This window comes from Microbacterium petrolearium (assembly GCF_054782875.1).
Window position 1 is genome coordinate 1 of sequence record NZ_BAAGRQ010000010.1, and the last position, 96,393, is coordinate 96,393.

The 96,393-nt window shown below is 71.8% G+C and carries 90 protein-coding genes and 1 riboswitch; of the genes, 49 read left to right on the plus strand and 41 right to left on the minus strand.

Annotation, left to right across the window (positions count from 1 at the left end; genetic code table 11):
• Positions 1 to 165: 165 nt before the first annotated feature.
• Complete coding sequence (locus ACYVJ0_RS09140) at positions 166 to 2,103, minus strand: BglG family transcription antiterminator (RefSeq protein ID WP_460817411.1); 1,938 nt, start codon at positions 2,101 to 2,103, stop codon at positions 166 to 168.
• A gap of 154 nt (positions 2,104 to 2,257) precedes the next feature.
• On the opposite strand from ACYVJ0_RS09140, the gene ACYVJ0_RS09145 reads away from it, so the two are divergent.
• The 5 genes from ACYVJ0_RS09145 to ACYVJ0_RS09165 are packed head-to-tail and all read left to right on the plus strand — an operon-like array spanning position 2,258 to position 7,743.
• Positions 2,258 to 2,584: a PTS sugar transporter subunit IIB gene (locus tag ACYVJ0_RS09145; RefSeq protein WP_449854050.1), complete on the plus strand. Its 327-nt coding sequence runs from the start codon at positions 2,258 to 2,260 to the stop codon at positions 2,582 to 2,584.
• Between the two features lie 13 nt (positions 2,585 to 2,597).
• Positions 2,598 to 2,873: an HPr family phosphocarrier protein gene (locus ACYVJ0_RS09150; protein WP_449854051.1), complete on the plus strand. Its 276-nt coding sequence runs from the start codon at positions 2,598 to 2,600 to the stop codon at positions 2,871 to 2,873.
• A gap of 5 nt (positions 2,874 to 2,878) precedes the next feature.
• On the plus strand, positions 2,879 to 4,531 hold the full coding sequence (gene ptsP / locus ACYVJ0_RS09155; RefSeq protein WP_460817414.1) for a phosphoenolpyruvate--protein phosphotransferase: 1,653 nt from the start codon (positions 2,879 to 2,881) through the stop codon (positions 4,529 to 4,531).
• A 49-nt stretch (positions 4,532 to 4,580) separates the two neighbouring features.
• The gene (locus ACYVJ0_RS09160) at positions 4,581 to 6,599 is read left to right on the plus strand and encodes a PTS mannitol transporter subunit IICBA (RefSeq protein WP_449854053.1); all 2,019 of its coding nucleotides are present in this window, start codon (positions 4,581 to 4,583) and stop codon (positions 6,597 to 6,599) included.
• Positions 6,600 to 6,603: 4 nt separating this feature from the next.
• Positions 6,604 to 7,743, plus strand: a complete 1,140-nt coding sequence (locus tag ACYVJ0_RS09165; RefSeq protein WP_460817415.1) for a mannitol-1-phosphate 5-dehydrogenase — start codon at positions 6,604 to 6,606, stop codon at positions 7,741 to 7,743.
• A gap of 68 nt (positions 7,744 to 7,811) precedes the next feature.
• Here ACYVJ0_RS09165 and ACYVJ0_RS09170 read toward each other — a convergent pair whose 3' ends face one another.
• The 5 genes from ACYVJ0_RS09170 to ACYVJ0_RS09190 form a co-directional block, all read right to left on the minus strand.
• Positions 7,812 to 8,294 (minus strand): DUF4190 domain-containing protein, encoded by a 483-nt coding sequence (locus ACYVJ0_RS09170; protein WP_460817417.1) that lies wholly within the window; start codon positions 8,292 to 8,294, stop codon positions 7,812 to 7,814.
• Between the two features lie 293 nt (positions 8,295 to 8,587).
• On the minus strand, positions 8,588 to 9,694 hold the full coding sequence (locus ACYVJ0_RS09175; RefSeq protein ID WP_460817418.1) for an adenosine deaminase: 1,107 nt from the start codon (positions 9,692 to 9,694) through the stop codon (positions 8,588 to 8,590).
• A complete protein-coding gene (locus tag ACYVJ0_RS09180; protein ID WP_460817420.1) occupies positions 9,691 to 10,977 on the minus strand; it encodes a thymidine phosphorylase in 1,287 nt (428 codons plus the stop codon). Before ACYVJ0_RS09180 ends, ACYVJ0_RS09175 begins: the two co-directional genes overlap by 4 nt.
• A complete protein-coding gene (locus tag ACYVJ0_RS09185) occupies positions 10,974 to 11,369 on the minus strand; it encodes a cytidine deaminase (protein ID WP_449854058.1) in 396 nt (131 codons plus the stop codon). The genes ACYVJ0_RS09180 and ACYVJ0_RS09185 overlap by 4 nt, the downstream gene beginning before the upstream one ends.
• Before the next feature lie 51 nt (positions 11,370 to 11,420).
• Entirely contained in the window at positions 11,421 to 12,533 is a 1,113-nt protein-coding gene (locus ACYVJ0_RS09190; protein WP_460817422.1) for a mannose-1-phosphate guanylyltransferase, read from the minus strand.
• Positions 12,534 to 12,736: 203 nt separating this feature from the next.
• On the opposite strand from ACYVJ0_RS09190, the gene sdhC reads away from it, so the two are divergent.
• From sdhC to ACYVJ0_RS09210, 4 genes are read left to right on the plus strand one after another with little or no spacing between them, the layout of a single operon-like run.
• On the plus strand, positions 12,737 to 13,165 hold the full coding sequence (gene sdhC / locus ACYVJ0_RS09195) for a succinate dehydrogenase, cytochrome b556 subunit (protein WP_449854060.1): 429 nt from the start codon (positions 12,737 to 12,739) through the stop codon (positions 13,163 to 13,165).
• Positions 13,165 to 13,608 (plus strand): succinate dehydrogenase hydrophobic membrane anchor subunit, encoded by a 444-nt coding sequence (locus tag ACYVJ0_RS09200; protein ID WP_460817423.1) that lies wholly within the window; start codon positions 13,165 to 13,167, stop codon positions 13,606 to 13,608. The genes sdhC and ACYVJ0_RS09200 overlap by 1 nt, the downstream gene beginning before the upstream one ends.
• 22 nt (positions 13,609 to 13,630) lie before the next feature.
• On the plus strand, positions 13,631 to 15,457 hold the full coding sequence (gene sdhA, locus ACYVJ0_RS09205; RefSeq protein WP_460817424.1) for a succinate dehydrogenase flavoprotein subunit: 1,827 nt from the start codon (positions 13,631 to 13,633) through the stop codon (positions 15,455 to 15,457).
• A complete protein-coding gene (locus ACYVJ0_RS09210; RefSeq protein ID WP_460817426.1) occupies positions 15,457 to 16,215 on the plus strand; it encodes a succinate dehydrogenase iron-sulfur subunit in 759 nt (252 codons plus the stop codon). Before sdhA ends, ACYVJ0_RS09210 begins: the two co-directional genes overlap by 1 nt.
• A 532-nt stretch (positions 16,216 to 16,747) precedes the next feature.
• Here the strand turns inward: ACYVJ0_RS09210 and ACYVJ0_RS09215 are convergent.
• On the minus strand, positions 16,748 to 18,274 hold the full coding sequence (locus ACYVJ0_RS09215) for an MFS transporter (RefSeq protein WP_460817427.1): 1,527 nt from the start codon (positions 18,272 to 18,274) through the stop codon (positions 16,748 to 16,750).
• 112 nt (positions 18,275 to 18,386) lie between these two features.
• Between ACYVJ0_RS09215 and ACYVJ0_RS09220 the strand changes: the two genes are divergently transcribed.
• The 4 genes from ACYVJ0_RS09220 to ACYVJ0_RS09235 all read left to right on the plus strand — a co-directional run bounded on the left by ACYVJ0_RS09220 (position 18,387) and on the right by ACYVJ0_RS09235 (position 21,508).
• Positions 18,387 to 18,926, plus strand: a complete 540-nt coding sequence (locus ACYVJ0_RS09220; protein ID WP_460817429.1) for a TetR family transcriptional regulator — start codon at positions 18,387 to 18,389, stop codon at positions 18,924 to 18,926.
• A gap of 61 nt (positions 18,927 to 18,987) precedes the next feature.
• Positions 18,988 to 19,887 carry an exodeoxyribonuclease III gene (locus ACYVJ0_RS09225; protein WP_460817431.1) on the plus strand — a complete coding sequence of 300 codons (900 nt, stop codon included), beginning with the start codon at positions 18,988 to 18,990 and terminating at the stop codon, positions 19,885 to 19,887.
• A gap of 53 nt (positions 19,888 to 19,940) precedes the next feature.
• A complete protein-coding gene (gene trpS / locus ACYVJ0_RS09230) occupies positions 19,941 to 20,948 on the plus strand; it encodes a tryptophan--tRNA ligase (RefSeq protein WP_460817433.1) in 1,008 nt (335 codons plus the stop codon).
• Positions 20,948 to 21,508, plus strand: coding sequence for a GNAT family N-acetyltransferase (locus ACYVJ0_RS09235; protein WP_460817435.1), 561 nt, complete (start codon positions 20,948 to 20,950; stop codon positions 21,506 to 21,508). The genes trpS and ACYVJ0_RS09235 overlap by 1 nt, the downstream gene beginning before the upstream one ends.
• Position 21,509: 1 nt before the next feature.
• Here ACYVJ0_RS09235 and ACYVJ0_RS09240 read toward each other — a convergent pair whose 3' ends face one another.
• Positions 21,510 to 22,025, minus strand: coding sequence for a GNAT family N-acetyltransferase (locus ACYVJ0_RS09240; RefSeq protein WP_460817436.1), 516 nt, complete (start codon positions 22,023 to 22,025; stop codon positions 21,510 to 21,512).
• 198 nt (positions 22,026 to 22,223) lie between these two features.
• Entirely contained in the window at positions 22,224 to 23,213 is a 990-nt protein-coding gene (locus tag ACYVJ0_RS09245) for an endonuclease domain-containing protein (protein WP_460817438.1), read from the minus strand.
• 105 nt (positions 23,214 to 23,318) lie between these two features.
• On the opposite strand from ACYVJ0_RS09245, the gene ACYVJ0_RS09250 reads away from it, so the two are divergent.
• The 11 genes from ACYVJ0_RS09250 (at position 23,319) to ACYVJ0_RS09300 (ending at position 35,841) form a co-directional block, all read left to right on the plus strand.
• The gene (locus ACYVJ0_RS09250; protein ID WP_460817440.1) at positions 23,319 to 24,182 is read left to right on the plus strand and encodes an Fpg/Nei family DNA glycosylase; all 864 of its coding nucleotides are present in this window, start codon (positions 23,319 to 23,321) and stop codon (positions 24,180 to 24,182) included.
• 45 nt (positions 24,183 to 24,227) lie between these two features.
• Positions 24,228 to 24,369: riboswitch (FMN riboswitch) on the plus strand.
• Between the two features lie 65 nt (positions 24,370 to 24,434).
• Positions 24,435 to 25,472: a bifunctional diaminohydroxyphosphoribosylaminopyrimidine deaminase/5-amino-6-(5-phosphoribosylamino)uracil reductase RibD gene (gene ribD / locus ACYVJ0_RS09255; RefSeq protein WP_460817442.1), complete on the plus strand. Its 1,038-nt coding sequence runs from the start codon at positions 24,435 to 24,437 to the stop codon at positions 25,470 to 25,472.
• Positions 25,472 to 26,197, plus strand: coding sequence for a riboflavin synthase (locus ACYVJ0_RS09260; protein ID WP_460817444.1), 726 nt, complete (start codon positions 25,472 to 25,474; stop codon positions 26,195 to 26,197). The genes ribD and ACYVJ0_RS09260 overlap by 1 nt, the downstream gene beginning before the upstream one ends.
• A 14-nt stretch (positions 26,198 to 26,211) precedes the next feature.
• Positions 26,212 to 27,513: a GTP cyclohydrolase II gene (ribA, locus tag ACYVJ0_RS09265; protein ID WP_460817518.1), complete on the plus strand. Its 1,302-nt coding sequence runs from the start codon at positions 26,212 to 26,214 to the stop codon at positions 27,511 to 27,513.
• Entirely contained in the window at positions 27,510 to 27,983 is a 474-nt protein-coding gene (ribH, locus tag ACYVJ0_RS09270; RefSeq protein WP_449854341.1) for a 6,7-dimethyl-8-ribityllumazine synthase, read from the plus strand. The genes ribA and ribH overlap by 4 nt, the downstream gene beginning before the upstream one ends.
• Positions 27,984 to 28,031: 48 nt before the next feature.
• Positions 28,032 to 28,385: a Fe-S protein gene (locus tag ACYVJ0_RS09275; RefSeq protein WP_460817446.1), complete on the plus strand. Its 354-nt coding sequence runs from the start codon at positions 28,032 to 28,034 to the stop codon at positions 28,383 to 28,385.
• A 332-nt stretch (positions 28,386 to 28,717) separates the two neighbouring features.
• Positions 28,718 to 30,163 carry an MFS transporter gene (locus tag ACYVJ0_RS09280; RefSeq protein WP_460817447.1) on the plus strand — a complete coding sequence of 482 codons (1,446 nt, stop codon included), beginning with the start codon at positions 28,718 to 28,720 and terminating at the stop codon, positions 30,161 to 30,163.
• A gap of 256 nt (positions 30,164 to 30,419) precedes the next feature.
• Positions 30,420 to 32,042 (plus strand): ABC transporter substrate-binding protein, encoded by a 1,623-nt coding sequence (locus ACYVJ0_RS09285; protein ID WP_460817449.1) that lies wholly within the window; start codon positions 30,420 to 30,422, stop codon positions 32,040 to 32,042.
• A 64-nt stretch (positions 32,043 to 32,106) separates the two neighbouring features.
• A complete protein-coding gene (locus tag ACYVJ0_RS09290) occupies positions 32,107 to 33,192 on the plus strand; it encodes an ABC transporter permease (protein WP_449854345.1) in 1,086 nt (361 codons plus the stop codon).
• Position 33,193: 1 nt separating this feature from the next.
• On the plus strand, positions 33,194 to 34,207 hold the full coding sequence (locus tag ACYVJ0_RS09295) for an ABC transporter permease (RefSeq protein WP_449854346.1): 1,014 nt from the start codon (positions 33,194 to 33,196) through the stop codon (positions 34,205 to 34,207).
• Complete coding sequence (locus tag ACYVJ0_RS09300) at positions 34,204 to 35,841, plus strand: ABC transporter ATP-binding protein (protein ID WP_460817451.1); 1,638 nt, start codon at positions 34,204 to 34,206, stop codon at positions 35,839 to 35,841. The genes ACYVJ0_RS09295 and ACYVJ0_RS09300 overlap by 4 nt, the downstream gene beginning before the upstream one ends.
• Before the next feature lie 76 nt (positions 35,842 to 35,917).
• Here ACYVJ0_RS09300 and ACYVJ0_RS09305 read toward each other — a convergent pair whose 3' ends face one another.
• Complete coding sequence (locus ACYVJ0_RS09305) at positions 35,918 to 37,318, minus strand: dihydrolipoyl dehydrogenase family protein (protein ID WP_460817452.1); 1,401 nt, start codon at positions 37,316 to 37,318, stop codon at positions 35,918 to 35,920.
• Between the two features lie 202 nt (positions 37,319 to 37,520).
• Between ACYVJ0_RS09305 and ACYVJ0_RS09310 the strand changes: the two genes are divergently transcribed.
• The 4 genes from ACYVJ0_RS09310 to ACYVJ0_RS09325 all read left to right on the plus strand — a co-directional run bounded on the left by ACYVJ0_RS09310 (position 37,521) and on the right by ACYVJ0_RS09325 (position 42,924).
• Positions 37,521 to 37,724 (plus strand): AsnC family protein, encoded by a 204-nt coding sequence (locus tag ACYVJ0_RS09310; RefSeq protein WP_460817454.1) that lies wholly within the window; start codon positions 37,521 to 37,523, stop codon positions 37,722 to 37,724.
• A gap of 4 nt (positions 37,725 to 37,728) precedes the next feature.
• The gene (locus ACYVJ0_RS09315) at positions 37,729 to 39,672 is read left to right on the plus strand and encodes an ABC transporter ATP-binding protein (RefSeq protein WP_460817456.1); all 1,944 of its coding nucleotides are present in this window, start codon (positions 37,729 to 37,731) and stop codon (positions 39,670 to 39,672) included.
• Between the two features lie 123 nt (positions 39,673 to 39,795).
• Positions 39,796 to 40,863, plus strand: a complete 1,068-nt coding sequence (locus ACYVJ0_RS09320; protein ID WP_460817458.1) for a winged helix DNA-binding domain-containing protein — start codon at positions 39,796 to 39,798, stop codon at positions 40,861 to 40,863.
• 36 nt (positions 40,864 to 40,899) lie between these two features.
• Positions 40,900 to 42,924: a S9 family peptidase gene (locus tag ACYVJ0_RS09325; protein ID WP_460817459.1), complete on the plus strand. Its 2,025-nt coding sequence runs from the start codon at positions 40,900 to 40,902 to the stop codon at positions 42,922 to 42,924.
• Positions 42,925 to 42,945: 21 nt separating this feature from the next.
• On the opposite strand, the gene ACYVJ0_RS09330 is transcribed toward ACYVJ0_RS09325, so the two are convergent.
• From ACYVJ0_RS09330 to ACYVJ0_RS09360, 7 genes are all read right to left on the minus strand, one after another.
• Entirely contained in the window at positions 42,946 to 43,338 is a 393-nt protein-coding gene (locus ACYVJ0_RS09330) for a hypothetical protein (protein WP_460817461.1), read from the minus strand.
• 10 nt (positions 43,339 to 43,348) lie between these two features.
• Positions 43,349 to 43,603 carry a hypothetical protein gene (locus ACYVJ0_RS09335; protein ID WP_460817463.1) on the minus strand — a complete coding sequence of 85 codons (255 nt, stop codon included), beginning with the start codon at positions 43,601 to 43,603 and terminating at the stop codon, positions 43,349 to 43,351.
• Positions 43,600 to 44,349, minus strand: a complete 750-nt coding sequence (locus ACYVJ0_RS09340; RefSeq protein WP_460817465.1) for a hypothetical protein — start codon at positions 44,347 to 44,349, stop codon at positions 43,600 to 43,602. The genes ACYVJ0_RS09335 and ACYVJ0_RS09340 overlap by 4 nt, the downstream gene beginning before the upstream one ends.
• Before the next feature lie 2 nt (positions 44,350 to 44,351).
• Positions 44,352 to 44,663, minus strand: a complete 312-nt coding sequence (locus ACYVJ0_RS09345; RefSeq protein ID WP_460817467.1) for a hypothetical protein — start codon at positions 44,661 to 44,663, stop codon at positions 44,352 to 44,354.
• A complete protein-coding gene (locus ACYVJ0_RS09350) occupies positions 44,656 to 45,207 on the minus strand; it encodes a hypothetical protein (RefSeq protein WP_460817468.1) in 552 nt (183 codons plus the stop codon). Before ACYVJ0_RS09350 ends, ACYVJ0_RS09345 begins: the two co-directional genes overlap by 8 nt.
• Positions 45,204 to 45,497, minus strand: coding sequence for a WXG100 family type VII secretion target (locus ACYVJ0_RS09355; protein ID WP_460817469.1), 294 nt, complete (start codon positions 45,495 to 45,497; stop codon positions 45,204 to 45,206). Before ACYVJ0_RS09355 ends, ACYVJ0_RS09350 begins: the two co-directional genes overlap by 4 nt.
• A 172-nt stretch (positions 45,498 to 45,669) precedes the next feature.
• The gene (locus tag ACYVJ0_RS09360) at positions 45,670 to 47,454 is read right to left on the minus strand and encodes a phosphoenolpyruvate carboxykinase (GTP) (protein ID WP_460817520.1); all 1,785 of its coding nucleotides are present in this window, start codon (positions 47,452 to 47,454) and stop codon (positions 45,670 to 45,672) included.
• Positions 47,455 to 47,632: 178 nt separating this feature from the next.
• Between ACYVJ0_RS09360 and ACYVJ0_RS09365 the strand changes: the two genes are divergently transcribed.
• Positions 47,633 to 49,087 (plus strand): helix-turn-helix domain-containing protein, encoded by a 1,455-nt coding sequence (locus ACYVJ0_RS09365; protein ID WP_449854354.1) that lies wholly within the window; start codon positions 47,633 to 47,635, stop codon positions 49,085 to 49,087.
• 73 nt (positions 49,088 to 49,160) lie between these two features.
• Positions 49,161 to 50,573, plus strand: a complete 1,413-nt coding sequence (locus ACYVJ0_RS09370; protein ID WP_460817471.1) for an amino acid permease — start codon at positions 49,161 to 49,163, stop codon at positions 50,571 to 50,573.
• A gap of 6 nt (positions 50,574 to 50,579) precedes the next feature.
• On the opposite strand, the gene ACYVJ0_RS09375 is transcribed toward ACYVJ0_RS09370, so the two are convergent.
• Complete coding sequence (locus ACYVJ0_RS09375; protein WP_449854356.1) at positions 50,580 to 51,041, minus strand: carboxymuconolactone decarboxylase family protein; 462 nt, start codon at positions 51,039 to 51,041, stop codon at positions 50,580 to 50,582.
• A 226-nt stretch (positions 51,042 to 51,267) separates the two neighbouring features.
• Between ACYVJ0_RS09375 and ACYVJ0_RS09380 the strand changes: the two genes are divergently transcribed.
• The 7 genes from ACYVJ0_RS09380 to ACYVJ0_RS09410 all read left to right on the plus strand — a co-directional run bounded on the left by ACYVJ0_RS09380 (position 51,268) and on the right by ACYVJ0_RS09410 (position 58,424).
• Positions 51,268 to 52,191 (plus strand): alpha/beta fold hydrolase, encoded by a 924-nt coding sequence (locus ACYVJ0_RS09380; protein ID WP_460817473.1) that lies wholly within the window; start codon positions 51,268 to 51,270, stop codon positions 52,189 to 52,191.
• Positions 52,192 to 52,214: 23 nt separating this feature from the next.
• The gene (locus ACYVJ0_RS09385; protein WP_460817475.1) at positions 52,215 to 53,729 is read left to right on the plus strand and encodes an ABC transporter substrate-binding protein; all 1,515 of its coding nucleotides are present in this window, start codon (positions 52,215 to 52,217) and stop codon (positions 53,727 to 53,729) included.
• A 19-nt stretch (positions 53,730 to 53,748) separates the two neighbouring features.
• Positions 53,749 to 54,702: an ABC transporter permease gene (locus ACYVJ0_RS09390; RefSeq protein ID WP_449854359.1), complete on the plus strand. Its 954-nt coding sequence runs from the start codon at positions 53,749 to 53,751 to the stop codon at positions 54,700 to 54,702.
• On the plus strand, positions 54,699 to 55,571 hold the full coding sequence (locus ACYVJ0_RS09395; protein ID WP_460817476.1) for an ABC transporter permease: 873 nt from the start codon (positions 54,699 to 54,701) through the stop codon (positions 55,569 to 55,571). Before ACYVJ0_RS09390 ends, ACYVJ0_RS09395 begins: the two co-directional genes overlap by 4 nt.
• A complete protein-coding gene (locus ACYVJ0_RS09400) occupies positions 55,568 to 56,443 on the plus strand; it encodes an ABC transporter ATP-binding protein (RefSeq protein WP_449854361.1) in 876 nt (291 codons plus the stop codon). The genes ACYVJ0_RS09395 and ACYVJ0_RS09400 overlap by 4 nt, the downstream gene beginning before the upstream one ends.
• Positions 56,436 to 57,221: an ABC transporter ATP-binding protein gene (locus tag ACYVJ0_RS09405; RefSeq protein ID WP_460817477.1), complete on the plus strand. Its 786-nt coding sequence runs from the start codon at positions 56,436 to 56,438 to the stop codon at positions 57,219 to 57,221. The genes ACYVJ0_RS09400 and ACYVJ0_RS09405 overlap by 8 nt, the downstream gene beginning before the upstream one ends.
• A gap of 180 nt (positions 57,222 to 57,401) precedes the next feature.
• Positions 57,402 to 58,424, plus strand: a complete 1,023-nt coding sequence (locus ACYVJ0_RS09410) for an alcohol dehydrogenase catalytic domain-containing protein (protein ID WP_460817479.1) — start codon at positions 57,402 to 57,404, stop codon at positions 58,422 to 58,424.
• A 104-nt stretch (positions 58,425 to 58,528) separates the two neighbouring features.
• On the opposite strand, the gene ACYVJ0_RS09415 is transcribed toward ACYVJ0_RS09410, so the two are convergent.
• The 4 genes from ACYVJ0_RS09415 to ACYVJ0_RS09430 are packed head-to-tail and all read right to left on the minus strand — an operon-like array spanning position 58,529 to position 61,147.
• Positions 58,529 to 59,161: a GNAT family N-acetyltransferase gene (locus tag ACYVJ0_RS09415; RefSeq protein WP_460817481.1), complete on the minus strand. Its 633-nt coding sequence runs from the start codon at positions 59,159 to 59,161 to the stop codon at positions 58,529 to 58,531.
• Positions 59,162 to 59,166: 5 nt separating this feature from the next.
• Complete coding sequence (locus ACYVJ0_RS09420; protein WP_460817482.1) at positions 59,167 to 59,850, minus strand: uracil-DNA glycosylase; 684 nt, start codon at positions 59,848 to 59,850, stop codon at positions 59,167 to 59,169.
• A gap of 11 nt (positions 59,851 to 59,861) precedes the next feature.
• Positions 59,862 to 60,362 carry a phosphoribosyltransferase gene (locus ACYVJ0_RS09425; protein ID WP_449854366.1) on the minus strand — a complete coding sequence of 167 codons (501 nt, stop codon included), beginning with the start codon at positions 60,360 to 60,362 and terminating at the stop codon, positions 59,862 to 59,864.
• On the minus strand, positions 60,359 to 61,147 hold the full coding sequence (locus tag ACYVJ0_RS09430; RefSeq protein WP_460817484.1) for an SDR family oxidoreductase: 789 nt from the start codon (positions 61,145 to 61,147) through the stop codon (positions 60,359 to 60,361). Before ACYVJ0_RS09430 ends, ACYVJ0_RS09425 begins: the two co-directional genes overlap by 4 nt.
• A 135-nt stretch (positions 61,148 to 61,282) precedes the next feature.
• Between ACYVJ0_RS09430 and ACYVJ0_RS09435 the strand changes: the two genes are divergently transcribed.
• Together ACYVJ0_RS09435 and metX are read left to right on the plus strand one after the other, a co-directional pair.
• A complete protein-coding gene (locus tag ACYVJ0_RS09435) occupies positions 61,283 to 62,599 on the plus strand; it encodes a bifunctional o-acetylhomoserine/o-acetylserine sulfhydrylase (protein WP_460817485.1) in 1,317 nt (438 codons plus the stop codon).
• Between the two features lie 102 nt (positions 62,600 to 62,701).
• Positions 62,702 to 63,907 (plus strand): homoserine O-acetyltransferase MetX, encoded by a 1,206-nt coding sequence (metX, locus tag ACYVJ0_RS09440; RefSeq protein ID WP_460817487.1) that lies wholly within the window; start codon positions 62,702 to 62,704, stop codon positions 63,905 to 63,907.
• An 88-nt stretch (positions 63,908 to 63,995) separates the two neighbouring features.
• Here metX and ACYVJ0_RS09445 read toward each other — a convergent pair whose 3' ends face one another.
• From ACYVJ0_RS09445 to ACYVJ0_RS09470, 6 genes are read right to left on the minus strand one after another with little or no spacing between them, the layout of a single operon-like run.
• Positions 63,996 to 65,216 carry an MFS transporter gene (locus tag ACYVJ0_RS09445; RefSeq protein ID WP_449854370.1) on the minus strand — a complete coding sequence of 407 codons (1,221 nt, stop codon included), beginning with the start codon at positions 65,214 to 65,216 and terminating at the stop codon, positions 63,996 to 63,998.
• Positions 65,217 to 65,276: 60 nt separating this feature from the next.
• Positions 65,277 to 65,648, minus strand: a complete 372-nt coding sequence (locus ACYVJ0_RS09450; RefSeq protein WP_449854371.1) for a type II toxin-antitoxin system PemK/MazF family toxin — start codon at positions 65,646 to 65,648, stop codon at positions 65,277 to 65,279.
• Positions 65,645 to 65,881, minus strand: a complete 237-nt coding sequence (locus ACYVJ0_RS09455; RefSeq protein ID WP_449854372.1) for a ribbon-helix-helix domain-containing protein — start codon at positions 65,879 to 65,881, stop codon at positions 65,645 to 65,647. Before ACYVJ0_RS09455 ends, ACYVJ0_RS09450 begins: the two co-directional genes overlap by 4 nt.
• Positions 65,882 to 65,936: 55 nt before the next feature.
• Positions 65,937 to 66,266, minus strand: coding sequence for a thiamine-binding protein (locus ACYVJ0_RS09460; protein WP_449854373.1), 330 nt, complete (start codon positions 66,264 to 66,266; stop codon positions 65,937 to 65,939).
• 9 nt (positions 66,267 to 66,275) lie between these two features.
• Positions 66,276 to 67,550, minus strand: coding sequence for a hypothetical protein (locus tag ACYVJ0_RS09465; RefSeq protein WP_460817489.1), 1,275 nt, complete (start codon positions 67,548 to 67,550; stop codon positions 66,276 to 66,278).
• Positions 67,540 to 68,460, minus strand: coding sequence for an ADP-dependent NAD(P)H-hydrate dehydratase (locus ACYVJ0_RS09470; RefSeq protein ID WP_460817491.1), 921 nt, complete (start codon positions 68,458 to 68,460; stop codon positions 67,540 to 67,542). Before ACYVJ0_RS09470 ends, ACYVJ0_RS09465 begins: the two co-directional genes overlap by 11 nt.
• A 61-nt stretch (positions 68,461 to 68,521) precedes the next feature.
• On the opposite strand from ACYVJ0_RS09470, the gene ACYVJ0_RS09475 reads away from it, so the two are divergent.
• Positions 68,522 to 69,622 carry an NADH:flavin oxidoreductase/NADH oxidase gene (locus ACYVJ0_RS09475; RefSeq protein ID WP_460817492.1) on the plus strand — a complete coding sequence of 367 codons (1,101 nt, stop codon included), beginning with the start codon at positions 68,522 to 68,524 and terminating at the stop codon, positions 69,620 to 69,622.
• 277 nt (positions 69,623 to 69,899) lie between these two features.
• Here the strand turns inward: ACYVJ0_RS09475 and ACYVJ0_RS09480 are convergent, their stop codons facing one another.
• A complete protein-coding gene (locus ACYVJ0_RS09480) occupies positions 69,900 to 70,961 on the minus strand; it encodes a hemolysin family protein (protein WP_460817494.1) in 1,062 nt (353 codons plus the stop codon).
• Positions 70,958 to 72,289 (minus strand): hemolysin family protein, encoded by a 1,332-nt coding sequence (locus tag ACYVJ0_RS09485; protein WP_449854378.1) that lies wholly within the window; start codon positions 72,287 to 72,289, stop codon positions 70,958 to 70,960. The genes ACYVJ0_RS09480 and ACYVJ0_RS09485 overlap by 4 nt, the downstream gene beginning before the upstream one ends.
• Positions 72,290 to 72,534: 245 nt before the next feature.
• Here ACYVJ0_RS09485 and ACYVJ0_RS09490 point away from each other — a divergent pair, with 245 nt between their 5' ends.
• Positions 72,535 to 76,257 carry a multifunctional oxoglutarate decarboxylase/oxoglutarate dehydrogenase thiamine pyrophosphate-binding subunit/dihydrolipoyllysine-residue succinyltransferase subunit gene (locus tag ACYVJ0_RS09490; RefSeq protein ID WP_460817496.1) on the plus strand — a complete coding sequence of 1,241 codons (3,723 nt, stop codon included), beginning with the start codon at positions 72,535 to 72,537 and terminating at the stop codon, positions 76,255 to 76,257.
• Positions 76,258 to 76,311: 54 nt separating this feature from the next.
• On the opposite strand, the gene ACYVJ0_RS09495 is transcribed toward ACYVJ0_RS09490, so the two are convergent.
• The gene (locus ACYVJ0_RS09495) at positions 76,312 to 77,634 is read right to left on the minus strand and encodes a GNAT family N-acetyltransferase (RefSeq protein ID WP_460817498.1); all 1,323 of its coding nucleotides are present in this window, start codon (positions 77,632 to 77,634) and stop codon (positions 76,312 to 76,314) included.
• Positions 77,635 to 77,700: 66 nt separating this feature from the next.
• Between ACYVJ0_RS09495 and ACYVJ0_RS09500 the strand changes: the two genes are divergently transcribed.
• Both ACYVJ0_RS09500 and ACYVJ0_RS09505 read left to right on the plus strand, forming a co-directional pair.
• Positions 77,701 to 78,618 carry a DUF808 family protein gene (locus ACYVJ0_RS09500; protein ID WP_460817500.1) on the plus strand — a complete coding sequence of 306 codons (918 nt, stop codon included), beginning with the start codon at positions 77,701 to 77,703 and terminating at the stop codon, positions 78,616 to 78,618.
• A 27-nt stretch (positions 78,619 to 78,645) separates the two neighbouring features.
• The gene (locus tag ACYVJ0_RS09505; protein ID WP_460817501.1) at positions 78,646 to 80,010 is read left to right on the plus strand and encodes a multidrug effflux MFS transporter; all 1,365 of its coding nucleotides are present in this window, start codon (positions 78,646 to 78,648) and stop codon (positions 80,008 to 80,010) included.
• 90 nt (positions 80,011 to 80,100) lie between these two features.
• Here the strand turns inward: ACYVJ0_RS09505 and ACYVJ0_RS09510 are convergent, their stop codons facing one another.
• Both ACYVJ0_RS09510 and ACYVJ0_RS09515 read right to left on the minus strand, forming a co-directional pair.
• Entirely contained in the window at positions 80,101 to 80,343 is a 243-nt protein-coding gene (locus ACYVJ0_RS09510; RefSeq protein ID WP_449854383.1) for an anti-sigma factor family protein, read from the minus strand.
• A complete protein-coding gene (locus ACYVJ0_RS09515) occupies positions 80,340 to 81,032 on the minus strand; it encodes a sigma-70 family RNA polymerase sigma factor (protein ID WP_449854384.1) in 693 nt (230 codons plus the stop codon). Before ACYVJ0_RS09515 ends, ACYVJ0_RS09510 begins: the two co-directional genes overlap by 4 nt.
• A 78-nt stretch (positions 81,033 to 81,110) precedes the next feature.
• Here ACYVJ0_RS09515 and aroA point away from each other — a divergent pair, with 78 nt between their 5' ends.
• Genes aroA through bcp form a run of 3 tightly spaced genes read left to right on the plus strand, consistent with a single transcriptional unit; the run spans position 81,111 to position 83,992 of the window.
• Entirely contained in the window at positions 81,111 to 82,451 is a 1,341-nt protein-coding gene (gene aroA, locus ACYVJ0_RS09520) for a 3-phosphoshikimate 1-carboxyvinyltransferase (protein WP_460817504.1), read from the plus strand.
• Positions 82,448 to 83,494: a ribosome small subunit-dependent GTPase A gene (rsgA, locus tag ACYVJ0_RS09525; RefSeq protein ID WP_449854386.1), complete on the plus strand. Its 1,047-nt coding sequence runs from the start codon at positions 82,448 to 82,450 to the stop codon at positions 83,492 to 83,494. Before aroA ends, rsgA begins: the two co-directional genes overlap by 4 nt.
• Before the next feature lie 27 nt (positions 83,495 to 83,521).
• Complete coding sequence (gene bcp / locus ACYVJ0_RS09530) at positions 83,522 to 83,992, plus strand: thioredoxin-dependent thiol peroxidase (RefSeq protein ID WP_460817506.1); 471 nt, start codon at positions 83,522 to 83,524, stop codon at positions 83,990 to 83,992.
• A 12-nt stretch (positions 83,993 to 84,004) separates the two neighbouring features.
• Here the strand turns inward: bcp and ACYVJ0_RS09535 are convergent, their stop codons facing one another.
• The 6 genes from ACYVJ0_RS09535 to ACYVJ0_RS09560 all read right to left on the minus strand — a co-directional run bounded on the left by ACYVJ0_RS09535 (position 84,005) and on the right by ACYVJ0_RS09560 (position 88,182).
• Positions 84,005 to 84,310, minus strand: a complete 306-nt coding sequence (locus tag ACYVJ0_RS09535; protein WP_460817508.1) for a DUF7882 family protein — start codon at positions 84,308 to 84,310, stop codon at positions 84,005 to 84,007.
• 95 nt (positions 84,311 to 84,405) lie between these two features.
• Positions 84,406 to 85,203 (minus strand): alpha/beta fold hydrolase, encoded by a 798-nt coding sequence (locus ACYVJ0_RS09540; RefSeq protein WP_449854389.1) that lies wholly within the window; start codon positions 85,201 to 85,203, stop codon positions 84,406 to 84,408.
• 383 nt (positions 85,204 to 85,586) lie between these two features.
• Positions 85,587 to 86,723 (minus strand): NAD(P)-binding domain-containing protein, encoded by a 1,137-nt coding sequence (locus tag ACYVJ0_RS09545; RefSeq protein WP_460817510.1) that lies wholly within the window; start codon positions 86,721 to 86,723, stop codon positions 85,587 to 85,589.
• A 386-nt stretch (positions 86,724 to 87,109) separates the two neighbouring features.
• Entirely contained in the window at positions 87,110 to 87,607 is a 498-nt protein-coding gene (locus ACYVJ0_RS09550; protein WP_124896072.1) for a hypothetical protein, read from the minus strand.
• 33 nt (positions 87,608 to 87,640) lie between these two features.
• Positions 87,641 to 87,952 (minus strand): type II toxin-antitoxin system RelE/ParE family toxin, encoded by a 312-nt coding sequence (locus ACYVJ0_RS09555; RefSeq protein ID WP_124896073.1) that lies wholly within the window; start codon positions 87,950 to 87,952, stop codon positions 87,641 to 87,643.
• Positions 87,949 to 88,182 carry an addiction module protein gene (locus ACYVJ0_RS09560; RefSeq protein ID WP_124896074.1) on the minus strand — a complete coding sequence of 78 codons (234 nt, stop codon included), beginning with the start codon at positions 88,180 to 88,182 and terminating at the stop codon, positions 87,949 to 87,951. The genes ACYVJ0_RS09555 and ACYVJ0_RS09560 overlap by 4 nt, the downstream gene beginning before the upstream one ends.
• Before the next feature lie 127 nt (positions 88,183 to 88,309).
• Here ACYVJ0_RS09560 and ACYVJ0_RS09565 point away from each other — a divergent pair, with 127 nt between their 5' ends.
• Both ACYVJ0_RS09565 and ACYVJ0_RS09570 read left to right on the plus strand, forming a co-directional pair.
• A complete protein-coding gene (locus tag ACYVJ0_RS09565) occupies positions 88,310 to 89,077 on the plus strand; it encodes a hypothetical protein (protein ID WP_124896075.1) in 768 nt (255 codons plus the stop codon).
• A 126-nt stretch (positions 89,078 to 89,203) separates the two neighbouring features.
• A complete protein-coding gene (locus tag ACYVJ0_RS09570) occupies positions 89,204 to 89,332 on the plus strand; it encodes an Lsr2 family DNA-binding protein (RefSeq protein WP_460817513.1) in 129 nt (42 codons plus the stop codon).
• A 10-nt stretch (positions 89,333 to 89,342) separates the two neighbouring features.
• Here ACYVJ0_RS09570 and mobF read toward each other — a convergent pair whose 3' ends face one another.
• Positions 89,343 to 92,855, minus strand: a complete 3,513-nt coding sequence (mobF, locus tag ACYVJ0_RS09575) for a MobF family relaxase (RefSeq protein ID WP_460817521.1) — start codon at positions 92,853 to 92,855, stop codon at positions 89,343 to 89,345.
• A 532-nt stretch (positions 92,856 to 93,387) separates the two neighbouring features.
• Here mobF and ACYVJ0_RS09580 point away from each other — a divergent pair.
• Complete coding sequence (locus ACYVJ0_RS09580) at positions 93,388 to 95,589, plus strand: hypothetical protein (RefSeq protein ID WP_460817514.1); 2,202 nt, start codon at positions 93,388 to 93,390, stop codon at positions 95,587 to 95,589.
• A gap of 351 nt (positions 95,590 to 95,940) precedes the next feature.
• Here ACYVJ0_RS09580 and ACYVJ0_RS09585 read toward each other — a convergent pair.
• A partial coding sequence (locus tag ACYVJ0_RS09585; RefSeq protein ID WP_460817516.1) for a hypothetical protein occupies positions 95,941 to 96,393 on the minus strand: 453 nt, incomplete at its 5' end.

Consider the following 96,393-nt stretch of genomic DNA (forward strand, 5'->3'; position numbering starts at 1 on the left):
CCTGCACGACGAGCTGGACCGCGTCGGCCTTGAACTCCTCAGTGAACTTCCTGCGATTCGTAGACATCTCTGCCTGTCGTTCCTTCCTGGTAACGACCGTCTACAAGAAGTGTCACACCCCAGCCAACCCAGCCCGGCCCCAACCCGGCCCGGCCCCAACCCCGCTCAGCCGTCGATGACGGCGGCGAGCTCGTCGAGGAAGGATGACAGGTCGGTGCCGCGGCGGATGAGGCGCTGCGCGCTCTCGGGCTCGCCGAACACCTCGACGAACTGCTCGAACACCGTCTGGAACGCCGCGCGGTCGCTCTCGCTGAACGCCACGAGCGCCACGACGTTCACGCGCCCGTCGCCCCACGCGATCGGCTGATCCGCGATCCCCAGCGCGATCGCCGTGCGCCTCGCCGTCATGCGCAGCGCGTGCGGCACCGCGAGCGTCTCGGTGAACGCCGTCGACGACAGCCGCTCGCGCTCGATCGTGCTCTCCACATACTCCTCGCCCACCACGCCCTGCGCCACGAGCATCGCGCCGAGGCGCCGGATCACGCCCTCCTCGCCGCCGGCCGCGTCGATCCCGCGCACGAACGCGCCGGGCGCGAAGTAGCGCGCCAGCTCCGCGCGCAGCCGGCCGAGCCGCCGGGCCCGCCGCACGCGCGCCGCGGCGGCCGTGACGCGCTCGACGTCGACGTCGGTGAGGAACGGCTGGATCCGCACGATCCGCTCCGACGGCACGGGCGGATCGATCGTCGTGAGCACAAGATCCGTGCCCATCCCGTCCCAGTCGACATCCACGCGCGTCTCGACGTTCGTCACCTCGATCGAGCGGCCCAGCGAGCGGTCGACGCTCGAGCGCAGCAGCTCGTGCAGCTCGTAGTAGCCGGGGCACACGATCGTCGCGGTGAGCGTCGTCTCGGCGCGGCGGCTGCGCTCGAGGCGGCCGCCCACGTGCATCGCGATGTAGGCGATCTCATCGTCGCGGATCGGCACCCCGAGCGTCTCGGACAGCTCGCCGGCGATCGAGACGGCCACGTCGAAGATCATCGGATACGCCGACTTCAGCGTGCGCGTGAGCGGGTTGCGCGACCACGCCTCCTCGCGCGCGCGGTGCACGAGGTTCTGCACGTGCAGGGCGAGGCGCTGCACGAAGTCGTCGTGCGCGATGTCGACGAGGTAGTCCTCGGCCGCACGCGTCACCGCCGCCGAGACGGCCGCCGCAATCTGCGGATCCGGGCGCGCCCCGCCCGGCTCGCCCGGCGCCCCCGGCACGACGATGCGGGTGAGCACGAGCGCGGCCAGGTGCAGCCGGTCGCCCCGCCCCAGCTCCACGCCGAAGTGCGTGCGGGCGAGCTCGCCGATCGCGTCGGCGATCCGCTCGCGGGTGGGGTCGGCCTCGCCGTGCGCGGCCTCGAGGGCGTGCCCCTGCGCCACGCGGTCGGCGGCGATCGCCCCGTGCAGCACGACGTCGGAGGCGGCGAACTCGTTCACGAAGAACCCCAGCCGCCCGAGCTCTGCGACGAGATCGGCCTTGAACGCCCCGAGCGCGCCGGACGGGATCGCGAGGGCGTCGGCCGCGCGGCGCAGGGACGCCAGGTCGAACGCGCCGTCGTCCATCTCGTCGTGCACGAGGCGGCTGACGAAGCGGCGCCTGGCCAGCTCCGTTCCCGTCAGCCACAGGCGCGAGCCCTGCCGCTCGAGCGCGAGCCCCGACCCCGCGGCCCCCGCACCGGGCCCGCCCAGCAGCGCGCGCACGCGCCCCAGGTCGGCCTCGAGCGTGGCCGAGCTCACGTGCAGGCGGTCGGCGGTGTCGAACACGTCGATGCCCTCGTCGGCGTCGAGCAGCGCGCGCACGATCGCGTGCAGCCGCTGCCGCGGGGTGCCCGGCTCGGCGTCGGCGTGCAGCGCGGCGGCGGCGCCCGGCAGAGCGCGGTAGCCGGCGGGACCCGACTCGATGGCGTCGCCGCCGGGCACGCGCGCGTTCACCGCGGTGACGTACGAGCGCACGCTGCGCGGCGTGACGCCGAGCTGGTCGGCCAGCGTCGCCGCGGTCATCCAGTCGCCGCGGCGCAGCAGGATGCCGAGCATCCGATCCTGCCGTCGCCTGGTCATGTGCGCCTCTCTCGTCCCCTCGTTCAGTCAATCACGCGGCGCCGCGGGCCGATCCTCCGCGCCGAGCCGATCTTCCGCACGGGAGGAAAGAACGCTGGTTGCCCCGCCCCCTCGCGCGCGCGCAGGATCGATCGGAAGGGAAAGTTGGAGATCGATGAGGATCCTTGTGGTGTGCGGCGCCGGCGCGTCCAGCACGTTCGTCGCCCTTCGCATCCGTCGCGCCGCCCAGGCCGCGGGACTCGAGCTCGCCGCGTTCGCCGGCACCGAGCTCTCGCTGCCGATCGACCTCGACTCCGCCGACGTCGTGCTGCTCGGCCCGCACCTGCATCGCTCGCTCGATGACGTGCGCGCCCTCGCCGCCCCGCGCGGCGTGGCCGTCGGCGTCCTCCCGGACGACGTGTTCACCGACCTCGACGGCGCCCGCGCGCTCGCGCTGGCCCGCGCCGTCGCCGATCAGGGCGCCGACCCGGCGTCCGCCTGACGAAGGGATGCCCATGAGCACCATCTCCCGCACCGTCCGCATCGCCGCCTCGCACGGCCTGCACGCGCGCCCCGCGAAGCTGTTCGCGCAGGCCGCCAAGGACTCCGGCGTCGAGGTCACGATCGCCAAGGGCGACGGCAAGCCCGTCAACGCCGCCAGCATCCTCGGCGTCATCGCGCTGGGCGCGAACACGGGCGACGAGGTCACCCTCGAGGCCACGGGCGAGGGCGCGGAGGCCGCGCTCGACCGCCTCGTCGAGCTGCTCGAGACCGACCAGGACGCCGAGTGACCGCCATGACCGACATCCGCGGCGTCGGCATCGGCCAGGGCGTGGCCCACGGCCCGATCGCGCGCATGGCGCCGCGGCTCGACGCGCCGAGCGACGCGCGCAGCACGCGCACGCCGGACGAGGAGAAGGCCGCGGCCGCGCAGGCCGTGGCCGCCGTGGCGGCCGAGCTGAACGCCCGCGGCGAGCGCGCCGGCGGCGCCGCGCAGGAGGTGCTCGAGGCGCAGGCCATGATGGCCGAGGACCCCACGCTCGAGGAGCAGGTGGGCGCGCTCATCGACGAGGGCCACACGGCCGAGTACGCCGTGCACACGGCGTTCGCGCGCTTCGCCCAGACCCTGCAGGAGATGGGCGGCTACCTCGGCGAGCGCGCCGCCGATCTCGCCGACGTGTCGCAGCGCGTCATCGCGCAGCTGCGTGGCGTGCCCGCGCCGGGCGTGCCCGAGCTCGACCACCCCTTCGTGCTCGTGGCCGACGACCTCGCCCCCGCCGACACGGCGCTGCTCGACCTCGACAAGGTGCTCGCCGTCGTCACGACCGAGGGCGGCCCCACCTCGCACACCGCGATCCTCGCCGGCGACAAGGGCATCACGGCTGTCGTCGGCACGGGCGAGCACCCCGGGCTCGTCGACGGCGCCACGGTGCTCGTCGACGCCGCCGCCGGCCTCGTCGTGCTCGATCCCACCGACGCCCAGCGCGCCGAGGCCGACGAGCGCACGGCCCAGCGCCTCGCCGCCGCGGCCGCGCCCGTCACCCCCGGCGAGCTCGCCGACGGCACGGCGATCCCGCTGCTGGCCAACCTCGGCAACCCCGATGCGGCGGCCGAGGCGGTCGAGCTGGGCGCCGAGGGCGTCGGCCTGTTCCGCACGGAGTTCCTCTTCCTCAGCGCCGACGAGGCGCCCACGGTCGAGGCCCAGCGCGCCTCGTACGAGAAGCTGCTCGCGGCGTTCCCGGGCCAGAAGGTCGTCGTGCGCGTGCTCGACGCCGGCGCCGACAAGCCGCTGAAGTTCCTCACCGACGGCGACGAGCAGAACCCGGCGCTCGGCCTGCGGGGCCTGCGCAGCCTGCGCGCGCACGAGCAGATCCTGCGCGACCAGCTCACCGCCCTCGCCCAGGCCGACGCGGCGACCGACGCGGACCTGTGGGTCATGGCGCCCATGGTCTCGAACGTCGAGGAGGCGGCGTACTTCACCGCCCTCGCGCACGAGCACGGCCTCAAGACCGCCGGCGTCATGGTCGAGGTGCCCGCCGCGGCGCTGCTGGCCGACGCGATCCTGCAGCAGACGGACTTCGGATCCATCGGCACGAACGACCTCGTGCAGTACACGATGGCCGCCGACCGCCTGCTCGGCACGGTGTCGTCCTTCCAGGACCCGTGGCACCCCGCCGTGCTGCGGCTCATCGCCGAGGTCGGCGCCGCGGGCGCCCGCCACGGCAAGCCGGTCGGCATCTGCGGCCAGGCCGCCGCGGACCCGCTGCTCGCGGTCGTGCTCGTGGGCCTCGGCGCCACGACGCTGTCGATGTCGCCGCGCTCCCTCGTCGACGTGCGCGCCGAGCTGAAGCGCCACACGCTCGACGACGCCCGCCGCATCGCGGAGGCCGCGCTGTCCACCACCGACGCCGACGCCGCCCGCCAGGCCGCGCGCGCCGCCGTCTCCTGATCGTCTCCTCCCCTACCCGAAACCCACACACCAGAAAGACGAGTCACCAATGACTGACACAGCAGCTCCGGCGAAGTCGCCGGGCGCCGTTCGCGTGGGCGTGCAGAAGTTCGGCACGTTCCTCTCGGGCATGATCATGCCGAACATCGCGGCCTTCATCGCCTGGGGTCTCCTCACCGCCCTCTTCATCGACACCGGCTGGCTGGGCAACACCGGCCCCGTCGAGGCCTGGCGCTGGGCCGACTCCGCCATGCTGGGCGGCGGCACCACGCCCGACGGCACCGAGTGGCTGGGCCTCGTCAGCCCGATCATCACCTACCTCCTGCCGCTGCTCATCGCCTTCACCGGCGGCAACGTCGTCTACGGCCACCGCGGCGGCGTCGTGGGCGCGATCGCGGCCTTCGGCGTCATCGTGGGCGCGGCCGGCACGGTCATGTTCCTCGGCGCCATGATCGCCGGCCCGCTGGCCGCGTGGATCCTGAAGCAGGTCGAGAAGCTCTGGGCCGGCAAGGTCAAGGCCGGCTTCGAGATGCTCGTCGACAACTTCTCGGCCGGCTTCGTCGGGTTCTTCACGGCGCTCGCGGCGTTCTTCTGGCTCGCGCCCGTCATGAAGTGGCTGACCGACCTCCTCGGCGCAGCCGTGGGCTGGCTCGTCGACACCGGACTCATCCCGCTCGCGAGCATCATCGTCGAGCCCGCGAAGGTGCTGTTCCTGAACAACGCCATCAACCACGGTGTGTTCACCCCGATCGGCACCCAGCAGGTCGAGGCCACCGGCCGCAGCCTGCTGTTCCTCGTCGAGGCGAACCCCGGCCCCGGCGCCGGTCTGCTGCTCGCGATCGCCGTGTTCGGCGTCGGCGCGGCGCGCGCGACCGCTCCCGGTGCGTGGATCATCCAGTTCCTCGGCGGCATCCACGAGGTCTACTTCCCCTACGTGCTCGCCAAGCCGATCCTGCTCCTCGGCCTCGTCGCCGGTGGTGCCACGGGCGTGCTGACGAACGTGATCTTCCAGTCGGGCCTCGTCGCCCCCGCCTCGCCGGGATCGATCTTCGCCGTGCTCATCCAGACGGCCCCCGGCAGCCACATCGGCGTCATCCTCTCGGTCGTCCTGTCGGCCGGCGTCACGTTCCTCGTGAGCATGATGTTCCTGCTCGGCAGCCGCAAGCGCGACCTCGCCGCCGAGGCCGCCGGCTCGGACGGCTTCGCGTCGGCCATCGCGCAGACCGAGGCCAACAAGGGCCGCAAGTCGAGCGTGCTCGGTGGCCTCGCCGCCGGCGGCGCCACCACCGCCACGAAGACGATCGAGAAGGTCGTGTTCGCGTGCGACGCGGGCATGGGATCGTCGGCCATGGGCGCCAGCGTGCTGCGCAACAAGTTCAAGGCCGCCGGCATCCAGGGCGTCACCGTCACCAACAAGGCGATCGCGTCGCTCGACGGCACGGCCGACCTCGTCGTCACCCAGCAGCAGCTGACCGATCGCGCCAAGCAGCGCGAGCAGTCGGCCCTGCACGTCTCGGTCGACAACTTCATGAACTCGCCGCGCTACGACGAGATCACGCGGATGCTGGTCGAGCAGCAGCAGGGCGGCGCCCCCCTCGCGGCCGTCGAGGCGGAGACGCCTGCGGCGACGGCCGCCGACGTGCTCTCGGTCGAGCGCGTGCGCATCCACTCCGGCTCGGCCACCCGCGAGGAGGCCCTGCGCGAGGCCGCCGACATGCTCGAGGCCGCCGGTGCCGTCACGCCCGCGTACTACGACGCCATGCTCGCCCGCGAGCGCACGGTGTCGACGTTCATGGGCAACGAGCTGGCGATCCCGCACGGCACCAACGACGCCAAGTCGGCCGTGCTCGGCTCGGCGCTGACCGTCGTGCGCTACGACGGCGGCGTCGACTGGGACGGCGACACGGCGACGTTCGTCGTGGGCATCGCCGGCAAGGGCGACGAGCACCTCGCGCTGCTGTCGAACGTCGCGACGCTGTTCTCGGACGAGGAGCAGATCGCGAAGCTCAAGGCCGCATCGACCCCGCAGGAGCTGTACGCGCTGCTCCAGACGGTGAACGAGGGCTGATCGCATGAAGGCTGTGCACTTCGGCGCGGGCAACATCGGCCGCGGCTTCGTGGGGCTGCTGCTCCACCAGGGCGGGTACGAGCTCGTGTTCTCGGACGTGGCGGCGCCGCTCGTCGACGCCATCAACGCCGCGGACGCGTACACCGTGCACGAGGTGGGCGAGGGCGGCCGCGACCACGTGGTCACCGGGTTCCGCGCAATCGACAGCGCGCAGGATCCGGATGCCGTGGCGGCGGAGGTGGCGGCGGCGGACGTCGCCACCACCGCCGTGGGGCCCACCGTGCTGCGCTTCATCGCGCCGCACCTCGTGGCGGGGCTGCGGCGGCGCGATGCCGCCGCGGCGCCGCTGCAGGTGATGGCGTGCGAGAACGCGATCGGCGCCACCGACACCCTGCGCGCCGAGATGGCGGCGGTCGCCGGCGACGAGTGGGACGAGCTGGCCCCGCGCGCGGTGTTCGCGAACACCGCCGTGGACCGGATCGTCCCCGGTCAGCCGGAGGGCGCCGGGATCGACGTGACGGTCGAGCCGTTCTACGAGTGGGCGATCGAGCGCGCGCCGTTCGGCGACACCCCGCCGAGCATCCCCGGCGCGCACTTCGTCGACGACCTCGGCCCGTACATCGAGCGCAAGCTGTTCACGGTGAACACCGGCCACGCAACCGCGGCCTACCTCGGCGCGCGGGCCGGCCTCGAGCGGATCGCCGACGCGCTGGCGGACGAGGCGGTGGCGGCCGGCGTCGCCGCCGCGCTCGAGGAGACCTCGGCGCTGCTGGAGGCCAAGCACGGCTTCTCGGCGGCCGAGCTGGCGGAGTACCGGGCCACCATCCTCGGCCGGTTCCGCAACCCCGCGCTGCCCGACACGGTGCAGCGCGTCGGCCGCCAGCCGCTGCGCAAGCTGTCGCGGCACGAGCGGTTCATCGGCCCCGCCGCCGAGGCCGCCGAGCGCGGGCTGGGCGTCGACGCGCTGCTCGCGGCCGTCGGCGCGGCGCTCGCGTTCGACGACGCCGCGGACGAGCAGTCCGTCGAGCTGCGCCGCCTGCTGGGCGAGCTCGAGCCGGCGGCTTTCGTGGCGCAGGTGACGGGTCTGGAGCCCGCGCATCCGCTGCACGACCGCCTCGTGGAGGTCGTCGCCGCCGCGCGCTGACCTCTCTCGCGACGACGAAGGCGGCCACCCGGGATTCCGGGTGGCCGCCTTCGTGCTGCGAGAGCCGATCAGGGGCAGTAGATGTCGCCGTGCTGTCCCGGTCCCATGACGCTGCAGTACTCCGCGTACTCCGCCATCCCGGCGGCGATGAACATGCCGATCGCGACCACGGCGAGGATGTTCAGCACGAGGAACACGATGCCGAGGATCAGTCCCCACAGCGCGGGCGTGTTGGGGAAGCCGGCACGCTTCGACTTGCCGCGCGCGATCGCCGAGACGATGATCGCCGCGATCGGCGCCAGGAACCAGAAGAACAGGCCCGCGATGCCCAGCACGAGGCCGACGATGCCCATCGTCTTGCCCGGGTCCTCCTGGACGTACGGCTGGCCGTAGCCGGACTGCCCGTACGCGGGCTGCCCGTACTGGCCGGGGTAGCCGCCCTGCGGCGGCGCGTACGCCGGCGGCGCGGGCTGACCGGGCTGCGGCGCGTCGCCCCCGGGGTAGCCGGAGTTGTCGGGCGACGGCGGCGGGGGCGGGTAGTCGTTGCTCATGGGTTCTCCCGGATGCTGGTGCTGTGGGCGCGCGGGGACGACGCGCGCCCTCTCACGGTAGCGCGGCAGGCACCCCCGCGTCGGCCCGCACCGCGGGGAGATCTCCCCGCGCGCGGCGTTGCCCCCTACGCGCCTCCGGTCGACGAGCGGGAGTTGCTGTGGTCGCTTCATCTGCGTTCACTGACGCTCGCTCCGTTCAGCAACCGGGAGGTTGCACGCTCGGTCGCACCCATCGGTTGCTGAACGGAGCGGCCGGAGGCCGCGGAGATGAAGCGACCACCGCAACCGAGTGGTCAGACGCGGAAGCCCGCGCGGATGAGGTCGGCGAGCTCGTCGCGCTCGGGCAGCGGCAGGAAGGCGGCCTCGGCGGCGGTCACCTGGAACCGCTCGAGCTCGGCCAGCCCGTAGCCGAACGCCTCGCTCAGCAGCGTCAGCTCGCGCGTGAGCGACGTGCCGCTCATGAGCCGGTTGTCGGTGTTGACGGTCACGGCGAAGCCGAGGCGGCGCAGCAGGTCGAAGGGGTGATCGCCCAGCTCGCGGCCCCAGTCCGCGAACCCGGCCGTCTGCACGTTCGACGACGGCGACAGTTCGAGCGGGATCCGCCGATCCCGCACCCACGCGGCCACCTCGCCGAGCCGCACCTCGGCGGCATCGGTGCGGCCGGGCCGCGCGGCGCCGGCGCGCTCCCCCGGCACGACGAGGTCGTCCGCGATCCGCACGCCGTGGCCGAGCCGCAGCGCCCGCCCGTCGCGCAGCGCCGAGCGGATGGAGTCGACGCCCGCCGCCTCGCCCGCGTGCACGGTCACCGGCACGAGCGCCTCGGCCAGCAGCCCGAACGCCTCGGCGTGTGCCGAGGGCGGGAAGCCGTCCTCGGGCCCCGCCAGGTCGAAGCCGACCACGCCCGCGTCGCGCGAGGCGATCGCGAGCCGCGCGATCTCGGCCGAGCGCTCGCCGTGCCGCATCGCCGTGAGCAGCTGCCGCGCCCGGACGGGCCGGCCCGCCTCGGCCGCCGCGCGCTCGCCCTGCGCGAAGCCGTCGGCCACGGCCGCCACGGCCTGTGCGGGCGTGAGCCCGCCGGACGTGTGCAGCTCGGGCGCCCAGCGCACCTCGCCGTACACGACGCCGTCGGCGGCCAGATCCTCCACGAACTCCCGCGCGATCCGCTCCAGGCCCTCCCGCGTCTGCATCACCGCGAGCGTGAGGTCGAACGTGCGCAGGTACTCCGGCAGCGATCCGGATGTGCACGCCCCGACGAACCACTCCCCGAGCGCCCGCGGATCCGCCGCCGGCAGCTCCAGACCGATCCCCTCGCCGAGCTCCAGGAGCGTCGCCGGGCGCAGGCCGCCGTCGAGGTGGTCGTGCAGCGAGACCTTGGGCAGGTCGCGGATCGCGCCCGTCACGCCGCGATCCGCTCGGCGATGAGGGGGCGCGGCGCGGGCGCCTCGCCCGCGATGTCCCACGCGTCGCCCAGCGCCTCGAGCGCGCGGTCGAAGCGCGCGGCGTCGTCGGCGCTCAGGGTGAACAGCGGCTGGCCCGCCGTCACCCGCTCGCCCGGCTTGGCGTGCAGGTCGATGCCGGCGGCATGCACGACCGGGTCCTCGGCGCGCGCCCGGCCCGCGCCCAGGCGCCACGCCGCCACGCCGAAGCCGAAGGCGTCCATCCGGGCGACCACGCCGTCCCGCGGCGCCGTGACGGTGTGCGTCTCGCGCGGGGCCGGCAGCGTGGCGTCGGCGTCGCCGCCCTGCGCCGCGATCATCGCGCGCCAGCTGTCCATCGCGCGGCCGTCGCGCAGCGCCGCCTCCGGATCGGCATCCGGCAGGCCCGCGAGCGCGAGCATCTCGCGCGCGAGCGCCACGGTGAGCTCGACGACATCCGCGGGGCCGCCGCCGGCGAGCACCTCGACCGATTCGCGCACCTCGTTGGCGTTGCCGATCGCCCGGCCGAGCGGCGTGCTCATGTCGGTGAGCAGCGCCGTGGTGCGCACGCCCGAGTCCTCGCCCAGCGCGACCATCGTGTGCGCCAGTTCCCGCGCCCTCTCGGGATCCTTCATGAAGGCCCCGGATCCGAACTTCACGTCGAGCACGAGCGCCTCGGTGCCCTCGGCGATCTTCTTCGACATGATGCTCGAGGCGATCAGCGGGATCGCCTCGACCGTGCCGGTCACGTCGCGCAGCGCGTAGAGCCGCTTGTCGGCCGGCGCCAGCCCCGCACCCGCCGCGCAGATCACCGCGCCGACGTCGCGCAGCTGCGCCATGAGCTCGTCGTTCGACAGCGACGCGCGCCAGCCGGGGATCGACTCGAGCTTGTCGAGCGTGCCGCCCGTGTGCCCGAGGCCCCGGCCCGACAGCTGCGGCACCGCCACGCCGAACGAGGCCACGAGCGGCGCGAGCGGCAGCGTGATCTTGTCGCCCACACCGCCCGTCGAGTGCTTGTCGACGGTGCGCTTGCCGAGGCCGGCGAACGACATCCGCTCCCCCGAGGCGATCATCGCCTCGGTCAGGACGCGGATCTCCTCGCGCGTCATGCCGTTCAGCAGCACCGCCATCGCGAAGGCCGACATCTGGGCGTCGGCCACGTAGCCGCGCGTGAACGCGTCGATCATCCATCGCAGCGCGGGCTCGGGTACCGCGCCGCCGTCGCGCTTGGCGCGGATGACGTCGACGGCGTCGAACGGCTCGGTCACCGCACGATCTCCAGGTCGCGCGGCCCGAACGCGTCGGGCAGCACCTCGTCGATCGTGCGGATGCCCGACACCGTCTCGAGCAGCATGCCGGGCACCGAGAACTCGTACAGCAGCTGGCGGCAGCGGCCGCACGGCATGATGACGTCGCCGTCGCGGTTCACGCACACGAACGCCACGAGCTGCCCACCGCCCGTGGCGGCGAGGTTCGAGACGAGCCCGCACTCGGCGCACAGTCCGAGCCCGTACGAGGCGTTCTCGACGTTGCAGCCGGTCACGATGCGTCCGTCGGTCGCGATCGCCGCGGCGCCCACGGGGTAGCGCGAGTACGGAACGTATGCCCGCTCGAGCATGGCGGTGGCCGCGTCGCGCAGCCGATCCCAGTCGATGTCCATCGCTCGATTATCGCCCTTCCGTCCGCCGCGGCGCGGAGCCCCGCGCCGCCGCTACAGCACCGCGTCGCGGCCGCGTGCTTGCAGCGCGCCGACCACGCTCTTCACGCGCTGCGCGTGGGCGCTGTTCGTCACGAGCAACGCGTCGGCCGTGTCGACGACGATGACGTCGTCGAGCCCCACCACCGCGATCACGCGGTCGGTCTGCGATACGACCAGCCCGTGCGATTCGTCCGCCAGCACGCCCTTGTTCTCGCCCAGGATCGACACATCCTGGCGCCGGCCGTTGGAGACGAGGTTCCACAGGCTCGCGAAGTCGCCCACGTCGTCCCAGTCGAACTGGCCGGGCACCACCGCGAGGCGCCCCTTCTCGGCGGCCGGCTCGGCCACGGCGTAGTCGATCGCGATCTTCTTGAGCGCGGGCCACACCCGGCCGAGCACCTCGTCGCGCGCATCGGTGTCCCACGCGGCGGCGATCTCGAGCAGCCCCGCGTGCAGCTCCGGCTCGTTGGCCTCCAGCTCGCCCAGCAGCACGTCGGCGCGCGAGATGAACATGCCCGCGTTCCACAGGAATGAGCGGTCGGCGAAGTACCGCCGCGCCGTGTCGAGGTCGGGCTTCTCGACGAAGCGCTCCACGGTCGACGCCATCGGCGCGTCCGTCACGTCGAGCTCGTCGCCCGTCTTGATGTAGCCGAAGCCGACCGAGGGCTCGGACGGCGTGATCCCGATCGTGCAGATGTATCCCTCGCGCGCGACGGCCACGGCCTGCCGCACGGCGAACTCGAACGCGCGCTGGCGCTGGATCACGTGATCCGCCGCGAACGAGCCGATGATGACGTCCGGATCGCGGCGGTGCAGCACGGCGGCGGCCAGGCCGATCGCGGCGGCCGAGTCGCGCGGGTCGAGCTCGTGGAAGACGTTCGCGGCCGGGATGTCCGGCAGCGTCTTCTCCACCGCCGGGCCGTGGGCCACGCCCGTGACCACCGAGATGCGATCGGGGCCGGTGAGCGGCAGCAGGCGATCCCACGTCTCGCGCAGCAGCGACACCCCGGAGCCGGTCAGGTCGTGCAGGAACTTCGGCGCCTCCGCACGCGAGAGCGGCCACAGGCGCGAGCCGATGCCGCCGGCGGGGATGACGGCGAAGAAGTCCGGGATCGTGTCGCTCATGCCGACAGGCTAGCGGGCGCGGCCGCCGCGCACCCGGGCACGACCTCGCGCCGGCCCCGCGAGGTCACGGATTCATCTCGACGTCGAGATAGTTAGGGTGCCCTTCGTCGCCGCGCTCGCGAGGCGGGAATAGGATGAAGGCGTTCGGCAGGGACGCATCGGTTCCGCCGTCCGCGAAACCTCGCATCGACAAGGAGGCCGTCGTGTCCACCACCGCACGCCCGACGCCGTCGGTGTCGGAGACCACCTCGAAGACGCCGCGGGGCACCCTCTACCGCGGGCGCGAAGGAATGTGGTCGTGGGTGCTGCATCGCATCACCGGCGTCGCCATCTTCTTCTTCCTCCTGGTGCACGTGCTCGACACCGCCCTCATCCGCGTCTCGCCGGAGGCGTACAACGCCGTCATCGGGACGTACCAGACCGAGATCATGGGGCTCGGCGAGGTCGCACTCGTGGGCGCGATCGTGTTCCACGCCTTCAACGGGCTGCGGATCATCCTCGTCGACTTCTGGGCCAAGGGCGCCAGGTACCAGCGCTGGCTGTTCTGGGGCGTCATCGGCGTCTGGGTCGTCGTGATGGCCGGCTTCACGCCGCGCCACCTCATCAACGTCTTTTCGGGAGGTGGGCACTGATGACCGCCGACACCATCGCCGCCCCGCGCTCGGCGCGAGGCCGCGGCTCCAACTGGGAGAAGTGGGGCTGGCTCTACATGCGCGTCTCGGGCGTGCTGCTGATCGTCCTCATCTTCGGCCACCTCATCTCGAACCTGATCCTGCCCGAGGGCGGCGTGAACGCGATCAACTTCGCGTTCGTCGCCGGCAAGCTCGCCTCGCCGTTCTGGCAGTGGTGGGACGTGCTGATGCTGTGGCTGGCCTTCATCCACGGCGCCAACGGCATGCGCACGATCGTGAACGACTACATCCGGGGCGCCCGCCTGCGCACCGCGCTGGTGTGGGCCATCTGGATCGCGGCCGCGCTCATGATCGTGCTCGGCACCCTCGTGGTGTTCACCTTCGACCCGTGCCTCGGCGTGACCCCGGACAGCGTCCTGTGGGACTCCTGCCCCGCCGCCTGAACCGACTGAAGAGAGCGGATTCGTGACTCAGAAGTACCCCGACGCCGAGCTGAAGAACGGCGTCTACCACCACCAGTACGACGTCGTGATCGTCGGCGCCGGCGGCGCCGGCATGCGGGCCGCCATCGAGGCCGGCCCCGGCGCCAAGACCGCGGTGGTGACCAAGCTCTACCCCACCCGCTCGCACACGGGCGCGGCGCAGGGCGGCATGGCCGCGGCGCTCGCGAACGTCGAGGAGGACTCGTGGGAGTGGCACACCTTCGACACGATCAAGGGCGGCGACTACCTCGTCGACCAGGACGCGGCCGAGATCCTCGCCAAGGAGGCGATCGACGCCGTCATCGACCTCGAGAACATGGGCCTGCCGTTCAACCGCACGCCCGACGGCAAGATCGACCAGCGTCGCTTCGGCGGCCACACCGCCGAGCACGGCAAGGCCCCGGTGCGCCGGGCCTGCTACGCGGCCGACCGCACGGGTCACATGATCCTGCAGACGCTCTTCCAGAACTGCGTCAAGCTCGGCATCGAGTTCTACAACGAGTTCTACGCGCTCGACCTCATCACCGTGAAGGACGACGAGGGCCGCACCCGCATCGCCGGCATCGTCGCGTACGAGCTCGCCACGGGCGACCTGCACGTCTTCCACGCCAAGTCGGTCGTGTTCGCCACGGGCGGCTTCGGCAAGATGTTCAAGACCACCTCGAACGCCCACACCCTCACGGGCGACGGCGTCGGCATCATCTGGCGCAAGGGCCTGCCGCTCGAGGACATCGAGTTCTTCCAGTTCCACCCCACCGGCCTCGCCGGCCTTGGGATCCTCCTCACCGAGGGAGCGCGAGGCGAGGGCGCGATCCTGCGCAACGCCTCGGGTGAGCGCTTCATGGAGCGCTACGCCCCCACGATCAAGGACCTCGCGCCCCGCGACATCGTGGCGCGCTGCATGGTCAAGGAGGTCCTCGAGGGCCGCGGCGCCGGGCCGAACAAGGACTACGTCTACCTCGACTGCACCCACCTGGGCGCCGAGGTGCTCGAGACCAAGCTGCCCGACATCACGGAGTTCGCGCGCACGTACCTGGGCGTCGACCCCGTCGTCGAGCCGGTGCCGGTCATGCCGACCGCGCACTACGCGATGGGCGGCATCCCCACGAACAACGACGCCGAGGTGCTCGCCGACAACGACACCGTCGTGCCCGGCCTGTACGCGGCCGGCGAGTGCGCGTGCGTCTCGGTGCACGGCGCCAACCGCCTGGGCACCAACTCGCTGCTCGACATCAACGTGTTCGGCAAGCGCGCCGGCATCAACGCCGTGAAGTACGCGCAGAGCGCCGACTTCGTGCCCCTCCCGGACGACCCCGCCAAGGAGGTCCGCGAGATGCTCGAGACCATCCGCACCCGCAAGGGCACCGAGCGGATCGCCGACATCCGCACCACGCTCCAGGAGGAGATGGACAAGAACGCCCAGGTGTTCCGCACCGAGGAGACGCTCACCAACGTCCTCGGCACGATCCACGACCTGCGCGAGCGCTACCAGAACGTGTACGTCGACGACAAGGGCAAGCGGTACAACACCGACCTGCTCGAGGCCGTGGAGCTGGGCTTCCTGCTCGACCTGGCCGAGATCGTCGCCTACGCCGCGCGCAACCGCAAGGAGAGCCGCGGCGGCCACATGCGCGAGGACTACCCCGACCGCGACGACGCCAACTACATGCAGCACACGATGGCGTACCTCACGGGCGATCCGCACTCGCCCGATCCCGAGGACCACATCAAGCTCGACTGGAAGCCCGTGGTGTTCACGAAGGATGACGTCGGCGAGCTCCGCTACGCACCCATGGAGAGGAAGTACTGATGTCGTCCGCCGCACCCGAGGCTCCCGCCGAGGAGCAGGCCGTCCAGTCCTACCTGGTCACGTTCATGATCCGCCGCTTCGACCCCGAGGTCGACAGCGAGCCGAAGTGGGTCGACTACGACGTCGAGATGTACTCGACCGACCGCGTGCTCGACGCCCTGCACCGGATCAAGTGGGACATCGACGGATCCCTCGCGTTCCGTCGCTCGTGCGCCCACGGCATCTGCGGCTCCGACGCCATGCGCATCAACGGCCGCAACCGCCTGGCCTGCAAGACGCTCATCAAGGACCTCGACATCTCGAAGCCCGTGTACGTCGAGGCGATCAAGGGTCTTCCCCTCGAGAAGGACCTGATCGTCGACATGGACCCCTTCTTCGAGGCGTACCGCGAGGTGCAGCCGTTCCTGCAGTCGAAGTCGACGCCCGAGAAGGGCAAGGAGCGCCTGCAGACGATCGCCGACCGCGAGCGCTTCGACGACACGACCAAGTGCATCCTGTGCGCCGCGTGCACCACGTCGTGCCCCGTGTTCTGGACCGACGGGCAGTACTTCGGCCCCGCCGCGATCGTGAACGCGCACCGCTTCATCTTCGACTCGCGCGACGACGAGGCCCAGGTGCGCCTGGACATCCTCAACGACAAGGAGGGCGTGTGGCGCTGCCGCACGACCTTCAACTGCACCGAGGCGTGCCCCCGCGGCATCGAGGTCACGAAGGCGATCGCGGAGGTCAAGCAGGCCGTCCTGCGCGGCCGGGTGTGAGACCCGCCCGATGAGAAGGGGCTCGGCTTCGGCCGGGCCCCTTCTTTTCAGAAGCGTCTGCGCCGCTCGGGCACCCGCTTTGCGGTTTTTCTTTTCAGAAGCGTCTGCGCGCGCTCGGGCACCGCTGCGCGGTGCCGCTCGCGTGCTCGCGCTCTCGCGTCCCGCGAGAGCGAGGCGGCGCTTCGCGCCGCGGGGCGGGCGCATGAGCGCCCGCACGCTCGCGCTTCGCGCTCGCACAGTGACCGGTTGTGCGGTGGCTTGCCGACCGGTTGCACCAATCGGTCACACCCATCGGTTGCTGAACGGAGCGGCGGAGCCGCGGAGATGAAGCGACCAGCGCGACCGTCATGGACTTGCTGTGGTCGCTTCATCTTCGTTCGCTTCGCTCACTACGTTCAGCAACCGTGGGGTCACACCCATCGGTTGCTGAACGGAGCGGCGGAGCCGCGGAGATGAAGCGACCACCGCGACCCTCGTGGACTCGCTCTGGTCGCTTCCGCTTCGTTCAGCAAGCGGGGAGTTTCAACCGTCGTCAGTGGGCGACCGGGGCCGCGCCGCGGGTGGAGGGGACGAAGCGCCACGCGATGAACGCCGCTACCGCGGTCAGCACCGCGGCGATGCCGGTGGCCGACTGCATGGCCACCGTGAACGCCTCGCGTCCCGCCTCGAGCGCCACGTCGGCGCCGCCCGCGCGATGCGCCGCGTCCGCCAGCTGCGGCAGGGACTCCCCCGCCGCCGCCCGCACCGCGCCGGGCATCCCGTCCGGCAGCACGAGCGCGGCGCGGTAGATGGCGGTGTGGAGCGACCCGAGCACGGCGATGCCCAGCGCCACGCCGAGCTCGATCCCCATCTCCGAGATCGACGACGCCGCGCCCGCGCGCTCGCGCGGCACGGCGCCGACCACCGCGTCGGTCGCGACGGCGCCCGCGAGCCCCATCCCGATCCCGATCACGACGAGCGCGAGCGCCAGCCAGACATATCCCGGCAGTCCCTCGGCCGCCACGAGCGCGCCCAGGCCGACGGCCATGGCGAGCAGGCCCGCCGCCATCGCGTTGCCGCGCCCCCAGCGACCCACGAGGAACGCGACCACACCGACGACCGCCACGGCGCCGATCGCCATGGGCAGCTCGCCGATGCCGGCCTGCAGGGGCGAGAACCGCCGCACCAGCTGCAGGTACTGCGAGAAGAAGAACAGCAGCCCGGCCGCGGCGAAGATCGACACCACGTTGGCCGCGATCGCGCCGCTGAACGCCGGGTTGCGGAACAGCCCGACGTCGACGAGCGGGTGCGCGAGCCGCCGCTGCCGGCGCACGAACGCCCATCCGGCCGCGATGCCGACCGCGAAGCCCGCGAAGGTGAGCACACCGAGATCGCCCTTCGCGACGTGCTTGATCCCGTACACGACCGGCACGATCGCGAGGATCGACAGCGCCGCGGACCACAGGTCGATGGGGCCGGGGCGCGGGTTGCGCGACTCGGGCAGCAGGAACACGCCCAGGCCGACCACGAGGATCATGACCGGCACGTTGATGAGGAAGACCGATCCCCACCAGAAATGCTCCAGCAGCGCCCCGCCGATGAGGGGCCCGGCGGCCGAGCCGACGGTGAAGCCCACCGACCACACGGCGATCGCCTGTGTGCGCTGCCGGTCGTCGCGGAACATGTCGCGGATGATCGCGAGGGTCGACGGCATGATCGTCGCGCCCGCGACACCGAGCAGGGCGCGCGCCGCGATGAGCACGGCGGAGGAAGCGGCGAACGCGCCGAGCACCGACGCGAGCCCGAACGCCACGGCGCCGATCATGAGCAGGCGCTTGCGCCCCACGCGGTCGGCGACATTGCCCATCGTGACGAGCAGGGCCGCGATGGCGAACGAGTAGATGTCGCCGATCCAGAGGATCTCGACCGCCGTGGGCTGCAGGGCCTCGGTGAGGGCGGGCACCGCCAGCGCGAGCACCGTGGCGTCGACCGCCAGCAGGACGACGGCGAGGGTGAGCACGACGAGTGCCACCCACTCGCGGGCGCCCGCGCGCACGGTGACGATCGACGCGGTGTTCATGACGATTACTGTACCGTCCGGTCAGTATAGAAACTGGGCGGGATCCTGGGCAGCACGCGGTAACGTGGCCTGCCAGCGAGTCCGGGCCGGAGGCGCCCGGAGGAGGGACCCGATGAGCCGCCCCAGCGCCAAGCAGGAGGTCGCGCAGGCCGCCCTGCGCCTGGCCGCCCAGGTGGGCACGCGCGCGCTCACCTTCGAGGCGGTCGCCGAGGCGGCGGGCAAGACGAAGGGCGGCGTGCTGTATCACTTCCCCTCGAAGGACGACCTGATCGAGGCGGTCATCGCGGAGCTCATCGACGCGTGGGAGGCCGACGCGATGCGGCACCTGGGCGCACCGTTCGAGGAGGCCACGCGCGAGGAGCGGATCGTCGCGTTCCTGCTCGCCTCGGCCGAGTCGGGCACCGACCTCGACGCCACGGCGGACCTCATGGTCATGGTCGACGTCGCGCGCGACGAGCGGTACGTGCGACGCTGGCGCGAACTGCGGGATCGGTGGGTGGGCGACGTCGCCGAGCTGACGGTCCGCCAGCAGGTGGCGCTCGTCGCCGCCGACGGCATCTGGCTCGATGAGGCGACGCTGCAGGCGCCGTTCCCCGCGCAACGGCGGCGCGCGGTGCTCGACGAGCTCGCCCGCATGGTGCGCGAGGGCTGAGCCGTCCGCGCCCACCGGGACCGGTTCGGGCGGTGTCGGAGGGCCGACCTAGGGTGGAAGCATGACCTCTCGTTCCCTCCGCGTCGCCTCCGTCAACGTCAACGGCATCCGGGCGGCCGCCCGCAAGGGCATGGGCGCGTGGCTCGAGGAGGCCGCGCCCGACATCGTCACGCTGCAGGAGGTGCGCGGCGAGCTCGAGCACCTCGAGGACGCCCTGCCCGGCTGGCGCGTGATCGCCGACGCGTCGCTGCAGAAGGGCCGCGCGGGCGTGGCCATCGCCTCGCGCGAGGAGTGCGCGATCTCGCGCGTCGAGCTGGGCGATGACGGGCTGGAGTCGAACGGCCGCTGGATCGAGGCCGACTTCGAGGTCGGCGGCGAGACGCTCACCGTGGTCAGCGCCTACGTCTTCACCGGCGAGGCCGAGACGCCCGCCAAGCAGGACCCGAAGTGGGCGTTCCTCGACGCCATGGAGCGCCGCATGTCCGAGCTCTCGGCCGACGGCGCGCTCGCGCTCGTCACGGGCGATCTGAACGTCGGCCACCGCCCGCTCGACATCCGCAACTGGAAGGGCAACGTCAAGAAGGCCGGCTTCCTCGCACGCGAGCGGGCCTACTTCGACCGCATCCTCACCCCCGCCGGGGCCCCCGTGGCCGGCCAGGAGGGCGTGGGCCGCGGAATGGTCGGCGAGCTGAGCGACACCCGCGCCTTCAGCGCCGGCGCCACGGGTCTCGGCTGGGTCGACATCGGCCGCCGCTTCGCGGGCGAGGTCGACGGGCCCTACACGTGGTGGTCGATGCGCGGCAAGGCGTTCGACAACGACTCGGGCTGGCGCATCGACTACCAGCTCGCCACCGCCGCGCTGGCCGAGCGCGCCACGGCGTACCGCATCGACCGCGCCCCGTCCTACGACACCCGCTGGAGCGACCACTCCCCCGTCGTCGCGGACTACGCGATCGGTTGATCGGCGCCCCACGGCGCGAGAGGCCGAGGCGCCGCGCGGCGTAGGATCGAACGGTGACTCAGCAGCGCCTCTACTCCGGAATGCAGCCCTCGGCCGACTCGCTCCAGGCCGGCAACTACATCGGGGCCCTGCTGCAGTGGCGCGAGATGCAGAGCGAGTACGACGCGTTCTTCTCGGTCGTCGACCTGCACGCCATCACGGCCCCGCAGGACCCGGCGGTGCTGCGCGAGAAAACCCGCCGCACCGCGGCGCAGTACATCGCGGCCGGCATCGAGCCGTCGAAGTCGACGCTGTACGTGCAGTCGCACGTGCGCGCGCACGCGGAGCTGGCGTGGATCCTGTCGACGATCACGGGCTTCGGCGAGGCCGGCCGGATGACGCAGTTCAAGGACAAGTCGCAGAAGCAGGGCGCCGAGAACGCCAGCGTCGGCCTGTTCACGTACCCGATCCTCATGGCCGCCGACATCCTGCTCTACCGGACCGACGTCGTGCCGGTCGGCGACGACCAGAAGCAGCACGTCGAGCTCACGCGCGACCTGGCCGAGCGCTTCAACGCGCGCTACGGAACCACCTTCACGATCCCGAAGCCGGTCATCCAGAAGGAGACCGCGCGCATCTACGACCTGCAGAACCCCACGGCGAAGATGTCGAAGTCCGCCGAGTCGCACGCGGGCGTGCTGTGGCTGCTCGACGAGGTCGACGTGACGGCGAAGAAGATCATGCGCGCCGTGACCGACAACGACGGCGTCGTGCGGTTCGACCGCGAGACGAAGCCGGGCGTGTCCAACCTGCTCACCATCTACGCGGCCCTCACCGGCCGGCCCGTCGCGTCGATCGAGGACGAGTACGCGGGCCGCGGGTACGGCGACTTCAAGAAGGGCCTGCGCGACGTGGTCGTGGCGGAGTTCGAGCCCGTGCGCGCCCGCGCGCTCGAGCTGCTCGACGACCCCGCCGAGCTCGACCGCGTGCTCGCCGCGAACGCCGCGAAGGCCGAGGCGGTGGCCGACGCCACGCTCGCCGACGTGTACGACAAGGTCGGCCTGCTGCCGCGCGCCCGGTGATGCCGGATCCCGTCGAGCTCGAGACCGCTCGCCTCGTCCTGTCCGCCCCGACGACCGACGACATCGACGCGATCTACGAGGCGTGCCAGGACCCCGACATCCAGCGCTACACGACCGTCCCCTCGCCCTATCAGCGCACCGACGCGGAGTCCTTCGTCCACCTCGTCGCGGCGTGGTGGTCCACCGGCGACGAGTGCACGTGGGCGATCCGCGCCGACGGCGTGCTCGTGGGCATGATCGCCCTGCACGGCGTGCGCGACGGCGCCGCCGAGATCGGCTACTGGATGGCCGCCCCGGCGCGCGGCCGCGGCTACCTCACGGAGGCCGCCCGCGCCGTGCTCGACTTCGCGTTCGGCCCCATGCGGCTGCAGCGCGTGGAGTGGCGCGCGGTCACCGACAACCCGGCCTCGGTCCGCATCGCCCAGAAGCTCGGCTTCCGCTACGAGGGCCTGCTGCGCCTGGGCCTCGGCCGCATCGGCTCCACGGGCGACCGTCGCGACGGCCACATCGCGGGCCTGCTCGCGACCGACCCGCGCACGCCCCAGCCCTGGCCGATCTGATTCAGCCGAGCGGCATCGACATCACCGTGCGGACGATCCACGGATGCGAGCGGTCGTCCTCGGTGTGCGTCATGCCGAGCTTCTCGGCCACGCGGCGCGACGCGGTGTTCTCGGGGTGGATGATGGCCGTGAGCACGCCGGTCGGGAACCGGCGCCTCGCCTCGCCCACGCACGCGCGGGCGGCCTCGGTCGCGTAGCCGCGGCCCTGCAGGCCGGCGCGCACGTGGTAGCCGACCTCGAGCACGCGCCGCCCGTTCACCTGCTGCCACGTGAGGCCGCAGTCGCCCACGAACTCGCCGGCGTGGGTCTCGACCGCCCACAGCCCGAAGCCGTGCTCGGCGTACCGCGCGCGGGACCGGGCGATCCACGCGGCCGCCTCGTCGCGCGTCTTCGGCGCCAGGTAGAACGCCATGACGGCCGGATCGCCCAGCAGGGCGGCCATGTCGTCGAGGTCCGACTCCTCGAGCTCCCGGAACCGCAGCCGCTCCGTCGCCTCCGGGCACCGGCGATCCACCATCCCGCCACGATATCCCGCAGCGATCCGGCGACCCCGCCGCGCAACCCGGGCGCGGCGCGTCTCGCATTCTGCACAACGAAGGAGGATCGCCGCTTCGCGGCGCCCAGGACGGGGTTTCCGTCGAGGATGGGCCGGCTCTTTCCTTCGTTGTGCAGTCCGGCGGTGAGAGCAGGAGCCGCAGCACGGGGCGGATGTGCCTCAGAACGGCGCAGCGAGCAGCCCCGCCACTGCTCGCCGTATGTCGCCGACATCGTCGAAGATCATCCGCGCGGTCGGCCTGACCGTGGCGAAGCCGCGCTCGGCGGCCGCCAGGTCTCGCGCCCTGTCGCGCTCCTGCGCTTCCCACCCCGAGTGATGCTCGCGGCTGTCGCATTCGACGATGACCCGCCGCTCGACGACGAGGTCGGCGCGTCCGACTCCGTCGATCCACTGCTGCACCGCCACGTGCCAGCCCGCGCCTCTCAGCTCCAGCCGCGCGAGGGACTCCGGCCCGGACTCCGCCCGGCTGTCCACGAGCCTGCGCAGGACTCCGAAGTGTCCCGGCAGCGCCGCGAACACGTCGTCGAGATCCTCCGACGTCACGATCCCCTGATGAAGCGCGGAGTCGAGCGTCGCGATCATCGACCGCGGCGGCTGACACCGGCTGGCAAGAATCAGCGCCTCGACCGGGTCGACAACGAGGACGTCATCCGGCGCCTGCACCCGGCGCCAGTGGACCCGCACGCCGTGGCGATCCTTGAGACGTACCCGCCTCGACCGCGGCGAGCGCAGGTGCTTGCGATTCGCTTCGATCTGAACGTGCAGCTGCTCGTGCTCCTGGACGAACACTCCCATGACCCGCAGCGCCGAGAGGCAGTCGAGCCGACCGCCGACTCGCGCGGCCGACTTGAGGTCGTCCGCGGTGTCCCCCGCGAGGTACACGTTCCGCCGGGCACGGAACAGCCTGCCCGTCGCGAGCGCGTTCTCGATGTCGGTCCTCGTCATGCCGCCATCGCGGAGCTGCCGATAGCTCCACGCGACATCAGCCGGGTACCAGGACATGCCTCGACGATGCCCCGTCGCACCCCCTCGCATCCGCTTACCCACAACCTGCCCCGCGCTGCACCGCCATCCCTGTCCCTGTGGAGGGACGCAGAGCTGCACAACGAAGGAAGAACCGCGTGAAAGCCGCAGGTTCTGCGCCTCCACGGGTCGCGAGGCGCCGCGTTTCCTTCGTTGTGCAGGTGAGCGCGCACGGCGACCTCGACGCGCAACCGCCGCCCGCGCGTCGGAGGGTGGTGGCAGGATGGCCGCATGCCGGAGATGCCCGAGGTGGAGGGACTGGTGCGGTTCCTGCGGGAGCGCGCCGCCGGGCTCCGCGTCGCGAAGGCGCAGGTGGCGCAGATCGCCGCGCTGAAGACCTTCGACCCGCCGATCACCGCCCTCGTCGGTGCGACCGTGACCGGCGCCGAGCGGCACGGCAAGTTCGTCGACCTCGCGCTGGGCGACGGGCTGCACCTCGTCTTCCACCTCGCCAAGGCCGGCTGGCTGCGCTGGTCCGATCAGCTGCCGGCCACCGTCATCAAGCCGGGCCGCTCGCCCATCGCGCTGCGCGTCGGCTTCGACGACGGGTCGGGCTTCGACCTCACCGAGGCGGGCACGAAGAAGTCGCTCGCCGTGTACGTCGTGCGCCACCCGGCGGATGTGCCGGGCATCGCGCGCCTCGGGCCGGATCCGCTGGACGACGCGTTCACCGAGGACGCCTTCGCCCGCACGCTCGCCGGCCGCCGCACGCAGATCAAGGGGCTGCTGCGCGACCAGTCCGTCATCGCGGGCGTCGGGAACGCGTACTCCGACGAGATCCTGCACGCCGCGCGCATGTCGCCGTACGCGATCGCCGCCACGCTCGGCGCCGACGACGTCTCGCGCCTCTACGCCGCGATGCGCACCGTGCTCACGGAGGCCGTCGCGGCGGCATCGGGCAAGCCGCCCGCCGAGCTCAAGGACGCCAAGCGCCGCGGCATGGCCGTGCACGCCCGCGCCGGGCAGGCGTGCCCCGTGTGCGGCGACACCGTGCGCTCGGTCTTCTTCGCCGATCGATCCCTGGAGTACTGCCCCACCTGCCAGACGGGCGGAAAGCCCCTGGCGGATCGGCGGCTCTCGCGGCTGCTGAAGTGACGGAATACGCCGCGGCCCCGCGCGTTGACTAGGCTGAGAGAGCACACGTGCTCCGGGGTCGGTGAGAATCCGAACCGGCGGTGACAGTCCGCGAACCGAGGGAGAGATCCCGAGGCCGATCCGGTGGAATTCCGGGACCGACGGTGATGCAGGCGCAGCCTGCGAGTCCGGATGAGAGGAAGCACGCGGCGAGCGCGGCCTGACCGCGCGACGCCGTTCGACGACCCCGGGCGCCCAGGACCGGAGGATCGGATGGCATTCAGCGAGGCGGAGCGACGCGCGATGGCGCGCGCGCTCGAGCTGGCCACCCGCGGCCCCCGCAGCCGCAACCCGCAGGTCGGGGCGGTCATCCTCTCCCCCGCCGGCGAGCCGCTCGCCGAGGGCTGGCACCGCGGCGCCGGCACCGCCCACGCCGAGGTCGACGCGCTCTCGCACCTGCCCGCGGGCGCCGCGCGCGGCGCCACCGCCGTCGTGACGCTCGAGCCCTGCAACCACACCGGGCTCACCGGCCCGTGCGCCGAGGCGCTCATCGCGGCGGGCGTGGCGCGCGTCGTCTACGCCGTCGCCGATCCGGGCGCCGCCTCGGGCGGCGGCGCCGAGCGCCTGCGCGCCGCGGGCATCGACGCCGAGGGCGGCCTGCTGGCCGAGGAGGCCGGCGCGCTCCTGGCCCCCTGGATCGCCGCGATGCGCCTCGGCCGCCCCCACGTCACCGTGAAGTGGGCGCAGAGCCTCGACGGCCGCGCCGCGGCGGCCGACGGCACGAGCCAGTGGATCACCGGCCCCGAGGCCCGCGCCGACGTGCACCGCCGCCGCGCCGAGGCCGACGCGATCGTCGTGGGCACCGGCACGCTGCTCGCCGACGACCCCCAGCTCACCGCGCGCATCGACGGCGCGCTCGCCCCGCACCAGCCGGTGCCCGTCGTGATCGGCTCCCGCCCGATCCCGCCGGACGCCGCCGTGCGCCGCCACCCCGCCATCGCGCCGGGCGGCGAGCCGCTCGCGTACGCCACGCACGATCTGGCCGCCGTCCTCGCCGATCTGCGCGAGCGCGGCCTGCACCGCGTCTTCGTCGAGGGCGGGCCGACGCTCGCCAGCGCGTTCCTGCGCGCCGGCCTGGCCGACCGGGTGCTCGTGTACGTGGCGCCGGTGCTGCTGGGCGGCCCGCGCACGGCGCTCGACGACATCGGCGTGGCGACGATCGGCGGCGCCCGCCGCCTCGTCGTCGACCGCACGGTGCCGCTCGCCGCCGACGTCCTGTACGAAGCCCGCCTGCACGAGGGAGACAGCTGATGTTCACCGGGATCATCGAGGAGATCGGCGAGATCGCCGCCATCGAGCCGTCGGGCGACGGCGTGCGCCTGAGCGTCATCGCGCCGCGCGCCGTCGAGGGCGTGCGTCACGGCGACTCGATCGCCGTGAGCGGCGTGTGCCTCACCGTGGTGGCGTGGGACGCGCGCGGCTTCACGGCCGACGTCATGCGGCAGACGCTCGACATGTCGACGCTGGGCCTGCTCGCCCCCGGGTCGCGGGTCAACATCGAGCGCGCGACGGCGGCGGGCGGGCGCCTCGGCGGCCACATCGTGCAGGGCCACATCGACGGCACGGGCACCGTCGCCGAGGTGCGCCTCGGCGCGCAGTGGCGCGTGATCCGCGTCGGGATGCCCGCCCACTTCGCGCCGCTCGTTGTCGACAAGGGCTCGATCGCCGTCGACGGCACCTCGCTCACGGTGAGCGCCGTGAGCCCGGCGGGCGCCGCCGCGCCCTGGTTCGAGGTGTCGCTCATCCCCGAGACGCTGCAGGCCACGACGCTCGGCGCGCTCGCCCCCGGGCACGCCGTGAACCTGGAGACCGACATCCTCGCGCGCCACGTGCAGCGACTCATGGCCTTCCGCGCCGCGCCCGCGCCGGCGCCCGACCCGACCTGGCGGCGCCCCGACAGCGCCTTCAGCACGACCGACGTGCCGCCCGCCGACTACACGATCCTCTCCGCACCCTTCGAAGGAGGCTCCCGATGAGCCTGACCGCCCCCCTGCCCCTGGCCACGATCGACGAGGCGCTCGACGCCCTGCGCGCCGGCCGCCCCGTGATCGTCGCCGACGACGCGGATCGCGAGAACGAGGGCGACGTCATCCTCTCGGCGCAGCTGGCCACGCCGGAGTGGATCGCGTGGACGGTGCGCTACACCTCCGGCTACCTGTGCGCCCCGATGCCGCAGGACTGGGCCGACCGGCTCGACCTGCCGCCCATGGTCACGAACAACGAGGACGCGCGAGGCACGGCGTACACCGTGAGCGTGGACGCCGCGTCGGGCGTGACGACCGGCATCAGCGCCGCCGACCGCGCCCGCACGCTCAACGTGCTGGCCGACCCCGACGCCGCCCCCACCGACGTCATCCGCCCCGGGCACATCCTGCCGCTGCGGGCGGTGCCGGGCGGCGTGCGCCAGCGCGGTGGCCACACCGAGGCCGCCGTCGACCTCATGCGGCTCGCAGGGCTGCAGCCCGTCGGCGTGATCGCCGAGGTCGTCGCCGAGGACGGCAGCATGATGCGCCTGCCCGGCCTCGTCGAGATGGGCGCGCGCGAGGGCATCCCCGTCATCACGATCGAGCAGCTCGTCGCCCACCTCGACGACGTCGACCCGCGCGACGGCGCCGAGGCGCCCGTCGTCCGCCGCGCCGTGAGCCTGCGCGCCGACGCCCTCGTGCCCACGTCGCACGGCACGTTCCGGTTCCTCGCGTACAAGGACCGCCTCACGGGCACGGATCACCTGGCCATCGTCTCGGGCGACCTCGCGACCAACCCGACCCCGCTCGTGCGCGTGCACTCGGAGTGCCTCACGGGCGAGGCGTTCGGATCGCTCAAGTGCGAGTGCGGCCCGCAGCTCGATGCCGCCCTCGACGCGATCGAGCAGGACGGCGGCGTCGTCATCTACATGCGCGGCCACGAGGGCCGCGGCATCGGCCTCATCAACAAGCTCCGCGCCTACGCGCTGCAGGAGGAGGGCCTCGACACCGTCGACGCCAACACGGCGCTGGGCCTGCCGGCCGACGCCCGCGACTACGCGGCCGCGGCGGGCATCCTCGGCGACCTCGGCGTCGCGCAGATCCGGCTGCTCACGAACAACACCGACAAGGTGCGGCAGCTGCGCGGCTTCGGCCTCGACGTGGTCGAGCAGGTGCCGCTCATCGTGGGCGTCGGCCCGAACAACCACCAGTACCTCGAGACCAAGCGCGACCGCATGGGCCACATCATCGGCGAGGCCGAGCTGGCCGCCGCGGTCGCGCAGATGCAGGCGGACGAGAGCGCCGTCCAGACGGGAGAGACGAAGTGAGCGGAAAGGGCGCACCCGAGCGGGAGCGGATCGACGGGGAGGGCCTGGACGTCGTCATCGTCGCGGGCACCTGGCACGAGGAGATCTCGGAGGGGCTGATCGCGGGCGCGCGGCGCACGCTCGACGCGGCGGGCGCGAGCCACCGGCTCGTACGCGTGGCGGGATCGTTCGAGCTGCCGGTCGTCGCGAAGGCGGCGCTCGAGGCGGGCGCGGACGCCGTCGTGGCGCTCGGCGTGATCATCCGCGGCGGCACGCCGCACTTCGAGTTCGTCTCGTCGGCCGCCACCGACGGGCTCACGCGCGTGGCGCTCGACACGGGCAAGCCCGTGGGCTTCGGCGTGCTCACGCTGGACGACGAGCAGCAGGGCCTGGATCGGGCCGGCCTGCCCGGCTCAAAGGAGGACAAGGGCGCCGAGGCCGCCGACGCGGCCCTGCGCACGGCCCTCACCCTCCGCACCCTGCGCGGCTGACCGGATCGGGCTCGACGGCGAGGGGTTTCTCTACATAGGGTAGAAGTCATGGAGATCCTGCGGAACGTCGTCCTGCTCGTCCACCTCGTCGGCTTTGCGATCCTGTTCGGCGCCTGGGTCGTCGAGGCGTCCTCGCGGCGCTACCAGGCCACGCGCCTCATGGACCTCGGTGTGCTCGTCGCCGGCGTCGCCGGGCTCGCGCTCGCGGCGCCGTGGGGGCTCGACCACGACCTCAACTACGTGAAGATCGGCATCAAGCTCGTCGTGCTCCTCGTCATCGGCGCGCTCGTGGGCATCAGCACGAGCCGCGCGAAGAAGGGCACGCCGCTGCCGTCATGGGTGTTCTGGCTGATCGGCGGCCTCACGCTGCTGAACGCGGGCCTCGCCCTCATCTGGCGCTGACGGCGCGTCGCGCACTCCGCCGCGCGACACCCGCGCAGCGGGAGCAATTCGCATCCTGCAGACACCCCCGTTGATCATTGTGATCGGCGGGGGTGTCTGCATTCGCGGTTCCGACGCGCCCGGAGCGCCCCGCGACGCGCGCCGGTGCGCAGAATGCTCACTCACGCGCATAGAATCGTCGTTTGTGCCCCGCTCATCCGCGGCGCACACGACGAGCCGGATGGCCACCGCACGACCCCGCGGAGACCCGGCCGGCACCCCGAGCACGCGGCGCGCCGCGCACCCCCGCGACCCACCGTCAAGCGTCCTCCCGCTCTGTTCCAGAAGGCACCATGACGTCCACAGCACCCACCGATCCGAAGCCGGCCAACTCACGCGGACGCGTGATCACGGCCAGCCTCGTCGGCACCACGATCGAGTTCTACGACTTCTACGCGTACGCCACGGCGGCCGTGCTCGTGTTCCCGATCCTCTTCTTCCCCAGCGGCAACCCGACCACGGCGCTCCTGCTGTCGTTCGCGACCTACGGCGCCGCCATGGTCGCCCGGCCGATCGGCGCGGTCGTCTTCGGCCACTTCGGCGACCGCATCGGGCGCAAGGGCACCCTCGTCGCCTCGCTGCTGACGATGGGCATCGCGACGTTCCTCATCGGCTGCCTGCCCACCCACAACGAGATCGGCGCGTGGGCGGCCTTCCTGCTGCTGATCTGCCGGCTCGCCCAGGGCTTCGCGCTCGGCGGCGAGTGGTCGGGCGCGGCCCTCGTCGCCACGGAGAACGCCCCCAAGGGCAAGCGCGCGCTGTACGGCACGTTCCCGCAGCTGGGCGCGCCCATCGGCTTCATCATCGCCAACTCGATCTTCCTGCTCATCAGCTTCGCGATGCCCGGCGAGGACGGCGGCGCGAGCGAGGCGTTCCTCAGCTGGGGCTGGCGCATCCCGTTCCTGTTCTCGGCCGTCATGGTCATCGTCGGCCTGTGGGTGCGGCTGAAGCTCGTGGAGTCCGAGGCGTTCACGAAGGCCGCGGCGAAGGGCCAGATCCAGAAGGCGCCGATCGGCTACGTGTTCCGCCGGCACTGGCGGCAGCTGATCCTCGGCACCTTCTTCATGCTCGCGACCTACGTGCTCTTCTACCTGATGACGACGTTCACGCTGTCGTACGGCACGCGCGCGCAGACGCTGCCGGAGGGCGCCGACCCCGCGACGTTCGTCCCGGGCCTCGGCTTCACGTACACGCATTTCGTGCTCATGCAGATCATCGGCGTCATCTTCTTCGGCATCTGCACCCTCGCGTCCGGCCCGCTGGCCGACGCGATCGGCCGCCGCAAGCTGCTCATCTGGGTGACGTCGTTCATCATCGGGCTCGGTCTGCTGTTCCCGGTGTTCCTGCTGCCGCAGGGCGATCCGCTCTTCACGGGCGCGCTCACGCAGGCGTTCCTCGTGTTCGGCTTCCTGCTCATGGGCATGACCTTCGGGCCGATGGGCGCCCTGCTGCCCGAGCTGTTCCCCACGAACGTGCGGTACACCGGATCGGCGGTGGCCTACAACGTGTCGTCGATCCTCGGCGCCGCGCTCGCGCCGATCGTGGCGCTGTGGCTGTGGAGCGTCGGCGACGGCAACCCGTGGCTGGTCGGCGTCTACCTGTCGGCCTCGGGCGTGCTGACGCTCATCGCGCTCATCCTCGGCAAGGAGACCAAGGACGTCGACATCGACGGCGACGGCGTGACCGACGAGGGCGACGAGGGCGCGCGGCTCGCCGCCAAGGAAGCCGCGATGCTCTGATCCGCCCACGTTTCGCGAGCACCCCCTGCCTCTGGACAGGGGGTGCTCGTCGTCTCCCGCCTCGCCGACTGGCCCCGCGTCTCGGGCGCGTAACGCGAGGTTTCGGGCGTGTGTCGAAAGTGACGCGGAGGGCCATGGCATGCCCGGGCATGTGGGAGGATCGCTCACACGCGCGCCGTTCCCGCGGCGCGCTGACCCGCAACCCGCCGCGGGTCGCAGCAAGACACAGCCGTCCTGACAAGAAAGCGGACACCGCATGACACTCCCCCACAAGGCGCGCACGCGCGCCGTGGCCGTCGCCCTCCCGACCGTGGCCGTGCTCGCCCTCGCGGGCTGCGCCGGCGGAGCGACCGACGGCGGCGGCGCGGGCGACAACGTGATCCTCGTCGGCACCACCGACTCCGTCACCCACCTCGACCCCGCCGGCTCGTACGACAACGGATCGCTCACGCTGCAGACGCAGGTGTTCCCGTACCTCGTCAACACGGCCGAGAACAGCACGGACGTCGTGCCCGACCTCGCCGAGACCGCCGAGTTCACCGGCCCCACGGAGTACACGGTGACGCTGCCCGAGGGCCTGCAGTGGGCCAACGGCAACGACCTCACCTCGAGCGACGTGAAGTTCACGTTCGACCGCCAGCTCGCCATCGCCGACCCGAACGGGCCGTCGTCGCTGCTGTTCAACCTCGACTCGGTCGAGGCGCCCGACGAGACGACCGTCGTGTTCCACCTCAAGAGCGAGAACGACCAGACCTTCCCCATGGTCCTCACGTCGTTCCCCGGCGCGATCGTCGACGAGGAGACGTTCGCCGCCGACGCCGTCACGCCCGACGAGGACATCGTGGAGGCCAACGCCTTCGGCGGCCCGTACGCGATCGCCGACTACACGTTCAACGAGCTCGTCGAGCTGACCCCGAACGAGAACTACCAGGGTCTGCACGACGCCGCCGCGAACGAGGGCGTCATCATCAACTACTACGCCGAGTCGTCGAACCTGAAGCTCGCCGTGCAGGAGGGCGAGGTCGACGTGGCCTACCGCAGCCTGTCGGCCAGCGACGTCGCCGACCTCTCGGGCGACGACAGCCTCACGGTCCACGAGGGCCCCGGCGGCGAGATCCGCTACATCGTGTTCAACTTCAACACGCAGCCCTACGGCGCCGCGACCGACGAGGCCGACCCCGCCATGGCGCTCGCCGTGCGCCATGCGGTCGCGTCGCTGATCGACCGCGAGGCCCTCAGCGAGGACGTCTACGACGGCACCTACACCCCGCTGTACTCGTACGTGCCGCAGGGCTTCGCCGGCGCGGCCGAGCCGCTGAAGGAGCTGTACGGCGACGGCGAGGGCGGCCCCTCGGCCGAGGCGGCGGCCCAGTTCCTGGCCGACGCGGGCGTCGAGACGCCCGTGCCGCTGGCGCTGCAGTACAGCCCCGACCACTATGGCCCGAGCTCGGCCGACGAGTACGCGCTCATCGAGCAGCAGCTCGAGGCCGACGGCCTGTTCGACGTGACGCTGGCCGGCACGGAGTGGACGCAGTACTCGGACGACCGCGTCAACGACGTCTACCCCGCGTACCAGCTGGGCTGGTTCCCGGACTACTCCGACGCCGACAACTACCTGACGCCGTTCTTCCTGCAGGAGAACTTCCTCGTCAACCACTACGACGACCAGGAGGTCAACGACCTCATCCTGCAGCAGGCGTCGACGCCGGACGCGGCCGAGCGCGAGGCGCTCATCGAGCAGATCCAGCAGCTCGTGGCCGAGGACCTCTCGACGGTGCCCTACCTGCAGGGCGCCCAGGTCGCGGTGAGCGCGGCGGACGTCGACGGCATCGTCCTCGACGCCTCGTTCAAGCTCCGCATGGCCTCGATCACCCGCTGATCCACGCTCACGAGGGGGCGGTCCCGGTACGGGACCGCCCCCTCCCCACGACTAGGATTCCCCCGTGGCAGACACCGCAACGGCTCCGCCCGAGGCCGTTCCCGCCGTCGCCCGCAAGGGCGCGCGCGGCGGGGCGACGCTCTGGCGATACGTCCTCATCCGCTTCCTGCTGATCTTCCCGACGATCTTCATCCTCGTCACGACGGTCTTCCTCATGATGCGGGTGACGGGCGATCCGATCACGGCCGCGCTGGGCGGTCAGCTCACGCCGGCCCAGCTCGCGGAGCGCATCGAGGCCGCCGGCTACAACCGGCCGCTCATCATCCAGTACCTCGAGTACCTGGGCCAGATCTTCCGCGGCGACTTCGGCACGACGCTCGACGGCCAGCCCGTCGTGGGCGTGCTGCTGCGCTACGGCGGCGCGACGCTCGAGCTGGCCTTCTACGCCCTCATCGTCGCCTTCGTCGTCGGCATCCCACTCGGCATGCTCGCCGCGGCCCTGCGCGACCGCTGGGGCGACGCCGTGCTGCGCGTGTTCGCCATCCTCTGCTACGCCACCCCCGTCTTCTTCGCCGGCCTCATCCTGAAGCTCGTCTTCTCGGTGTGGCTGGGCGTGCTGCCCTCGTCGGGCCGCGCCTCGCCGCGCATCGAGCTGCAGCTGAACCGCCTGGAGGGATCGACCGGGATCTTCACGATCGACGCGATCCGCACGGGCAACCCCGCGATCATCGGCGACGTGCTGCAGCACGCGATCCTGCCGGGCATCGCGCTGGGCCTGCTCACCGCCGGCGTGTTCCTGCGCCTCGTGCGCACCAACGTCATCGGCACCCTGGCGATGCCCTACGTCGACGCCGCGCGCTCGCGCGGCATCAGCGAGTACCGCCTCGTGCGCAAGCACGCCTACAAGCCCGCGCTCATCCCGATCATCACGGTCATCGGCCTGCAGATCGCCATGCTGCTGGGCGGCGCGGTGCTCACCGAGACCACCTTCGAGTGGATGGGCCTGGGCTACCAGCTCAGCGAGTACCTGAAGGCGCGCGACTACGTGGCCGTGCAGGGCATCGTGGCGCTGCTGGCCGTCATCGTGGCCCTGACCAACTTCATCGTCGACATCATCGCGGCGTTCATCGACCCGAGGGTGAGGTACTGACGTGCCGAAGACCGCAAGCCGGCGCCGTCCGCCCCTGTGGACGCGGCTGCCGATCGTCCACCAGTTCCGCCAGTCCGTCGGGCTGCAGCGCGGCATGCTCACCGCGGGCCTCGTCATCTGCGCGGTGTTCCTGCTGACGGCGATCTTCGCTCCGCTCATCGCGCCCTACGAGTTCAACCAGCTCCGCGACGCGGCCGGCGAGACCTTCCGGCCCCGCCAGGCGCCCAGCGCCGAGCACATCTGGGGCACGACGATCGCGGGCTACGACGTGTTCTCGCGCGTGCTGTGGGGCGCCCGCACGGCGCTGCTCGTGATCGTCATCTCGGTGCTCATGTCGATGCTGCTGGGCGTGCTGCTCGGCCTCGTCTCCGGCTACATCGGCGGCTGGGTCGACCGCGTGCTCGTGGTGATCGCCGACGCCGTGTACGCCTTCCCCTCGCTGCTGCTGGCCATCGTGAGCGCGATCATCATCTCGGGCGGCCGGTCGGATCTGTGGGGCGGCATCTTCGCCACCGCCATCTCGATCACCGTCGTGTTCATCCCGCAGTACTTCCGCGTGATCCGCGCCGAGACGGTGCGCATCAAGTCGGAGGCGTTCGTCGAGGCCGCCCAGGTGATGGGCGCGTCGACGTGGCGCGTGATGTCGCGGCACGTGTTCCGCAACGCCACCCGCACGCTGCCGCTCGTGTTCACGCTGAACGCGTCCGAGGCGATCCTCACGCTCGCGGGCCTCGGCTTCCTCGGCTTCGGCATCGAGCCGAGCGCCGCCGCCGAGTGGGGCTACGACCTCAACCGTGCGATCGAGGACGTCACCGCCGGCCGCTGGTGGACCGCCGTGTTCCCCGGCGTCGCGATCGTGCTCGTCGTGATGGGCATCACGCTCGTGGGCGAGTCGCTGAACGACCTCGCCGATCCGCGCCTGCGCACCCGCCGGCGCGCCGCCGCGGCCACCCCGGCCGACGCCGTCGCCGCCACCACCCCCGTCGCCCGCAACGAGATCGGTGAGGTCGAATGACCGACGCAGCCCCCGCGGTGCAGATCCGCGATCTGACCATCACCTTCGCCACCGACGGCGGCGACGTGCCCGCCGTCAAGGGCATCTCGCTCGACGTGAATCCCGGCGAGGTGCTCGCGATCGTCGGCGAGTCCGGATCGGGCAAGACCGTCACGGCCCGCTCGATCCTCGGCCTGCTGCCCGAGACGGCACGCCTGGGCGGCGCCGTCGTCCTGAACGGCACCGACGTGGTCGGCCTCTCGCCCGAGCGGATGCGCGCGCTGCGCGGTCCCGACGCGGCGATGATCTTCCAGGAGCCCATGACGGCGCTCAACCCGGTCTACCCCGTGGGCTGGCAGATCGCCGAGGGCCTGCGCGCGCACGGCGAGGTGCCGAAGAAGGAGGCCCGCCGCCGCGCGATCGACATCCTCGGCCGCGTGGGCATCCCGGATCCCGAGACCCGCGTGGACCACTACCCGCACCAGTTCTCGGGCGGGCAGAAGCAGCGCATCGTCATCGCGCAGGCGCTCGCGCTCGAGCCGTCGGTGATCGTCGCCGACGAGCCGACGACGGCGCTCGACGTGACGGTGCAGGCCGAGATCCTCGACCTGCTGCGCCGCGCGCGCACGGAGTTCGGCACCGCCATCGTGCTCATCACCCACAACATGGGCGTGGTGGCCGACCTCGCCGACCGCGTGGCCGTGATGTACCGCGGCGACATCGTCGAGACGGCGCCCGTGCGCGAGCTGTTCGCCGCCCCGCAGCACGAGTACACGCAGCGCCTGCTCGCCGCCGTGCCGCGCCTGGAGGTGGCCGACCGCGCGTACGACGGCGACCCCGAGGCGGCGCCGGTCGTCGAGGCGAAGGGGCTCGAGATCGAGTACCCCGGCCGCTTCGGGCAGAAGCCGTTCCGGGCCGTCAAGGGCGTCGACTTCACGATCCGCCCCGGCGAGGTGCTGGGCCTCGTGGGCGAATCGGGATCGGGCAAGACGACCATCGGCCGCGCCATGGCGGGCCTCGCGCCCGTGACCGGCGGCTCGCTGCGCGTGCTCGGCACCGAGATGAACGGCATGCGCGAGCGGCAGTTCCGCCGGTCGCGCCGCGAGCTCGGCTTCGTGTTCCAGGACCCGGCCTCGAGCTTCAACCCGATGCTCACGGTCGCCGACGCCATCGCCGAGCCGCTCGTCGTGCACGGCGAGGCCGGCTCGCCCGCCGACGCGCGCGACCGCGTGGACGAGCTGCTCGAGGCCGTGCAGCTGCCCAAGGAGTTCGGGGATCGCTTCCCGCACGAGCTGTCGGGCGGCCAGCGCCAGCGCGCGAGCCTCGCGCGCTCCCTCGCGCTCAACCCGCAGCTGCTCATCGCCGACGAGCCGACCTCGGCGCTCGACGTGTCGGTGCAGGCGCGCGTGCTCGAGCTGTTCCAGGAGCTGCAGGAGCGGTTCGGCTTCGCGTGCCTGTTCATCACGCACGACCTCGCCGTCGTCGACCTGCTCGCGCACCGCGTGGCGGTGCTGCACCACGGCGAGATCGCCGAGCAGGGCCCGACGGCGCAGGTGCTCGGCGCCCCGAAGGACGACTACACCCGCCGCCTGATCGCCTCGCTGCCCGTTCCGGATCCCGTGGAGCAGGCCGCGCGCCGCGCGTCGCTGGCCTGATCCGGTCCCTTCATCTCCGCGGCTGCGCCGCTCCGTTCAGGAACCGAACGGGTCGCCGAACGGAGCAGCGCGCCCGCTACAGCCCGTACTCCTCCAGCAGCCGCAGCCAGAACTCGCTGACGGTGGGGTACGACGGCACGGCGTGCCAGAGCCGCTCGAGCGGCACCTCTCCCACCACGGCGATCGTCGCGGCGTGCAGCATCTCGCCCGCGCCGGCGCCCACGAGCGTCAGCCCCACGAGCACGCGCCGCTCCTCGTCGACGACGGCGCGCACACGCCCCGCGTAGCCGTCGGCGAGCAGCCCTGCCCCCGCGACGTTCGCGAGGTCGTAGTCGATCACGCGATGCCGCAGGCCCCGCTCCTCGGCCTGCGCCGCCGTGATCCCCACCGACGCGATCTCCGGATCGGTGAAGACCACCTGCGGCACGGCCGCGTGATCCGCCGAGGCGGCGTGCCGGCCCCAGCGCGCGTCATCCACCCGCTCGCCGCGCGCCCTGGCGACGATCGTCTCGCCCGCGGCCCGCGCCTGGTACTTGCCCTGGTGGGTCAGCAGCGCGCGCCCGTTGGCGTCGCCCGTCGCATACAGCCACGGCAGCCGCGGCGAGCGCAGCGTGTCGTCGACCTCGACGGGCGCGCCCGGCTCGAGCCCGACGCTCTCGAGACCCAGGTCGCCCGTGCGCGGCGCGCGCCCCGTGGCCACGAGCACCTCGTCCGCCGTCACGACGCCGCCGCCCTCGAGCGCGATCCGCAACTCCCCGGCGCGCTCGACCGACGCGACCGACGCGCCCTCGCGCACGTCGACGCCGCGCTCGCGCAGCGCGTCGCGCACGGCCTCGCCCGCGAAGGGCTCCATGCCGCGCAGCAGCGGCCCGCGCGAGAGGATCGTCACCGCGCTGCCGAGGTCGTGCAGGAAGGTGGCCGCCTCGACCGCGACGACCCCGCCGCCGATCACGGCGAGGCGCGCGGGCGGGGTGCGCACCGCGGTGGCCTGGCGGCTCGTCCAGGGCCGCGCCTCGCGCAGGCCGGGCGTGTCGGGGATGCGCGCGTCCGATCCCGTCGCCACGACGACCGCGTGCCGCGCGCGCAGCTCGACCTCGCCGGTGCTGGTCTCGACGCGCACGATCCGCTCGCCCGCGATCCGGCCCCGCCCGCGGATCAGCTCGATCCCGGCCGAGGCGAGCCACTCGACCTGTCCCTCGTCGTGCCAGTGCGCGGCGAACTCGTCGCGCCTGGCGAGGATCGCCCCGGCGTCGAGTCCTCCGCCGGTCACGCCGGCCACCGCCTGGGCGGCGCGCAACGCGGCGCCGGGACGCAGCAGCGCCTTCGACGGCATGCACGCCCAGTACGAGCACTCCCCGCCGACGAGCTCCGCCTCGACGATGACGGTCTCGAGGCCCGCCCGCGCCGTCCGATCCGCCACATTCTCGCCGACAGGGCCGGCGCCGATCACCACCACGTCCACCTCGCGCGTCTCCATGCCGCCGACGCTACGGGTCCGCACGCTTTGCGCACAACGCCCACGCCCCCTCTCCTCCCGCCGGGCTGCACAACGAAGGAGATCCGGCCCCGCCGCGGCCCGACACGCCGCCGAATCCGCCGAGGACACCCGACTCCTCCTTCGTCGTGCAGTGCGTCAACGGTTGTTGACGCCCGCCCGAAGGTCAACTATGGTTGACGCCATGCCCGCCACCGCCACGTCCGAGCACGAACCGGATCAGCCGATCGCCGCCCTGCGGCGCCTCGCCGAGCGCCGCCGCGCGCTGAGCCGCGAGGAGGAGGCGCTCGTGCGCCGCGCCCGCGTGAGCGGCTACTCGTGGGAGGCGATCGCCATGGCACTCGGCGTGAGCAAGCAGGCGGCTCACAAGAAGTACGGACGAAAGTAGATCCGTGAGCACCGATGCGCCCCGCCGCTCCCCGTTCCGCCGCCCGCAGCCCCAGGAGGGGCCGCGTGCCACCTTCCGCCAGCTGCTGCCGTTCCTCTTCGAGCACAAGGCGGTGCTGATCGTCGTCGCGGTGCTCAGCGTCATCGAGGCGGTGTTCACCCTCGTGCAGCCGCTGCTCATCGGCCAGGTCATCGAACGCGTGCAGATCGGCGAGGCGCTGGGCGGTATCGTCTGGCTGCTCGTCGGGCTCGTCATCGTGGCCTCGGCGGTGGGCGCCTACCAGCATTACCTGCTGCAGCGCACGGGCACGGCCATCGTGTTCTCCAGCCGCCGGCGCCTCATCGCGCGCATCCTGCACCTGCCCATCAGCGAGTTCGACGCGCGGCGCACGGGCGACCTCGTCTCGCGCGTGGGCACCGACACCACGATGCTCTACGCCGTGCTCACGCAGGGCCTGGCCGACAGCGTCGGCAACGCGCTGCTGTTCATCGGCGCGCTCGTCGCGATGATCTTCATCGATCCGATCCTGCTGCTGTCGATCATCGGCGTCCTCGTCGTCGCCGTGGCGCTCGTCGCGTCGCTCAGCGGGCGCATCCGCAGCGCCACGGCCGAGCAGCAGGAGCGGGTGGGCGAGCTGACCTCGGGCGTCGAGCGGGCGATCGGCGCGATCCGCACCGTGCGGGCGGCGGGCGCGACAGAGCGCGAGAAGGCGTCGGTGGCGCGTATGGCCGAGGCGGCATACGGGGCGGGGGTGAAGGTCGCGAAGGCCTCGGCCCTCGTGGTGCCCGTCGCGAGCGTCGCGATGCAGGCCTCGATGCTCGTCGTGCTGGGCGTGGGCGGCTTCCGCGTGGCCTCGGGCGCGATCTCGATCGCGAGTCTCGTCACGTTCGTGATGTTCCTGTTCCTCATGGTCATGCCGCTCGCGTCGTTCTTCGGGGCCATGACCTCGGTCGGCCAGGCGCTCGGCGCGCTCGGCCGCATCCAGGAGGTGCTGGACCTGCCCCTCGAGTCCGACGGCGACCGGGCGCCCTCCGGCACAACGAAGGAAGACGGCGGGGCCCCGCGCATGGCAGGGCCCGAATCGGGCCCGGCCGCGGCCGGATCTCCTTCGTTGTGCAGTGATGCCCCGGCGATCGCGTTCGAGGACGTGCGGTTCCGCTACCCCGAGGCCGCGGTCGCGGCGCGCACCGAGGCCGAGAAGGAGGCGCTGAGCCTCGCAGCCGAGGCGCATCTCGATACGGAGTCGATCACCGCGGGCGACGAGCCGCGCGAGGTGCTGCGCGGCGTCTCGTTCGAGGTGCCCGTCGGCACGCGCGTCGCCCTCGTCGGCCCCTCGGGCGCCGGGAAGTCGACGATCCTCGCGCTCATCGAGCGCTTCTACGACCCCACCGAGGGCACGATCCGGATCGGCGGCGCCGACATCCGCGACCTGCCGCGCGACGAGCTGCGCGCCCGCTTCGGCTACGTGGAGCAGGACGCCCCCACGCTCGCCGGCACGATCGCCGACAACCTGCGTCTCGCCTCGCCCGATGCCGGCGATGAGGAGTGCGAGCGCGTGCTGCGGCAGGTGAACCTCGGCGACGTCATCGACCGCTCCCCCGCGGGCATCGACACCCCCGTCGGCGAGGACGGCGTGATGCTCTCGGGGGGCGAGCGCCAGCGCCTCGCGATCGCCCGCGCGCTGCTGGCCGCGCCGCCGATCCTGCTGCTGGACGAGTCGACGTCGTCGCTCGACGGCGTCAACGAGCAGCGGATGCGCGAGGCGATCGACGCGGTCGCGGAGGGCCGCACGCTGCTCGTCATCGCGCACCGCCTGTCGACGGTCGTCGACAGCGACCGGATCGTCGTGCTCGACAAGGGCCGCGTCGTCGGGCAGGGCACCCACAGCGAGCTCGTCGAGTCCACGCCGCTGTACCGCGACCTCGCCAAGCACCAGCTGCTCGTGTGAGGCTCGCGGGCGGCTCGCGCTGGTCGCTTCATCTCCGCGGCCTCCGGCCGCTCCGTTCAGCGACCGAGAGGTGCGACCACAGGAATCTGTCGCAGTGTCCGACCCCACCGGCAGGATGGGCGCATGGACCTCGCGAGGCTGCGGGCGCTGCGGTTGCGCCACCACCGGCTCACCGCCCCGGCGCGCACGGTGACCGACGCCGCCCGGCACCTGCTGTGCGTGCAGTCGCAGGACTACTGGGGCGGGCGCCTCGCCCTCGCCGCGCGCTCCCGCGGCGGCCGGGCGTCGCAGGTCGACGCGGCGTACGACCGGGGCGACCTCGTGCGGGCGTGGACGCAGCGCGGCACGCTGCACACCATCCCCGCGGGCGACCTGCGCTGGGTGCTCTCGGTCACGGCCGCGCGCACGCTCGCCCAGAGCGCGACCCGGCGCGCCCAGCTCGGCCTCGACGACGGCACCATCGCCCGCGCCACCGACGCGCTCGTCGGCGCCCTGCGCGGCGGCGGCGCGCTCACCCGCGCCGAGGCGGTCGCGCTCTGGGAGGCCGCCGGCATCCCCACCACCGAGGGGCGCGGCTACCACCTGCTGTTCCACATCGCGCTGCGCGGCCTCATCTGCTGGGGCCCCACGGTCCGGCGCGACGGATTCGAGCCCCGCGAGCAGCGGATCGTGCTCGTCGACGAGTGGATCGGCCAGCACGACGCCCCGGACGATCCGCTCGCCGAGCTGTTCGTGCGGTACATCGAGGGCCACGGGCCCGCGAGCCCCGAGGACTTCGCGTGGTGGGCCGGGCTCACCAAGGGCGACGCGCGCCGGGCCGCGGCGGCCGCGGCCGATCGCCTCGCCACGATCGCGGTCGGCGGCGAGATGCTCTTCGCCTCGGCCGCCGCCCCGCGGCGCGCCCCGGGCGCCGCCGCGACGCACGCGCTGCCGACGTTCGAGGAGTACTACATCGCCTACGCCGACCGCTCACGCGTGGCGTCGTTCGACGTCATGGCGGCCGCGGGGCCCGGCAAGAACGGCATGGTCCGCGCGCTGCTGCTGCACGAGGGCGAGGTCGTCGCGCTCTGGAAGCCCCCGCCGCCGGCGGAGCGCGCGACCGTTGAGCCCGCGTTCGAGCTGATGCGCCCGGCGCCCGAGGACGCGATCCGCGTCGCGCTCGATCGTGCGATGGCGGCCCTGCGCGGCTGACGCCGGGCCGTCACACGCCGCCGATACGGTGGAGCCATGACCGCGCCGTACGACGACCTCGACCAGCTCATCGCCCTGCCCCGCGTGGAGGCCCTCGCCCTCTCCCCCGACGGCACGTGGGCCGCCGCCACCGTCGCCACGCTGAGCGCCGACAGCACCGCGTGGGAGCGCGCGATCTGGCGCGTGCCCGTGAGCGGCGAGGGCGCGCCCGTGCGGCTGACGCGCTCGGCGAAGGGCGAGGCCGGCGCGGCGTTCCTGCCCTCCGGCGACCTGCTGTTCACCTCCGCCCGTCCCGACGCCGAGGACAAGGACGCCCCGGAGGACAAGCCGCAGCTGTGGCTGCTGCCGCGCGAGGGCGGCGAGGCCCGCGCGCTCACGTCGCTGGCGGGCGGGGTCGGGCAGATCGCCGCCGTGGCGCACGAGGCCGGCACCGTCGTCCTCTCGGCCGGCCTGCTGCCGGGCGCGGAGGATCTGGAGGCCGAGGCCGAGCTGCGCAAGAAGCGCAAGGACCTGAAGGTGCAGGCGATCCTGCACGCGTCGCTGCCCGTGCGCTTCTGGGACCACGACCTCGGGCCGGCCGAGCCGCACCTGCTCGCCGTCGACGGCGAGCTGACGGCGGCGCCCGCCGCCGGCCAGAGCCCGCGCCCCACCCTGCGCGACCTCACGCCGAAGCCCGGCCGCACGCTCGAGAACGCCGGGCAGTCGATCACGCCCGACGGCCGCACGCTGATCACCGCCGCCCGCCGCGTCGAGGACCGAGCCTTCACGAGCGACCTCGTCGCGATCGACGTGGCCACCGGCGAGCGCACGACCGTCCTCACCGAGCCGGGCTTCGAGTACGAGAGCCCCGTCGTCAGCCGCGACGGCACCCGCCTCGCCTACCTCCGCGCCGCTCTCGCGACGCCGGAGGCCCCGTCCGACTCCGAGCTGTGGATCGCCGGGATCGACGGATCCGACCCGGTCCGCCTCGCCCCCGAGTGGGACCGCTGGCCGTCGTCGTTCCGCTTCGCCGCCGATGACGCCGCGCTCATCGCGACGGCCGACCACGACGGCCGCGGCCCCGTCTTCCGCATCCCGCTGGACGGATCGGCCCCCACCCGGCTCACGAACGACGACTACGCGTACTCCTCGGTCGACGTCGCCGACGACGGCACGATCACGGCGCTGCGCTCGAACTGGCTCGAACCGCCTCACCCCGTGCGCATCGCGGCGGACGGATCCGTGACCCCGCTGCCGACGCCCGCGCCGATCCCGGCCCCCAACGCGACGATGGAGGAGGTCGAGACCACCGCCGAGGACGGCGCGCGCGTGCGCGGCTGGCTGCTGAAGCCCGTCGGCGCGACGGCGCCCGCACCCCTGCTGCTGTGGATCCACGGCGGGCCGCTGAACAGCTGGAACGCGTGGAGCTGGAGGTGGACGCCGCAGCTGATGGTCGCTCGGGGCTATGCCGTGCTGCTGCCCGATCCCGCCCTGTCCACCGGCTACGGCCGGGACTTCATCGCCCGCGGCTGGAACGCGTGGGGTGGCAAGCCGTACACCGACCTCATGGCGATCACCGACGCCGTCGAGGCCCGCCCCGACATCGACGAGACGCGCACGGCGGCGATGGGCGGATCGTTCGGCGGCTACATGGCCAACTGGGTCGCGGGCCACACCGACCGCTTCCGCGCGATCGTGACGCACGCGAGCCTGTGGGCGCTCGACCAGTTCAGCGGCACCACCGACATGCCCACCTACTGGCTGTCGGCCTTCACGCCCGAGGGCCTCGTCGAGAACTCCCCGCACCGTTTCGTCGAGGACATCCGCACGCCGATGCTCGTCATCCACGGCGACAAGGACTACCGCGTGCCGATCGGCGAGGGCCTGCGCCTGTGGAGCGACCTGTACCTGCACCACGCCACGCCGGAGGGCGAGATGCCGCACCGGTTCCTGTACTTCCCGAACGAGAACCACTGGGTCCTCACGCCGCAGCACGCCAAGCTCTGGTACGAGACGATCTTCGCGTTCCTCGCCCAGCACGTGCTCGGCGAGGAGCCGTCGCACCCCGAGCTGCTGGGCTGATCCGCGACGCTCCGCCGGGGCTCAGCGGGAGCCGACGCGCTCCCGGTCGCGCTGGCGCCGGATCGCGACGCGTCCGTTGTAGATGACCGCGGCGGCCGCGACCATCATGAGCAGCGGGCCGATGATCCACAGCAGCGCGATGAGCAGGTCGATGCCGTCCTCGACCGCCGCCAGGCTGAAGAGCCCGACGATCAGCAGCAGGCCCAGGAAGCCGGCGAGGATGCTGCCCCCGACCACCTGCGCCGTGCCGTTGCCCGTGCCCCACGTGAACCGCTTGCCCGGCTCGGGCACCTGCTGCCACCTGTCCTCCCACGCGTAGCCGTTCCACCAGCGCAGCTGCGCCTGGACGTCGGCGTACGGGTAGAAGCCCGGGGGCGGGCCGCCGTTCGGGGCGTGTGGGGGCATGCCGGTCATGGTCATCGCCTCATCTCGTGTCTCGAGGGGGTCGGATGCCGTCCCGCCGCCGCTGCAGGCGCAGCTGCACCCACGCCAGGTAGGCGAGCATCCACGTGATCAGCGCGAGCGCGGCCTGCGCCGCCCACGCGCCCTGCTGGGCGACCGCCACGACCGCGAGCACCGTCTGCACCACCGCGGCCGCAACGAGGACGAGCGCGGCGGCGGCGAACCATCGCCGGGATCGAGGAGCCTCCGTCATGGCGATGCCCCGAGGCGGCGTCACGCCGCGAAGGCGGTCTGCGGCCAGTCGATCGCGGGCGTCGCGGTGAGGTTCGCGGCGAGCGTGGCGTTCGTGCTCGCCGCGGTCATGAACGTCATCACGAGGCTGATGATCGCCACGATGAGCGAGATGATCGCCACGATGAGCGCGATGATGGCCACGACCACCGTCTCGAGGGTCAGCACGGCGAGCACGAAGCCCGCGACCGCGAGCGCGAGCGAGACCACCGCGACGTCGAGGCTGTCGTAGAAGCCGTCGATGGAGTCGGCCATGCCGTTGAGCACCTGGACCATGGCGCGCGCCGTCTCGGGCACCGCATCGACCGCCCCCATCTGCTCGGCGATGGCGTCGTCGTAGCCGTCCGCCGCATCGGAGTCCCAGTACTCGCTGTCATTGGCGCTCAGGTCCGAGGGTTTGATCGCGCCGGCCAGCGTCGTGCCCGGCGTGAGCACCCCCGCCTCGTACGCATCCGCGGCGTCTCTCAGGACGGACGGCGTGCCGACGTTCATCGCCAGCTCGCGGAAGAACGCGATCGCCTCGCGGACCACCTTCTCGAGCTCCCGCAGCGCATCCATGATGAGGCCGTAGGCGGTGTCCTTCACGAAGTCCGGCAGCGGCAGGCCGAACGGGCGCGCGTTGTCGAGGATGGTCCGGATCGCACCTGGCGCGGACGCCATGATCGCGTCGAGGTGCTTCTCCACCTGGTCGCAGGTCTTCAGGATCTGCTCGGCGACGAACTCGGGTGCCATGATCACTCCACCTCGATCGCTTGGAAGGAGGCGGTGACGTCCGCCTCCGTGCTGGTGTACTGGCCGGCGGCCCAGCGGAGCTTGTCGGCGATGCCCTGGAACTCCGTGGCGCCGGCGTCGAGGCCCGAGCGCAGTCCGGCGACGGCGACCCCGTAGGCCTCGCGCACGGCGTCGGCCCCCGTGATGAACGAGAACGCCGCGGCCGGCACGTCCGGGATGGCGTCCTTGATGGCGACGATGTCGTCGTGCCATCCCTGCCACTTCTCCGCGTCGTCCTCCAGGATGCTCGGCAGCACCTCGAACTCGTCAGCCATTCGTCGCCTCCCCCTTCGCCTGGCGCCACGCGTCGGTCGCGGCGCGCATGACCTCGTTCTCGATCGCCGACTCGGTGGATGCCTCGAGCCAGCCCATGTTGAACTCGATGGTGTGGATGAGCGTGCCGATCATGACGATCCCCACGGTCCGCTGCGGCGTCCAGTAGGTCTCGGGCCCGCCGGACTGCGCCTGGTCGAACAGCCGCGTGATCAGGTCGTGCACGTCGATGCCGGCGCGGGCGGCGTCGGCCTTCACGGCCGAGATGCCCAGGGCATCCCGCTCCGCGGTGGCGAGCCCCACGGCGGCGACGATCTCGCGCGCCAGCTCCTCGGCGGACAGCGACATCCTCGCGCCGCGCGTGATCTGCAGATCGACGAGACGCCCGTCGGGCTCCACCTCCGCGGTCACCGAGGTCACCTCGGGCCGGGGCACGAGCTCGTTGAGCCGGTCCTGTGTGCGCTTGAGGTTCTCGACGGCGGCGTTCGCGCGCTCGGTGAACGCGTTCAGGCGCTTCAGGATGTCGGGCTGCCCCTGCGCGCTCATCCGCCGCACTCCAGGATGACCCCATCCTCGGTCGTCGAGTACTTCTCGGCGGCGGTGACGAGCGTCGACCCGATCCGCCGGAGCGTCGCCACGGACGCGGTCATGTCGGTGCTCCACGCCCCGAAGGACGCGAAGAACGCGTCCGACGCGTCGCCCGTCCAGTCCGACCGCAGGAAGTTCAGGTCGCGATCCAGGTTGTCGATGTCCGTCTGAAGCGTCTCACTCGCGGTGAGGATGTCCTCTCCCGCGGTCTCGAGATCGTCGATCTCCACCTCGATGCTGTCCGCCATGTCGGCATGCTATCGAGCGCGGCCGCCACCTCTCGATGGGCACTTCTGCCCCGTCGCTCCCCTGCCGCTCGCGCGCCGCAGGGAGGAAGCGGCCCGCCCCTCGGATCGGAAAGGGGCGGGCCGCTGTGTGTGCGGGCCCCGGCGTGCGGTCCGGAGCGCGCGGGCGAAGGACCTAGCGTGCGGTCCAGGCCTTCGCGGCTTTCAGACGCTCGCGCAGCGCGGCCAGCTGCGCGCGCAGCGCGGCCGGCACACGATCGCCGAACGTGTCGAAGAACGCCTCGGTCAGGTCGGCCTCGGCCAGCCAGGAGTCGGGATCGACGGCGAACAGCTCGTCGAGGTCGGCGGTCGCGACGTCGACCCCCTCGAGGTTCAGCGCGCCCGCCTCGGGCAGTCGCCCGATCGGCGAGTCCACGGCCCCGGTCTCGCCCGTCAGGCGCCGGATGATCCACTCGATCACGCGCGCGTTGTCGCCGAACCCGGGCCACAGCAGGCGCCCGTCGGCGCCCTTGCGGAACCAGTTCACCTGGAAGACGGCCGGCGGCGATGCCACCCGCCCGCCCATCTCGATCCAGTGCGCGAAGTAGTCGGCCATGTTGTAGCCGCAGAACGGCATCATGGCGAACGGATCGCGGCGCAGCTCGCCCACCGTGCCCTCGGCGGCCGCCGTACGCTCCGACGAGATCGTCGATCCCAGGAACACGCCGTGCTCCCAGTCGAAGGCCTCCACCACGAGCGGCACATTCGTCGCGCGGCGCCCGCCGAAGAGGATGACGTCGAGCGGCACGGCCTCCTCCCAGTCGGGCGCGATCGACGGCGCCTGCGCGGCCGAGACGGTGAACCGCGCGTTGGGATGCGCGGCGGGCCGCCCAGAATCCGGCGTCCAGTCCTCGCCGCGCCAGTCGATCAGGTGTGCGGGCGGCTCGTCCGTGAGCCCCTCCCACCACACGTCGCCGTCGTCGGTGAGGGCCACGTTGGTGAAGATGACGTCGCGTCGCAGCGTCTCGACGGCCGTGACGTTCGTCGACGCGCCGGTGCCGGGCGCGACGCCGAAGAACCCGGCCTCGGGGTTGATCGCCCACAGCCGGCCGTCGTCGCCGGGGCGGATCCACGTGATGTCGTCGCCGAGCGTCTCGACCCGCCACCCGGGGATGGTCGGGCGCAGCATGGCGAGATTCGTCTTGCCGCATGCCGAGGGGAACGCCGCCGCCACGTGGAAGGCGCGCCCCTCCGGATCGATCACGCGGATGAGCAGCATGTGCTCGGCCATCCAGCCCTGCTCCCGCCCCAGCACCGAGGCGATGCGCAGCGCGTAGCACTTCTTCGCGAGGATCGCGTTCCCGCCGTATCCCGATCCGAACGACCACACCTCGAGCGCGTCGGGGAAGTGCACGATGTACTTCTCGGGGTTCGAGGGCCAGGCCACGTCGTCCGCGCCGCCGATGAGCGGCGCGCCGACGCTGTGCACGGTGCGGACGAACGGCTCGCCGCCCGCGATGAGCTCGACGACCTCATCGCCCACGCGCGTCATGATCTCGATCGACGCCACCGCGTACGGGCTGTCGGTCAGCTGCACGCCGAGCTGCGAGATCGGGCCGCCGACCTTGCCCATCGAGAACGGCACGACGTACATCGTGCGCCCGCGCATCGAGCCCTCGAAGAGCGGGTTCAGGGTCGCGCGCATCGCGTCGGGCGCCATCCAGTTGTTCGTGGGCCCGGCGTCGTCTCGCCGCTCGGAGCAGACGAAGGTGCGCGACTCGAGCCGCGCGACGTCGTCCGGATCGGAGCGTGCCAGGAACGAGTTCGGGCGCTTGGCGTCGTTCAGCCGCAGCAGCGTGCCGGCCTCGACCATCTCGGCCAGCAGCTCCTCGTGCTCGCGCGCCGAGCCGGAGACCCAGTGGATGCGATCCGGCCGCGTGAGGGCGGCGATCTCGTCGACCCAGGCGAGCAGCTCGGCCATGCCGCGTCCCTCGACGGCCGGGGCGGTGGCCGCGGCCGTGGGGGCGGGGTGCGTGTCGATCGTCACCGTGAGCTCCTTCGCTGAATGGGCGGGGATGTCTCCAGCATGGGCATCCCTTCCCCGCCCTTTCGGTCCGATTCGCACGAAAGAATCGCGGATCTTTAGATATGCTCAAGGAATGACCTCGGCGTCCGATTCGAAGGGACTCGAGCTGCGCACGCTCGGGCACCGCATCCGGCACTACCGCACGCAGCAGCACCTCACGCTCGACGAGCTGGGCGCCACCGTGGGGGTGGCGGGCAGCCAGCTCAGCCTCATCGAGAACGGCAAGCGCGAGCCCAAGCTCTCGCTGCTGCAGGCCATCGCCGAGGCGACGGGCACGACGGTGACCGATCTCATCTCGGGCGGGCCGCCCAACCGGCGGGCCGCGCTGGAGCTGGAGCTGGAGCGCGCCCAGTCGAGCCCCGTGTTCCGGCAGCTGGGCATCCCGCCCGTGCGCGTGACGAAGTCGATCAGCGACGAGACGATCGAGTCGATCCTCGGACTGCACCGCGAGCTGCAGCGCCGCGAGCGCGAGGCGATCGCCACGCCGGAGGAGGCCCGGCGTGCCAACACCGAGCTGCGGCTGCGCATGCGCGAGCGGAGCAACTACCTGCCCGAGATCGAGAAGCTCGCCGAGAAGCAGCTGGCCGCGGCCGGCCACACGGGCGGGGCGCTCAGCCACCGCACCGTGAGCATCATGGCCGAGCAGCTGGGCTTCGAGCTGCTCTATGTCAACGACCTGCCCTCCGCCACCCGGTCGATCACCGACCTCGAGAACGGCCGCATCTACCTGCCGCCCGCGTCGATCCCCGGCGGCCACGGCCTGCGCTCCATGGCGCTGCAGGCCATGGCGCACCGCCTGCTCGGCCACCGGCCGCCCACCGACTACGCCGACTTCCTGCAGCAGCGCCTCGAGATCAACTACTACGCGTCGTGCTGCCTCGTGCCCGAGACGGCGGCGGTCGCCTTCCTGAGCCAGGCGAAGAAGGACCGCAACCTCGCCGTCGAGGACCTGCGCGACGCGTTCGGTGTGACGCACGAGGCCGCCGCGATGCGCATGACCAACCTCATGACGACGCACTTCGACATGCCGCTGCACTTCCTGCGCGTCGGATCGGCCGGGCAGATCGAGCGCGTGTACGAGAACGACGGCCTGCCGCTGCCCGAGGACGTGACGGGATCGATCGAGGGCCAGATCGTGTGCCGCAAGTTCTCGGCGCGCGACGCATTCGAGCAGCAGAACCGCACGACCGAGCACCACCAGTACACCGACACCCCCGCCGGCACGTACTGGTGCGCGACTCAGACGGGATCGCGCGACGACGGCGACTTCTCGATCACGGTGGGCGTGCGCTTCGACGACGCGCGGTGGTGGCGCGGGCGCGAGACGCAGAACCGCGCGACGTCGACGTGCCCCGACGAGGCCTGCTGCCGGCGCGCCCCGAGCGAGCTCGCCGATCGGTGGCGGGGCAAGGCGTGGCCGAGCGCCCGCGTGCACACCCACATCTTCACCCCGCTGCCCCGCGGCACCTTCCCGGGTGTCGACGACAGCACGGTGTTCGAGTTCCTCGAGCGCCACGCCGAGAGCTGACGGGCCCGCCCTTGCGCGCCCCGGGCCGCGTCGCACACCGGACTGTCGGGCGCATCGCCTAACGTCGAGACCCGTGTCTTCTGATCGCCTCGGTCGCAGCCTGTCGCTGCGCCACATCCGCTTCATCGCCCTCGGCACCGCGATCGGCACGGGCCTGTTCTACGGCTCGGCCGAGACGATCCAGGCCGCCGGCCCCGCCGTCCTGATCGCCTACCTCATCGCGGGGTGCGCGGCGTTCGCCGTGATGCGCGCCCTCGGCGAGATGGCCGTGCGCCACCCCGTGGCGGGCTCGTTCGCCCAGTACACGAGCCGCTACGTGAGCCCGTTCCTGGGCTTCCTCACGGGCTGGACGTTCACGTTCGAGATGATCGTCGTCGCCGTCGCCGACATGACCGCCGCGGCCGGCTACATGGGCATGTGGTACCCGGACACCCCCGGCTGGGTCTGGATGGTGGCGGCCATCGCGCTGATCTGCGGGCTCAACCTGCTGCGCGTGAAGGTGTTCGGCGAGCTGGAGTTCTGGTTCACGCTCATCAAGATCGTCACGATCGTCGCGCTCATCGTGGGCGGTCTCGGCCTCATCGTGTTCGGCGTGAGCCTGGGCGGCTTCGAGCCGGGGCCCCACAACCTCTTCGACCACCTGGGCGGCTTCGCGCCGTTCGGCGTGTGGGGCATCGTCATGAGCCTGGGCATCGTCGTGTTCTCGTTCGGCGGGATCGAGACGCTCGGCATGACGGCCGGCGAGACGGCGGATCCCGCCCGCTCGATCCCGAAGGCCGTGAACACGGTGCCGGTGCGCATCCTGCTGTTCTACGTCGCGACGCTCGCGGTGATCCTCATGCTCATCCCGTGGACCGAGATCGGCTCCGGCGAGTCGCCTTTCGTGCAGGTCTTCGCCACGCTCGGCGTGCCGGCGGCGGCGCACATCCTCAACTTCGTCGTCCTCACGGCCGCCCTCTCGGCGATGAACTCCATCACCTACGCCGCGAGCCGCACGATGTACGGCCTCGCCGAGCAGCATCACGCACCGAAGGTCTTCACGCGGCTGTCGCGCTCGGGCGTGCCGATCGTGCCGGTCGCGATCGTCGCCGGGTGCGCCGTGCTGGGTCTGGGCGCCTACCTGCTGATCCCCGACCAGCTGTTCCTCGTCGTCGCCTCGATCGCGACGTTCGCGACGGTGCTGACGTGGGCCTCGATCCTGCTCGCCCACCACGGCATGCGCCGCGAGATGACCCGCGACGGCGCGCCGAGCGCGGGCTTCGCGATGCCGCTGTGGCCGTGGACGAACCTCGTCGCGCTGGCGTTCATGGCTTTCGTCGTCGTGATCCTGGCCTTCACAGAGTCGGGCCGCACGGCCCTCGTCGTGGGCGCGATCTGGATCGCGCTGCTGTCGATCGCCTACGCGGTCCTCGTGGGGCCGAAGGGCCGCGTCCGCCCCGAGCTGGAGACGCGCGCGCCGGAGCCGCACGGCCTCGAGACGCGCTGACGGGGTTCAGCCGCGGGGCGGCACCGGGTAGCGCCCGGCGATGACGATGCGGTTGAACGCGTTGATCTCCACGGCGAGCCAGCACACGCCCACGTACTCGGGCTCGCTGAGCACGCCGCCCACGCGGTGGTAGACGTCGTCCGAGATGCCGCCGCGGTGGATGAAGGTGAGCGCCTCGGCCAGCTCGAGCGCCGCGCGCTCGCGCTCGGAGAACACGCCCGACTCGCGCCACACGGGCAGCTGCGCGAGGTCGTCGTACGAGATGCCCGCCTTCGCGGCGCGGTCGGCGTGCACGCGCGAGCAGTACGCGCAGCCGTTCAGCTGCGAGCAGTGCAGCAGCACGAGCTCCTTCATCCGCTCGTCCACGCCGTTCTCGCGCGCGATCCGGGCCGCCGTGTCGGCGAAGGCGTCGAGCGCCTGGTACGCCTCGGGCGCCGCCTTCGACAGGTGCACGCGCTTCTCGGCCATCGATCCTCCCTCGGTTGCGCGGCCTGGTCGGACCGCCTGCGACGACAGTACCGCCCGCGGGGCACCGCACGCTCCGAAATCACTTCGCACAGCCGAATCAGACATTCGGGATCAATTCGCACAGATAGGCAGGATCATTACGTGGCACTTTGATCCGCGATTTCCACGCGGGCGCGCGGTGGCCTCACAATGGAGCGATTCACGGCCAGCCACGAAGGGATCCGCTGTGAGCTCTGACAGCCCGCGCCACGACGACATCGACGAGTTCTCGTTCCTGGCGCCGCAGGCGGCCGATCTGGGCACCGAGGTGCCGCCCGCCCGCCGGCTCGCGCTGAGCCTGCCGGACGCCCGCTCGCTCAGCGCCGTCGCGCTCGGCGAGGGCGCGCCCGCGGTCGTGCTGCTGCACGGCGCCGGCCTCAACGCGCACACGTGGGACGCCACGGCCCTGGCCCTCGGCGAGCCGACCCTCGCGATCGACCTGCCCGGCCACGGCGATTCGTCGTGGCGCGACGACGCGGCCTACGCCCCGCGCGTGCTCGCGCCCGACGTCATCCGCGGCATCGAGGAGTGGGCCGAGGCGCCTGTCGTGCTCGTCGGCCAGTCGCTCGGCGGCGCCACCGCCGCGGCGGTCGCCGCCGCGCGGCCCGATCTCGTGCGCGCCGTCGTGCTCGTCGACATCACCCCCGGAATCGACGAGTCCGGCCCGGCCGAGCTGCGCCGCTTCTACGAGCGGCTCTCGTTCGCCTCGCGCGAGGAGCTGCTCGACCACGTCGTCGCCTTCGGCCTGGGCGGCGGGCGCGAGCAGGCCCGCCGCGGCGTCGTGCTGAACTCGCGCGTGCTGCCCGACGGCACCGTCGAGTGGAAGCACCACTTCGCCCGCATCGCCGCCTCCGCCCTCGCACCCGCCGCGCGCGACGACGACGGCGAGCGCTGGGCCGACCTCGAGGCGGTGCGCGCGCCTCTCACCCTCGTCCGCGGCACGCGCGGCTTCGTCTCCGCGGCCGCGCTCGACACGTTCCGCTCGCGCCTGCCGCACGCCGACGTCGTCGAGCTCGAGGCCCCGCACAACGTGCAGGAGGTCGCCCCCGTCGAGCTGGCCGCCCTCATCCGCTCCCCCCTCTCCTCCCCCGCACCCGAGAGCGTCGCCTGACGCGCTCGCCCGAAAGGACCCCCATGTCGCTTCCCGTTCGCCGCGGCGTCCGCGCCGCCGCCGTCGCCTCCGCGCTCGCCGCGGCGCTCGCACTCGCCTCGTGCTCGGCGGGCGACCCGTCGCCGGCGCCCGCCGACCCGGACGCCGCGCTGCGGGTCGGGCTCATCCTGGAGCCCGACAACCTCGACATCCGCCGCACCTCGGGGGCGGCGCTGGAGCAGGCGCTCATCGACAACGTGTACGAGGGCCTCGTCAGCCGCACGCCCGAGGGGGAGGTCGTGCCGCGCCTCGCCACCGAGTACGAGGTGTCCCCCGACGGCCTCACCTACACCTTCACGATCGCCGAGCGCGTGAGGTTCCACGGCGGCGGCGCGCTGACGACCTCGGACGTCGTCGCCTCGCTCGAGGCGGTGCGCGCCGACGAGTCGTACGTCGACCACGCGGTGTTCGCGAACGTCGCCTCGATCGAGGCGCCGGACGACTCGACCGTCGTCGTCACGCTCGCCGAGCCGAATCAGAACTTCCTCTTCGCGCTGGGCGGGCGCGCCGGGCTCGTGTTCGACGAGGGCGACGAGACCGACCTGCGCACGGCCGCCAACGGCACCGGCCCGTTCACGGTCGCCGAGTGGGTCGACGGCGACCACCTCACCCTCGCGCGCAACGACGCGTACTGGGGCGAGCCCGCGGGCGTCGCCGAGGTCGTGCTGCAGTACATCCCCGACGCCACGGCACTCGTCAACGCCGGGCTCGACGGGTCCCTCGACGCGATCACGGCCGTCGATCCGGAGTTCGTGCCGGAGCTGGAGGGCTCGTTCGAGGTGAGCGAGGGACTGACGACCGACAAGTTCATCCTCGCCTTCAACGACGCCGCGCCGCCGCTCGAGGACATCCGGGTGCGCGAGGCGCTGCGCATGGCGATCGACCACCAGGCGATCATCGAGACCGTCGGCGCCGGCATCCCGCAGTTCGGCCCGATCCCCGAGCTCGACCCCGGCTACGAGGATCTCTCGGACGTCGTCTCGTACGACCCCGAGCGCGCCCGCGAGCTGCTGGCCGAGGCGGGAGCGGATGACCTCGAGCTGGAGCTGACGATCCCCAACGTGTACGGCACCACCGTGTCGACGCTGCTGGTGGGCGCGTTCGACGACATCGGGGTGAACCTCCGCGTCGAGCCGGTCGAGTTCTCGACGTGGCTGAACGACGTGTACACGAACCAGGACTACGAGCTCAGCTACGTCAACCACGTCGAGCCGCGCGACTTCGAGACGTGGGCCGACCCCGACTACTACTACGCCATCTCGGACGAGGAGGTGCTCGCGCAGGTGCAGGGGCTCTACGCCGACGCGATGCGCGAGACCGACCCGGACGCGTCGGCGCAGCTGCTCGCCGAGGCCGCGCGGATCGTCGCCGAGCACCACCCCGCCGACTGGCTCTACACGCGCGCCGACATCGTCGCCGTCGCCCCGGGCGTCGAGGGCTTCCCCGCCGACGCCACGAGCACCCGCCTGCCGCTGGCGGGCGTGACGTTCGCCGGCTGATCCGCACCGGGGAGGACGGGTGATCCGCTACGCGCTCACGAGGCTGCTGCTGCTCGCGGTGGGCCTCGTCGTGGCGAGCGCGATCATCTTCCTCACCCTGCGCGTGCTGCCCGGCGACGTCGCGCAGCTCATCTCCGGCACGAACGGCACGCCCGAGCAGGCGGCGCGGATCCGCACCCAGCTGGGGCTCGACCGCCCGCTGCTCGCGCAGTACGCCGACTGGATCGGCGGCGTGCTGCGCGGGGATCTGGGATCGTCCTTCCTCACGGGCGCGCCCGTGGCCCCCGAGCTCGCGCGCAAGGCCGAGGTGACCGTGCCCCTCGGTCTGCTCGCCATGCTCATCGCGCTGCTCGTGGCCGTGCCCTTCGGCGTGCTCTCGGCGCTGCGGCGCGGCCGCGCCTCGGGCACCGCGATCAGCGTGGTGGCGCAGGGGCTGGCCGCCGTGCCCGTGGTGTGGGCCGGCATGATGCTCGTCGTCGTCTTCGCCGTGGGGCTCGGCTGGCTGCCCGCGCAGGGCTTCCCCACCCGCACCGGCTGGTCCACGCCGTGGGAGGCGCTGCGCGCGCTCCTCCTGCCCGCTCTCACGATCGGCGTCGTGGAGGGGGCCGTGCTGCTGCGGTTCGTGCGCAGCGCCACGCTGCAGGCTCTCGGCGAGGATTTCGTCCGCACCGCCGCCGCGAAGGGACTGACGCGCACGCAGGCGCTGCTGCGGCACGGGCTGCCGAGCGTCGGGCTGTCGGTCGTCACGGTGCTGGGCGTGCAGGTGGCGGGGATCATCGTCGGCGCCGTCGTGATCGAGCAGGTGTTCAACCTGCCGGGCATCGGCCGCATGCTCGTGACCGACGTGGGAGCGCGCGACCTCGAGAAGGTGCAGGGCGAGCTGCTCGTGCTCACGGGCTTCGTGCTCGCCGTCGGCTTCCTCGTCGACCTGCTGCATCATGCCGTCGATCCGCGGCAGAGGGAGGCCGGATGACCACGCTCGCGCGACTGTGGCGCTCGGGCACGGGCCGCTTCGGGCTCGTCGTCGTGGCGGTGATCGCCGCGACGGCGCTCGTGTCGCTGCTGTGGACGCCCTTCGATCCGCGCGCGGTCGACACGGCCGCCCGCTGGGCCGGCCCGAGCTGGCCGCACCTGCTCGGCACCGACAACACCGGCCGCGACATCCTGAGCCTGCTCATGGTCGGCGCCCGCACGACCATCTTCGTGGCGGTCGGCGCCGCGCTCGTGGCGACGCTGTTCGGCATGGTGCTCGCGGTGCTCGGCGCCCTCACCCCGCGCTGGACGCGCGAGGCCGTCGCGGTGCTCATCGACATCCTCATCGCCTTCCCCGTGCTGCTCATCGCGATGATGATCTCCTCGGTGTGGGGCGGATCGCTGTGGGTGGTCGTGTGGGCGGTGGGCATCGGCTTCGGCGTGAACATCGCCCGCGTCACGCGCCCCGAGCTGCGCCGCGTGCAGCGCAGCGACTTCGTGCTCGCCGGCCGCGCCGCCGGGCTCACGCCGTGGCAGAACCTCACGCGGCACCTGCTGCCCAACGTCGCGCCGATCTTCATCGTGCAGCTGTCGTGGGGCATGGCCGTGGCGGTGCTCGCCGAGGCCGGGCTGTCGTACCTCGGCTTCGGCGCCACCGTCACCGATCCGTCGTGGGGCCTGCTGCTGAGCGAGCTGCAGCGCTACATCGCGATCCACCCCACCTCCGTCGTGTGGCCGGGCCTGGCGATCACCCTCACCGTGCTCGCGCTCAACCTGCTGGGCGATGCCCTGCGCGAGGCGACCGATCCGACCCTGCGCCACGGCGACCGCCGGCGCATCCCGCACACGACGCCGGGGGTGGTCGCGTGAGCCTCGAGGTGCGCGATCTCGCGATCGAGATCGACGGCCGGCGCGTGGTCGACGGCGTCTCGTTCGAGGTGTCGGACGGATCGCGTGCCGGGCTGATCGGCGAGTCCGGCTCGGGCAAGTCGCTCACCGCCCTGGCCATCCTGGGCCTGCTGCCCGACGGCGCCACGGCGACCGGATCGATCCGCTGGGACGGGACGGAGCTGCTCGGCATGCCCGAGCGGCGGCTGGCGGCGCTGCGCGGCGACGAGCTGGCGATGGTGTTCCAGGAGCCGCAGAAGGCGCTGAACCCCATCCGGACCGTGGGCCGGCAGATCGCCGAGGCCGTGCGCATCCACCGCGGCGTCTCGCGGGCGGAGGCGCGGCGGATCGCCGTGGCCGAGGCGGCGCGCGTGCGCCTGCCCGACCCCGAGGCGATCGTGAACCGCTACCCGCACCAGCTCTCGGGCGGGCAGCGGCAGCGCGTGGCCATCGCGATGGCGCTGGCGTGCGGACCGCGCCTGCTCATCGCCGACGAGCCCACGACCGCCCTCGACGTGACGATCCAGGCCGAGATCCTCGAGCTGCTGCTGGGGTTGGTCGACGACGCGGGCATGTCGCTGCTGTTCATCACCCACGACCTCGCCGTGCTCTCGCAGGTCGCCGCGGAGGGCATCGTGCTCGAGCGCGGCCGCGTCGTCGAGCGCGGGCCCGTGCCGCGCCTGCTCACGGACCCGGCGCACCCCGTGACGCAGGGCCTGCTCCGCGACGCGACCGCGACCCTGTGGCGCGGCGAGGGCAGCGAGACAGCAACGGCGCGCCGAGACAGCGTGCAGCGTCCGCTGTCTCGGCGCCAGGATGCTGTCTCGCCGGATGAGGGAGCGGCGGATGAGTGATGTGCTGATCCGGGCGCGGGGGCTCGGCCGCGAGTACGCGGCGCCGCGCGCGAGGGCGTTCTCGCCGCGACGGGTCACGACGGCGCTGCAGCCGACCGACCTCGACATCGCGCGCGGCGAGGCCGTCGGCGTCATCGGCGAGTCCGGGTCGGGCAAGTCGACGCTCGTGCGGCTGCTGCTCGGGCTCGACCGGCCCACCTCGGGCACCGTCGAGGTCGACGGGCGCGCCGTGGACGCCCGCGCATCGGCCCGCTCGCTGCACTGGCTGCGCCGCATGACCGGCGTCGTCTTCCAGGATCCGTACGCGTCCCTCGATCCCCGCATGAGCGTGGGCCGGATCGTGGCCGAGCCGCTGTGGGCGCTCGGCGTGGACGGAGACCACCGCGCGAGGGTGCGCGAGGTGCTCGCCGACGTGGGCCTCGATCCCGACATGGCGGATCGGCACCCGCACGAGTTCTCGGGCGGGCAGCGCCAGCGCATCGCCCTCGCGCGGGCGATCGCGCATCGACCCCTGGTGCTGTTCGGCGACGAGCCGCTCTCGGCCCTCGACGTGACCGTGCGCGCGCAGATCCTCGAGCTGCTGCGGGGGCTGCGCGAGCGCGAGGGCCTGACGCTCGTCATGGTCTCGCACGACATCGGCGTGGTGCAGAACCTGTGCGACACCGTGGTGGTCATGAAGGGAGGGGCCGTGGTCGAATCCGGCCCGACATCCGAGGTGCTGCGCCGCCCGCGCGAGGAGTACACGCGCCGCCTGCTCGCCTCGATCCCCACCATCTGACGCGGCCGGATCGACGCTCCGGCGGACGCGGATCGGGGCGCCGGCGCGGCGCCGGATCGGGCCGTCGGTAATCCGATCCGTGCAATTCACCTGCCGTTCACCCGACATACCGGGCGCGTTCCGGAGCGCGGGCGACCCTAGGGAGACCGTTCGAGTCGGGCAGCAGGGGGAGGTGGCGGCGTGAGCGTACGCGAGGTGACCACGGGCACCACGACCGCCGCCGTGCTGCGCGGCGGAAGCGTGTCGGTCGAGCGCATCGCCCTGCCCCAGCCGGGTCAGGGCGAGCTGCTCGTGGCCGTCGATCTCGCCACCGTGTGCGCCGCGGATCGCGCGCCCGCCGCGTCCGGCCCCTCGCGGGTCCTCGGGCACGAGGGCGTCGGCCGCGTCGTCGCCGCCGGGCCCGGCGCCCCCGCCGCGGTGAAGGACAGGGTCGTGTGGGGGCCGACGGTCGCGTGCGGCCGATGCGACCGCTGCCGTGGGGGCCGCACCGCGACCTGCCGCATGCTGCGCCGGTTCGGCGAGGAGCCGATCGACGGGTCGTGGCCGCTGTCGGGCTCGTTCGCCGCGCACGTGCTGCTGCCCCGTGGCGCGACGGTGGCCCGCGTGCCGGAGGCGCTGTGCGACGCCGTCGCGTCGTCGGCCGGCTGCGCCGCCGCCACCGTCATGGCCGCGCTCGACGCCGTCGGACCGCTGCGCGGCGCGCGGGTGCTCGTCGGCGGCGCCGGCATGCTCGGCCTCACGGCGGCGGCCGTCGCCACCGACCGGGGCGCGTCCACCGTGGTGGCCGTCGACCGCGATGCCTCGCGCCGCGCCATGGTCCGGGCGTTCGGCGCGACGGAGGCCGTCGCGTCCGGCGCCCCGCTGCCCGACGTCGACATCGCGCTCGTGTTCCGGATGCCGCCGGCGCCCGCGTTCGAGGCGCTCGCGATCGGCGGCCGTCTCGCGCTCGTCGGGTCGCGCGCGGCCGCCGATCCGCTCGCGCTCGACACCGGGCGCCTCGTCGACCGCCGGCTCTCGGTCGCCGGCGTGCTCGGCTCCGAGCCGCGCCACCTGACCGAGGCCGTCGCCTATCTCGCGGAGGCCCGCGACCGCTGGCCGTGGGAGCAGCTCGTCTCGCCCGCCGTGCCGATGTCGTATCTGCCGACCCTGCTCACGCAGCCGGCGCCGATCGCGCCGCGCGCCTCGGTCCAGCCCCGCCGCTGACGCCCCGGGCCGCGGCGCGGCTTGCGGTGGTCGCTTCATCTCCGCGGCCTCCGGCCGCTCCGTTCAGCAACCGATGGGTGCGACCGAGTGGTGCAACCCCGCGGTCAGGAAGACTGCTCGCCCCTTCCGAAGATGCGGGAGAGCATGCCGGGCTTCTTGCGGGGCTTGAGCTGCTTCTGCAGGTACACGGTGCCGAGCCAGCGGCCGAACTTGAAGCCGACGCGTCCCATGCGCCCGACCTCGACGAATCCGAGCTTCTGGTGCAGCGCGATGGATGCCTCGGCGCCCTTGTCGCTGATGACGGCGACGAGCTGGTGCAGCCCGATCTCCTCGCACGCCTCGATGAGCGCCTCCAGCAGCGCGCGGCCGAGGCCCTTCCCCGTGGCGGCCTGGCCGAGGTAGACGGAGTTCTCGACCGTGTACCGGAACGCCGACTTGCCGGCCCATGGCGAGACGAGCGCGTACCCGAGCACCTGCCCCGACGGGGAGACGGCGACGAGGAACGGCAGCCCGAGCTTGCGAAGGTGCTCGAACTTCTCGACCCACTGCGTGTGGCTCCACCGCTTCTCGTCGAACGTCACGACCGAGTTCATGACGTAGTAGTTGTAGATCTCGCGGATGTCCGGGATGTCCTCGAGCCTCGCCGGCCGGATCTCGTACGAGAACGGGCGCTCCTCGCTCACCTGACGGCTGCGCAGGTGGCGCCGGCGGCGCCTCTCGTACGACTCATCGAGCATGGGCATCAGATTACGCGCCAGTCCACCGGGCCGGCGCCCTGCGCCCGCAGCAGCTCGTCGACGCGCGAGAACGGGCGGGAGCCGAAGAAGCCGCGGCTCGCCGAGAGCGGCGACGGGTGCGCCGACTCCACGCGCGGCACGTCGCCCAGCAGCGGCGCGAGGGAGCGCGCCTGGTTCCCCCACAGGACCGCCACGAGCGGGCCGCCGCGCGCTGCCAGGGTGCGGATCGCGTGCTCGGTCACGCGCTCCCAGCCCCAGCCCTGGTGCGACGCCGGCGCACCAGGGCGCACCGTGAGCACGCGGTTGAGCAGCATCACGCCCTGGTCCGCCCAGGCCGACAGATCGCCGTGCGCGGCCGGCGGGATGCCGAGGTCGTCGTGCAGCTCGCGGTAGATGTTGGCGAGGCTGCGCGGCAGCGGGCGCACGTGGCGCTCGACGGCGAACGACAGGCCGATGGGATGGCCGGGCGTGGGGTACGGATCCTGGCCGACGACGAGCACCCGCACGTCGGCGAGGGGCCGCTGGAACGCCCGCAGCACGTGCTCCCCCGCCGGCAGGTACGGCCGGCTGGCGGCGACCTCCGCACGCAGCCGCTCGCCGAGCGCGGCGATCTCGCCCGCCACGGGCGCGAGGGCGTCGGCCCAGCCCGCGTCGATCAGCCCCGCCTCCGCCAGCTGCGGCAGCGTCATGCCCGGCATGCTCACGCCGACGGGGCCAGGCCGGCGTCCTCCTCGACCACCGAACCGGCGGCCGACCAGGGGAAGTCGATCCACCGATCCGTGTCGCGCCACGCGTAGTCCGGCTGGATGATCGTGGACGGCTTCGTGTAGATCGTCGCCGAGCGCACGTCCGCGCCCTTCGCGGCGAGCAGATCCACCGCCATCCGCAGCGTGCGCCCCGAGTCGGCGACGTCGTCGACGAGCAGCACGCGCCGGCCGTCGAGGTAGTCCATGTCGAGCGCGGGCGGCAGCACCTCCGGCGCGTCGAGAACCGTGCCGATGCCCGTGTAGAACTCCATGTTGATGGCGCCGCAGTTCTTCACGCCCAGGCCGTACGCGAGCGCGCCGGCCGGCAGCAGCCCGCCGCGCGCGATCGCGACGACGACCTCGGGCACGAACCCGTCGGCCACGATCCGCCGCGACAGCTCGCGCGTGGCATCGCCGAAGCCCTGCCAGGTGAGCACCTCGCGCGGCGCCGTCATGCGCCGGGCTCCTCGCGCGGCGCGAGCGGCCCGCGGTGCAGCATGTGCTGCGCGGCCTGCGCGACGGGGCGCATCGTGACGAGGTCGAGGTTGACGTGGCCGGGGGCGTTCAGCGCGTAGGCGATGACGTCGGCGACGTCCTCGGCGACGAGCGGCCCGTCGACGTCGGCGTAGAGCGCCTCGACGGCGGCCGGGTCGCCCGTGCGGTTCAGCGTGAACTCCTCGGTGTGCACCATGCCGGGCGCGATCTCGACGACGCGCAGCGGCTCGCCGTTCAGCTCCTGCCGCAGCGCGTGCACGAGCATGCTCTCGGCGGCCTTCGCGGCGTTGTAGCCGCCGCCTCCCGGGTACGCCACCTGCGCGGCGGTGGAGGTGACGAACAGCAGGTCCGCGTGCGTCGACTCGGCCGCGGCGGTGCCGCGCAGCTGCGGCAGCAGCGCCTGCACGAGGCGCTGCGCCGACAGCGCGTTGACCTCGTACATCCACAGCCAGTCGGCGGCCGCGCCGTCCTCCACGCGATCGGTGCCCTTCGCGCCGCCCGCCACGTGCGCGAGCGCGTGCACGGGACCGGTGTGCGCGAGGTGCGCCGCGAGCGCGTCGACGTCGGTCTGCGAGGTGAGATCCGCGGCGAAGGTGTCCGCCCCGGTCTCGGCCGCCAGCTCCTTGAGGCGATCGGCCCGCCTGGCCACGCCCACGACGTCCCATCCCGCCTCGCGCAGCGCCCTCACGGTCGCCGCTCCGATCCCCGAGCTCGCCCCGGTCACGACCGCGCGTCTGTTCGCCATGCCTCCACGGTATCGCGGCGCCGGGCGCCGATTGTGACGCCGCGTTTCCGGGCCGTTGCCGCTGCCCCGCCCGCGCGCGTAGCGTCTCCCGTGCGACCGGCGGAAGGCCGCGCACGAGAGACACGAGGACGCATCATGACCGACAACTGGCGCTTCGAGACCAAGCAGATCCACGCCGGCGCGCAGCCCGATCCCACGACCGGCGCGCGCGCGACGCCGCTGTACCAGACCACGGCGTACGTCTTCAAGGACGCGGATCACGCGGCGAACCTGTTCGCCCTCGCCGAGACCGGCAACATCTACACCCGCATCATGAACCCCACGCAGGACGTCGCCGAGCAGCGCATCGCGGCGCTCGAGGGCGGCACGGGCGCGCTGCTCGTGGCCAGCGGCCAGGCGGCCGAGACGTTCGCGGTGCTGAACATCGCGCAGGCGGGCGACCACATCGTCTCGTCCAGCTCCATCTACGGCGGCACGTACAACCTCTTCAAGTACACGCTCGCCAAGCTCGGCATCGAGACGACGTTCGTCGAGAACCAGGACGACCCCGAGGCCTGGCGCGCCGCGATCCGCCCGAACACGAAGCTGTTCTTCGCCGAGACGGTGGGCAACCCGCAGGCGAACGTGCTCGACATCCGCACGGTCGCCGACATCGCGCACGAGAACGGTCTGCCGCTCATCGTCGACAACACGATCGCCACGCCCTACCTCATCCGTCCCTTCGAGCACGGCGCCGACATCGTCGTGCACTCCGCCACGAAGTTCCTCGCCGGGCACGGCACCGTGGTCGCCGGCGCGATCGTCGACGGCGGCACCTTCCCGTGGTCGCAGCACGCCGATCGCTTCCCCGGCCTCACCGAGCCGGACCCGTCGTACAACGGCGTGAGCTACACGGGCGTGCTCGGCGACGGCGTCGCGTACATCACCAAGGCGCGCGTGCAGCTGCTGCGCGACCTGGGATCGGCGGTCTCGCCCAACAACGCGTGGCAGCTCATCCAGGGCATCGAGACGCTGTCGCTGCGCATCGAGCGGCACGTGCAGAACGCGCAGGCGGTGGCGGAGTGGCTGGAGGCGCGCGACGACGTGGCCTCGGTGAGCTACTCGGGCCTGCCGAGCTCGCCCTGGTACGAGGCGGCGAACCGCTACGCCCCGAAGGGCGTGGGCGCAGTGCTGTCGTTCGAGCTCAAGGGCGGCGTGGACGCCGGCCGCGCGTTCGTGAACGCGCTGAAGCTGTTCAGCCACCTCGCGAACATCGGCGACGTGCGCTCGCTCGTCATCCACCCCGCCTCGACCACGCACTCGCAGCTCACGCCCGAGCAGCAGCTCACGGCCGGCGTCACGCCGGGCCTCGTGCGGCTGTCGGTCGGCCTCGAGAACGTCGCCGACCTCACGGCCGACCTCGAGCAGGCGCTCGCGGCGGCCCGCTCGGGCGCCCTCACCGCGCGCGCCTGAGCCGCGCTCACCCGGGTCGGGCCCGCACGCCACGCGCGTGCGGGCCCGACCCGTTCGTAACACTCCGGCGGCGCGATGCCCCGGCACGGCAGAATGAGGCGGATGGACTGGCAGATCTCCGAGGACACCGTGCCGTCCGCGCTCGTCACCGAGCAGGACGCGCGGTCGATGGTCGGCCGTCCCCCGGCGACGGGCGCCTGGCGCGAGGGCGACCCGGTGGGCGAGCGCCGCTTCGAGACCTTCGGCGAGCTGGTGACCGAGAGCGGCCGCGCGCTGCCGTCGTTCCGCATCGCGTACGAGACGTGGGGCGAGCTGAACCCCGCGCGCGACAACGCCGTGCTCATCGCGCACGCCTTCACGGGCGACAGCCACGTCGCCGGCCCCGCCGTGCCCGGCCACCCCACGGCGGGCTGGTGGGACGACATCGTCGGCCCGGGACGCGCGATCGACACGGATCGCTGGTTCGTCGTGGCGCCCAACATGCTCGGCGGGTGCCAGGGATCGACGGGCCCGGCGAGCGTCCACCCCGACGGCGATCCGTGGGGTTCGCGCTTCCCCTTCCTCACGATCCGAGACCAGGTCGAGGCGCAGGAACGCCTGGCCGATGCGCTCGGCATCGAGGTGTGGGCGGCCGTGATCGGCGGGTCGATGGGCGGCATGCACGCCCTGGAATGGGCCGCGACGCTGCCCGAGCGCGTCGAGCGGCTCGCGGTGCTCTCGGCGCCGCCGCTGAACACGGCCGACCAGATCGCGCTGAACTCCGTGCAGCGGCAGGCGATCGAGATGGATCCGCGCTTCCGCGGCGGTGAGTACTACGACGCGCCCGACGGCGAGGGCCCGCACCGCGGTCTCGCGCTGGCCCGGCGCATGGCGCTGCTGAACTACCGCAGCCCCACCGAGCTGAACCAGCGCTTCCAGCGCTCGTGGCAGTCGGGCGTGAGCCCGCTGGGCCACGGCGGCCGCTTCGCCGTGGAGTCGTACCTCGACTTCCACGGCAACCGGTTCACGCGCCGCTTCGACGCCAACAGCTACGTGCGCCTCATCGAGGCCATGGACTCGCACGACGTGGGCCGCGACCGCGGCGGCGTCGAGGAGGCGCTCTCGCGCGTCACCGCCCGCACGCTCGTGCTGGGGATCGACTCCGACCGGCTGTTCCCCATCGGCGGCCAGCACCGCATCGCGCGCGGCATCCCGCGCGCGCTCGACGGCGACCGTGCCGTCGTCGTCCCCAGCGACTTCGGCCACGACGGGTTCCTCATCGAGACCGGCGCCGTCGGGTACCACCTGCGGCGGCTGCTCGAGTCCTGACGCCCGGATCGCCGCATCACGCGGCGGATCGCGCGGGACGGCCGGATCGGCGACCGGATCCGCGACCGGATCGGGCGGGACGGCCGGATCAGGCGGCGACGCGCACGGATCGCCGGTCGACGGCGAACGCGGCGAGCGCGATGAGCACGCCGGCGAACGCCAGCACAGCACCGGCCCACGCCGGGGCGACATAGCCGAAGCCGCCCGCGATCACGGCGCCGCCCACGGCCGCGCCCACGCTGTTGCCGATGTTGAGGGCCGAGTGGTTGAGTGCGCCGGCGAGCGCCTGGTGCTCGTGGGCCACGTCGAACAGGCGCAGCTGGATGGCGGGGTTGATCAGCTGCGCGATGAGCCCGAAGACGAACAGGGCGGCGACGAGCGCGATGCTCCAGCTCGACAGGACCGCGACGATCACCGATGCGGCCGACATCCCGCCCAGCCCCGCCACGAGCGTGCGGGTCACGCTGATGTCGGCCAGGCGTCCGCCGAACAGGTTGCCCACCACCATGCCGAGCCCCAGCGCCATGAGCGCGAACGGCACGAGCCACTCGGGCGCGCCGGCGGCCTCTGTCACGAGCGTGGCGACGTAGCTGTAGATCGCGAAGAACGCGCCGAAACCGATCGCCCCGATCCCGATCGCGAACCAGACCTGCGGGATGAGGAACACGCGCAGCTCGTGCCGGAAGGTGCGCCCGGGATCGCCGGGCTGCGCGGGCAGGAACCGCGCGCACATGACGAACGCGAGCGCGAAGACGAGCGCGACGACCACGTAGGCCGCCCGCCATCCGACGGCCTGGCCGAGGAAGGTGCCGGCCGGCACCCCGACGACGTTGGCGACGGTGAGCCCGGTCATCATGAGCGCCACGGCGCGGCCGCGCTTGTCCGGCCCGAGGAGCTCGCTCGCGACGAGCGCGCCCATCCCGAAGAACGCGCCGTGCGGCACGCCGGAGAGGAAGCGCGAGACGGCGACGAGCTCGAACGTCGGCGCGATCACCGTGAGCACGTTGAAGACGAGCAGCGCCGCGACGAGCGCCATCACCACGCGGCGGCGCGGGAAGCGCGACGCGAAGCCGGCGATCGTCGGGGCGCCCAGCACGACGCCCAGCGCGTAGAGGCTGATGAGCAGGCCGGCCCGCGCGATGGCGTCCTCCGTGCGGGCGGCATACAGGTCGGGCAGCAGGTCGCTCGCGATCCCGGGCAGCAGCCCCATCGAGACGAACTCGGTCATGCCGATGCCGAAGGCGCCGATGGCGAGCGAGAGGAGCGCCATCCTCGCCGCACCCCCCGACACGGGTGTCGAGGTGGTCACCCGTTCAGCCTAATGGCTCCCGGTGCGGCGGGCGCTCACCCTTCCCCGTGACCGGACCGCTCAGAGCGCGAGGTGATCGGTGATCGCGGCGTCCAGCGCGGCCTGCTGCTCGGCGTTGAGCGCGCCACGACGCCGCACCAGCCGGCGGACGTGCACCGCCCGCAGCTGCTCGGGCTGCGTCTTCGACTCCGTCGTCAGCCCGGTGAGGTCGTCGGCGGGAAGTCGCGTCTGGAAGGTCAGCACGTTCGCGATGTTCGAGGTGATCGGCACGACGACGAGCACACCCCCGGCGCGTGCGCGAAGCGCGGCCCGGTTCGCCCCGTCGTTCGACACGATCACCGCCGGCCGCGTCTTCGCGACCTCCCCGGGCTGGGCGGGGTCGAACTCGACGTCCCAGATGTCGCCACGCAGGCGGGGGATGTCGGGCCTCACGCCCTCAGCCCGTCACCGCTGACGCCGTCCCAGAGCGCGGCGTCGCCCGACGCCTCGAACTCCTCGAAAGCCGTGACGTACTCGCGCTCGGCCTCGGCCTCCCGAAGCGCGCGCACCGCCGCCCGCAGCGAGGCCGATCGACTCGCCAGGCGGTGACGCCGTCCGTACTCCTCGAGGAAGGCGAGATCGTTCTCCGGCAGGCTGCCGCTGAAGGCCTTCATACTCAGGCTCATAGCGCCAATCATAGTGCCGCTCGCAACGGCTGGCCCGGCTCGGGCCCGGCGCGGCCTAATCCGCCGCGTCCTCGCCGAGGGCGCGCTCGAGGCGCTCGATCTTGCCGTCGAGCTCGCCCGTGCGGCCGGGACGGATGTCGGCCTTGAGCACGAGCGACACGCGCGATCCGAAGGGCATGACGGCGTCGGTGGCGCGCCGGACGACGTCCATGACCTCGTCCCACTCCCCCTCGACCTCGGTGAACATCGAGGTGGTGCGGTGGGGCAGGCCTGAGTCGCGGACGACGCGGACGGCCGCGGCGACGGCGTCGTGGACGGAGCCGTCCGGGTTCGCGGTGGCGCCCGAGGGCGCGCCGCTCGGGGCGACGGAGAAGGCGATGAGCATGCTCCGAGGCTATGCCGCCGACCGCAGCGGATCCACCCCGATCCGGGCGCGATCCCGGCCCGCCGGGACCCGCGCGAGCCGGACGAGGGCCCACGCCAGCAGCGCCACGAGCGCGAGGTTGCGCGCGGACAGCAGCGCCGCGCCGAGCGGATCCGCGCCCAGCAGCGACCAGTAGGCCACGGGGTACACGAGCTGCGTCAGCCCGGCGCACACGAGGGCGAGGGCCGCGAGCGGCCACGCCCGCCGGCGGTCCCACACGAGCCACAGCACGAGCGGCGCGATGAGCCACGCGTGGAACTGCGGCGAGCCGACGCGGTTGCACACGATGAGCGCGAGCACGAGGGCCAGCGCCGCCGGGGGCAGCACCCGCGCCACGGCGGCGCCGCGCCACGTCTTGACGGCGGCGAGCGCCGCGATCGCGACGGCGGCGAGCGCGAGCAGCGGGGTCGTCGCGGCGGCCACCGCATCGACGCCCGGGCCGGCGACCTGGAAGGTGAGGATGTCGCGGTCGTAGAACAGGAACCAGCCGTCCCGGCCGGCCACAGCGCCCCACACGTACGGCGTGGCGGCGGGCGCCTCGATCTGCAGGCCGCGGTCCTGCTGCGTGGCGACGAAGCCCAGCAGATGCGGCAGGCCGCCCGCGATCGCGACGACGCCCACGACGACGCCGCTGAGCACCGCCGCGCCGACGACGAGGCCGAGCGCGCGGGCCCGCGCGGCCCGCCACAGGGCGGCAACGGCCACGGCCAGCAGCGCCGCCGGCCAGATCTTGATCCACGTCGCGGCGGCCAGCAGCGCTCCGGCGACGGGCGGGCGGCCCGCGAGCCACAGCACGCCGGCGACGGCGAGCGGCACCGTGACGGCGTCGAGGCGGTACATGCCCACGGGTCCGAGCGCGAGCGCGAACACGAGCCAGAACCAGGCGGCCGCCACGCGCCCGCGCGAGCGCCCGCCGCCCACGAGCAGGGCGAAGGCCGCCGCGTCGCACGCGGTGACGAGCACCGCCCACCCGATCTCGTACGGGCCGAGGAAGCCGAGCGCCTGTGTGAGCAGCATCGGCGCGAGGGCCAGGATCGGGTACACCCACGATTCTGTGACGCCCACGATCCGCTCGCCCCCGAGCGCCTGCTCCGACCACGGCTCGTACACGAGGTAGACGTCGCCCATGGGCTGGTTGGGCAGCGCCCAGCCCAGGAGCGCGACGATCGCGTGCACGACGACGAACCCCGCCCACAGCCACGCCCGCGTGCGCCGGTGCGGCGCGCGCGGCCGGTCAGCGCGCACGGAGCGCCGCCGCGAAGGCGTCGGGCAGGCGGGCGGCCACGTCGAGCGCCGTGACGGGGTGCCCCGGCGCGGCGCCGTCGACACCCGAGGCGAGGCGGCCGGCGGTGCCGTGCAGCCACGCCGCCGTGGCCGCCAGCGGCCCGAGATCCTCGGCGTCGAGCCCGCCCTCGGCGCGCGCCTGCGCGGCGGCGACGACGGCGCCGATCGCGCCGGCGAGCACATCGCCCGTGCCGGCCGTGGCGAGCCAGGGCGTCCCGGCGCGCACGACGGTCCACCAGCCGCCCGGCGTGGCGACGATCGTCTCGGCGCCCTTGAGCAGCACGACCCCGCCCAGCGCGACCGCGGTCTCGCGCACCGCGAGCAGCCGCTCCGCGAAGCCGGCCCGCAGGCGCCGCGGCAGCGGATCGCCGTCGAGATCGTCGATGCCGAGCCCCAGCGGGATCCGCACCTCGCCCAGCTCCCCCTCGTGCGGCGTGACGACGACGGGGCCGCGCAGATCCGTGACGAGGTCGAGCGCGCCGGCGTCGACGACGGTCGGCGCGTCGGCGCGCAGCAGCGCCCGGAAGCGCGCCGTCACCTCGCCGTCGCGGTCGCGCGCCGACACCCCGGAGCCGATCACCGCGGCGTCGAACCGCTCGCCCGTGTTCACCACCGTCTCGGGGCGGCGCTGCAGCACGAGGCGGGCGACATCGCGGTCTCCCTGCCACCGCACCATGCCGGCGCCGGCGCGCCACGCGCCCTCCGCCGTGAGCACCGCCGCGCCGGGGTACGCGGGCGAGCCGGTCTCGAGCAGCACGACGCCCCGGGAATACTTGTGGTCCGAGGCCGTTGGCACCCGCAGGTGCGCCGCGGCATCGGCCGCGGTCCACTCGAAGGTCTCATCGCTCGGCCTGGCGTATCCCCCTGGCATGCCGCCAGATTACGTCGTGCCGCCCGGAGGACGCCCGCGCCTCCCACACGGAAGGATCCCCATGTCCCAGCTGTTCACCCCGATCACCCTCCGCGAGGTCGAGTTCCGCAACCGCCTGTGGGTCGCGCCCATGTGCATGTACAGCGCCGAGGACGGGATCGTGAACGACTGGCACCACGTGCACCTGGCCCAGTTCGCCTCCGGCGGCGCCGGGCTCGTGATCGCCGAGGCGACGGCCGTCGTGCCGGAGGGCCGCATCTCGCCGCGCGACGCCGGCATCTGGAACGACGCGCAGCGCGACGCGTGGCGGCCCGTCGTCGAGGCGATCCACGCCCGCGGCGCGAAGGCCGGCGTGCAGCTGGCGCACGCGGGCCGCAAGGCGTCGACGTGGTGGCCCTTCGCCGAGGAGAGCGGCGGCACGCAGCACCGCGGATCCGTGCCGCAGGATCGCGGCGGCTGGGTCACCGAGGCGCCCTCGGCGCTCGCGTACGAGGGCTACGCGATGCCGGAGGCGATGCCCGCCGAGCGGATCGGGCAGATCGTGGCGGCGTTCGCGGCGGCCGCCCGCCGTGCGGTGGACGCCGGCTTCGACGCCCTCGAGGTGCACGCGGCCCACGGCTACCTGCTGCACCAGTTCCTGTCGCCGCTGTCGAACGAGCGCGACGACGAGCACGGCGGATCGCTCGAGAACCGCGCCCGCCTCGTCCTGGAGGTCATCCGCGCCGTGCGCGCCGAGGTGGGCGAGGCCGTGCCGGTGCTCGTGCGCTTCTCGGCCGAGGACTCGGCGCCCGGCGGCCTCGTCGTGGACGACGTCGCGCGGGTCGCGCAGTGGGCCGTCGAGGCCGGCGCCGACTTCTTCGACATCTCCTCGGGCGGCCTCGTCGCCCATCAGCGGATCGACGTGCGCCCGGGCTATCAGGTGCCGTTCGCGGCCCGCGTGCGCGAGGTGACGGGCGCGCCCACGGGCGCCGTCGGCATCATCACCTCGGGCGCCCAGGCCGAGCAGGTGCTGGCCGAGGGCTCGGCCGACGTCGTGCTCGCGGCGCGCGAGTGGCTGCGCGACCCGCACTTCGGCCTGCGCGCCGCCGCCGAGCTCGGCGAGCACCCCGACGCCCTGTGGCCGCCGCAGTACCTCCGCGCCTATCGCGCCCCCAAGCACTGACGCGAGGGTTGCGCTGGTCGCTTCATCTTCGGCCGCTGGCGCGGCCTTCGTTCAGCAACCGAGGGGTGGCACCGATCGGTTGCTGAACTTCAGCGGCGAAGCCGCGGAGATGAAGCGACCACCGCGACCGGTCATTGTGCGAGCGCGAAGCGCGAGCGTGCGGCCGCGGGTGCGGCCGCCCCGCAGCGCGAAGCGCTGCCGGCCGGAGCGGAGCGACGGCCCGAGCACGCGAGCGGCGCCCGCGCAGCGGGTGCCCGAGCGGCGCAGATCCAGAAAATCAGCGGCGCCGCGCACGCTCCGTCGCGTCGTGGACCTCGCCGACGAGCTCCTCGAGGATGTCCTCGAGGAAGAGCACGGCCGTCGTCTCGCCCTGCGCGTTGCGCACGCGGGCGAGGTGGCGGCCCGCGCGCCGCATGATCGCGAGCGCGTCCTCCAGGTCGGTCGTCTCCTGCACGGGCACCATGTGGTGGATCCGCTTGGCGGGGATCGGAGCCTCCACCATTCGGTCGGCGTCGTCCCCCTCCGCGGCGCGCAGAATGTCCTTGAGGTGCACGTAGCCCACGGGCTCGCCCTCGTCGTCGACGATCACGTAGCGGGAGTAGCCGTGCTTGGCCACGGCCGCCTCGATCTCGGCGGGCGTCGTGCGCTCGGGGAGCGTGACGATCCGATCCAGCGGCACCGCGACGTCCACGGCGTCCTTGTCGGTGAACTCCACGACGGCCGCGACGGTGCCCGTCGCGTCGTCCAGCACGCCCTCGCGGCGCGACTGGCTGACGATCGTCGCCACCTCGTCGAGCGTGAAGGTCGAGTTCGCCTCGTCCTTCGGCTCGACGCGGAACAGGCGCAGCACGGCGTTGGCGACCCAGTTGAGCACGAAGATCACCGGGTGGAACACCTTCGACACCCACACGAGCGGTGTCGCGAGGATGAGCACGGCGCGGTCGGGCACCGAGAACGCGATGTTCTTGGCCACCATCTCGCCGAAGACCACGTGCAGGTACGACACGAACACGAGCGCGATGACGAACGCGACCGTGTCGACGGCCGCCTCCGGCAGCGGCGTGAGGCCCAGCGGCGCGGCGAGCAGGTGGTGGATCGCCGGCTCGGAGACGTTCAGGATCAGCAGCGAGCAGATCGTGATGCCCAGCTGCGAGGTCGCGAGCATGAGCGTGGCGTGCTCCATGGCGTACAGCGCCGTCCTGGCCGCACGGTTGCCTTTCTCGGCGAGCGGCTCGATCTGCGAGCGGCGCGCGGAGATGACGGCGAACTCGGCGCCGACGAAGAACGCGTTGGCCAGCAGCAGCACGACCAGCCAGACGAGTCCGATCCAGTCGCTCATCGCTCGTCACCTCCCTGGACGTCGGCGCCCTCCGGGAGCGGATCGGGTGTGAAGCGCACGCGGTCCACGCGGCGCCCGTCCATGCGCTCCACCGTGAGGGTGCCGTCTTCGAGGCGCACGGCGTCGCCCACGGCGGGCACGCGCTCGAGCACGCTCATGATGTAGCCGCCGACGGTGTCGTAGGCGTCGTCCTCGGGCACCTCGACGGCGGCGCGGTCGCGCAGCTCGTCGGGCCGCAGCTGGCCGGGGAAGGTGAGCGAGTCGCGGTGGCGCACGACGCCGGCCAGGCGCCGGTCGTGCTCGTCGGCCACCTCGCCCACGATCTCCTCGACGAGGTCCTCGAGCGTGACGACGCCCGCGGTGCCGCCGTACTCGTCCACGACGACGGCCATCTGGTAGCCGCGTGCCCGCAGCTCGGCGATGAGCGCGTCGAGGTGCACCGTCTCGGGCGTGCGCAGCGGCTCGGTCGCAAGCGCCGCGGCGGGCACCTCGGCCCGCTTGTGGCGCGGCACGCCGACGGCGGCCTTGAGGTGCACGATGCCGACGATGTCGTCGAGCGAGTCGCCGAACACGGGGAACCGGCTGTGGCCGGTCTGCCTGGCCAGCTGCACGACGTCCTCGGCGGAGTCGGAGGCCGCCAGCGCGTGCATGCGCGGGCGCGGGGTCATGACGTCCGAGGCGCTCAGGCGCGAGAACCGCAGGCTCCGGTCGAGCAGGCTCGCGGTGTCCTTCTCGAGCACGCCGGCCGTCGCCGAGCGGCGCACGAGGCTCGACAGCTCCTCTGCCGTGCGGGCGCCCGACAGCTCCTCCTTCGGCTCGATGCCCACGCCGCGCAGCACCGCGTTGGCGCTGCCGTTCAGCAGCGCGACGGCGGGCCGGAACACCGCGGTGAAGGCGAGCTGGAACGGCGCGACGACCTTGGCTGTGGCCAGGGGCAGCGCGAGCGCGAAGTTCTTCGGCACGAGCTCGCCGAGGATCATCGACAGGATCGTCGCGATCGCCATCGCCACGACGGTCGCGATCGGCGCGCTCACCTCGGGCGGCAGCCCGAGCGCGTCGAACAGCGGCGCGAGGGCGCGCGAGAACGCCGGCTCGAGCGTGTAGCCCGTCAGCAGCGTCGTGAGCGTGATGCCGAGCTGCGCGCTCGACAGGTGCGTGGAGGTGTGCCGCAGCGCGCGGATCGTCATGACGAGCTTCGGCTCGCCGCGCTGCTGCCGCGCCTCGAGCTCGGCGCGATCGAGGTTGACCAGGGCGAACTCGCTGGCCACGAAGAGGCCGGTGCCCACTGTCAGAAGGAGCCCCACCCCCATCAGGATCCAGTCGGTCATGCCGGATCGCCTCCGCGTGCGCACGCGAGGAAGGGTCGGTGGGGCCTGTGTCTACTGGGAGGGTCGTCCATCGTGCGCACCATCATAGGGCGACGCCCTGAACGGCGGCTCCCGCGCGCGCGGAATCACCCCGCGCGAGGTTGCGCAAGGGGGCCTCAGGCCGCCGCGAGTGGACTACGCTTGATCCCCGGGTGCGCCGGGACGGACCGCGCATGACGAGAGCTAGGAAAGTGGGCGATCCAGCCGTGACGAACCAGACGACGGGAGTCGGTACTGGCGAGGGGGAGTTCGGAGCCAACCAGTGGCTCGTCGAGGAGCTCTACCAGCAGTTCAAGTCTGACCGCAACGCGGTCGACAAGGAGTGGTGGCCGGTCCTGGAGGCCTACGAGGCCTCCGCCGCTCCGGCGGCGGACGCCGCGGCCCCGGCGGCCGCTCCCGCCCCGGCCGATCCCGCCCCGGCACAGAAGCAGGAGGCCGCCGCGCCGTCCTCGGCCGCCAACCCGCCCACGGCGCCGACCGCCGCCGTGGGGCAGCAGCCCGTCGCCCGAACGACGAGCAAGCCCGCCGCGCCGACGCCCATCCCCGCCGAGGCGCCCGAGAAGTCGAAGCCCGCGTCGCAGGAGCCCGCCGAGCAGTCCGAGGACCGCGTCACGGTCCTCAAGGGCATGACCAAGACGCTCGCGAAGAACATGGACGAGTCGCTGACCGTCCCGACCGCGACGAGCGTGCGCACGGTCCCGGCCAAGCTGATGATCGACAACCGCATCGTCATCAACAACCACATGGCCCGCACCCGCGGCGGCAAGGTCAGCTTCACGCACATCATCGGCTGGGCGCTCATCCAGGCGCTCAAGGCCTTCCCGAGCCAGAACGTCTTCTACGCCGAGATCGACGGCAAGCCGAGCGTCGTGGCGCCCGCCCACATCAACCTGGGCATCGCGATCGACCTGCCCAAGCCCGACGGCACGCGCGCGCTCATGGTGCCGAGCATCAAGAACGCCGAGTCGCTCTCGTTCACCGACTACCTCGCGGCGTACGAGGATCTCGTCAAGCGCGCCCGCGCCAACAAGCTGACGGCCGCCGACTTCGCCGGCACCACGGTTTCGCTCACCAACCCGGGCGGCATCGGCACCGTGCACTCGGTCCCCCGCCTCATGAAGGGCCAGGGCTGCATCATCGGCGCCGGCGCCCTCGACTACCCCGCCGAGTTCGCCGGATCCAGCGCCAAGACGCTCAACGAGCTCGCGATCGGCAAGACGATCACCCTCACGAGCACGTACGACCACCGCGTCATCCAGGGCGCCGGATCGGGCGAGTTCCTGAAGATCGTGCACGAGCTGCTGATCGGCAAGAACGGCTTCTACGAGGAGATCTTCGCCGCGCTGCGCATCCCGTACGCGCCCATCCGCTGGAACGCCGACGTCTCGGTCGACCTCTCCGAGCGCGTCGACAAGACGGCCCGCGTGCAGGAGCTCATCAACGCCTACCGCGTGCGCGGCCACCTCATGGCCGACACCGACCCGCTCGAGTACCGGCAGCGCGAGCACCACGACCTCGAGATCGAGTCGCACGGGCTGACGTTCTGGGACCTCGAGCGCGAGTTCGTCACGAACGGCTTCGGCGGCCGCCGTCAGGCCAAGCTGCGCGACATCCTCGGCGTGCTGCGCGACTCGTACTGCCGCACCACCGGCTACGAGTACATGCACATCTCCGACCACGAGCAGCGCGACTGGTTCCAGGAGCACATCGAGAAGCCGTACGCGAAGCTCGACCACGACGACCAGCTGCGCGTGCTGCGCAAGCTCAACGAGGCCGAGGCCTTCGAGACCTTCCTGCAGACGAAGTACGTCGGCCAGAAGCGGTTCTCGCTCGAGGGCGGCGAATCTCTCATCCCGCTGCTGGATCGGATCCTGACGGGTGCCGCGGCGAAGAACCTCGACGGCGCCGCGATCGCCATGGCCCACCGCGGCCGCCTGAACGTGCTCACGAACATCGCCGGCAAGACCTACGGCCAGGTCTTCCAGGAGTTCGAGGGCGCCCTTCCCGGCAACAAGCGCGGCTCGGGCGATGTGAAGTACCACCTCGGCACGCAGGGCACGTTCGTGGGCGAGGACGGCGACGAGCTGCCGGTGTACCTGGCGGCCAACCCCTCGCACCTCGAGACCGTCGACGGCGTGCTCGAGGGCGTCGTGCGCGCCAAGCAGGACCGCTCGGCGCCCGGCACGTACGGCTGGCTGCCGATCCTCGTGCACGGCGACGCGGCCTTCTCGGGCCAGGGCGTGGTCATGGAGACGCTGCAGATGTCGCAGCTGCGCGGCTACCGCACGGGCGGCACGATCCACGTGGTCGTGAACAACCAGGTGGGCTTCACGACGCTGCCCGTCGACTCGCGCTCCTCGACGTACGCGACCGACCCGGCCAAGACGATCCAGGCGCCCGTGCTGCACGTGAACGGCGACGACCCCGAGGCCGTCGTGCGCGCCGCGGAGCTCGCCTTCGAATATCGCGAGCGCTTCCACCGCGACATCGTGATCGACCTCGTCTGCTACCGCCGCCGCGGTCACAACGAGGGCGACGACCCGTCGATGACGCAGCCGCTCATGACCAACCTCATCGAGGCCAAGCGCTCCACGCGCCGCCTGTACACCGAGGCCCTCGTCGGCCGCGGCGACATCACCGAGGAGGAGTACGAGCAGGCCAAGGCCGACTTCCAGAACCGCCTGGAGGTCGCGTTCGCCGAGACGCACGCCGCCGAGACCGGCTCGACCCCCGTCGTCACGGGCAACGGCGTCGAGGACGAGGCGGCGGGCGAGCCCGAGACGACCGGCGTGCCGGCCGCGGTCATCGAGCAGGTCGGCGACGCGCACGCGAACAAGCCCGAGGGCTTCACCGTGCACAGCAAGCTCCAGCAGCTGCTCGACAAGCGCGTGCAGATGAGCCGCGGGGGCAAGATCGACTGGGGCTTCGGCGAGCTGCTCGCGTTCGGCTCGCTGCTGCTCGAGGGCACGCCCGTGCGCCTGGCGGGCCAGGACTCGCGCCGCGGCACGTTCGCGCAGCGCCACGCCGTCTTCCACGACCGCGTGAACGGCAAGGAGTGGCTGCCGCTGGCGAACCTCTCCGAGGGCCAGGGCCGCTTCTGGGTGTACGACTCGCTGCTGAGCGAGTACGCCGCCCTCGCGTTCGAGTACGGCTACTCCGTGGAGAACCCGAACGCGCTCGTGATGTGGGAGGCGCAGTTCGGCGACTTCGTCAACGGCGCCCAGACGGTCATCGACGAGTTCATCTCCTCGGCCGAGCAGAAGTGGGGTCAGCAGTCGAGCGTCGTGCTGGCGCTCCCCCACGGCTACGAGGGCCAGGGCCCCGACCACTCGTCGGCGCGCATCGAGCGGTTCCTGCAGCTGTGCGCGCAGGACAACATGACGGTGGCGCGCCCGTCCACGCCCGCCTCGTACTTCCACCTGCTGCGTCGCCAGGCCTACGCCCGGCCCCGCCGCCCGCTCATCGTGTTCACGCCCAAGGCCATGCTGCGCCTGCGCGGCGCGACGAGCGACGTCGCGGACTTCACCTCGGGCCGCTTCGAGCCGGTGCTCGACGACGACCGCGGCATCGACAAGTCGGCCGTCACGAAGGTGCTGCTGCACTCGGGCAAGATCCACTGGGATCTGCGCGGCGAGCTGGAGAAGAAGCCGAACCCGCAGATCGCGCTCGTGCGCGTGGAGCAGTTCTACCCGGCGCCGGTCGAGGAGCTCACCGCGGTGCTCGCGCAGTACCCGAACGCCGAGCTCGTGTGGGTGCAGGACGAGCCCGAGAACCAGGGCGCCTGGCCGTTCATGGCGCTGAAGATGCCGAAGCACCTCGGCCGCGAGCTGCGCGTCGTCAGCCGCGCCGCGGCCGCGTCGCCGGCGACGGGCTCCAGCAAGGTCCACGCCGTCGAGCACGCCGATCTGATGTCGCGCGCGCTGGCCTGATCCGCGATCGCGAAGGCGCCCGGCTCCCCCACGGGATCCGGGCGCCTTCCGCGTTCAGTACCAGATGCTCAGGTGCGGGGCGCGGTCCGCGCGCAGCGCGACGTCGAGCGCGGCCACGGCGCCGGCGTCCCCCGTCACCCGGCCCGCCGCGGCGAGCGCGCGCAGGGGCACACCGCCGACGATCACGGAGGACAGCTCCGAGACGCCCAGTTCGATGTCGGCCTCGCCCGACGCGGGCGTGACGGCGGCGGCGCCGCCCGCGATCGCGACGCGCCAGGCGCCGTCGGCGATGCCGAGCTCGTCGCGCACCCGCACGACGACGTCGGCGTCGGCCGCGTAGCCGCGGGCGGCCAGCACGCGGGGCACGTCGAGCACGCGCAGCCAGCCATGGTCGAACACCGTCCGCGAGACGGCGCGGGGGTCGGCCACGAGCCACGGCAGCGAATCGTCCACCGGCTGCAGATCGGCCGTGACGGTGCCGACCAGGTCGTACTCGATCGCGAAGCGCCACAGCCCCGCGCGGACCTCCGGCGTCTCGGCGACGAGGTGCTCGATGGCGAGGGTGTGCGTGGTGTGGTGCTCGCCCTCCGCGATCGTGAAGGCGAGCGCGCCCCGGATCTCGCCGGCGGCGTCGCGCGCGACGACGCCGCGCACCTTCGCGCCGTTCTCGGCGCCGGGCGCGGTGCCGGCGGCGCGCGCCCAGCGCAGGGGGAAGCCCGTGACGTTCCCGGCCCGCTGGCGACGCACGCGCTCGTGGAGCTCGCCGAGCAGCTCCGCCAGGCGCGGGCGCTCGACGAACTCCAGCCGCACGTCCGAGGCCGGGCCGATCCATCCCGCGCGCCGCGTCTCCACCGTGAGCCGCTCGACGGGCACGGCCATGCCGAAGCCGTAGCGGCCGTAGATGGTCGACTCGGTCACCGTGAGCCCCGCGATCGCGACGCCCGCGGCGGCCGCTGCGCGCAGCTCGCCCTCCAGCATGGCCCTGGCGATGCCGCGGCGGCGGTGCGTGGCCGCCACCGTGACGGCGCTGATCGCCCACATCGCGATCTCCGGCAGCGGCGCCTCCGCGCCCGCCGGCCCCGGCAGCGTCAGGCGCGCCGCCCACGAGCTCACGGTGCCCACCGGCATCGCGCCCGGTGCCGCGTCCCGCTCGAACACCCCGATGAGGCGCGCGCCGCGCTCCGCGAAGGTGCCGGCCGCCTTCCGCTCCCGCTCCTCGCCGGGCTCGCCGTCGAGGAAGCCGCGCGAGATGGCGCGATAGAGCGGCAGGAAGTCCTCGCCGTCCGTCGGCACGACGCGGTAGTCGAGGCCGCGCTCCGCGAGCCGCTCCTGCGAGGTCACGTCCGCGGGCACGTCCCGCGCGTCGATCGATGTCATGGCTCCCAGCGTATGGGGCACCCCCGACGCGCTAGATTCGTCGGGTACACCACCAGAGGGGGACGCATGTCGGTTGGTCTGCTCGCGGTCGTCGACGACATCCTGAGCGCGGCGCTGAAGGCCTCGTCCAAGGCGGCGGGCGTCGTCATCGACGACGCGGCCGTGACGCCCCAGTACGTGCAGGGGCTCACGCCGGCGCGCGAGCTGCCGGTGGTCGGGAAGATCGCCCTCGGCTCGATCGCCAACAAGTTCCTCATCATCATCCCCGTCGCGCTCGCGCTCACCACGTGGGCGCCGTGGGTGCTCCCCTACCTGCTGATCATCGGCGGCACGTACCTGTGCTTCGAGGGCGCCGAGAAGGTGCTGGAGTGGTTCGGCCTGCACCACGCGCACGTCGACGAGGGCGCCCGCGACGAGAACAAGCTCGTGTGGGGCGCCATCCGCACCGACCTCATCCTGTCGACCGAGATCATGCTCATCTCGCTGTCGAATCTCGATGCGGACATGAGCTTCTGGATGACCCTCGGGTCGCTGGTCGTGATCGCCCTGCTCATGACGGGCGTCGTGTACGGCGCCGTCGCGCTGCTCGTGAAGGTCGACGACATCGGGCTGGAGATGGCCAAGGACGACACGCAGCGCGTGCGGCACCTGGGCACCCGCATCGTGCGGTCGATGCCGGCCGTGTTCCGCGTCATCAGCGTGATCGGCACCGTCGCCATGCTGTGGGTCGGCGGCCACCTCGTGCTCGCGAACCTCGGCGAGGTCGGCCTCACGCTCACCACCGACCTGCTCCACGCCGTCGAGCACGCGCTCGAGCCGGCCGGCGCCGTGATCGTCTGGATCGGCGACACGCTCGTCTCCGCCATCGCGGGGCTCGTCGTGGGCCTCGCCGTCGTCGGCGTCGTGCTGCTCGTCGGGAGGCTGTTCGGACGGCGCCCCACCTTCACCGAGGGCGGCGAGACCCCGGCCGCGGCGCACCCCTGACCGGTCGGCGGATGAAAGAATCGTCAGATGCCTGACGACGCCCGCCACGAACACCACGACACCGACTCGGGCTTCATCCCCACCTCGACGGGAATGATCCCCGTCCCCGTCGGGACCCACTCGATCCCCGTCCAGGTGCAGGACGCCGCCGGCGAGACCGCGCACGTCCACCCGGGCGATCGGCTCTCCCCGGCGCGCCGCTTCGTCTACGTGCTGCTGCTGGGCGCGCTCACCGCGCTGGGCCCGTTCACGGTCGACCTGTACCTGCCGGCCTTCCCGGTGCTGGAGCAGGACTTCTCCGCCACGGCGGCGGCGGTGCAGCTCACCCTCACGGGCACGATGCTGGGCTTCGCCGTGGGCCAGCTCGTGATCGGCCCGCTCAGCGACCGCTTCGGGCGCCGGGTGCCGCTGCTCATCGCCACGGGCCTGCACATCCTGGCGAGCATCGCGTCGGTGCTGGCGCCCAACCTCGAGCTGCTCGGCGTCGCGCGTGTGTTCATGGGCATCGGCGCCGCGGGCGGCAGCGTCGTGGCCATGGCGATGGTCCGCGACCTCTTCAGCGGGCGCCGCCTCGTGATCATGCTCTCGCGCCTGGCGCTGGTCACGGGCGTCGCACCGGTGGTCGCCCCGCTCATCGGATCGATGCTGCTGGGCGTCATGCCGTGGCGCGGCATCTTCGTCGTGCTCGCGTGCTACGGCGCCGTCATGCTCGCCTGCGCGCTGTTCGCCCTGCCCGAGACGCGCCCCGCGAGCGACCGCATCACGGCCGACACCGTCTCGGTGCGCCATCGCTACCGCGTCGTGCTGAGCGACCGCGTGTACGTGGGCGTGCTCGCGATCGGCGCGCTCACCTTCGCCGGGCTGTTCTCGTACCTGTCGGCGTCGTCGTTCCTGTTCCAGCAGTCCTACGGGCTCACGGCCGTGCAGTACGGCATGGTCTTCGCGGCGAACTCTGTGGGCCTCGTGATCGGCAACCAGATCGCCGCGCGCCTTGCCGCCCGCTTCGGTCCGCAGTGGGTGCTCGCGGGCTCGACGGCCGGCATCCTCGTGGCGGCCATCGCGATCCCGATCTCGTCGAGTCTCGTGCCGAGCGTGTGGGGCCTGATCGTGCCGCTGTTCGTGTTCATGACCGGCTGCGGGTTCACGTTCCCGTGCGCGCAGGTGCTGGCGCTCGACCGGCACCCCGAGGCCGCGGGCACGGCCGCCTCGGTGCTCGGCGCGTCGAACAACCTCGTGGCCGGGCTCGTCTCGCCCATCGCGGGCCTGCTGGCGGCGTCCACCGGCATCACGCCGCTGACGATGGCATCGATCATGATCGCGTGCTCGGCGCTCGCGATCGCCTCGCTGTGGCTCATCGTGCGTCCGCGCACCCTCGGGACGCTGGGCGACTGAGCCGCGCCGCGGCGCCGCTTCAGCCGGCCGCGCGGTTCAGCCTGCGGCCGGCATCGTCGCTCGATCCTGCGGCCGACCGAGCGGGCCGGATCAGTGCGCGGCCTGGACCTCGCGCAGGCGCGCGATCACCTGCAGGCGCACCTGCTCGGGCGTCGCCTCGCGGCACGCGCGCTGCACGGCCTCGGTGAGGGTGCGCGACACGTGCGCCTCGCCCTGGCAGTCCGGGCAGCTCTCGAGGTGCTCGCGGATGTCGGCGTACTCGGTCCTGCAGATCTCGTTGCGCAGGTACTCCTCGAGGTCGGCTCGCGCCTTCTCGCAGCCGCAGTCGGTCATTTCCGTGCTCCTGTCGTGGCGGCCTGGATGCCCCGTTCGGCCGCGTAGTCCTTCAGCAGGTCACGCAGCAGTCGCCGGCCTCGGTGCAGGCGGCTCATGACCGTGCCGATGGGGGTCTTCATGATGTCGGCGATCTCCTGGTAGGCGAATCCCTCGACGTCCGCGAGGTACACGGCCATGCGGAAGTCGTCGGGGATCGACTGCAGCGCGTCCTTGACGACCGACGCCGGCATGCGGTCGATGGCCTCCGCCTCGGCCGAGCGACCGCGCGTGGCCGTGGTCGACTCGGCGCCGCCGAGCTGCCAGTCCTCGAGCTCGTCGATCGTGCCCTGGTAGGGCTCGCGCTGCTTCTTGCGATAGGTGTTGATGTAGGTGTTGGTGAGGATCCGGTACAGCCACGCCTTCAGGTTCGTGCCCTGCGTGAACGACGACCACGAGGCGAAGGCCTTCACGAAGGTCTCCTGCACGAGGTCGGCGGCGTCGGCCGGGTTGCGCGTCATGCGCATGGCGGCGCCGTAGAGCTGGTCCATGTAGGGAAGGGCCTGCTCCTCGAACTGCGCGCGCGGATCGGCCGGCGCGGCGGCGTCGGGGACTGTGGCATCCTGATCGTCCATTGCCGGCCAGTCTAGGCTCCGCGCATCGGGGTTTCCCCCGAGCCGGAGGCGCGGATCATCGAGCGTGATCGTCATCCGTTCCTCTCCTGTCCGCCGGGTGTCCCGCCTGGCGCGACGGGTCCCTTCGCGGGCTGTGACCTAAGGTGGAAACCGATGAGTGCCGACGGGTATTCCCCCACCGAGCCGGGCCCCGCTGCGGACCGCGGCGAGTACGCCGCGCCCGCCTCCCCCGGACCGCTGCGCGGGACGCTGACGGTGCCGGGATCGAAGTCGATCACGAACCGCGAGCTCGTGCTCGCCGCCATCGCCGAGGGCCCCAGCCGCATCGTCGCGCCGCTGCACTCCGACGACTCCGCGCGCATGGTGGAGGCGCTCGCCGCGCTGGGCGCGGGCATCGAGCGCGTCGAGGGCGCGAGCGCGTACGGCCCCGACTTCGTCGTCACCCCCGGCGCTCTCACGGGCGGCACCGTGGACTGCGGTCAGGCCGGCACGGTCATGCGCTTCGTCGCCCCGCTCGCGGGGCTCGCCGACGGCGAGGTGCTGCTGACCGCGCACGAGAGCGCCCTGCACCGCCCGATGGGCGAGATGATCCGCGGCCTGCGCGACCTCGGCGTCGACGTCGAGGACGACGGCCGCTGGTCGCTGCCGTTCCGCGTGCACGGGCGCGGCCACGTGCGCGGCGGCGAGGTGGAGATCGACGCCTCCGCGTCGAGCCAGTTCGTCTCGGGCATGCTGCTGGCCGCGCCCCGCTTCGACGTGGGACTGCACCTGCGCCACACGGGCGAGCGCCTGCCGAGCCTGCCGCACATCGAGCTGACGGTCGAGGCCCTCGCGCGCCGCGGCGTGCAGGTGGAGCGGCCGAGCTCGAACGAGTGGATCGTGCCGCCCGCCCCGCTGCGCGCCAAGGACGTGCACGTCGAGCCCGACCTGTCCAACGCCGCCCCGTTCCTGGCCGCGGCGATGCTCGCGGGAGGCAGCGTGACGGTCACCGACTGGCCGCCGCACTCCACCCAGCCGGGCGCGCACCTGAGCGAGCTGCTCGCCCTCATGGGGGCGAAGGTCTCGCGCCGCGGCGGCGCCCTCACCGTCGCCGCCGGTCGCGGCATCCACGGCGTCGACCTCGACCTGTCGGCGGTGAGCGAGCTGACGCCGACCTTCGTCGGCCTCGCGCTGTTCGCCGACGGCCCGTCCACGTTCCGCGGGATCGGGCACATCCGCGGGCACGAGACCGACCGGCTCGCGGCGCTCGCGCAGAACGTCGAGGCCCTCGGCGGGTACGCCGAGGAGCTGCCGGACGGCATCCGCATCGAGCCGCGCCCGCTGCGCGGCGGTACCTGGCGCGCGTTCCACGATCACCGCCTCGCGACCACCGGCGCGCTCGTCGGCCTCGCGGTGCCCGGCGTCGTCGTCGACGACATCGGCACGACGGCGAAGACGCTCCCGCAGTTCGTCGCGCTCTGGGAGGGACTGCTCGCGGGAGGCGCGAGCCGGTGAGCTGGCTGGACGACGCCGACCTCGACGACGAGCCGGAGTTCGACGAGGCCGACGTGCGCGTGCGGCCCAACCCCAAGGCGAACCGCCCCCGCACCAAGCGCCGCCCCGCGCACGAGGACGCGACGATCGCGCGCGTGCTCGGCGTGGACCGCGGCCGCTACAGCGTGCTCGTCGACGAGGGGCTCCCCGGCGAGCGCGCCGTGAGCGCCGTGCGGGCGCGCGAGCTGCGCAAGATGCCGATCGTCACGGGCGACCGCGCGCGCGTCGTCGGAGACACGTCGGGCCGCGAGGGCACGCTCGGCCGGATCGTGGGGATCGAGGAGCGCACGTCGCTCCTGCGGCGCAGCGCGGACGACACCGATCAGGTGGAGCGGGTCGTCGTCGCCAACGCCGATCAGATGCTCGTCGTCGTCGCCGCGGCCGATCCCGAGCCCCGCCCGCGGCTGGTCGACCGCTACCTCGTCGCCGCGCTCGATGCCGGCATCCGGCCGCTCATGGTCGTCACGAAGACCGACCTGGCCGACCCCGCCCCCTTCCTCGAGCACTTCGCGGGCCTCGACGAGCTGCGGGTCTTCCGCTCGTCGCGCGATGCGGCGCCCCTCGACGAGATCGGCGAGGCGCTCGCGGGGCACACGACCGTCTTCGTCGGACACTCGGGCGTCGGCAAGTCGACGCTCGTCAACGCGCTCGTCCCGTCGGCGGGCCGCGCGACCGGCCACGTCAACGAGGTGACCGGCCGCGGCCGGCACACGTCGTCGTCCACCGTGTCGCTGCGCTACGAGGGCGCGGCCGGATCGGGCTGGGTGATCGACACCCCCGGCGTGCGCTCGTTCGGCCTCGGGCACGTGGACCCCGACAACATCCTGCGCGCCTACCCCGATCTGCTCGCCGTCGCCGAGGACTGCCCCCGCGGCTGCACGCACCTGCCGGACGCGCCGGACTGCGCGCTCAACGAGGCCGTCGCGGCGGGCACGCTGCCGGCAGGCCGCCTCGACTCGCTGCAGCGCCTGCTCGAGACGTTCAAGGACAAGCAGGACTGGTGATCCGGCAGCCGAACTAGGCTGGGAGGCGTGACCACGCGCCTCGAACCCGGAACCCCCGCCCCCGACTTCACCCTGCCGGATCAGGACGGATCGCCCGTCTCGCTGCGGGATCTGCGGGGCCAGAAGGTCGTGCTCTACTTCTACCCCGCCGCGATGACGCCCGGCTGCACGACCGAGGCGTGCGACTTCCGCGACTCGATCGCGTCGCTCGCCGGCGCCGGCTACACCGTGCTCGGCGTCTCGCCCGACGAGCCGGCCAAGCTGAAGCAGTTCGCCGAGCGCGACGGGCTCACCTTCCCGCTGCTGAGCGACGCGGACAGGGCCGTGCACGACGCCTACGGCACGTGGGGCGAGAAGAAGAACTACGGCAAGGTCGTCATGGGCGTCATCCGCTCCACCTTCGTCCTCGACGAGGACGGCGTCGTGACCAAGGCCCTCTACAACGTCAAGGCCACCGGGCACGTCGCCCGGTTGCGCCGCGAGCTCGGCATCGACTGACGCCGGGCCCGCTCAGGCTGCCGCGCTGACCTGCTCGGGCGTGAGTGTGATGCCGCCGTGCTCCACCGTCGAGCCGTTCAGCTCCACGAGCCACTGGCGGTTGAGCTCCGGCGGGTGAGCCGAGTCGAAGACGAAGCGCAGCGGGATCGTCGGATGCAGCCAGACGGTCGTGCTGCCCTCGTCATCGGGGTGCGCCCACGAGACGCTGAAGCTCTCGCCGCGGCGCAGCTTGGTGAGGATGACCGTCTTGAGGTGCCAGAGCGTGCGGTCGTCGATGCGGATCGGGGGATCGGCGTTGTCGTAGATGAAGAGGCCCATGGCGTCAGGCTAGGAACTCCGCCGATGTGATTCGGCCGGTATTCCGGTGTGTGACGATCGTTCACCTCGCCGTCACGGAGGCGACACCGATGCCGTCAGGCCCCGGCGAGGAACGCGACGCCCGCGCCCCGGAAGTCGCGCGAACCGGGCGCGTTGAAGTGGTGGCGGCCCGGCACCTCCAGGAACCGGCCGTTCGGCACCGCCGCCGCCAGACGCTTCGAGTCCTCGAGGATCGCGTCCTCCGATCCCGTCGCGAACAGCGTCGGCTGCTGCGGCGGGTCACCCAGATCCGGATCCGCGTCGCCGAACCGCATGCCGCCGGCGAGCGCCACGAGCGCGCGCAGGTCGTTGCCGGCCACGCGCTCGGCGAGCGTGACGTAGTTGCGGGTGACGGGATCGGTCACCTCGGTGCCGTGCTCGGCGAACGCCCGCGCCTGCGCGAGGTCGAGCCGGCCGAGCGGCCGCCCGTCGGGGATGCCGCCGAGCACGGCCCGCTCGATCCGCTCGGGCATGGCCACCGCCGCGTGCCAGCCGACGCGCGCGCCGAGCGAGTAGCCGGCGTAGCGCGCGGTGTCGATGAGGTACGTGTCGAGCGTCACGCGCACGTCCGAGACGAGCGCATCCATCGTGTAGTCGGTCGGCTCGTGCGGCTTGTCGCTCGCGCCGTGCCCGCGCTGATCGATCCCGATCACGCGGAAGCCGGCGCGCAGCAGCTCGCGCACCCAGCCGGTGGCCACCCAGTTGTCGCGGCAGCTCGACGCGAACCCGTGCACGCACAGCACGACGGGCGCGCTCTCGTCCTCCCACCCCCACGTGTAGGTGGCGATGCGATGGCCCTCCTCGCTCATCACGAAGCGGGGATCGGGCAGCTCGGTGATCAGCGGAGCGGTCATGGCTTCATTCTCGCGCGTTCGCGACGGCCGCGCGGCCTGCGCCGGGTCCGGCCCGCACACCGAACCGCCCCGCCCGGGGAGCAGAGCGCTCGACCCGGGCGGGGCGATGGTGTGAGGGTGTGCGGGACCCGAAGCCGCACCCCACGCGTTGAGGTCCCTTCCCCCGAAAGGATCCGCGTCGCGTGCCTTCAGGATGCCAGCGCGCGCTCGCGGGGTCCGGAGGCTTGACATCGGGCCGGGCGCCGCGTAAGCAGGGCCGCCCCTCCCGAGGAGCATGCTCGAACCCGGGAGGGACGGTCCAGCGCGGAAACGCGACTGCGACACTACGCGCGATGAGCCGGCGAGGGAATACCCCCGGGCAGGACGTCGCGGCCGGGTGCGCCTCAGGGGCGGACGTGCTGCGCCTCCCGCGCCCGGCCCGAGACCGCATCGAGGTAGCGCACCGCCTTCGCGACGGCCTCCCGCCCCGCGCGGTTCGCGCCCACCGTCGACTGCGACGACCCGAAGCCGATCAGGTGCACGCGCGGCTCGCCCGCGACCTGCGTGCCGCGCATGGCGATGCCGCCGAGCTCGTTACGGAGGTATAGCGGTTCGAGGTGGCTCAGATCGGGCCGGAAGCCGGTGGCCCACACGATCGCGTCGAGCGGCGTGAGCGTGCCATCGGCCTCACGCACGCCGTCCGGCTCGATGCGTGTGAACATCGGGCGGCGGACGAGAGCGCCGCGATCGCGTGCCGTGCGCGCGGAGCTCGACCAGCCAAGGCCCGTGTAGCCCACGATGCTGCCCGTGGGCCGCCCCGCCTCGACGTCGGCCGTGACCTTCTCGATCGTGCTGCGGCCGGTGGTCTCCGGGTCGAACTCCCCCTCGATGAACACCGGCTCGCGCCGCGTGTACCAGAACGTCTGCGCGACGCGCGAGATCTCCTCGAGGTGCTGCACCGCCGAGATCCCGCCGCCGACGATCCCGACCCGCTGGCCCGCGAAGTCGTCGAGCGATCCGTACTCACGCGTGTGCAGCTGGCGCCCGCGGAAGGTCTCCTGCCCGGGGTACACCGGCCGCACCGGGTTGTTCCACGTGCCGGTGGCGTTGATGACCACACGGGTCGTCCAGATGCCGGCATCGGTGTGGACGAGGAGGTCGCCGTCCTCGTCGTCGTCCGCGAAGTCGACGCTCTCCACCCGCACCGGCCGGAGGATCGGAAAGCCGTAGCGCTCCTCGAACGCCGCGAAGTAGCGCGGCACGGCCTCGCGACTCGCCTCGCCAGGATCCATGTCGGGCCGCGCGAGGCCGGGCAGGTCGAAGATGCCGTTCAGGCCCGAGACGGTGAGCGATGCCCACCGGCGCTGCCACGCGCCGCCCGGTGCCGGGTTCGCGTCGAGTACGACGTAGGTGCGCGCAGCGCCGGGATCCGCGGTCGCGCTCACGAATCTCGCGCGCCGCAGGTGGAACGCGGCCGAGAGCCCCGCCTGCCCGGCCCCGATCACGACGATGCTCGCACGCCGGCCCGCGTTCTCCCCCACGATCCTTTCAACCGCATGGATCGGGCGGGCATTCCCTGCACCTGGGCACGGCTGCCGAGGAGATCCCGGTTCGCGAGGACGATCACGTCGCCACGGCTCCTCGGGAACCGGGATCTCCTCGGGAACCGGGATCCGTCGCACGGGCCTCCCGGAAACGCGAAACGGGCCTCCCGAAGGAGGCCCGTTCGCGCGATCGGATCAGGAGCTCAGAAGTCCCAGTTCTCGTCGGGAAGGACGTAATCTTGCGGTCTCTGCGTCTCCGCAGACCGTCCGTGCCACCTGCGTGCCACTCATACCGAAAAGGCTGTTGCACCCGCCGAAACGAGCCGTGACACAGGACAAATTGTACTCGTCCCAGCTGGCATCTGCACGAGTCTGTCGTGGATCTATCGCCGCTTCGGGAGGAAGGGCGGGCGCTGCACGTCGGGATCTCCGGCGGCGAGGCCTTCGACGGTGACCTCGTATCCGACGAGGTCCTGGCTCGGCCACGGTTCCCGGCTGAACAGCGAACGCACGGCGGCCAGGCGCTGTTCGAACTCGGCTCGGTTGTCAGCGCGGATCTCGAGCGTGTTGGTCTCGTCGGTGGCCCCGATGGGCCTGATCGTGAAGAGCGACTTCGTGATGCTCGATGCATCCGCCCCACTGCCGATCACCTCGTGTTCGATGTCGTGTTCTGCCAACGCCGCAGCGACACGTTCACGCACCTGCTGTTCGGCGGCGCCTTCGCCCGTTGCTTCGTCGACGGTCATCGTCTCGAACAGCACGAGAGTGCTGCCGCGCCTGCCGCCGATCGGACGTGCCTCGTATCCGAGGCCGCTCGCAACATCGAGCATCTCATCCACGTCATCGAGCGCGACCCGCACGCTGAGGAAGATCGTCGCCATGCCTTCAGGGTAGTTGCGGTCGCCGTGGCGGTGTCAGTATCTTCCGCTCCAGTACAGCGGCATGCGCCGTTCGTGGGCGATCGCGACAATCTTCAAGGCTTCGTCGGTGACGTAGTAGACGATGCGGTAGTGCGAGCGAGGCACCTTGGCGTGACGGAAGACACGGCCGGCCGGTGCGGCCGGGATGATCTCGGCCGACTCCGGCCATTCAAGGAGACGGTCGATGACCCGGTCGACGTCGGTGCGGAACCTCGCGCCGCGGTGCAGGCCACCCTGGTCGTACCACTGGATCGCATCGTCCAGTTCACGAACGGCATCAGGGTGGAACCCGACACGAAGCGTCAAGCGCTTCTCTCGGCCGCACGGGCGTCGAGGTAGGCGTTGGCCTCCTCACGGGATAGCACCGCGACCGTCCCGTTCTCCAGCTCATCGGCCCTTCGTGTGGCGACGGTTGCCCAAGCTTCATCGATGACCGCCTGGTCGGGGGCATCGACGTCGTAGAGCACGTCGGCGACCCGCGAGCGCTCCTCGGGCGTGAGCGCCATCGCAGCCTGGATCACCTCAGTCACCGTCATGCCCCGATTCTACCGTGGCGCCGTCCAGATCAGCGAGGTCTACCCGGTCATGAGGATGGGAGGAGTCCTCGGCGCCGCCTGGGGTGGTCGTCTCGTACCTCTGGATCGATAGATGCGAGGAGTGGTCATGGCTTCGGAGTTGGATCGCAAGGCATCGACGGTGGCCGGCGGCATGTCGCTGCGGGTCGAGAAGGCAGGCGCGACACCCGATGAGGCAAGCGGGGCCCGGATGCAGTTCTCATATGAGGTGCGAGCCGGCGACCGGGTCTACCGGGGCGCCGATCTGTATGCGGGCGGGATGGATGTGCCGGCGTCGCGGATGGTCGGGGTACTGGCGGGGTTCCTCTCTGATGCCGGCGAGAGATACCGGTCGGGAATGTGCCCGCCCGATGACGCCTACCCGGAGTGGGTGTATGAGCAGGCGTATCTGAACGAGGACGAGCTGGCGATGGCGTCGTTCGAGCTCGAAGAACCGGAGGTGTTCACCGGGCGGTCCGGTGAGGAGGAAGGGCCGTGGGCGTCGGTGGTGTTCCTGCAGGGCGAAGACGCGGACGCCGCGCTCTCGATTCTGGAGGAGCGGGGCCCGGAGGCAGCGATCGCGCATCTGGCGCAGTGGGACTTCGGAGACGAGACCGAGCAGGCGGCCGCCGCAAACGGTCACGTCTACGCCACGCCGCCGGCCGGGACATGGGATAGAGAATTCCGCAGCGGCCCGTATCACCTGGCGTGGAATCATTCGCTGGGACACGTGGGCCTGACCCGCAGTATCGCTCACGCGGCCGAGGCGGCGGCGCCGTCGGAGCGTGTCCGGCAGCTCGGGCCGGCGTCGCCGACTGTTGCGACCGGGGTCACCGGTCGCAACATCGCCGCCCGCGCGGAGCCACTGAGCAGATGACCGCGTACGGATAGGGACATACTGAGGCTGAGGTGCCAGGGGGCGTCGCAGAAATGCGGCGCCCCTCTGGTGCGTCACGATCAACGCATGGCACGCAGAACGGCGGTTCAGCCAGCCGGGCGGCCGGTGTCTTCTGCCGGCCAGGGCCGCAATCTCAGCACGATCCGGGAGCGGGCGCAGGCTCACGGGTACACGGTGAGCGACCGGGGACGTGTCTCGGCGGCGATCCTCGCCACGTACGACGCCGCGCCCTGACCGGGAACGCTCACCGTCCGATCCCCTCTCGCGTGACCTCGGGAGTGGCCGAAGGCGCACCAGGCTGGCGGAGGCTGGTGAGGAAGCCATCGATGCGTTCGTGATCGAGGCGCTGCTGGGTTGCATCTGGTTTCGCCCCGAGCGGGATCCGGTCGGTGATGCCGTAGCGGTCCCGGTAGGCGACGACCATGCGCACCACCATGTCCCACGGCTCTCTCGCTGCTGAACCGGGACGAGGCTGGGGGCCGAGGGTCTTGATCCAGGGAGGCTTCTCGGTGAGGGCGTCGTCCGCGAGGGCTTGGGCGCGCTGCTCAATGAGTGCTCGTAGTTCGGTCAGCGCGCGGGTCATGTCCTCGGGCATGGCGCCGACTGCTTCGGGGATGAAACCGGCGATGAATCGGCGCCGTGTTCCTCGTCCGCGTCCAGGGCTGGTGCGCATGACGAGCTGTTGCACGCGGTGGCGCAGCAGGCTCGCAGGATCGTCGGCATCGGTGAGTGGTCCGGCTTTGAGTGCCCGGTCTATCAGCCGGTCTGGCTGGTGCCCGATAGCCTCCGCGCGACGCAGGGTGGCGACGATGGACCCGAACGTCTCCGACTCCGTCAGCTCATCGACGAGGTTCTGGTCAAGGCCCGCACGAACAAGGAGTTCCGTGATGTGCTCGGTCTGCGCTTCTTGCGCGATGGTCTCGTACTGATCGGCGAGGTGCGCGATCGATGCCCACGCTTGCTGCTCGGCTTCGATGGTCTCGTGCGCGGATTTCTCCGCGCCCTCATGCTGCAGCACTCCGTAGAGGATCGAGCGGGCGGTGGGCTCGGTGTCGGGGAGCTGGTGTTCTTCCAGGTGGGCTTGGTCAGTGGCGACGTAGGCGGTGTTCGAGGCCCTGCCGCGGGTCATCGCGACATAGAGGTTCTCCCGCGTCATTGATGAGGAGTGCACGATCGCGTGCGCGGTGTCCACGGTTGCGCCCTGGGCTCGGTGGGCGGTGACCGCGTATCCGAGATCGACATTGTCTGACACATAGGCGGCGGGGAGCACGACGGTGGTGGCGTGGCGGGCGTCTGCGCGTGCGATGGTGAGAGAGCCGTCGTCGTGGTGTTCGGTGACGCGCCACCGGTCGCCGTTCTTCACCCACGACGCACCGCCGGTGGTCAGGCGCCGGTCGTTTTTCCTGGTGATGATGATGTCTCCGGTGCCGGCGCGGGTGCCGTCTCGCAGTCGGACGCCGTCGGCGGCGACGTGGCCGTCGAGGATGCGGTCGTCGCGGGCGCGGCTGTTCAGCACGGTGACGGTCTCGTTGGTCTCCGCGATCAGGAGGCTGCTCTTGCCGGCGGCGATGTCGGTGTACCAGGACCGGTAGGCGGCTTCGAGGACGTCGTCGTAGTCGCCGCCGATGATCCGGCCCTGATCGTCGTAGGTGTCGATCACGTCGGTCCGGCCGAGACGGAGCTGCAGGGATGCTGTCTTCTCCCACTCGGCGTGGAAGCGGCGCACGTCCGCCAGCTCGGGGGCATCGCCGCGGTCTCGGACCAGCAGCCCGAATGCTCCGCCCGCATCGACCGCGGTGAGCTGGGCCCAGTCGCCGACGAGGACGACTTTCGCGCCAGCCTCGGCGGCGTGGGTGGCGATGCGTTCCAGGGCGAGGGTGCCGGCGAGGGAGGACTCGTCGATGATGACCAGCTGCCCGGCCTGCAGGTTCCACCGGCCGTGGTCGTGTTCGTGGAGCCACTTCGCGGTGTTGTCGGTCTCGATGCCCAGGTCTTCCGCGAGTACTTCCGCGGCGGCAGCGGACGGTGCGAGACCGATGACGGTGTCGGTTCCGTGGTCCTTCTCCCACGTACGGCGCAGCGCCCCGAGGGTCGTGGTCTTGCCCGTTCCCGCAGGACCAACAAGCAGATCGACGCTCCGCCCGGAGACGGCGATCTTCTCTACAGCGGCTTGCTGCTCCACCGACAGCCTGATGCCCCGTTTGTCTCGCCGGGCGACGACCGCGCTGACGGTGCGCAGCGGCACGGCCGGGGCGTTCGTGGCCTGTGAGAGAGCGAGGAGGGTGTCTTCGGCTTCCAGGATGCGGGTCGAGGAGAAGATCGTGTGATGCTTCGGGCGAAACATGCTCGACCCGTCTGGACGGGTGAACTCCGCTGGCGGGGTGACGAGCTCGGGCGGGGTCAGCCGCAGCGACGCGGTCTCGGCAGCGTCGACGATCATTCCGATGATCGCTTCCCTGTCGGTGGTGGACGCGAAGCGCAGTCCCATCGTCTGCCGGGATGCTTCGGCGTAGAGGTTCCACCGCCGCCACGTCGACCGCTTCACCCCGACCTGCGTGACGACGACCTCACCGATCGCGGTGACCTGGTCCAACGGAAGATCATCCGCACGCAGGGCTCCCCAGACGGCGCCGGATGCGAGAAGATGCGTCGCCCACGTGGTGCTCTCCTCGCCCAGCACCCGGGTCGCCCGTCCACGCCACTCCTCCGTCAGATCAGCGAGGGAGCGGACTTCTTTCGCGGGACGGGTGGCGAGAGTCGCTTGCTGCCGCAACCGGATGATCGTCGTCTCCGACGGGTACTTCCCGTGACGTGCCACGTACTCCCCGATGAGCCGGTTCTTCTCGGAATCGATCGCCGCCGACCGCGACGAGAACTCATCGATCAACGCATCATCCACCCCGGTAATCTCCCACGAAGGGTTGCGGTCCCGGCCGCGATCGCGTGCCTCCCATCCCACGCCGAGGACACGGGTGAGGTGATCGGCGAGCACCGCGTTGTAGTGCTCAGACAACGCGACCACGGCCGCGTGCATGGGCCGGCCATCCAACGTCCGCCACTTTCCGTCCGCCGCCTGCACCCGGTTCGCGATCACGACATGCGTGTGCAATTGAGGATCGCCTGCGCGGGAATCGAAGTGATCGAACGCCGTCGCCACCACCCCCCGCACATCGACCTGGACTACCCCGTTCGTGCCCGTCCTGCTCGCCGCGACATCGCGTTCGATCAGATCGAGAACCTTCCGGATCGCCGCGTGATGCGCCTGCCCGATCAGCGCCTGCGTGCCCCCGTCAGCAACAGCCCAAAGCACCGAGACCGACTTCGGGACGGAGAACGTGTAGTCATACCCGGCGACCGTGCGCGGGCGCTTGCGCTTTTTCTCCTCACGGATGATGTTCTGCACCGCCGCTTCCCGCTGCTCTGGGTTGAGATCATCGGACAGCCTGCCGGTGCGGATCTTCACCCGCTCCCGCAACGGTTTGAACGCGAAATACGCTCGCCCGAGCTGCTCACCCGTCGTCGGATGCTCACCCCGACCCAGGAGATGACGTAGCTGATCCTCCGTCACCACCTCACCGTCCGCGACGGCCGCCGCGTCCTCGAAACCGGTCAAGCCAGTACCGAGCCAGAACCCCGGCGGGGTGCCCGCTTCCGTGTAGTACCGGGTCAGCGACGTCGCGAGGTCACGCCCCGTGTCACCAGCAGCGATGCTCTTGAGGAGATACCGATACCCCTCGCCCGCGCTGAGCACACGCATCGACACCGTCACACGGGACAGGTGCGATCGACGAACCCCGGAGTTAACTTGTCCCGCGGCCTATGAGCCCGCTTGCAGACGAACCTCCCGAGTGCCCTAGTTCTATGCCGCTACCTGATCCGGCCAAGAGAAGTGGGCATCGAGCACGGGGCTACAGGCGACGTGTGAGCACCGAGAGCCCACTCAGCCGGCACACTTGAAGTCCCTTCGACTCGCCACCCAGCCATCTGATCTGCGTCACGAACGACGGCCGGATCTGAGCAGCTCGTAGTACAAACGAGGATGCGGCAACGTCCCGGTCCTCGTCTCACGGGGGACGAAGGACGTCCCTTGGCTGGGTGCCCAGTGCAAGGAGGTCGAGGAGGGTGAGGACTTCGCGTTCTTGGTAGCGGAGGTGGGATTCTGCGATCGTCACGTTTCTCTCCGGGCGCCCCGGCGAGCTTGTCCGACGAGAGATTTCGCTCGGCGGCCACCGGAGACTCGACAGGAACTACGCCTACTCCGGCTAGGGCGCGTCAGATATCCTCTGCGTATGCCTCAGACCCGACTCGAGTTGGCACTCTCCCTAATCGAGGGTGGTGACTGGCGAGCCTTCGAGAAGTTCACAGCTGAATTCTTGGCGGTCGACTACCCAGAGATGCGGTCGACCGCTTCTGCGTCGGGAGACGGGGGTCGAGACGCGGAGCTTTATGTTCCGATGGATGATCCGACGATTGCTATACAGATATCAGTCAGGCAGGACTGGGACACGAAGATAAGGGAGACCGTAAAACGTCTGTCGGACACCTTTCCTAACGTTCGTGAACTGATCTATGCGACGAACCAAGTTATTGGCGCATCGGCCGATGTCCTTAAGAAGTCGCTAAGGCGCGATTCGGCCATCAGTTTGGATGTTCGAGACCGCCAGTGGTTTGTCGAAAGGGAGAACACTTACCCGCAGAGGTCTGTTGCGAGCGAACGTTTGGCGGAGCAATTCGTCAATCCACTTCTCAGCCGGGCGGGCGCAGCGCCAGCAAGCGCTACAAGTCTCACCGGCCCTGAATCGAGAGTAGCTTTACTTCAGCTTGCCCTTGATTCTCAAGACGTAGCAGGTGATCGAAACCTCACAAAGAGTTGCTTCGAATCACTGATTGTTGCAGCCCTCCGTGGTACTTCTGCTGATAATCGCATGTCGCGCGCCCAAGTGCACGCCTCGATCGGCGCATTTGTGCCGGCCGGCGCACCCGGGCAGTTAGACGCGATTATTGATGGAGCTCTGACCCGCGTGGCTAGAAAAGGTGGCCCCATCAAACACTTTCGCCAAGTCGACGAGTTCCACATAAGCCATGACGAATCTGTCCAAATCGATGAACGAGCAGCGCGCTTTCTGCTGGATGAACGCGAGTTGGAGGCCGCTCTCGTAGACGGCCTTCTGGCCATCGCTGATATTGAAATTGACGAGCAAGCCTATTCGTCGCTAGGCCCGGTTCTGAGAGAAACCCTCGAAAAGGTGCTCTTGCAACAGTCCGAGGAATTCGCCGCGGCGATCTCTACAGGAGAGACCCCGCAACTTGATTCCGAGGCGCTCCTTGAAGAAGTTAGAAACATTTCTCCACAGTTGCCTACAACTGCCGAACTGGCTGCCTCCGCCATCAGAGATGTTTTGGCCGCGCCGACTATCGCGACGAATGCGCACCTGCGCCGGTTATCAGATTCGTACACACTATTTGCGTTTTTGCGACAGACACCAGATGTCCAAAAGGTTGTTCTATCGGTCTTCTCCGAGGGCGATATTTGGCTCGATACTTCGGCCATTCTGCCCTTAATCGCGGAAGCTCTGGTAGAAGCCCCAGAACGCCGATTCTATACGCAACTACTCCGGGCTGCGGTCGACTCCGGGCTCAATCTCTTCGTGACTCCCGGCGTCATCGAAGAGGTCGAACGGCATCTTAATAGGTGTGTTGCTTTTAGCTACTCGCGGTCCCGCGATTGGAACGGCCGCGTCCCCTTCGTATACTCTGCTTACATCCTGTCAGGGCGACCGAGCGGCGAGTTTCTTGCGTGGCAGGATCAAATTCGCGGCAAGGAAAGGCCGCTGGACGATGTGCGCGACTATTTGGACGAAGTATTCTCGATTCAAGAAAGAAGTCTGGAAGAAGTCGCAGACCGTGGCGACATCGAGCTACGCGCGGCCGTGCAAGAGCTTTGGACAGAACAGCATGATCGGAGGAGAGGAGCCGGCGACGATTTTGCCACTGACCCTCATACGGTGAGCCGTCTCGTGGCTCACGACGTTGAAAACACTGTTGGCGTGCTCGAACTTCGCAAGACTGAGCAGAAGGGACCTATGGGTTACCGTACATGGTGGCTCACTATGGATAAGACCGCACTTCGACTCAAGACTTATCTCCAAGATAGGTTGGGTTCGAGTGCACCTTCTTCATCCCCCGCTCTCAGCCCAGATTTCTTGAGTCAATATTTGCGCCTGGGCCCCATGAGATCTGCGCTCGAGAAGGGACATCAAGTTTCTTTACCTGTGATCACAGACGTCTCCAGAGTCGAAAACATTCCTAGATCCTTGATCGAGCTTTCTGACTCTATCCGGGCAGAGAATGCCGACCTAGACGAGCGCGTTTTGAGGCGAAAAGTCCGCGACCGAATGGATTATGAACGCACTCGACTAGGGGCGAAATCTCTGGGTGGAACTCGTCAGATGGAGTCGGAAATCAAGGCTCAGATCTCCATGAATAGATAGACGACTGCTCGCAAGTTGAACGTCACGATTTCGTTCGCACTGAGTTTTCCATGGCGAGGCGTCTTTGCGGCTACTCACATCGCGTTGTCGTTCTCCCTCCTGCCATCCGACTAAACCTCGGACCACTTCGCGATCAACAGGACGCCCCAACCGTCAGAGCTATTGACTGTGTTTCGCCGCACCCGTCCCTACCCCTGTCCGAACAGGTCGGATTCGACGACGTCACCCGACATGCCGAGATTACGCGTCACCGGGCTCCGTGAGGCTTCCCGCCGTTCGCTTCCACTTATGTGATTGGAGTCGGCCTGGGTTCGCGTAAGTCGAGCAGCCCGAAGCCTCGTCTGCGGCCGATCATTCAGAGTCGAAGGGGCTGTTTGCCCGAATCTCGTACTGCGTGAACAGTGTGTGCCGTACGTTGCGGGTGATGCGGCGGCGTTCTGCGGCGGTGTGGGTCGGTGCGGTTCGACCTTCTGAGAGGGCGGTGCGTCGTTCGTTGCGGATGGCGGTGCGGACGGCGAGGTTCTCGTGGCCGCGAGCGATGAGCAGGCGCACGGTAGCGGCGAGGCCGTGGACGGTGAGTTTGAGGGCGGTCCACCAGCAGGTGAGCATGCCGAGGTAGAACCATTCAGTGTGTCCGAGCCGGACGGCGCCGTAGCAGCCGATCCCGGCGAGGAAGTAGAGGATGGGGTGTGACACTTCTTGTAGACGGTCGTTACCAGGAAGGAACGACAGGCAGAGATGTCTACGAATCGCAGGAAGTTCACTGAGGAGTTCAAGGCCGACGCGGTCCAGCTCGTCGTGCAG

What these genes read in the sequence shown, in the direction of transcription:
- ACYVJ0_RS09140 (WP_460817411.1), bottom strand. Translation starts at nt 2,103, where the DNA reads ATGACCAGGCGACGGCAGGATCGGATGCTCGGCATCCTGCTGCGCCGC.
- ACYVJ0_RS09145 (WP_449854050.1), top strand. Translation starts at nt 2,258, where the DNA reads ATGAGGATCCTTGTGGTGTGCGGCGCCGGCGCGTCCAGCACGTTCGTC.
- ACYVJ0_RS09150 (WP_449854051.1), top strand. Translation starts at nt 2,598, where the DNA reads ATGAGCACCATCTCCCGCACCGTCCGCATCGCCGCCTCGCACGGCCTG.
- ptsP (WP_460817414.1), top strand. Translation starts at nt 2,879, where the DNA reads ATGACCGACATCCGCGGCGTCGGCATCGGCCAGGGCGTGGCCCACGGC.
- ACYVJ0_RS09160 (WP_449854053.1), top strand. Translation starts at nt 4,581, where the DNA reads ATGACTGACACAGCAGCTCCGGCGAAGTCGCCGGGCGCCGTTCGCGTG.
- ACYVJ0_RS09165 (WP_460817415.1), top strand. Translation starts at nt 6,604, where the DNA reads ATGAAGGCTGTGCACTTCGGCGCGGGCAACATCGGCCGCGGCTTCGTG.
- ACYVJ0_RS09170 (WP_460817417.1), bottom strand. Translation starts at nt 8,294, where the DNA reads ATGAGCAACGACTACCCGCCCCCGCCGCCGTCGCCCGACAACTCCGGC.
- ACYVJ0_RS09185 (WP_449854058.1), bottom strand. Translation starts at nt 11,369, where the DNA reads ATGGACATCGACTGGGATCGGCTGCGCGACGCGGCCACCGCCATGCTC.
- ACYVJ0_RS09190 (WP_460817422.1), bottom strand. Translation starts at nt 12,533, where the DNA reads ATGAGCGACACGATCCCGGACTTCTTCGCCGTCATCCCCGCCGGCGGC.
- ACYVJ0_RS09200 (WP_460817423.1), top strand. Translation starts at nt 13,165, where the DNA reads ATGACCGCCGACACCATCGCCGCCCCGCGCTCGGCGCGAGGCCGCGGC.
- ACYVJ0_RS09210 (WP_460817426.1), top strand. Translation starts at nt 15,457, where the DNA reads ATGTCGTCCGCCGCACCCGAGGCTCCCGCCGAGGAGCAGGCCGTCCAG.
- ACYVJ0_RS09215 (WP_460817427.1), bottom strand. Translation starts at nt 18,274, where the DNA reads ATGAACACCGCGTCGATCGTCACCGTGCGCGCGGGCGCCCGCGAGTGG.
- ACYVJ0_RS09220 (WP_460817429.1), top strand. Translation starts at nt 18,387, where the DNA reads ATGAGCCGCCCCAGCGCCAAGCAGGAGGTCGCGCAGGCCGCCCTGCGC.
- ACYVJ0_RS09225 (WP_460817431.1), top strand. Translation starts at nt 18,988, where the DNA reads ATGACCTCTCGTTCCCTCCGCGTCGCCTCCGTCAACGTCAACGGCATC.
- ACYVJ0_RS09235 (WP_460817435.1), top strand. Translation starts at nt 20,948, where the DNA reads ATGCCGGATCCCGTCGAGCTCGAGACCGCTCGCCTCGTCCTGTCCGCC.
- ACYVJ0_RS09240 (WP_460817436.1), bottom strand. Translation starts at nt 22,025, where the DNA reads ATGGTGGATCGCCGGTGCCCGGAGGCGACGGAGCGGCTGCGGTTCCGG.
- ACYVJ0_RS09250 (WP_460817440.1), top strand. Translation starts at nt 23,319, where the DNA reads ATGCCGGAGATGCCCGAGGTGGAGGGACTGGTGCGGTTCCTGCGGGAG.
- ribD (WP_460817442.1), top strand. Translation starts at nt 24,435, where the DNA reads ATGGCATTCAGCGAGGCGGAGCGACGCGCGATGGCGCGCGCGCTCGAG.
- ACYVJ0_RS09260 (WP_460817444.1), top strand. Translation starts at nt 25,472, where the DNA reads ATGTTCACCGGGATCATCGAGGAGATCGGCGAGATCGCCGCCATCGAG.
- ACYVJ0_RS09275 (WP_460817446.1), top strand. Translation starts at nt 28,032, where the DNA reads ATGGAGATCCTGCGGAACGTCGTCCTGCTCGTCCACCTCGTCGGCTTT.
- ACYVJ0_RS09280 (WP_460817447.1), top strand. Translation starts at nt 28,718, where the DNA reads ATGACGTCCACAGCACCCACCGATCCGAAGCCGGCCAACTCACGCGGA.
- ACYVJ0_RS09285 (WP_460817449.1), top strand. Translation starts at nt 30,420, where the DNA reads ATGACACTCCCCCACAAGGCGCGCACGCGCGCCGTGGCCGTCGCCCTC.
- ACYVJ0_RS09300 (WP_460817451.1), top strand. Translation starts at nt 34,204, where the DNA reads ATGACCGACGCAGCCCCCGCGGTGCAGATCCGCGATCTGACCATCACC.
- ACYVJ0_RS09305 (WP_460817452.1), bottom strand. Translation starts at nt 37,318, where the DNA reads ATGGAGACGCGCGAGGTGGACGTGGTGGTGATCGGCGCCGGCCCTGTC.
- ACYVJ0_RS09310 (WP_460817454.1), top strand. Translation starts at nt 37,521, where the DNA reads ATGCCCGCCACCGCCACGTCCGAGCACGAACCGGATCAGCCGATCGCC.
- ACYVJ0_RS09320 (WP_460817458.1), top strand. Translation starts at nt 39,796, where the DNA reads ATGGACCTCGCGAGGCTGCGGGCGCTGCGGTTGCGCCACCACCGGCTC.
- ACYVJ0_RS09325 (WP_460817459.1), top strand. Translation starts at nt 40,900, where the DNA reads ATGACCGCGCCGTACGACGACCTCGACCAGCTCATCGCCCTGCCCCGC.
- ACYVJ0_RS09330 (WP_460817461.1), bottom strand. Translation starts at nt 43,338, where the DNA reads ATGACCGGCATGCCCCCACACGCCCCGAACGGCGGCCCGCCCCCGGGC.
- ACYVJ0_RS09340 (WP_460817465.1), bottom strand. Translation starts at nt 44,349, where the DNA reads ATGGCACCCGAGTTCGTCGCCGAGCAGATCCTGAAGACCTGCGACCAG.
- ACYVJ0_RS09345 (WP_460817467.1), bottom strand. Translation starts at nt 44,663, where the DNA reads ATGGCTGACGAGTTCGAGGTGCTGCCGAGCATCCTGGAGGACGACGCG.
- ACYVJ0_RS09350 (WP_460817468.1), bottom strand. Translation starts at nt 45,207, where the DNA reads ATGAGCGCGCAGGGGCAGCCCGACATCCTGAAGCGCCTGAACGCGTTC.
- ACYVJ0_RS09355 (WP_460817469.1), bottom strand. Translation starts at nt 45,497, where the DNA reads ATGGCGGACAGCATCGAGGTGGAGATCGACGATCTCGAGACCGCGGGA.
- ACYVJ0_RS09360 (WP_460817520.1), bottom strand. Translation starts at nt 47,454, where the DNA reads ATGGCCGAGCTGCTCGCCTGGGTCGACGAGATCGCCGCCCTCACGCGG.
- ACYVJ0_RS09365 (WP_449854354.1), top strand. Translation starts at nt 47,633, where the DNA reads ATGACCTCGGCGTCCGATTCGAAGGGACTCGAGCTGCGCACGCTCGGG.
- ACYVJ0_RS09375 (WP_449854356.1), bottom strand. Translation starts at nt 51,041, where the DNA reads ATGGCCGAGAAGCGCGTGCACCTGTCGAAGGCGGCGCCCGAGGCGTAC.
- ACYVJ0_RS09385 (WP_460817475.1), top strand. Translation starts at nt 52,215, where the DNA reads ATGTCGCTTCCCGTTCGCCGCGGCGTCCGCGCCGCCGCCGTCGCCTCC.
- ACYVJ0_RS09395 (WP_460817476.1), top strand. Translation starts at nt 54,699, where the DNA reads ATGACCACGCTCGCGCGACTGTGGCGCTCGGGCACGGGCCGCTTCGGG.
- ACYVJ0_RS09405 (WP_460817477.1), top strand. Translation starts at nt 56,436, where the DNA reads ATGAGTGATGTGCTGATCCGGGCGCGGGGGCTCGGCCGCGAGTACGCG.
- ACYVJ0_RS09415 (WP_460817481.1), bottom strand. Translation starts at nt 59,161, where the DNA reads ATGCTCGATGAGTCGTACGAGAGGCGCCGCCGGCGCCACCTGCGCAGC.
- ACYVJ0_RS09420 (WP_460817482.1), bottom strand. Translation starts at nt 59,850, where the DNA reads ATGACGCTGCCGCAGCTGGCGGAGGCGGGGCTGATCGACGCGGGCTGG.
- ACYVJ0_RS09425 (WP_449854366.1), bottom strand. Translation starts at nt 60,362, where the DNA reads ATGACGGCGCCGCGCGAGGTGCTCACCTGGCAGGGCTTCGGCGATGCC.
- ACYVJ0_RS09430 (WP_460817484.1), bottom strand. Translation starts at nt 61,147, where the DNA reads ATGGCGAACAGACGCGCGGTCGTGACCGGGGCGAGCTCGGGGATCGGA.
- ACYVJ0_RS09435 (WP_460817485.1), top strand. Translation starts at nt 61,283, where the DNA reads ATGACCGACAACTGGCGCTTCGAGACCAAGCAGATCCACGCCGGCGCG.
- metX (WP_460817487.1), top strand. Translation starts at nt 62,702, where the DNA reads ATGGACTGGCAGATCTCCGAGGACACCGTGCCGTCCGCGCTCGTCACC.
- ACYVJ0_RS09455 (WP_449854372.1), bottom strand. Translation starts at nt 65,881, where the DNA reads ATGAGCCTGAGTATGAAGGCCTTCAGCGGCAGCCTGCCGGAGAACGAT.
- ACYVJ0_RS09460 (WP_449854373.1), bottom strand. Translation starts at nt 66,266, where the DNA reads ATGCTCATCGCCTTCTCCGTCGCCCCGAGCGGCGCGCCCTCGGGCGCC.
- ACYVJ0_RS09470 (WP_460817491.1), bottom strand. Translation starts at nt 68,460, where the DNA reads ATGCCAGGGGGATACGCCAGGCCGAGCGATGAGACCTTCGAGTGGACC.
- ACYVJ0_RS09475 (WP_460817492.1), top strand. Translation starts at nt 68,522, where the DNA reads ATGTCCCAGCTGTTCACCCCGATCACCCTCCGCGAGGTCGAGTTCCGC.
- ACYVJ0_RS09480 (WP_460817494.1), bottom strand. Translation starts at nt 70,961, where the DNA reads ATGAGCGACTGGATCGGACTCGTCTGGCTGGTCGTGCTGCTGCTGGCC.
- ACYVJ0_RS09485 (WP_449854378.1), bottom strand. Translation starts at nt 72,289, where the DNA reads ATGACCGACTGGATCCTGATGGGGGTGGGGCTCCTTCTGACAGTGGGC.
- ACYVJ0_RS09495 (WP_460817498.1), bottom strand. Translation starts at nt 77,634, where the DNA reads ATGACATCGATCGACGCGCGGGACGTGCCCGCGGACGTGACCTCGCAG.
- ACYVJ0_RS09500 (WP_460817500.1), top strand. Translation starts at nt 77,701, where the DNA reads ATGTCGGTTGGTCTGCTCGCGGTCGTCGACGACATCCTGAGCGCGGCG.
- ACYVJ0_RS09505 (WP_460817501.1), top strand. Translation starts at nt 78,646, where the DNA reads ATGCCTGACGACGCCCGCCACGAACACCACGACACCGACTCGGGCTTC.
- ACYVJ0_RS09510 (WP_449854383.1), bottom strand. Translation starts at nt 80,343, where the DNA reads ATGACCGACTGCGGCTGCGAGAAGGCGCGAGCCGACCTCGAGGAGTAC.
- ACYVJ0_RS09515 (WP_449854384.1), bottom strand. Translation starts at nt 81,032, where the DNA reads ATGACGATCACGCTCGATGATCCGCGCCTCCGGCTCGGGGGAAACCCC.
- aroA (WP_460817504.1), top strand. Translation starts at nt 81,111, where the DNA reads ATGAGTGCCGACGGGTATTCCCCCACCGAGCCGGGCCCCGCTGCGGAC.
- ACYVJ0_RS09535 (WP_460817508.1), bottom strand. Translation starts at nt 84,310, where the DNA reads ATGGGCCTCTTCATCTACGACAACGCCGATCCCCCGATCCGCATCGAC.
- ACYVJ0_RS09540 (WP_449854389.1), bottom strand. Translation starts at nt 85,203, where the DNA reads ATGACCGCTCCGCTGATCACCGAGCTGCCCGATCCCCGCTTCGTGATG.
- ACYVJ0_RS09550 (WP_124896072.1), bottom strand. Translation starts at nt 87,607, where the DNA reads ATGGCGACGATCTTCCTCAGCGTGCGGGTCGCGCTCGATGACGTGGAT.
- ACYVJ0_RS09560 (WP_124896074.1), bottom strand. Translation starts at nt 88,182, where the DNA reads ATGACGGTGACTGAGGTGATCCAGGCTGCGATGGCGCTCACGCCCGAG.
- ACYVJ0_RS09565 (WP_124896075.1), top strand. Translation starts at nt 88,310, where the DNA reads ATGGCTTCGGAGTTGGATCGCAAGGCATCGACGGTGGCCGGCGGCATG.
- mobF (WP_460817521.1), bottom strand. Translation starts at nt 92,855, where the DNA reads ATGCGTGTGCTCAGCGCGGGCGAGGGGTATCGGTATCTCCTCAAGAGC.
- ACYVJ0_RS09580 (WP_460817514.1), top strand. Translation starts at nt 93,388, where the DNA reads ATGCCTCAGACCCGACTCGAGTTGGCACTCTCCCTAATCGAGGGTGGT.